The sequence below is a fragment of the Marinobacter sp. NFXS11 genome (assembly GCF_040148675.1).
Lineage (GTDB): Bacteria > Pseudomonadota > Gammaproteobacteria > Pseudomonadales > Oleiphilaceae > Marinobacter.
Window position 1 is genome coordinate 794,258 of sequence record NZ_JAGDDV010000001.1, and the last position, 113,559, is coordinate 907,816.

General features: G+C 58.3%; 109 protein-coding genes and 2 tRNA genes (2 of these 111 only partly in view). 79 read left to right on the forward strand and 32 right to left on the reverse strand.

The window, feature by feature from the left end; translation table 11 throughout:
* Positions 1-99, reverse strand: the 5' end (the start) of a protein-coding gene (locus J3362_RS03750) for a gamma-glutamyl-gamma-aminobutyrate hydrolase family protein (protein WP_349518195.1). It extends 636 nt beyond the left edge of the window; the window shows 99 of its 735 coding nt (coding positions 1-99); its start codon is at positions 97-99; its stop codon lies off the left edge, out of view.
* A complete protein-coding gene (locus J3362_RS03755; protein WP_349518196.1) occupies positions 92-1,093 on the reverse strand; it encodes an amidoligase family protein in 1,002 nt (333 codons plus the stop codon). The genes J3362_RS03750 and J3362_RS03755 overlap by 8 nt, the downstream gene beginning before the upstream one ends.
* Positions 1,094-1,308: 215 nt before the next feature.
* On the opposite strand from J3362_RS03755, the gene lexA reads away from it, so the two are divergent.
* Together lexA and J3362_RS03765 are read left to right on the forward strand one after the other, a co-directional pair.
* Positions 1,309-1,920, forward strand: a complete 612-nt coding sequence (gene lexA / locus J3362_RS03760; RefSeq protein WP_349518197.1) for a transcriptional repressor LexA — start codon at positions 1,309-1,311, stop codon at positions 1,918-1,920.
* A 42-nt stretch (positions 1,921-1,962) separates the two neighbouring features.
* Entirely contained in the window at positions 1,963-2,454 is a 492-nt protein-coding gene (locus tag J3362_RS03765; RefSeq protein WP_349518198.1) for a cell division inhibitor SulA, read from the forward strand.
* A 4-nt stretch (positions 2,455-2,458) separates the two neighbouring features.
* Here the strand turns inward: J3362_RS03765 and J3362_RS03770 are convergent, their stop codons facing one another.
* Positions 2,459-2,719 (reverse strand): hypothetical protein, encoded by a 261-nt coding sequence (locus J3362_RS03770; RefSeq protein ID WP_008177453.1) that lies wholly within the window; start codon positions 2,717-2,719, stop codon positions 2,459-2,461.
* A 51-nt stretch (positions 2,720-2,770) separates the two neighbouring features.
* Positions 2,771-3,283 (reverse strand): DUF6586 family protein, encoded by a 513-nt coding sequence (locus J3362_RS03775; RefSeq protein ID WP_349518199.1) that lies wholly within the window; start codon positions 3,281-3,283, stop codon positions 2,771-2,773.
* Positions 3,284-3,507: 224 nt separating this feature from the next.
* On the opposite strand from J3362_RS03775, the gene J3362_RS03780 reads away from it, so the two are divergent.
* From J3362_RS03780 to flhB, 23 genes are all read left to right on the forward strand, one after another.
* A complete protein-coding gene (locus tag J3362_RS03780; RefSeq protein WP_349518200.1) occupies positions 3,508-4,866 on the forward strand; it encodes a DUF1329 domain-containing protein in 1,359 nt (452 codons plus the stop codon).
* 17 nt (positions 4,867-4,883) lie between these two features.
* Positions 4,884-5,213, forward strand: a complete 330-nt coding sequence (locus J3362_RS03785) for an SOS cell division inhibitor (RefSeq protein ID WP_349518201.1) — start codon at positions 4,884-4,886, stop codon at positions 5,211-5,213.
* A gap of 70 nt (positions 5,214-5,283) precedes the next feature.
* The gene (locus tag J3362_RS03790) at positions 5,284-6,735 is read left to right on the forward strand and encodes a sigma-54 dependent transcriptional regulator (protein ID WP_349518202.1); all 1,452 of its coding nucleotides are present in this window, start codon (positions 5,284-5,286) and stop codon (positions 6,733-6,735) included.
* 230 nt (positions 6,736-6,965) lie between these two features.
* Positions 6,966-8,204 carry a sensor histidine kinase gene (locus tag J3362_RS03795; protein ID WP_349518203.1) on the forward strand — a complete coding sequence of 413 codons (1,239 nt, stop codon included), beginning with the start codon at positions 6,966-6,968 and terminating at the stop codon, positions 8,202-8,204.
* Between the two features lie 12 nt (positions 8,205-8,216).
* Positions 8,217-9,680: a sigma-54-dependent transcriptional regulator gene (locus J3362_RS03800; RefSeq protein ID WP_349518204.1), complete on the forward strand. Its 1,464-nt coding sequence runs from the start codon at positions 8,217-8,219 to the stop codon at positions 9,678-9,680.
* A gap of 252 nt (positions 9,681-9,932) precedes the next feature.
* The gene (gene fliE / locus J3362_RS03805) at positions 9,933-10,301 is read left to right on the forward strand and encodes a flagellar hook-basal body complex protein FliE (RefSeq protein WP_008173058.1); all 369 of its coding nucleotides are present in this window, start codon (positions 9,933-9,935) and stop codon (positions 10,299-10,301) included.
* Positions 10,302-10,316: 15 nt separating this feature from the next.
* Positions 10,317-12,026: a flagellar basal-body MS-ring/collar protein FliF gene (fliF, locus tag J3362_RS03810; RefSeq protein ID WP_273094610.1), complete on the forward strand. Its 1,710-nt coding sequence runs from the start codon at positions 10,317-10,319 to the stop codon at positions 12,024-12,026.
* Complete coding sequence (gene fliG / locus J3362_RS03815; protein ID WP_008173060.1) at positions 12,019-13,062, forward strand: flagellar motor switch protein FliG; 1,044 nt, start codon at positions 12,019-12,021, stop codon at positions 13,060-13,062. The genes fliF and fliG overlap by 8 nt, the downstream gene beginning before the upstream one ends.
* Entirely contained in the window at positions 13,062-13,955 is an 894-nt protein-coding gene (locus J3362_RS03820; protein WP_108017455.1) for a flagellar assembly protein FliH, read from the forward strand. Before fliG ends, J3362_RS03820 begins: the two co-directional genes overlap by 1 nt.
* Entirely contained in the window at positions 13,936-15,330 is a 1,395-nt protein-coding gene (gene fliI / locus J3362_RS03825; RefSeq protein ID WP_014577634.1) for a flagellar protein export ATPase FliI, read from the forward strand. The genes J3362_RS03820 and fliI overlap by 20 nt, the downstream gene beginning before the upstream one ends.
* Positions 15,330-15,773, forward strand: a complete 444-nt coding sequence (gene fliJ / locus J3362_RS03830; protein WP_014577633.1) for a flagellar export protein FliJ — start codon at positions 15,330-15,332, stop codon at positions 15,771-15,773. The genes fliI and fliJ overlap by 1 nt, the downstream gene beginning before the upstream one ends.
* Before the next feature lie 122 nt (positions 15,774-15,895).
* Complete coding sequence (locus J3362_RS03835; RefSeq protein ID WP_014577632.1) at positions 15,896-16,201, forward strand: STAS domain-containing protein; 306 nt, start codon at positions 15,896-15,898, stop codon at positions 16,199-16,201.
* 24 nt (positions 16,202-16,225) lie between these two features.
* On the forward strand, positions 16,226-17,983 hold the full coding sequence (locus J3362_RS03840) for a PP2C family protein-serine/threonine phosphatase (RefSeq protein ID WP_349518205.1): 1,758 nt from the start codon (positions 16,226-16,228) through the stop codon (positions 17,981-17,983).
* Positions 17,976-18,323, forward strand: coding sequence for an Hpt domain-containing protein (locus tag J3362_RS03845; protein WP_349518206.1), 348 nt, complete (start codon positions 17,976-17,978; stop codon positions 18,321-18,323). The genes J3362_RS03840 and J3362_RS03845 overlap by 8 nt, the downstream gene beginning before the upstream one ends.
* Before the next feature lie 153 nt (positions 18,324-18,476).
* The gene (locus J3362_RS03850; protein WP_349518207.1) at positions 18,477-19,667 is read left to right on the forward strand and encodes a flagellar hook-length control protein FliK; all 1,191 of its coding nucleotides are present in this window, start codon (positions 18,477-18,479) and stop codon (positions 19,665-19,667) included.
* A gap of 165 nt (positions 19,668-19,832) precedes the next feature.
* Complete coding sequence (locus tag J3362_RS03855; RefSeq protein WP_062782255.1) at positions 19,833-20,342, forward strand: flagellar basal body-associated FliL family protein; 510 nt, start codon at positions 19,833-19,835, stop codon at positions 20,340-20,342.
* A gap of 36 nt (positions 20,343-20,378) precedes the next feature.
* The gene (gene fliM / locus J3362_RS03860; RefSeq protein ID WP_062782258.1) at positions 20,379-21,377 is read left to right on the forward strand and encodes a flagellar motor switch protein FliM; all 999 of its coding nucleotides are present in this window, start codon (positions 20,379-20,381) and stop codon (positions 21,375-21,377) included.
* Entirely contained in the window at positions 21,370-21,861 is a 492-nt protein-coding gene (fliN, locus tag J3362_RS03865; RefSeq protein WP_349518208.1) for a flagellar motor switch protein FliN, read from the forward strand. Before fliM ends, fliN begins: the two co-directional genes overlap by 8 nt.
* 1 nt (position 21,862) lies before the next feature.
* Positions 21,863-22,312, forward strand: coding sequence for a flagellar biosynthetic protein FliO (gene fliO / locus J3362_RS03870; protein WP_349518209.1), 450 nt, complete (start codon positions 21,863-21,865; stop codon positions 22,310-22,312).
* A gap of 4 nt (positions 22,313-22,316) precedes the next feature.
* Positions 22,317-23,093: a flagellar type III secretion system pore protein FliP gene (fliP, locus tag J3362_RS03875; RefSeq protein WP_349518210.1), complete on the forward strand. Its 777-nt coding sequence runs from the start codon at positions 22,317-22,319 to the stop codon at positions 23,091-23,093.
* An 8-nt stretch (positions 23,094-23,101) separates the two neighbouring features.
* Positions 23,102-23,371: a flagellar biosynthesis protein FliQ gene (gene fliQ / locus J3362_RS03880; protein ID WP_349518211.1), complete on the forward strand. Its 270-nt coding sequence runs from the start codon at positions 23,102-23,104 to the stop codon at positions 23,369-23,371.
* 3 nt (positions 23,372-23,374) lie between these two features.
* Complete coding sequence (fliR, locus tag J3362_RS03885; RefSeq protein WP_349518212.1) at positions 23,375-24,160, forward strand: flagellar biosynthetic protein FliR; 786 nt, start codon at positions 23,375-23,377, stop codon at positions 24,158-24,160.
* A gap of 6 nt (positions 24,161-24,166) precedes the next feature.
* Complete coding sequence (gene flhB / locus J3362_RS03890; RefSeq protein ID WP_349518213.1) at positions 24,167-25,303, forward strand: flagellar biosynthesis protein FlhB; 1,137 nt, start codon at positions 24,167-24,169, stop codon at positions 25,301-25,303.
* A 381-nt stretch (positions 25,304-25,684) separates the two neighbouring features.
* On the opposite strand, the gene J3362_RS03895 is transcribed toward flhB, so the two are convergent.
* From J3362_RS03895 to upp, 3 genes are read right to left on the reverse strand one after another with little or no spacing between them, the layout of a single operon-like run.
* Positions 25,685-26,539: a class I SAM-dependent methyltransferase gene (locus tag J3362_RS03895; protein ID WP_349518214.1), complete on the reverse strand. Its 855-nt coding sequence runs from the start codon at positions 26,537-26,539 to the stop codon at positions 25,685-25,687.
* Positions 26,520-27,776 (reverse strand): uracil-xanthine permease family protein, encoded by a 1,257-nt coding sequence (locus J3362_RS03900; RefSeq protein ID WP_349518215.1) that lies wholly within the window; start codon positions 27,774-27,776, stop codon positions 26,520-26,522. The genes J3362_RS03895 and J3362_RS03900 overlap by 20 nt, the downstream gene beginning before the upstream one ends.
* Before the next feature lie 2 nt (positions 27,777-27,778).
* Positions 27,779-28,417 carry a uracil phosphoribosyltransferase gene (gene upp, locus J3362_RS03905; RefSeq protein ID WP_008173081.1) on the reverse strand — a complete coding sequence of 213 codons (639 nt, stop codon included), beginning with the start codon at positions 28,415-28,417 and terminating at the stop codon, positions 27,779-27,781.
* Positions 28,418-28,635: 218 nt separating this feature from the next.
* On the opposite strand from upp, the gene flhA reads away from it, so the two are divergent.
* The 16 genes from flhA (at position 28,636) to J3362_RS03985 (ending at position 46,397) form a co-directional block, all read left to right on the forward strand.
* Positions 28,636-30,816 carry a flagellar biosynthesis protein FlhA gene (gene flhA / locus J3362_RS03910; protein ID WP_041645324.1) on the forward strand — a complete coding sequence of 727 codons (2,181 nt, stop codon included), beginning with the start codon at positions 28,636-28,638 and terminating at the stop codon, positions 30,814-30,816.
* Between the two features lie 60 nt (positions 30,817-30,876).
* Entirely contained in the window at positions 30,877-32,184 is a 1,308-nt protein-coding gene (gene flhF / locus J3362_RS03915; protein ID WP_349518216.1) for a flagellar biosynthesis GTPase FlhF, read from the forward strand.
* 68 nt (positions 32,185-32,252) lie between these two features.
* On the forward strand, positions 32,253-33,065 hold the full coding sequence (locus tag J3362_RS03920) for a MinD/ParA family protein (protein WP_088559149.1): 813 nt from the start codon (positions 32,253-32,255) through the stop codon (positions 33,063-33,065).
* A 31-nt stretch (positions 33,066-33,096) separates the two neighbouring features.
* Positions 33,097-33,840 (forward strand): RNA polymerase sigma factor FliA, encoded by a 744-nt coding sequence (locus J3362_RS03925; protein WP_349518217.1) that lies wholly within the window; start codon positions 33,097-33,099, stop codon positions 33,838-33,840.
* 162 nt (positions 33,841-34,002) lie between these two features.
* A complete protein-coding gene (cheY, locus tag J3362_RS03930; RefSeq protein WP_008173086.1) occupies positions 34,003-34,386 on the forward strand; it encodes a chemotaxis response regulator CheY in 384 nt (127 codons plus the stop codon).
* Positions 34,387-34,406: 20 nt separating this feature from the next.
* On the forward strand, positions 34,407-35,192 hold the full coding sequence (locus tag J3362_RS03935; RefSeq protein ID WP_053115437.1) for a protein phosphatase CheZ: 786 nt from the start codon (positions 34,407-34,409) through the stop codon (positions 35,190-35,192).
* Positions 35,193-35,208: 16 nt separating this feature from the next.
* Positions 35,209-37,341 (forward strand): chemotaxis protein CheA, encoded by a 2,133-nt coding sequence (locus tag J3362_RS03940; RefSeq protein ID WP_349518218.1) that lies wholly within the window; start codon positions 35,209-35,211, stop codon positions 37,339-37,341.
* Between the two features lie 65 nt (positions 37,342-37,406).
* A complete protein-coding gene (locus tag J3362_RS03945) occupies positions 37,407-38,570 on the forward strand; it encodes a protein-glutamate methylesterase/protein-glutamine glutaminase (protein ID WP_349518219.1) in 1,164 nt (387 codons plus the stop codon).
* Positions 38,570-39,310, forward strand: a complete 741-nt coding sequence (locus J3362_RS03950) for a flagellar motor protein (protein ID WP_008173090.1) — start codon at positions 38,570-38,572, stop codon at positions 39,308-39,310. The genes J3362_RS03945 and J3362_RS03950 overlap by 1 nt, the downstream gene beginning before the upstream one ends.
* 18 nt (positions 39,311-39,328) lie before the next feature.
* Positions 39,329-40,111, forward strand: coding sequence for a flagellar motor protein MotD (gene motD / locus J3362_RS03955; RefSeq protein ID WP_008173091.1), 783 nt, complete (start codon positions 39,329-39,331; stop codon positions 40,109-40,111).
* Between the two features lie 194 nt (positions 40,112-40,305).
* Positions 40,306-41,103: a ParA family protein gene (locus tag J3362_RS03960; RefSeq protein WP_349518220.1), complete on the forward strand. Its 798-nt coding sequence runs from the start codon at positions 40,306-40,308 to the stop codon at positions 41,101-41,103.
* Positions 41,096-41,905, forward strand: coding sequence for a chemotaxis protein CheW (locus J3362_RS03965; RefSeq protein WP_349518221.1), 810 nt, complete (start codon positions 41,096-41,098; stop codon positions 41,903-41,905). Before J3362_RS03960 ends, J3362_RS03965 begins: the two co-directional genes overlap by 8 nt.
* Before the next feature lie 134 nt (positions 41,906-42,039).
* Positions 42,040-42,528: a chemotaxis protein CheW gene (locus J3362_RS03970; protein ID WP_008173094.1), complete on the forward strand. Its 489-nt coding sequence runs from the start codon at positions 42,040-42,042 to the stop codon at positions 42,526-42,528.
* 67 nt (positions 42,529-42,595) lie between these two features.
* The gene (locus tag J3362_RS03975; RefSeq protein ID WP_053112462.1) at positions 42,596-42,988 is read left to right on the forward strand and encodes a DUF2802 domain-containing protein; all 393 of its coding nucleotides are present in this window, start codon (positions 42,596-42,598) and stop codon (positions 42,986-42,988) included.
* Between the two features lie 26 nt (positions 42,989-43,014).
* Complete coding sequence (locus J3362_RS03980; RefSeq protein WP_349518222.1) at positions 43,015-45,297, forward strand: ATPase, T2SS/T4P/T4SS family; 2,283 nt, start codon at positions 43,015-43,017, stop codon at positions 45,295-45,297.
* Positions 45,294-46,397, forward strand: coding sequence for an ATP-binding protein (locus J3362_RS03985; RefSeq protein WP_349518223.1), 1,104 nt, complete (start codon positions 45,294-45,296; stop codon positions 46,395-46,397). The genes J3362_RS03980 and J3362_RS03985 overlap by 4 nt, the downstream gene beginning before the upstream one ends.
* Here the strand turns inward: J3362_RS03985 and J3362_RS03990 are convergent.
* Positions 46,383-46,697 (reverse strand): EscU/YscU/HrcU family type III secretion system export apparatus switch protein, encoded by a 315-nt coding sequence (locus J3362_RS03990; protein ID WP_349518224.1) that lies wholly within the window; start codon positions 46,695-46,697, stop codon positions 46,383-46,385. The two genes, J3362_RS03985 and J3362_RS03990, sit on opposite strands and share 15 nt — an antisense overlap.
* Positions 46,694-48,076, reverse strand: coding sequence for a flagellar hook-length control protein FliK (gene fliK / locus J3362_RS03995; protein WP_349518225.1), 1,383 nt, complete (start codon positions 48,074-48,076; stop codon positions 46,694-46,696). The genes J3362_RS03990 and fliK overlap by 4 nt, the downstream gene beginning before the upstream one ends.
* Before the next feature lie 132 nt (positions 48,077-48,208).
* Here fliK and ccmA point away from each other — a divergent pair, with 132 nt between their 5' ends.
* From ccmA to ccmI, 9 genes are all read left to right on the forward strand, one after another.
* Positions 48,209-48,847, forward strand: coding sequence for a cytochrome c biogenesis heme-transporting ATPase CcmA (gene ccmA, locus J3362_RS04000; RefSeq protein WP_349518226.1), 639 nt, complete (start codon positions 48,209-48,211; stop codon positions 48,845-48,847).
* Entirely contained in the window at positions 48,837-49,562 is a 726-nt protein-coding gene (gene ccmB, locus J3362_RS04005; protein ID WP_049784483.1) for a heme exporter protein CcmB, read from the forward strand. Before ccmA ends, ccmB begins: the two co-directional genes overlap by 11 nt.
* Before the next feature lie 31 nt (positions 49,563-49,593).
* The gene (gene ccmC, locus J3362_RS04010; protein WP_062782295.1) at positions 49,594-50,337 is read left to right on the forward strand and encodes a heme ABC transporter permease CcmC; all 744 of its coding nucleotides are present in this window, start codon (positions 49,594-49,596) and stop codon (positions 50,335-50,337) included.
* Positions 50,338-50,340: 3 nt separating this feature from the next.
* Positions 50,341-50,580, forward strand: coding sequence for a heme exporter protein CcmD (gene ccmD, locus J3362_RS04015; RefSeq protein WP_349518227.1), 240 nt, complete (start codon positions 50,341-50,343; stop codon positions 50,578-50,580).
* 14 nt (positions 50,581-50,594) lie between these two features.
* Positions 50,595-51,065: a cytochrome c maturation protein CcmE gene (gene ccmE, locus J3362_RS04020; protein ID WP_349518228.1), complete on the forward strand. Its 471-nt coding sequence runs from the start codon at positions 50,595-50,597 to the stop codon at positions 51,063-51,065.
* 37 nt (positions 51,066-51,102) lie between these two features.
* A complete protein-coding gene (locus J3362_RS04025; RefSeq protein ID WP_349518229.1) occupies positions 51,103-53,109 on the forward strand; it encodes a heme lyase CcmF/NrfE family subunit in 2,007 nt (668 codons plus the stop codon).
* Positions 53,106-53,642: a DsbE family thiol:disulfide interchange protein gene (locus J3362_RS04030; protein WP_349518230.1), complete on the forward strand. Its 537-nt coding sequence runs from the start codon at positions 53,106-53,108 to the stop codon at positions 53,640-53,642. The genes J3362_RS04025 and J3362_RS04030 overlap by 4 nt, the downstream gene beginning before the upstream one ends.
* Positions 53,642-54,115, forward strand: a complete 474-nt coding sequence (locus J3362_RS04035; RefSeq protein ID WP_349518231.1) for a cytochrome c-type biogenesis protein — start codon at positions 53,642-53,644, stop codon at positions 54,113-54,115. Before J3362_RS04030 ends, J3362_RS04035 begins: the two co-directional genes overlap by 1 nt.
* Positions 54,116-54,183: 68 nt before the next feature.
* The gene (gene ccmI / locus J3362_RS04040; protein WP_349518232.1) at positions 54,184-55,452 is read left to right on the forward strand and encodes a c-type cytochrome biogenesis protein CcmI; all 1,269 of its coding nucleotides are present in this window, start codon (positions 54,184-54,186) and stop codon (positions 55,450-55,452) included.
* 3 nt (positions 55,453-55,455) lie between these two features.
* On the opposite strand, the gene J3362_RS04045 is transcribed toward ccmI, so the two are convergent.
* Genes J3362_RS04045 through J3362_RS04070 form a run of 6 tightly spaced genes read right to left on the reverse strand, consistent with a single transcriptional unit; the run spans position 55,456 to position 62,417 of the window.
* Complete coding sequence (locus tag J3362_RS04045) at positions 55,456-57,189, reverse strand: BatD family protein (RefSeq protein WP_349518233.1); 1,734 nt, start codon at positions 57,187-57,189, stop codon at positions 55,456-55,458.
* Positions 57,183-58,997: a vWA domain-containing protein gene (locus J3362_RS04050; RefSeq protein WP_349518234.1), complete on the reverse strand. Its 1,815-nt coding sequence runs from the start codon at positions 58,995-58,997 to the stop codon at positions 57,183-57,185. The genes J3362_RS04045 and J3362_RS04050 overlap by 7 nt, the downstream gene beginning before the upstream one ends.
* Complete coding sequence (locus J3362_RS04055; RefSeq protein ID WP_349518235.1) at positions 58,987-60,015, reverse strand: vWA domain-containing protein; 1,029 nt, start codon at positions 60,013-60,015, stop codon at positions 58,987-58,989. Before J3362_RS04055 ends, J3362_RS04050 begins: the two co-directional genes overlap by 11 nt.
* Positions 60,009-60,479: a DUF4381 domain-containing protein gene (locus J3362_RS04060; protein WP_349518236.1), complete on the reverse strand. Its 471-nt coding sequence runs from the start codon at positions 60,477-60,479 to the stop codon at positions 60,009-60,011. Before J3362_RS04060 ends, J3362_RS04055 begins: the two co-directional genes overlap by 7 nt.
* Complete coding sequence (locus J3362_RS04065) at positions 60,476-61,417, reverse strand: DUF58 domain-containing protein (RefSeq protein WP_349518237.1); 942 nt, start codon at positions 61,415-61,417, stop codon at positions 60,476-60,478. Before J3362_RS04065 ends, J3362_RS04060 begins: the two co-directional genes overlap by 4 nt.
* 37 nt (positions 61,418-61,454) lie before the next feature.
* Positions 61,455-62,417 (reverse strand): AAA family ATPase, encoded by a 963-nt coding sequence (locus J3362_RS04070; RefSeq protein ID WP_349518238.1) that lies wholly within the window; start codon positions 62,415-62,417, stop codon positions 61,455-61,457.
* A 163-nt stretch (positions 62,418-62,580) separates the two neighbouring features.
* Between J3362_RS04070 and J3362_RS04075 the strand changes: the two genes are divergently transcribed.
* The 5 genes from J3362_RS04075 to J3362_RS04095 all read left to right on the forward strand — a co-directional run bounded on the left by J3362_RS04075 (position 62,581) and on the right by J3362_RS04095 (position 70,996).
* Entirely contained in the window at positions 62,581-67,467 is a 4,887-nt protein-coding gene (locus J3362_RS04075) for an NAD-glutamate dehydrogenase (RefSeq protein ID WP_349518239.1), read from the forward strand.
* 65 nt (positions 67,468-67,532) lie between these two features.
* Positions 67,533-68,216: a carbonate dehydratase gene (gene can, locus J3362_RS04080; RefSeq protein WP_349518240.1), complete on the forward strand. Its 684-nt coding sequence runs from the start codon at positions 67,533-67,535 to the stop codon at positions 68,214-68,216.
* A 120-nt stretch (positions 68,217-68,336) separates the two neighbouring features.
* Entirely contained in the window at positions 68,337-68,510 is a 174-nt protein-coding gene (locus J3362_RS04085) for a hypothetical protein (RefSeq protein WP_349518241.1), read from the forward strand.
* A 124-nt stretch (positions 68,511-68,634) separates the two neighbouring features.
* Positions 68,635-69,681, forward strand: a complete 1,047-nt coding sequence (locus tag J3362_RS04090) for a methyltransferase (RefSeq protein ID WP_349518242.1) — start codon at positions 68,635-68,637, stop codon at positions 69,679-69,681.
* A 166-nt stretch (positions 69,682-69,847) separates the two neighbouring features.
* Positions 69,848-70,996, forward strand: a complete 1,149-nt coding sequence (locus J3362_RS04095) for a class I SAM-dependent methyltransferase (RefSeq protein WP_349519245.1) — start codon at positions 69,848-69,850, stop codon at positions 70,994-70,996.
* 13 nt (positions 70,997-71,009) lie between these two features.
* Here J3362_RS04095 and J3362_RS04100 read toward each other — a convergent pair whose 3' ends face one another.
* Positions 71,010-71,630 carry a riboflavin synthase subunit alpha gene (locus tag J3362_RS04100; RefSeq protein WP_349518243.1) on the reverse strand — a complete coding sequence of 207 codons (621 nt, stop codon included), beginning with the start codon at positions 71,628-71,630 and terminating at the stop codon, positions 71,010-71,012.
* Between the two features lie 174 nt (positions 71,631-71,804).
* On the opposite strand from J3362_RS04100, the gene J3362_RS04105 reads away from it, so the two are divergent.
* Genes J3362_RS04105 through J3362_RS04125 form a run of 5 tightly spaced genes read left to right on the forward strand, consistent with a single transcriptional unit; the run spans position 71,805 to position 76,028 of the window.
* Positions 71,805-72,707, forward strand: coding sequence for a hypothetical protein (locus tag J3362_RS04105; protein ID WP_349518244.1), 903 nt, complete (start codon positions 71,805-71,807; stop codon positions 72,705-72,707).
* Between the two features lie 60 nt (positions 72,708-72,767).
* On the forward strand, positions 72,768-73,445 hold the full coding sequence (locus J3362_RS04110; protein WP_008173132.1) for a TetR/AcrR family transcriptional regulator: 678 nt from the start codon (positions 72,768-72,770) through the stop codon (positions 73,443-73,445).
* Between the two features lie 55 nt (positions 73,446-73,500).
* Positions 73,501-73,995, forward strand: coding sequence for a L,D-transpeptidase family protein (locus J3362_RS04115; RefSeq protein WP_349518245.1), 495 nt, complete (start codon positions 73,501-73,503; stop codon positions 73,993-73,995).
* 24 nt (positions 73,996-74,019) lie between these two features.
* Positions 74,020-75,243 (forward strand): mechanosensitive ion channel family protein, encoded by a 1,224-nt coding sequence (locus tag J3362_RS04120; RefSeq protein ID WP_349518246.1) that lies wholly within the window; start codon positions 74,020-74,022, stop codon positions 75,241-75,243.
* Positions 75,240-76,028: an S-methyl-5'-thioinosine phosphorylase gene (locus J3362_RS04125; RefSeq protein WP_349518247.1), complete on the forward strand. Its 789-nt coding sequence runs from the start codon at positions 75,240-75,242 to the stop codon at positions 76,026-76,028. The genes J3362_RS04120 and J3362_RS04125 overlap by 4 nt, the downstream gene beginning before the upstream one ends.
* Here the strand turns inward: J3362_RS04125 and J3362_RS04130 are convergent.
* Together J3362_RS04130 and mfd are read right to left on the reverse strand one after the other, a co-directional pair.
* The gene (locus J3362_RS04130; protein WP_349518248.1) at positions 76,003-76,830 is read right to left on the reverse strand and encodes a CsiV family protein; all 828 of its coding nucleotides are present in this window, start codon (positions 76,828-76,830) and stop codon (positions 76,003-76,005) included. The two genes, J3362_RS04125 and J3362_RS04130, sit on opposite strands and share 26 nt — an antisense overlap.
* 29 nt (positions 76,831-76,859) lie before the next feature.
* The gene (gene mfd, locus J3362_RS04135) at positions 76,860-80,393 is read right to left on the reverse strand and encodes a transcription-repair coupling factor (RefSeq protein ID WP_349518249.1); all 3,534 of its coding nucleotides are present in this window, start codon (positions 80,391-80,393) and stop codon (positions 76,860-76,862) included.
* A gap of 220 nt (positions 80,394-80,613) precedes the next feature.
* Here mfd and J3362_RS04140 point away from each other — a divergent pair, with 220 nt between their 5' ends.
* From J3362_RS04140 to sthA, 10 genes are all read left to right on the forward strand, one after another.
* Entirely contained in the window at positions 80,614-82,083 is a 1,470-nt protein-coding gene (locus J3362_RS04140) for a glyceraldehyde-3-phosphate dehydrogenase (RefSeq protein WP_349518250.1), read from the forward strand.
* A gap of 269 nt (positions 82,084-82,352) precedes the next feature.
* Positions 82,353-83,699, forward strand: a complete 1,347-nt coding sequence (locus J3362_RS04145; protein ID WP_349518251.1) for a Na(+)-translocating NADH-quinone reductase subunit A — start codon at positions 82,353-82,355, stop codon at positions 83,697-83,699.
* 4 nt (positions 83,700-83,703) lie between these two features.
* Entirely contained in the window at positions 83,704-84,912 is a 1,209-nt protein-coding gene (locus J3362_RS04150) for an NADH:ubiquinone reductase (Na(+)-transporting) subunit B (protein WP_108017429.1), read from the forward strand.
* On the forward strand, positions 84,905-85,708 hold the full coding sequence (locus J3362_RS04155) for a Na(+)-translocating NADH-quinone reductase subunit C (RefSeq protein WP_349518252.1): 804 nt from the start codon (positions 84,905-84,907) through the stop codon (positions 85,706-85,708). The genes J3362_RS04150 and J3362_RS04155 overlap by 8 nt, the downstream gene beginning before the upstream one ends.
* A gap of 2 nt (positions 85,709-85,710) precedes the next feature.
* The gene (locus J3362_RS04160) at positions 85,711-86,376 is read left to right on the forward strand and encodes an NADH:ubiquinone reductase (Na(+)-transporting) subunit D (protein WP_349518253.1); all 666 of its coding nucleotides are present in this window, start codon (positions 85,711-85,713) and stop codon (positions 86,374-86,376) included.
* Positions 86,376-86,984 carry an NADH:ubiquinone reductase (Na(+)-transporting) subunit E gene (gene nqrE, locus J3362_RS04165; RefSeq protein ID WP_014577568.1) on the forward strand — a complete coding sequence of 203 codons (609 nt, stop codon included), beginning with the start codon at positions 86,376-86,378 and terminating at the stop codon, positions 86,982-86,984. Before J3362_RS04160 ends, nqrE begins: the two co-directional genes overlap by 1 nt.
* A 37-nt stretch (positions 86,985-87,021) precedes the next feature.
* Positions 87,022-88,248, forward strand: coding sequence for an NADH:ubiquinone reductase (Na(+)-transporting) subunit F (nqrF, locus tag J3362_RS04170; RefSeq protein WP_349518254.1), 1,227 nt, complete (start codon positions 87,022-87,024; stop codon positions 88,246-88,248).
* Between the two features lie 9 nt (positions 88,249-88,257).
* Complete coding sequence (locus J3362_RS04175) at positions 88,258-89,307, forward strand: FAD:protein FMN transferase (protein ID WP_349518255.1); 1,050 nt, start codon at positions 88,258-88,260, stop codon at positions 89,305-89,307.
* A 12-nt stretch (positions 89,308-89,319) separates the two neighbouring features.
* On the forward strand, positions 89,320-89,568 hold the full coding sequence (gene nqrM, locus J3362_RS04180) for a (Na+)-NQR maturation NqrM (protein WP_349518256.1): 249 nt from the start codon (positions 89,320-89,322) through the stop codon (positions 89,566-89,568).
* Positions 89,569-89,626: 58 nt separating this feature from the next.
* Complete coding sequence (gene sthA, locus J3362_RS04185; RefSeq protein ID WP_148609685.1) at positions 89,627-91,018, forward strand: Si-specific NAD(P)(+) transhydrogenase; 1,392 nt, start codon at positions 89,627-89,629, stop codon at positions 91,016-91,018.
* 71 nt (positions 91,019-91,089) lie between these two features.
* Here the strand turns inward: sthA and J3362_RS04190 are convergent, their stop codons facing one another.
* From J3362_RS04190 to dusA, 5 genes are all read right to left on the reverse strand, one after another.
* A complete protein-coding gene (locus J3362_RS04190) occupies positions 91,090-91,884 on the reverse strand; it encodes a glycerophosphodiester phosphodiesterase (protein ID WP_349518257.1) in 795 nt (264 codons plus the stop codon).
* A complete protein-coding gene (locus J3362_RS04195) occupies positions 91,881-93,008 on the reverse strand; it encodes a 3-deoxy-7-phosphoheptulonate synthase (RefSeq protein WP_349518258.1) in 1,128 nt (375 codons plus the stop codon). Before J3362_RS04195 ends, J3362_RS04190 begins: the two co-directional genes overlap by 4 nt.
* An 11-nt stretch (positions 93,009-93,019) precedes the next feature.
* Positions 93,020-93,469 carry a tellurite resistance TerB family protein gene (locus J3362_RS04200; protein ID WP_349518259.1) on the reverse strand — a complete coding sequence of 150 codons (450 nt, stop codon included), beginning with the start codon at positions 93,467-93,469 and terminating at the stop codon, positions 93,020-93,022.
* A 42-nt stretch (positions 93,470-93,511) separates the two neighbouring features.
* Positions 93,512-94,477: a transaldolase gene (tal, locus tag J3362_RS04205; RefSeq protein WP_349518260.1), complete on the reverse strand. Its 966-nt coding sequence runs from the start codon at positions 94,475-94,477 to the stop codon at positions 93,512-93,514.
* 127 nt (positions 94,478-94,604) lie between these two features.
* A complete protein-coding gene (dusA, locus tag J3362_RS04210; protein WP_349518261.1) occupies positions 94,605-95,639 on the reverse strand; it encodes a tRNA dihydrouridine(20/20a) synthase DusA in 1,035 nt (344 codons plus the stop codon).
* Positions 95,640-95,927: 288 nt separating this feature from the next.
* Here dusA and J3362_RS04215 point away from each other — a divergent pair, with 288 nt between their 5' ends.
* Positions 95,928-96,701: an SDR family oxidoreductase gene (locus J3362_RS04215; protein ID WP_349518262.1), complete on the forward strand. Its 774-nt coding sequence runs from the start codon at positions 95,928-95,930 to the stop codon at positions 96,699-96,701.
* A gap of 2 nt (positions 96,702-96,703) precedes the next feature.
* On the forward strand, positions 96,704-97,618 hold the full coding sequence (locus tag J3362_RS04220; protein ID WP_349518263.1) for an AEC family transporter: 915 nt from the start codon (positions 96,704-96,706) through the stop codon (positions 97,616-97,618).
* Here J3362_RS04220 and J3362_RS04225 read toward each other — a convergent pair.
* Positions 97,595-98,593 (reverse strand): zinc ABC transporter substrate-binding protein, encoded by a 999-nt coding sequence (locus tag J3362_RS04225; protein WP_349518264.1) that lies wholly within the window; start codon positions 98,591-98,593, stop codon positions 97,595-97,597. The two genes, J3362_RS04220 and J3362_RS04225, sit on opposite strands and share 24 nt — an antisense overlap.
* A 187-nt stretch (positions 98,594-98,780) precedes the next feature.
* On the opposite strand from J3362_RS04225, the gene gltX reads away from it, so the two are divergent.
* From gltX to J3362_RS04240, 3 genes are all read left to right on the forward strand, one after another.
* Positions 98,781-100,265: a glutamate--tRNA ligase gene (gene gltX / locus J3362_RS04230; RefSeq protein ID WP_349518265.1), complete on the forward strand. Its 1,485-nt coding sequence runs from the start codon at positions 98,781-98,783 to the stop codon at positions 100,263-100,265.
* Between the two features lie 113 nt (positions 100,266-100,378).
* Positions 100,379-100,454, forward strand: a tRNA-Ala gene (locus J3362_RS04235).
* A 7-nt stretch (positions 100,455-100,461) separates the two neighbouring features.
* Positions 100,462-100,537 (forward strand) — tRNA-Glu (locus tag J3362_RS04240).
* 129 nt (positions 100,538-100,666) lie between these two features.
* Here the strand turns inward: J3362_RS04240 and J3362_RS04245 are convergent.
* On the reverse strand, positions 100,667-101,518 hold the full coding sequence (locus J3362_RS04245; RefSeq protein ID WP_349518266.1) for a 6-carboxytetrahydropterin synthase: 852 nt from the start codon (positions 101,516-101,518) through the stop codon (positions 100,667-100,669).
* A gap of 73 nt (positions 101,519-101,591) precedes the next feature.
* Between J3362_RS04245 and J3362_RS04250 the strand changes: the two genes are divergently transcribed.
* Positions 101,592-102,296: a nucleotidyltransferase family protein gene (locus J3362_RS04250; protein ID WP_349518267.1), complete on the forward strand. Its 705-nt coding sequence runs from the start codon at positions 101,592-101,594 to the stop codon at positions 102,294-102,296.
* On the opposite strand, the gene J3362_RS04255 is transcribed toward J3362_RS04250, so the two are convergent.
* From J3362_RS04255 to J3362_RS04265, 3 genes are all read right to left on the reverse strand, one after another.
* Entirely contained in the window at positions 102,256-103,350 is a 1,095-nt protein-coding gene (locus J3362_RS04255; RefSeq protein WP_349518268.1) for a response regulator, read from the reverse strand. The two genes, J3362_RS04250 and J3362_RS04255, sit on opposite strands and share 41 nt — an antisense overlap.
* Positions 103,351-103,402: 52 nt before the next feature.
* Positions 103,403-104,647, reverse strand: a complete 1,245-nt coding sequence (locus tag J3362_RS04260) for a PEGA domain-containing protein (protein ID WP_349518269.1) — start codon at positions 104,645-104,647, stop codon at positions 103,403-103,405.
* 115 nt (positions 104,648-104,762) lie between these two features.
* The gene (locus tag J3362_RS04265) at positions 104,763-105,224 is read right to left on the reverse strand and encodes a hypothetical protein (protein WP_349518270.1); all 462 of its coding nucleotides are present in this window, start codon (positions 105,222-105,224) and stop codon (positions 104,763-104,765) included.
* A gap of 99 nt (positions 105,225-105,323) precedes the next feature.
* Here J3362_RS04265 and J3362_RS04270 point away from each other — a divergent pair, with 99 nt between their 5' ends.
* Positions 105,324-108,248: an insulinase family protein gene (locus tag J3362_RS04270; protein ID WP_349518271.1), complete on the forward strand. Its 2,925-nt coding sequence runs from the start codon at positions 105,324-105,326 to the stop codon at positions 108,246-108,248.
* Between the two features lie 101 nt (positions 108,249-108,349).
* Here J3362_RS04270 and ppsR read toward each other — a convergent pair whose 3' ends face one another.
* Positions 108,350-109,165: a posphoenolpyruvate synthetase regulatory kinase/phosphorylase PpsR gene (gene ppsR, locus J3362_RS04275; protein WP_008174940.1), complete on the reverse strand. Its 816-nt coding sequence runs from the start codon at positions 109,163-109,165 to the stop codon at positions 108,350-108,352.
* 217 nt (positions 109,166-109,382) lie between these two features.
* Between ppsR and ppsA the strand changes: the two genes are divergently transcribed.
* Together ppsA and rraA are read left to right on the forward strand one after the other, a co-directional pair.
* Positions 109,383-111,719, forward strand: coding sequence for a phosphoenolpyruvate synthase (ppsA, locus tag J3362_RS04280; protein WP_502882417.1), 2,337 nt, complete (start codon positions 109,383-109,385; stop codon positions 111,717-111,719).
* A 30-nt stretch (positions 111,720-111,749) separates the two neighbouring features.
* Positions 111,750-112,229: a ribonuclease E activity regulator RraA gene (rraA, locus tag J3362_RS04285; protein ID WP_349518273.1), complete on the forward strand. Its 480-nt coding sequence runs from the start codon at positions 111,750-111,752 to the stop codon at positions 112,227-112,229.
* A gap of 51 nt (positions 112,230-112,280) precedes the next feature.
* Here rraA and J3362_RS04290 read toward each other — a convergent pair whose 3' ends face one another.
* The 3 genes from J3362_RS04290 to J3362_RS04300 form a co-directional block, all read right to left on the reverse strand.
* Positions 112,281-112,571: a PilZ domain-containing protein gene (locus tag J3362_RS04290; protein WP_349518274.1), complete on the reverse strand. Its 291-nt coding sequence runs from the start codon at positions 112,569-112,571 to the stop codon at positions 112,281-112,283.
* Between the two features lie 4 nt (positions 112,572-112,575).
* The gene (locus J3362_RS04295; protein ID WP_349518275.1) at positions 112,576-113,247 is read right to left on the reverse strand and encodes a TIGR04211 family SH3 domain-containing protein; all 672 of its coding nucleotides are present in this window, start codon (positions 113,245-113,247) and stop codon (positions 112,576-112,578) included.
* A 125-nt stretch (positions 113,248-113,372) separates the two neighbouring features.
* A protein-coding gene (locus J3362_RS04300; RefSeq protein ID WP_349518276.1) for a YciI family protein crosses the window boundary here: on the reverse strand, positions 113,373-113,559 show its 3' portion. 113 nt of this gene lie beyond the right edge of the window; only the last 187 of its 300 coding nucleotides appear in the window; its start codon lies off the right edge, out of view — the gene reads right to left on this strand; the stop codon is at positions 113,373-113,375.

Consider the following 113,559-nt stretch of genomic DNA (forward strand, 5'->3'; position numbering starts at 1 on the left):
GCTGATCAGGCGATGGGCAAGGCTTTTGCGAGCGGGACCACTGATGCCGATCGTCAGGCCCGGAACCTCAAGCTCCTGTTCTTTGGACTCTTCAGACATACCCGTTTTTGGCCAGCCAGTCGCCAGTGGTTTCCCGCCAGCTGTGGGTCAGGTTGTGAAGATTCAGTTTCCGCCGCTCCCGGAACAGCTGCCGCATGTCGGCCAGGTCGTCGGGATTGTTGGCCAGCTGCTCCAGAACGACCCAGTCGTTCCACACGGTTGAGAAATGCCAGCCGGGATTGTCGATGTCGCAGTCCGGCAACCGGTAATGCAGGGTTGGCCTGCTTTTTATCCTCGGATCCTGAACATGGCGTTCTAGGCGATCCTTGTCTAGGTGGGCAAACAGTGGAAGCAGGTCAAGCGCGCGATTGCGGGTAGGATTGAACTCCAGGTAATCCTCCATGAGCTCCCCGAGGTTTGGATGATAGTTGTCTTCCATCAGGAGCTCGGTGTAGCGGCCGTGCCAGGGTTCGATGTAGGTCGTAAATTTGCGGCTGACATCCAGTTGATGCCGGTGCTTGAGCCATTCATAAAGGGCTGCGAACGCCTGGAAGTAACGAACCAGGGTCTCCGGGCTGAGGTCGGGCAACTCGGGATTCAGCTGCAGGCCAAACGCAAAATAGATGGCGTCCCGGCTGCCCAGTGCTCCGGCCTTTCTGAGCTTGTCGACGAGAGTTTCAATCACCTCGACGCTGGAAAACCTCAGGGGTGGGCTTATGATCTCGAGGGGCACCACGCGTTCGGCCGCGGCGTCGATCACATCCATCGCCTGTCCACCGAGTTCACGAATAGATTCGGGGAGGCGTTCATCCGCCAGATCAAGATCCTTGATCGGATCGGAATCAAGCTCAACCGTAAAGTTGCCGAGGTCTGTCTGCAAGGTTGTCACATACCGTGACTTGAGCTCGGGAATGCCGTCCAGCATCTTCGCCGCCAATGTGACCAGCTCCTCGTAGCCCAGACCAGACAGTTCGATCTCGACGCCAACCCGGCGTTCCTTCCCTTCGCTCGTCTCTAGGATGTCAGGCATCCTGCAGGCACTGACTTGGGTCATGGTGCTCCCTGGTTCGTGAGAAATCGTGCCCCAACCATATCACACCGCTGTTGATCTTCATTATTAAGCAGATGCAAGAAAATCAGGGAGCCGACTTTACACTGGATAAAACACTGTATATAGTCAGTTTACTGTATAAAAAAACAGGGCAGCCGGAGCCACTCTTCCGAGAGGCTAATGTTTGCAGCGGCCCGATCCCGAAATAGCGGAGTAGCTTGATGAAGCTGACAGCAAGGCAGTCCCAGGTACTGGATATTATTCGCCGATACGTCGACGAGACCGGCTATCCGCCAACTCGTGCTGAAATCGCGGCAGAACTGGGCTTCCGTTCGGCCAACGCCGCGGAGGAACATCTTCGGGCATTGGCAAGGAAAGGTGCCATCGAGATGGTGCCGGGAGCCAGCCGCGGCATTCGTCTGCCTGAGGCGGAAGAGGACCTGGGGCTCCCGGTCATTGGTCAGGTCGCTGCCGGTAGTCCGATCCTTGCTCAGGAGCACATCGAGGATCACTGCACACTGCGGCCGGAATTCTTTTCGCCGTCTGCAGATTATCTTCTGCGGGTCCGGGGTATGAGCATGAAAGACATCGGTATTCTCGATGGCGACCTGCTGGCAGTTCACAGCACCCAGGATGTTCACAACGGCCAGGTCGTTGTTGCCCGGGTTGGCGATGAGGTAACGGTAAAACGCTTCCGCAAAGAAGGTTCGAAAGTCTACCTGCTCGCCGAAAACGAAGAATTCGCACCGATCGAAGTAGACCTGACCGAACAGGAGCTGTTCATCGAGGGTCTGGGTGTTGGTGTTATCCGCCGCTCTGACCTGCACTGAGCGGTTCGGACAGCCTCAGATAGATTGAATAACGGGTGAATTATGGAACAAATGAGCTTTAATCAGAATCTGGCCTACAACCCCAATGCTCTGTCCTGTTCAGTGCCGGCAACCGCCGCCCGCGAGCGACGTTCCGTCATTCGCGCCCGACGCGCTCCGGAATCCACCGAGCCCAAAGTCTGTGGCAATGTGACGGAAATCATTCTGCCGGAAGGCCAGGTAGAAAATTTCCAGCTGCTGTTGCCAATGCTGACCCAGCTTAATCAGGAAAAGCGCTGGCTGGCCTGGATTGATCCGCCTCAGGCGCTGGTCAGCAAGTGGCAAAAAATGCACGGTATTGTGGCCGGCGAATTGCTGGTGCTGCGTTCAACACCGGACTATCCCGCCCAGGAACTGGCTGAGCGAGCCCTCAGTGCTGGCACCTGTCACGCGGTGGTCATGTGGACCCGTAAACTGGGCCGCACTGCCTTCGAATCCTTGCAAAGAGCCTCGGCTGAGGGCAATAGCCACGGCGTTGTTCTCAGGCAGCGTTAACCGATCAATGCAGAGTGTAGGAGGGCTGGGCGTCTGAGGCGTCCAGTTCGTCATCTTCCCAGTCAATATCGTGGGCAACATTGCCTACGGCCTCAATGCCAGCAGCAATCATTGCTTTGGCAACCGACATATCCCGGTCTTCCATCATTTCCCGGGCTTCTTCCGAAAAAGAGATTTTTACCAGTGGCGCACTGTCATCATCAATGCGGCGCAGGGCGTAATCGCCATTGGTCAATTGCACGATTTCAAAAAACGATGGTGACATTCAATAAACCTTCAAGTTAATACGATTTGAATAACCGGAGCTGGGAGTGGTTTACCACTCGCTGTGCTGCTCTTCCAGATCGTCGGCAAAATGTTTGACGGCGGTCAGCGTTTTCATCAACGCAGACGACGATCGGTCTGGGCCGGAATCAGCCGACACCGCAATGATGTTCTCTTCGCTCACGGTTTTTTTGGTCGCCGGGGGTCTGCTTTGTGCGTGCTCGAGCTGCTCCAGATGGTTCCACCAACTTCCCGATCGCTGCTCCAGCTCCTTCAGGCGGCTAATTTCACCCGGTTCTGGGCCGATAAGAGCAACCAGCTCATCCAGGGTTGAAGGTTCCTCTGATTTTCTCTGGTATAGCCTCGCAATCATGACCAGCAACAGTTTTCGAGACCGCAAAAGCAGCTCAATCGACCCCTGGATAGCGGCCTCTCGGCGCAGCGCCTGTTCCGCTTCGTTGGGACGTTGTTCTTGACCCTCGGCTGTGGGCCGGTCGAGTGGCTGAAGCAGCGTACGGGCGAGAAAGAGTTTTTGAGAAACCAGTGAGTGCCATTGCGAGGCCATGGAATACCTTCAATCCCCCAGCGCGGGTGTAACCCCTGAAAATTAATTGCTCACTATACCATTTTCGGTATCAAATTTCTTCCACTCTCTTTGCGGCCAGGTTTCACAATAAAACACAAACATTCACTTGAAACGACCGTTTGAATTTGGCAAAAAGGCGCCCGGCTGTGCGAGTTCTGCTCGTGGCGGCTACCCAACAGCATGAATTTCTGGAGGTGTAAGGGATGCGAAGCCAACTCGTTGCAGGTGTCGCACTGGTTTTTCTCGGGTTTTCCGGACAGGCCCTGTCCAAGGTCACGGCCGCCGAGGCCGAGCGGCTGGGTGGTGAACTGACCCCGGTCGGAGCCGAAAAGGCGGGCAACCGCTCAGGCAGCATCCCCGAATGGACCGGAGGTTTGGCCACGCCGCCGGACGGCTGGCGTGAGGGGCAAGTGGAAATTAACCCGTTTCCCGAAGATGAGGCTCTTTTCGTTATTACGGCCGACAACCTGGAGCTCTACAGGGACAAGCTTTCAGACGGTCACATTGCCATGCTGGAGAAGTATGGGCCCGACTTCTTTATGCCGGTTTACCAGACCCGACGGACCGCCGCGTTTCCCGAGCATGTCTACGACAAATTTCGTGAGAACGCGCTGACAGCTCAGTTGCTGGACAACGGCAACGGCGTTCGCGACACCATCATGACCAGTCCTTTCCCGATTCCAAAGGATGGTCTGGAGGTTATCTGGAACCATATCCTGCGCTATCGGGGCGAAGAAATTTCCCTGCGTAGTGCGTCTGCAACGCCCCAGAAGGATGGCTCCTACAACCCGGTGGTCAATGATTACGACTACTTCTTCGCTTACAGCCAGAGGGGCGCAGAGCTGGCGGAAATCGATAACAAGATTTTTTACCTGAAGACAGACACTATCTCGCCGTCGTCTCTGGCCGGCACCATCACGCTGGTGCATGAAACGCTTGACCAGGTGCGGTCTCCGCGCCTTGCGTGGCGGTACGATTCCGGTTCCCGTCGTCTTCGCCGGTCGCCCAATCTGGCCTACGAAACCGACCTGCCGAATTCATCCTCGCTGCGTTCCGTCGATCAGAAAGACATGTACAACGGTGCGCCCAACCAATATGACTGGGAGCTGAAAGGCAAGCGAGAGCTGTTCGTGCCCTACAATGCCTACAAGCTTCACGGGCCGGAAATCGAAGCCGACGACGTGATTCGCCCGGGCCATATCAATCAGCAGCTTACCCGTTACGAACTGCATCGGGTCTGGGTAGTCGAAGCGAAACGCCGTACCGGTATCAGCCACATTTACGACCGCCGCGTGTTTTACGTGGATGAAGACAGCTGGCAGATCCTGGCGTCCGAGGAATACGATGCAGACGGGAATCTGTGGCGCGTGTCGGAAGCTCACAACATCAGCTATTACAGTGAGCCGGTATTCTGGACTACCATGGAAATGACTTACGACCTGAAGGCGGAGCGTTACTACGTTGATGGGCTGGATAATGGATTCCCGGCATACGATTTCGCCCCGGGGTTCCGCGGCAACGAATTTACTGCCTCCGCCGCCCGCCGTGCCGCCCGCCGCTGATTTGCAAGGAGACTGACATGGCAGACCCGCAAGCGCACCTGGACCACCTGGATCGACTGATGGCGGATCTGGCGCGCGCTCTCGCAGACAAGGATTGGGAAGCGATGGCCAGCCTGAACGCACAGGTGAAGCCGGCCGTGGAGCCCTTGATGGTCGCCCTGGAAGCGGGAGAAGTCGAGGCGGAGCCGGTGAGGCTCCGCTTGCAGGAACTACAGCAGTTTATTGACGCCGCCGATGAATCGGCCCGAATGGCCCGTAAGGAGGCGGAAGATGGCCTGAAGGGTGTAAACAGGAACCGGAGTGCGGCGAAGGCCTACCAGAACGTTTCTTCGAATCGACCAAAATAGCGTCATAAAATTGACTCTGGGGTTCTTACAGTCTTAAATACCGCACAAATCCCCCAAGAGATTCGGTTGAATGTCTAAAAATAACAAAGTGCTGGTGCTGAGCGAGGATGATTCAAGATTGCGGGACATAGTCACCGTTCTTGAGTTCATTGGCGAAGAGCAGGTCCTTGCTGGCGATGAAGCCAGGGCACTTTTGAGCAGTGGTGATGAGGAAGGCCTTTCAGATATCGCAGTCGCGGTGGTGAATGGCGAGGATGCAGGAGCCACCCAGGCGATCACCGCTGTCAGTGATGCCGTTCAGGGCGTTCCGTTTCTGGTCGTTGGTCACCCTGAGCTCAAGGGGCTGTCCGACGAGGCTAACAGTCGCATCATTGCTCGCATGGAATGGCCGCTCAATTACACCAAGTTCGTTGATTCGCTTTACCGTGCCCAGATCTATCGGGATCAGTTCAGCCGCTCCCGGGAGCGTGGCCAGCAGCGCGGTCTGCAGCTCTTCCGAAGCCTTGTGGGAACCAGTCGAAAAGTTCAGCAGGTACGCCAGTTGATGGAGCAGGTGGCGGATAAGGATGTCAGCGTTCTTATTACCGGCGAGTCCGGTACCGGCAAGGAGGTCGTCGCCCGCAACCTGCATTACCATTCTTCCCGACGTGATAAACCGTTTGTTCCGGTGAACTGTGGCGCCATTCCGGCGGAGCTGCTGGAAAGCGAGCTTTTCGGCCATGAGAAAGGGGCCTTCACCGGTGCCATCACGGCCCGGGTAGGGCGCTTCGAGCTGGCCGAGGGTGGCACTCTGTTTCTCGATGAGATCGGAGACATGCCGCTCAACATGCAGGTCAAGATTCTCCGGGTTCTGCAGGAGCGAACCTTCGAACGGGTGGGAAGCAATCGCACCCAGTCTGCAGATGTGCGGGTAATCGCCGCCACCCATAAGCACCTGGAAGACATGATTGAGTCCGGGGATTTCAGGGAAGACCTCTATTATCGCCTGAATGTGTTCCCCATCGAGATGCCGGCCCTGCGTGACCGGGTGGAAGACATTCCCCTTTTGATTAATGAACTCATTTCCCGGATGGAAAAGGAAAAGCGTGGTTCGCTGCGGATGAATTCAGCGGCCATCATGAGCCTGTGCCGGCACGACTGGCCCGGCAATGTGCGTGAACTGGCGAATCTTGTTGAACGCCTGTCGATCATGCATCCCTACGGTGTAATCGGCGTGCAGGAGTTGCCCAAAAAGTTCCGCTACGTTGACGACTATGATGAGAACCGCCCGGTGGAGGACACCGGTATGCCTTCCGGTATTCCTGGCCTGGTGGGCCTGGATGCCCCGGCATTGCTGCCGGTGAACGGTATCGACCTGAAGGATTACCTCTCCAATCTCGAGAAACAGCTGATCCAACAGGCGCTCGATGAGGCCGGCGGCGTTGTCGCCAGGGCTGCCGAGAAGCTGCGGATCCGACGCACGACTCTGGTAGAGAAGGTTCGCAAGTACGGGCTTCGGGAAGAGGAATCCGAGGAGTCCTGAGCCGGATCGTCCCGATTTTAAAGCTCCCTGAACGGCGTCAAAGGTTCGTAACCTGAGGCGCCGTTTCCGTTTCTGACCGACGTAAAATTGTCATTTGCCTCTCTCGAGAATCTCTTTACCTTTGAAATATATAGAAAAAAACAAGTTGGCACGTTGCTGGCTTACAAACCTGCAAACGAAGTATCCGAACTATGAGGTCCGAACCGACGGGCCGATCGGGGAGTCAGGTTATGAGTCAGGCACAATTTGTTCTTCAGTCCGGAGCGGGCGGCACAAAGACCAACGCTGCGGCGGATGTCAATGACAAGGTTACCGCCCTGTTTCCGGAGCAGGACGATGAGGCGGTGGATACCGCCCTGGAATTGTTCAACCGGATGTCGCGGCAGATCACTGACTCCTACCGGACCCTCGAATCCCGGGTCAACCAGCTTTCCGGCGAGCTGAACCAGGAATCGCTCCAGCGTCAGCAGGAGCTTGAAGAAAAAGAGCAACTGGCAGATCGTCTGTCCACCTTGCTGAACGCACTGCCTGCAGGCGTTGTCGTTCTGGATAGCCAGGGCGTGGTAACGCAGACCAACCCGGCAGCCATTGCGCTTCTGGGGGAGCCCCTGGACGGCGCCCGCTGGGTTGATGTCATCCATCGCTGTTTTGCGCCCCGGCGGGACGATGGTCACGAAGTGTCTCTGAAGGATGGGCGTAGGGTCAGCATCGAGATCCGGACCATGGAAAACCAGCCCGGCCAGTTGATTCTGCTGACGGACCTCACCGAAACCCGGCACCTGCAGGCGCAGCTGGCTCACGCCCAGCGTCTGTCTGCCATGGGCAAGATGGTTGCGTCTCTCGCTCACCAGATCCGTACCCCGCTGTCCGCGGCCATTCTCTACGGTGGCCATCTGAGCCAGGATGACCTGGACGAAGAAATGCGTCAGCGCTGTGCTTCCCGCCTGATGTCGCGCCTGACCCACCTGGAGCAACAGGTGCGGGATATGCTGATCTTCGCTCGCGGCGAGACCCGGCTGGCAGAGGAGCTTTCTGCCGGCAAGCTGGTCTCGGCACTGGCGTCGGCAGTCGAGGGGCTTAAGCCGGCTCCCGGCGCAAAAGTGGATCTCGAGAACGAAATTTCCAGCGACTGCCGGCTGATGTGTAATCGAGATGCCCTTGTTGGCGCCTGTACCAATCTTGTGAATAACAGTCTTGAGGCTGGAGCCACCCATGTTGCGGTTCGCGTAACCGAAGAAACCTGCGAGCTGGTCATTCGCGTTCTGGACAACGGCCCGGGATTTGAGCCCTCGGACGCGGCCCGGTTAACAGAAGCTTTTTACACAACCAAGTCCCATGGCACGGGGCTCGGCCTTGCGGTGGTGCAAGCCGTCATTAAGGCGCATCAAGGGCGGTTCTTCATTGAATCGCCGAAGCAGGGCGGCGCCATCGCTACCTTGCGTTTACCGCAATTACGAAACAGAAACTGATCGGAGGCAACCATGGCGAAGGCCCAGATTCTGATTGTTGAGGACGACCATGACCTGCGGGAAGCGCTGGTAACCACCCTTGAACTGGCAAAATTCCGGGTGCGGGAAGCGTCGAATGCCAGCGAAGCCCTTGAGCGACTGGCCGAGGCTCCGGTGGATATGGTGGTCAGCGATGTCAACATGCCGGGTCTATCTGGACATCAGCTGCTGGCTGAGGTCCAGCGGCTGTATCCGGGGCTGCCAATGATGCTGATCACGGCCTATGGTCAGATCAGCGATGCAGTGTCCGCAATGCAGGCCGGCGCTATCGATTATCTGGTGAAACCGTTTGAACCGCGCTTCCTGGTGGATGCCGTTAGCAAGGTTGTTGGCGGCGGTCGTGAGAAAGCCAATGATGAGCCGGTGGCAGAAGACCCGATCAGCAAACGGATGTTCCAGCTGGCGACCAAAGTGGCCGGCAGCGACTCCACCGTCATGATCTCGGGGGAAAGCGGAACCGGCAAAGAAGTTCTTGCCCGGTTTATTCACCAGCAGTCTCCACGGTCTGAGCAGCCATTTGTGGCCATCAACTGTGCTGCAATACCGGAAAACATGCTGGAGGCTATCCTCTTTGGTCACGAGAAAGGTGCCTTTACCGGTGCCGTCGCCTCTTCGCCCGGCAAATTCGAGCAGGCTAACGGCGGCACCATTCTGCTGGACGAGATTTCGGAGATGGATCTGGGGCTTCAGTCCAAGCTCCTACGGGTATTGCAGGAGCGGGAAGTGGAGCGGGTTGGTGGTCGCAAGACCATCAGTCTGGATGTCCGTGTCGTAGCGACCACCAACCGGGATCTGGCGGATTACGTGCGCGAGGGCAAGTTCCGGGAAGATCTTTATTACCGTCTGACAGTGTTTCCGATGCACTGGCAGCCGCTTCGGGAGCGGCCGCTGGATATTATGCCGCTGGCCTCGTCGCTGCTGAAAAAGCACTGCCGCAAAATGAAGCTGACCGGGATAACCTTCGCCCAGGATGCCAGGAGCGCGCTCATGCATCACCAATGGCCGGGGAATGTCCGCGAGCTGGATAATGCGATCCAGCGAGCTCTGGTGTTACATCAGGGCAATGTGATTCATTCGGGGGATCTGTGCCTGGAGTTGGGCATTACCGGGCGGCCGGATCTTCGTAGCGTGGAGCCGGTTTCCCATGCTGACACTGCTTCGAGCATGGCGGGCGAGCCTGGCTACTCAGACCGGGAGGTTTCTTCCCTCGAGCAATCCTGCGATGAGCAGGACGGCGAACCGGAAGGGGCGGTTTCCCTGGGCGATGATCTGAGGCAGCAGGAATTCCGTATTATCATACAGACACTCCGGAAAGAGCGTGGGCGTCGCAACAGGGCCGCAGAGCAATTGGGGATCAGTCCCCGGACGCTCAGGTACAAGCTGGCCCAGATGCGCGATGCCGGAATCGATCTGGACGCCGAGATGGCCTTGGTCTGACCCCCCTGCAAGACGAACTCCTTCATTGGCACCCCTCGGGGTGCCGTTTTTTTATCTTCGATTCCCCATGCCGGTGGGGTCATCCTGCCCGTCGTCAAAAGTCCGTCATGGAACAATCACGACTCCGTCCTTGGGTTCATAACCATCTGATATTTATATCTAAAATCTACTTGGCCTGCCAATTGCTTTATCGGAGCTAAGATCATCCCAAGAGCAATTCCGTCCCTGGGAGGGCGGAGCCAGGAGAGAGTTATGGTTCAGCGTGCCGACATCAACAGTGTTTTGTCCGATATCCGGTCCCTGCGTTCACAGATGATGCAGAACCAGCGGGTCGAGCAGGATCAATCGGTTCGTGGTCGCATAGACGGCCCTCGCCAGGTTCAGGAAACCCAGGAGACGCCCAGCTTCAATGACATGCTTAGCAACGCGGTGAACAACGTCAACGACCTCCAGAAAACGGCTGGGGATCTGCGAACCGCCTACGACATGGGCGATCCGAACGTAGACATCACCCGCGTGATGATTGCCGCCCAGAAATCCTCTGTCTCCTTCGAAGCGCTGACCCAGGTACGTAACCGGGTGGTTAGGGCCTACGAAGACATTATGAACATGCCGATCTGATAACGGAGCAGAGTCATGGCCAGCGTACCTGCAGAAACCAATGCCTCCAACATGCCCGCAGCCCGGGAGGGAGACGCGCCAGAGAGCCGTAGCGACCTGTTCATGGGGTTCAACCGGCTCAACCTGCTGCGCCAGATCGGGCTTATGGTGGGGCTTGCCGCCAGCGTGGCGCTGGGGCTGGCGGTCGTGCTCTGGGCTCAGGAGCCGAACTATCAGCCGGTGGTGGGTGATCTTTCATCCTACAATCCCCAGGATGTGACCACCATCCTCGAAAGCAACGGTATCGACTACAAGATGGATCCGCGTACCGGCGCATTGCTGGTTCCCTCGGATCAGGTCTACAACGCCCGTTTGAAGCTGGCGGCCGAAGGTGTCACCGATCGTCAAACCATGGGCTACGAGCTGCTGGACCAGGAGCGTGGTCTCGGCACGTCGCAGTTTATGGAAACCATCTCATACCGGCGCGGGCTTGAGGGTGAGCTTGCCCGCACCGTTGCCAGCATGCGTGGCGTTCGGAATGCCCGTGTGCACCTGGCTATCCCGGAGCGCTCTGTCTTTGTTCGCGATGCCCGTGATCCCTCTGCCTCGGTGTTTCTTGAAGTTTTCGCTGGTCGCCGGCCGGAACAGGAACAGATCAACGCTATTGTGAATCTGGTTGCCGGCAGTGTTCCCATGATGAGCAAGGAACACGTAACCGTTGTCGATCAAAACGGCAATCTGTTGACGGGCAAGCAAAGTCAGAGCAGCGCGGATCAGATGGCGGACCAATACGAATACACCGCCAAAGTCGAGGAGCGTCTGACGCGTCGGGTTGCCTCTCTCATCGGACCTATCGTGGGTGATGGCCGCTATCGTGCCGAAGTGTCGGCGGATCTCGATTTCTCCTCGGTGGAGCAGGCAGAGGAATTGTTCAACCCCGAACAGCAGGCGGTGCGCAGTGAGCGTGAGCTGACCGAACGGCGCACTGCCGGCGCACAGGGCGGCATTCCCGGTGCGCTGGCAAACCAGCCGCCGGCTAATGCTACGGTGCCAGAGCAGGCTGCCGGCGGTGATGGTGAGCAGGCGGCGCCAGCACCGGTCAACGTGCGAAGTGAATCCACGCGGAATTATGAAATGGATCGTACTGTCAGCTACCGACGTCAGGAGCTGGGCAGAGTCAAGCGGGTGACCGTGGCTCTGGCGGTGGACGACATGAAAGTAGTGGATCCACAAACGGGCGAAGTCAGCTACGAGCCCTGGCCGGAGCAGGAGCTGCAGCGGCTCAGCATGCTGGTTAGGGACGCTGTGGGCTATTCAGCTGCCCGGGGTGACAGTGTTACGGTGATGAATACCGCATTTGCGCAGGAAGAATCCGTTGAATTCGAGGCTCCGGCCTTCTGGGAACAGCCCTGGTTCTGGGATCTGATGAAGCAAGTGCTCGCAGGCCTGGTGATTCTGGTGCTCGTGCTGGGGCTGCTGCGCCCAACGCTTAAAAGCCTGTCCGGCGGTGGCCAGCGGGAACGCGGCCTGGATTCCGGCTCCGGCAGTGGCGGTGGTTACGGGAGCCTTGATGACATCGAGGGTGGAGATGAGCTCCGCAAGGCCATGTCCGCCCAGGATGATCTGCTTTTGCCGGGTGCCACAGACGGTTATGATAGGCAGCTGAACGCATTGAAAGGGCTGATTGCCGAAGACCCGGCGCGGGTCGCACAGGTAATGCGCCAGTGGGTGAACGTCGATGACTGAGCAAGCCAATCAACAGGGTGGCGGTGAGCCGTCAAAGCCGCAGCGGAAAATTCCGCGTGTGGAGCAGGCTGCGATTCTGCTCATGTCACTGGGCGAAGCGGATGCCGCAGAAATCCTCAAGCACATGGGCCCCAAAGAGGTCCAGCGTGTGGGCGTGGCCATGGCCCAGATGAAGGATGTCAGCAAGGACGAAGTGACCTACGTGATGAACCAGTTTGTTGATGCCGTAGGCGGGCAGACCGGACTTGGCGTAGGCAATGACGAGTACATCCGGACGATGCTCACCCAGGCGCTCGGCGACGACAAGGCATCCAGCCTGATCGATCGCATCCTGATTGGCGGCAATACCACCGGCCTCGATACCCTCAAGTGGATGGAGCCCCGTGCCGTTGGCGACATCATTCGCTACGAACACCCGCAAATCCAGGCCATTGTTATTTCCTACCTGGATCCGGATCAGGCCGCTGAAATTCTTGGCACCCTGGATGAGAAGGTCCGCCTTGATGTGATGATGCGTGTTGCGTCACTGGAGAGTATCCAGCCCCAGGCCTTGCAGGAACTCAACGATATCCTGGAGAAGCAGTTCTCGGGTGGCGCCGCCTCCCAGACCAGCCGCATTGGCGGGGTCAAGCGGGCAGCGGACATCATGAACTTCATGGATCGGAGCATCGAAGGCAATCTGATGGATTCCATAAAGGATATGGATCCGGACCTTGCCAGCACCATCGAAGACTTGATGTTCGTGTTCGATAACCTCAAGGAAGTGGACGACCGCGGAATCCAGGCGCTGTTGCGGGAAGTGTCCTCGGAAGTGCTGGTGGTGGCCCTCAAGGGCGCCGACGAGGAGGTTCAGAACAAGATCTTCAAGAACATGTCCAAACGCGCTGCGGAATTGCTGCAGGATGATCTTGAGGCCAAGGGGCCGGTCAAGGTCAGCGAAGTTGAATCAGCCCAGAAAGACATTATCACCATTGCGCGCCGTATGGCCGAGGCCGGTGAAATCTCCCTCGGCGGTGCCGGCGAAGAAATGATGTGATGAAAGATTCCACCCGTGACGTCAATCGCATTCCCAAGGAACAGCTGACCGCCTATGAACGGTGGGAGCTGCCCCTGCTGGATGCCCGTGGCAATGAAGTAGCGCGGGAAGAGGAGCGCGAGGTCAAGCCCCTCACCGCCGCCGACATTGACGAGATTCGCGAGGCGGCGCGGGAAGACGGCTATAACGAGGGCCGGGAACAGGGTTACCAGGATGGCCTGAAAGCCGGCAAAGAGGAAGGCCACCAGGATGGGCTGGAAACCGGCCTGGCAGAGGGCAGGGAGCAAGGCAAAAGTCAGGGCTACGACGATACCCGCAAGGAAATCGAGACCAAGCTTGACCGTCTCGAACATCTGCTCGGTGAGTTGCTGCTGCCGATCAAGCGCCACGAGGACGAACTTGAAACCTCTCTGGTCAACCTGACCACGGTTCTGGCCCGGGCGGTGGTCTATCGTGAACTGACCATCGACTCCTCCCAGATCCGTCACGTGGTTCGCCGCGCCATGGAGGCGCTACCCTCCACCGCGGAAAACATCCGCATCCATATAAACCCGGAAGACTGTGAAATGGTTCGCGAGGTGACCGCCCGCCTCGAAGCGTCCGCTTCCGTCATTGAAGACGCCAGTATCCTGCCCGGTGGCTGTAAGGTGGAAACCCGTCACAGCCTGGTGGATTTCACGGTTGAGAAACGTTTCCAGCGGGCCGTGCAGAGCATGCTGGACCAGCAGATGAGCGACAGTGAGGGCGGAGAAACCGAGGAACTGGACTCCATGATGGAAGACTTGACCGGCTTCCATCGGGACGTGCTGGATTCCCCGGAGACCGGGGATTCCTCAGACGATCCGAAGCCGGCGCAAAATACAGGTGACGGTGATGACCTCGAGCCTCGCTGATCGCCTCAACCGCTTTCAGGGGTTTCTGGGAAACGAGCCCGAGCCTGAACTTTCCGGGCGACTGACCCGCATGGTGGGCCTTACCCTCGAATGTGTCGGCTGCCCCATGGTGGTCGGTGACCGCTGTGTCATCTTTGGCCAGAACACCGGTAATGTTGAGGCGGAAGTGGTGGGCTTTGAGGACGACCGGGTGTATCTGATGCCTCTGACAGCAATCGAGGGGCTCAAGCCCGGTGCCAGGGTTGTGCCTCTGTCTGCCGCAAGCCGGGTGCCGGTTGGCCCCCAGCTGCTTGGCCGGGTGGTCGATGGCAGTGGTGAGCCCCTGGACGGAAAAGGCCCCTTGCAGGCCGAGGCCCGCGTGGCGCTCACCGGCGATATTATCAACCCGCTGAACCGCGCCCCGGTGCGGCAGTCGATGGATGTGGGTATTCGGGCGATCAATGCGTTGATGACCGTCGGCCAGGGGCAGCGCCTGGGTCTGTTTGCCGGCAGTGGCGTGGGCAAGAGTATGTTGCTGGGCATGATGACCCGCTTTACCGATGCCGACATCACCGTGGTGGGCCTGATTGGTGAGCGGGGCCGTGAGGTAAAGGAGTTTATCGAGGACATTCTGGGCGAAGAGGGCCTTTCCCGCTCGGTGGTGGTGGCCGCGCCCGCGGACGATTCGCCACTGATGCGGTTGCGCGCCGCCATGCTGACCACCCGGATTGCCGAGTATTACCGGGATCAGGGCAAACGCGTGCTCCTGTTGATGGATTCCCTGACCCGTTACGCCCAGGCCCAGCGGGAAATTGCCCTGGCCGTGGGTGAGCCGCCGGCGACCAAAGGCTACCCGCCCTCGGTATTTGCCAAACTGCCCCAGTTGGTGGAGCGAACCGGCAATGGTCGCCCCGGAGGCGGTTCTATCACGGCGTTCTACACTGTACTAACCGAAGGCGATGACCAGCAGGATCCGATTGCAGACGCTGCCCGGGCGATTCTGGATGGCCACATCGTACTCTCCCGCCGGCTTGCCGAAGAGGGACACTACCCCGCCATTGATGTGGAAGCGTCGATCAGCCGGGTGATGCCGCAGGTAACCGAGACCGAACATTTTTCCAGGGCCCAGCGATTCAAGCAGGTGTACTCACGGTACCAGCAGGCCCGGGATCTGATCTCTGTCGGCGCTTACGTGAAGGGTTCCGATCCCGAGACCGATTTTGCCATCACTCACATCGGCAATATGCGCCAGTTCCTGCAGCAGGGCCTGAATGAGAGTGCACCACTGAAGGAAAGTGTTGACCAGTTGCTGGCGGTGGTGCCAGAGCGTCGTTCCCCCGATCGGCGTAAGTCGGCCGTGCCGAATCCGGCAGCTGGCGGCGGAGGTGATGCCTGATGCTGCGTTCCCGGCGTCTGGAAGTGGTTCTTTCCCTGGAGGAGCGCAAGGAGCAGGAAGCCCTGGAGCGAATGGGAGAGGCCAGGAAGCTAGCGGAGCAGCAGCGCGAACAGGTCCAGAACCTGAATCGCTACCAGCAGGAGTACCGGGATCAGATTCGCAACAGCCAGCAGGGGGTTGTGCAGGTGTCCAGGCTCCAGGCGTGGCAGGCCTTTATTGCGCAACTGGATCAGGTAATCCGGCAGCAACAGACGCAGCTGGAGCAGGCGGAAAAGGTCTTCGAGGCGCGCAAAAAGGAATGGCAGCACGCCTGGGAGCGCCGGCGTGGCATGGAAAAATACATAGAAACCTGCCGCCAGCAGGAGCAGAGGGAGCAGGATCTCCGGGAACAGAAGCTTTCGGATGAGGCCGCGGGGCGGGCTTTTAACCAACGTCGACGCTGAATCTTGCTCCGCATCAAGCAAATACAGATGCAAAATCAGACCACTCAGCTATCCTTACCGGATGTAGGGCTGGTAGAACACGCCGGTCAAATGCTGCTCTTGATAGCCCGGGAGGTTTTGGAATGCCGATCCAGACGCGCCGCGATGATGACGGTCAGACTCTTGTTATCAGGATAGAGGGGCGTTTCGACTTCAGCACCCATCAGGCGTTCCGTGATGCCTACGAGCACGGTGATCCGAACATCCGGAATTACATTGTGGATCTGTCTGACACCACCTACCTGGATAGCTCGGCGCTGGGAATGCTGTTGTTACTCCGTGATTATGCCGGAGGTGACAGCGCAGGAATCGTCATCGAAAACTGCAATAACGATGTCCGTCGTATCCTTTCAATCTCCAATTTCGAGCAACTTTTCAATATCCGCTGATGCTCGCGGACTGCCGGAGTACTCATGGATGATTCCGTTGCAGAACATAGCCGTCCCCTGAGAATACTGATCGCTGACGATTCAGACAGCGATCGCCTGATCCTCAAAACACTGCTGAAGCGACTGGGGCACGAAGTCCTTGATGTGGCAAACGGGCTGGACGCGGTCTCTGTTTTCCAGCAGGAGGCGCCGGATCTGGTGCTGCTGGATGCCCTGATGCCTGTCATGGATGGCATGGAAGCGGCCCGTCAGATCAAACTCCTGGCTGGTGAACGGCTGGTTCCCCTGATTTTCCTGACCTCCCTCTCTGAAGCCGGTGCCCTGGCCCGATGCCTGGAGGCCGGTGGAGATGACTTCCTGGGAAAGCCCTATAACCGGATCATTATTGAAGCCAAGATCAAGGCTTTCAACCGAATGCGATTGATGCACCGGACCCTCTCGGATCAGCGGGATCTCATTCGTGAGCGCAACCGACAACTTACCGAAGAGCAGGAAATCGCCAAGCGGGTCTTCGACAACGTGGCTCATTCCGGCTGCCTGGATGCCTCCAATATTCGTTATCACGCCTCGCCCCAGTCCATTTTCAATGGTGATGTGCTGTTTGCCTCGCCGCGGCCGGCGGGCGGGATGCTGATCTTCATGGGGGATTTCACCGGCCATGGTCTGCCGGCTGCCATCGGCGCCATGCCTGTAGCCGAGATCTTCTACGGCATGGCCAATAAGGGTTTTAACGGCCAGGACGTATTGCGCGAGATCAACCAGAAACTCAAACGGATTCTGCCCACGGGCATGTTCTGCTGTGGCGCCATGATCGAGGCGGATTTCAAACTTAATCAGCTGCAAGTCTGGAACGGCGGTCTACCCGATGGCTGGCTGATCCGGACCACCGGAGAACTCCTGGCATTGCCATCGCGGCATCTTCCCCTGGGTATCCTTGCGCCGGATCAGTTCAATGCCGATTTCGAGAGGGTTGGTGCCGCCCCTGGTGACAGGGTGCTGATGATGACCGATGGCTTTCTGGAATCTGCCGACAGTGCCGGCAACGTATTCGGTGAGCAGGGCGTTACCGGCACGCTTGACCGGATGGACGGTGGCGACCATCCGTTCGATGCCATGATGTCCGCGGTTCACCGGTTCACCGGAAACTTTGAGGATGGCGATGACCTGACGCTCTGCTGTCTGGAAATGATGGACGAGGCGGGGTTGGCTACCCTGCCAGATCGTGCCGCACCGTCTGCTCTTGCCGGGCCGGCGGAATGGCGCTGCAGCTATGAAATCCGGGAAAGGACCCTCGGCGAGTTCAGTCCCCTGCCTCTGTTGCTTCATATCTGCATGGAGGTGCCGGGTCTTCGACGGAAGAGCGGCGAAATCTATACCCTGCTGGCGGAACTCTACAACAACGCGCTGGAGCACGGTGTTCTGGAACTTCCGTCAGAATGGAAACACTCACCGGAGGGCTTTGGCCGCTACTACGCGGAGCGCAATCGGCGCCTGGCCAACGTGGCGGGTCACTACATCCGGTTCACACTGCACCATTCCCTGAAACCGGATGGAGGTCGGCTTCGTGTTATCTGTGAGGACAGCGGCCAGGGGTTTGATTTTCACAATCATCCCAGCGTGGCCCCCGGTAATTCCCCAACCATGAGCGGGCGCTATGCGGGGCGGGGCCTGCTGCTGTTGAAACGTCTGGCGGAGACCATCAGGTTTCATGAACAGGGCAATCATGTTGAAATTGTCTACGATTGGCAGTTCGCCCGTACAGCGGAGAATCGAGATGACTGATAAACCACACCTGGACGAGGAGGCACTGGCTGAGCTTCGAGATGTCATGGAGGACGAATTCGAAGTGCTGATACAGACCTATGTTGCAGATTCCCGCGACAGGATTCGGGGATTGCAAGAAGCCCTGAGGGCTGACGATAGTGACGCCTTTGCCAAGACGGCCCATAGCTTCAAGGGCAGTTGTATCAATATTGGCGCCCCACGGCTTGGCGAACTCTGCCTGAAGGCGGAAATCGCAGGAAAGGAGTCCCGGCTGGACGATGCCTCGGGATTACTGGATGACATTGCCCGGGAATTCGAACAGGTAATCGCAGGCCTGGATGGCTTGATGGTGGGGTGAATCACGTCGATTCAGGCCTTTTGTCAGGCGAAGCAGGTGTGCGCTGGCATCACAATTGCTTTGTCCTTCGCATTGAGTGGATTAACCGCCCATGCACCGGCCAGGTCCGGCAAGGTGAGGGCGACAATGCGATAAAAGCGGCAAGAGGTTGCCATGGCCCAGATGGTTCTTCCCCAAACCCCCGCGCCCGGGACGCAACAAGATCCCGGCCCGTCAAAATCCGGAACCAGCCGGGATCCGGCTGACAGGAAAAGCGATTTTGACTCTGTCTCCCAGGCTGAGCAAAAGCGGCTCGATCGCCAGAAGGCGGATCGGAACGCCGAGGCCAGATCTGCCGATGAATCCCGGGCGGCCCGGGACACTTCTTCAGAGACGAAAACGGAAGCAAACGCGAACGCTGATCCAAAGGGTGGCGAAAAAGCCGACGCTGCCACGGATGCTGAATCACGGGACGCGGGCGAGGCCGCTGTTGCCGGTGATGGCAAATCAGAGCCGACGGCGCTTCCTCTTACCTTTGTCGAGTTGCAGTCCTGGCTGAATCCAAAAGCCGGTGGTGCCGGTGAGTCCGCCATGTCAGCCACAATGCCGGGAGTCGGCGTCAACGCTGCCACCGGGGGTTCGGGCCAGACGAATTCCGTTGCCGGATTGTTCAGTGGCCTTCTCACAGGGGCCTCGGGTCAGAAAGCTCAGTCCGGATCCGGCGGTGTTTCCGGCGATGCGACACTGACAGATGTCATGAAGGCCTCAGTGCTCACCGACTCCGGCCGCAATGCGGATTCCGGCTCGTTGATCAATTCTGGCCGCTTCCAGTCCGCCATGGATCTGGTGTCCCAGCAAGCGGCCAATAATGCCAATGGTGCGGCGAAACTGACGGCCGAGAACGCCGCGCCGTTGCGAGGTTACGCTACGTCTATTGATGTGCCGGTTGGCCATGCAGAGTGGGGCGACAAACTGGTGGGCAAGCTCAGTTGGCTGACCGCCCGCAACATGTCGGTTGCCGAAATCCACCTGACACCGCCGGACATGGGGCCCATGGAGGTCAAGGTCCGGGTGCAGAACGAACAGGCGAATATTACGGTCCATTCGGCCAATCCCGTGGTCCGTGACCAGCTTGAACTGCATTCCCACCGCCTCAGGGATATGCTGGGTGAGCAGGGTCTGTCCCTGGCGGGCTTTGATGTTTCCGATTCGCCTCGCCAGCAGACCGGCGAACAGGGCACCGGAAATGATGATGGCTCCGGTGGCGGCTCGACATCGCTGGTTGCTGGCGATCAGGACGATGAGGGCATCAGCTCAGGCAGCCTTGATCTCAGCTGGAAAGGCGAAGTAGACATCTTCGCCTGATACCCTTCGATATTCTCTTCCAATCTCCTTTGCCCATCCTTCCCGGCAACGCTAAACTGCTGTTCTGAACGGGAAGGTTGGGTGTTCTGGCCCGCCCTTTGCATCCAATCCTGAAAAGTCGCGGAAAATTGCTCCCCGTGACGGATTTCTGGCAAAGCGAACATTATGGCTGAAAATAACGAATCTGAAGCGGCTCCTGCCAAGAAGGGAAAACTGAAGCTGATCATCATGCTGGTTGTGGTGGTGATCCTGGCCATTGTGCTGTCTGTGGTGGGTACCCTGTGGTTCCTGGGCGGCGGTCTTCCGGGCATGGGTGAGGAAGAGGGTGACGCAACCGAGGTTGCAGAGGAAACCTTTATTCCCAGCAGCTACTACCTGATCGAAAAAGCCATTGTTACCACGGTTCAGGCTGAGGGCCGCCAACGCTACGCCCAGGCGTACCTGGCGCTGGAGTCCACCGATCCACAGGCGCTTGAAGCTGCCAAGCTGCACATGCCTCTGATTCGAAGCCAGCTGGTGACAGTCCTGGGTAGCAGTAACTTCAATGAGCTGCAGACGCCCGAGGGCCGGAGTGGCCTGGCCGAGCGGATGCTGACCACGGTGAATCAGGTGCTGGAGCAGGAAGGCGAGCCCGCCATCAAGCGGGTGTTATTCAGAAATTTTGTCGTGCAATAGCGCACGGGCCACGGTACTTCAGGGGCAGGACTAAGTATGCAGGACTTGTTGTCACAGGACGAAATCGATGCGCTCCTCCACGGGGTGGACGACGGTGACATTGATACCTATGAAGAGACCGATGACACCGGTATAAAGTCCTACGACCTCGCCAGTCAGGACCGTATTGTCCGGGGCCGGATGCCGACCCTGGAGATGATCAATGAGCGCTTTGCCCGTTACACCCGGATCAGCCTGTTCAACCTGATGCGTCGCAACGCCGATGTCTCCACCGGCGGCGTCCAGATCATGAAGTTCGGCGAGTATATTCACACCCTTTACGTCCCCACCAGTCTTAACCTGTGTAAGGTTCGCCCGCTTCGGGGCACCTCCCTGTTCGTGCTGGATGCCAAGCTGGTCTTCAAACTGGTGGATAATTTCTTTGGTGGTGAGGGCCGTCACGCCAAGATCGAGGGCCGCGAATTCACCCCGACCGAGACCCGGATCGTCCAGATGGTTCTGGATCAGGTTTTCCACGATATGAAGGAAGCCTGGCACGCGGTACTCAAGGTGGATTTCGAGTACCTGAGCTCGGAAGTGAATCCGGCCATGGCCAACATCGTCAGTCCCAGTGAAGTGGTTGTGGTCAGCACCTTCCACATTGAACTCGACGGAGGCGGCGGTGAACTGCACTTTGCCTTGCCGTATTCCATGATCGAGCCCATCCGCGATGTGCTGGACGCCGGGGTACAGAGCGACATCGACGATGTCGACGAGCGCTGGGTGAACGCGCTTCAGGAAGACATCAAAGAGGTCAACGTTCCAATCAACACAACGGTCTGTCGCCGTCGGATATCGTTGCGGGACATCGCGAAGATGAAAGCCGGCGACATTATCCCGGTGGAGATTCCCGAGCACCTGACAGTTACGGCCAATGGCATCCCCATCTACAAGGCAACGCTGGGGACTCGGGACGGAAAACTGGCACTGCGAATTCATGAACGGGCATCCGTGCCCAAGGTAAAGAAACAATTGAAGGTGGGACGCAATGGCTGACGACGACAAGAAAGGCGAGCAGGAACTCAGCGAAGACGAAAAGCTGGCTGCCGAGTGGGAAGCCGCCATGGAAGAGTCCGGTGATGAGGGCGAACGCGAGGACGAGTGGGCCGCTGCGATGGCAGAGGCCGGCGAGACCGGTGATGCCGAGGACGATGTTCAGGCTGCGCCCATGGAGGAATTCGAGACCGGAAGCGAACCCTCCATGGGTGGCGGTCCGGCTCCGGATATCGACGTCATTCTCGACATACCGGTTACCATTTCCATGGAAGTGGGCAACACCCAGATCCCGATACGGAACCTGCTGCAGCTGAACCAGGGCTCGGTTATCGAACTGGACAGGCTTGCGGGCGAGCCACTGGACGTGCTGGTAAACGGTACCCTGATCGCCCATGGTGAGGTGGTCATGGTGAATGAAAAGTTCGGCATCCGTCTCACCGATGTGATCAGCCCGGGCGAACGTATCAAGCGGTTGCAGAAGTAAAATGTGGTCCAAATTCATTGCGGTACTGGCGCTGCTGCTGATCAACCCGGCCTTTGCCCAGGAAACTGCCAAGACGGTTGCCCCTGATTCACCCATGCGTGCCCCGGATACCGTTGGCACCATTGTCAGCCTGGGGTTGGGGCTGGTGGCAGTGATTGCCGTGATCTATGGCTGCGCCTGGATTATCCGCCGTATGAATGGCATGACCGGCATGAACAACAACGCCATCAAGGTGGTGTCGGTGATGGCCATTGGTGCTCGCGAGCGTATCGCCTTGATTGAGGTGGGCGGCCAGCAGATCCTGTTGGGTATTACCCCATCGGCGATCCGGACCCTGCATGTGTTTGACGAGCCGGTTGTCGAGGCTGGCAGCGCCGGCTCCAGTGATTTTGCCCGGCGACTTCAGGGCATGATCGGCAAATCCTGGACTTCCCCGACAAGGAACGACTAGCCCCATGCTTGCGGCAACCATCAAGCGACTGCTTCCATCCCTGATTGTCTTGGCGGCCTTTTTCTGGGCTCCACTGGCGCTGGCTCAGGAGCCTTCCGGCATCCCCGGTATACCGGCTTTCACCGTAACGCCCGGAGAAGGCGAGGGCGCTCAGGAATACTCCGTAACCCTTCAGATCCTGGCGCTGATGACAGCGCTGACGTTCCTGCCGGCCATGCTGATGATGATGACGTCTTTTACCCGCATCATCGTTGTGTTTGCCATACTGCGCCAGGCGATTGGCCTGCAATCCACGCCGTCGAACCAGATTCTTCTCGGCCTTGCCCTGTTTCTCAGTATCTTCATCATGAAGCCGGTGCTGGAGGAGGCAAACCAGGTGGCGCTGCAACCCTACATGCAGGAGGAAGTGACCTCGCTGGAGGCGGTCGAGCTGGCCAGCCAACCGTTCCGTAAATTCATGCTGGAACAGACCCGCGAGAGTGACCTGGCCCTGTTCATGAGGATCTCCGACACGCAGTACGAGACGCCGCAGGACGTGTCCTTCTGGATCCTGATGCCGGCATTCGTCACCAGTGAACTCAAGACCGCGTTCCAGATCGGGTTTATCCTGTTCATACCGTTCCTGATTATCGACATGGTGGTGGCCAGTGTTCTCATGGCCATGGGTATGATGATGCTGTCACCGATCATCATCTCGCTGCCGTTCAAGATCATGCTGTTTGTGCTGGTAGACGGCTGGGCCCTGATCATGGGCACCCTCGCTGCCAGTTACGGAATATAGGAGGCGTCATGACTCCGGAAACCGTTATCGATATCCTGCGCGAAGCTCTGTGGATGATTGTCCTTCTGGCATCCGTGATTATCGGCCCGGGCCTGATTATCGGGCTGGTGGTGAGCACCTTCCAGGCGGCGACCCAGATCAACGAACAGACCCTGAGTTTCCTGCCACGCCTTCTGGTTACGCTGATCGTGATTATTGTCTGGGGCCCCTGGATGTTGACGCAGCTGTTGGATCACGCGAATCGGCTGTTCGGCAACATACCCTACCTGATCGGCTGACGGATGATACCGGCGGAGATCAGTGCGGATGTGATCGGCCAATGGGTCGGCCAGCACCTCTGGCCGCTGTTCCGCCTGGCCAGCTTCCTGATGGTGATCCCCATTTTCGGCACCCAGCTGGTGCCTGCCCGGGTCCGCCTCGGGCTGGCCTTGCTGATGACCATACTCATCGCGCCCATGATCCCGCCCGTTCCTCAGGTGGAGGCCCTGAGCGCGGATGCAGTGGTCATCACCCTGCAGCAGATACTCATTGGCGTTGGCATGGGGTTTGCGCTGACCGCACTCTGGCAGTTGTTCGTGATTGCCGGCCAGATGATCGCCATGCAGATGGGGCTGGGCTTTGCCTCGATGGTCGATCCGGCCAACGGCGTGAACGTGCCCGTACTGTCCCAGATTTATACCATCACCATCACTCTGTTGTTCCTGTCCATGAACGGCCACCTGGTCGCCTTTGAAGTCTTTATCGAAAGCTTCCGGACCCTGCCTATCGGGATGGAAGGCCTCGGCCAGACCGCAGTCTGGGAATTGGCCCATCGGATCAGCTGGATGTTCGCCTCCGCCATGCTCCTGGCGTTGCCGGCGGTTACTGCCGTGCTGATCGTCAACATCTCCTTTGGTGTCATGACGCGCGCCGCTCCCCAGATGAACATCTTCGCGTTGGGTTTTCCGATTGGCCTGATTTTTGGATTGTTTGCCATATGGGTGCTGCACGCCAATTTTCTGCCGCACTTCGATCAGTACGCCCGGGAGACTTTTGATTTCATGCGGGGATTGCAGGGGCAGCCGTAGAGATTTATGGCCGAAGAAGACGACAACAGTCAGGAAAAAACGGAAGAGGCCACCCCCCGAAGGCTCGAAAAAGCCAAGGAGGAGGGCCAGACTGCGCGCTCAAAAGAGCTGGCCACCATGGCCGTCCTCCTGGCAGGGGCTGGCGGCATGCTGATGTTTGGCGCCAGCCTGGGAGCCTCGCTGGAGGCGATCATGCGCGATAGCTTCGTTATCGAACGCTCCGCCATCTTCGACATGCGCCACATGAGCGTTCAGCTCATCGAATCCTCCAAGGAAGCGGCCTGGGCTCTCTCTCCCATTCTGGTATTACTGCTGATCGCCGCTATCTTCGGTTCCATCGGCATCGGCGGCCTGCTGATCAGCGGCAAAGCCGTGGCCCCGAAACTCAATCGCATGGACCCCATCAAGGGCCTCGGGCGCATGTTCTCAATGCGCTCCCTCATCGAGCTGGTCAAGGCAATTGCCAAGGTCGGTCTGGTAATGGCCTTGGCCATCCTGATCCTCGATCTGCGCACGGAAGACCTGCTGGCCATTGCCGAGGAGCCGGTGGTGCCGGCCATGGAACATGTACTCTGGACCATCGCCTGGAGCTTCTTCCTGCTTTCCTGCGCCACCATCATCATCGCGGCGATCGACGTACCTTTCCAGATCTACGATCACCAGAAAAAACTGCGGATGACCAAGCAGGAGGTGAAAGACGAATACAAGGACACCGAGGGCAAGCCCGAGGTCAAAGGCAAGATCCGCCAACTCCAGCGTGAAATGGCCCAGCGCCGCATGATGCAGGATGTGCCTACCGCAGATGTGGTGATCACCAACCCGACGCACTATGCGGTGGCGTTGAAGTACGATCAGAAGGCGATGGGTGCGCCGATAGTGGTGGCCAAGGGTGCCGATGAGGTAGCCTTCAAAATCATGGAAATTGCCCGTGAGAACAAAGTCGAGATCCTGAGAACACCGCCGCTGACCCGGGCGGTCTATCACAACACCGACATCGGCGAGGAGATTCCCGATGGCCTCTATATGGCTATTGCCCAGGTGCTCGCCTATGTGTTCCAGCTCCGGCAGTTCCGCAAGGGGCGCGGGCCCAAGCCCGGTATGCCTGATTTTCCGATTCCCTCGGATTTGCGGCGGGACGTCTGAGTTTGGAGTTGGGTTCCTTTTGGTAGCCTGCGGGTTTGGGAGTTAGCGCGGTTGTGGGTGGCCTTTTCAGGACACGCTACGAGCACATCCATGTGCGCTTGGCTGTGGCCATCCATGGCCACAGACAGTCCTGAAAAGGCCACCCACAACCACTTATCAAATCCCTTCGATATCGCTGAAAAATACCAATGTTGGCCGTAGGTCGGATTAGGCGAAGCCGTAATCCGACAATGCCATTTTGATATCACGCCTGTCTGTTGGATTACGGCTTCGCCTAATCCAACCTACTTTCCCTGCTAAGAGGTCTTGGCGGATTCCAGTCAGCCCCACGAACCTCTTCCCCCTGAACCTGCAGGCTAGGGCAGGGGTCGGCTTGCTAAATCAGCAGCCAGCCTCGATAACCCGAACCATCGGCTCGCCACGGCTTTCCGGAATCGGCAGGATCCCATACCAGGCCCGCGGATCATGGACCGTGGCCGAGGCAAAGCCGCAGGACAGAAAATGCTCCCGCGCCTGCTCGTCTGTCTGGAAGTGGAAGGATACCTCACTGTGGGTAGCGGCTCCGAGGACGCCGCCGAGTACTTTGAGAGTGGAGTTCAGCAAAGGCTGGCTGGGCTGGTAGTAGCTTTCGGACACGTAAACCGAACCTGGACGCTTTGCCATGGCGGCAGCGAGTCGGCGCCAGAAAATGGTGATGGTTTCCAGGGAAAAATAACTGGTCAGGCCCTCGGTGACGATGATCACCGGCTGGTTGTTCTCGAATACCCGGTCGATCACTTTTTCCAGTTGATATTCACCGTAGTCCGCGAGGATGTCGATGGGGGTGACCTGGTGGTGATCGCCCAGTCTGCCCGTTGCCATCAGGCGCAGTGCTTTGCGAGCCGCCATGTCGGGCAGATCGGCTTCGACCATGTGGAGCAGGGGGTGTTTCTGGCGTAAACGAATTCCCCGTGGCGACATGCCGCAGGCGATTTCCAGCACTTGTGTAATGCCCTTTTCGCGGATGGCCTGGTCAATCAGGTGGTCGATAATCAGATGTCGTTGCAGCAGGAAGGTGCGGATGTTTCCGCCGATGGCCGCTTTGCTGGCGGCCTCGAAGGGGGTCATCAGGCGGTAGAGCCAGCGGCCTTTTTCTGTGGCCAGGGTATCGTCTGAAAGCCCGTACCGGTGCCAGACGGCACCGGTATACAGGGCAGTAAAACTGATGCCGGAGCTGTCAGTCGGCTTTCTGCTCATAGACGGCTTTACCCCAGGCCTCGCGGCTGCCGGGCAGCACCAGGTTCAGGATGATGGCGGCCACAGCGCACAGCGCAATGCCTTCCAGGTTGCCAAGAACCATTCCGCCAATACCGAACACCAGGGTGACACCCACGATGACCAGGTTGCGAGACTGTGACAGGTCCACCTGATGGCGGATCAGTGTGTTGAGGCCAACGACGGCAATGGAGCCGAACAGCAGGCAGAGGATGCCGCCCATGACGGGCACCGGGATCGTCTGCAATGCCGCGCCGAACTTGCCGACGAAAGCCAGCACGATGGCGATGCAGGCAGCCCACCACATGACCTTGGGGTTGAAGTTCTTGGTGAGCATAACCGCGCCGGTGACTTCCGAGTAGGTGGTGTTGGGCGGTCCACCGAGCATGGAGGCGGCGCTGGTGGCCAGGCCGTCACCCAGCAGGGTGCGGTGCAGGCCAGGCTTTTCCAGGTAGTTCTTTCGGGTCACGTTGCCGATGGCCAGTACGTCGCCGATGTGTTCGATGGCCGGCGCGATGGCGACGGGGATCATGAACAGCACGGCGCCCCAGCTGAATTCCGGCGCAACAAAGTTGGGAACGGCGAACCAGGCGGCGTCCCGGATTGGCGTGGTATCCACGATACCGGCAAACGCGGATAGGATGTAGCCGGTGATAACGCCGAACATGATCGGAATCAGCCGGAAAATGCCTTTCGACCAGACCGACATGATGATGGTTACGGCCAGCGAGATCACGGCGATCCAGATCGCCGTGTCGTAGGGAATCAGCTGGTTGGCGCCATCACCGGTGCGGCCGGAGGCCATGTGAACGGCAACCGGCGCCAGGCCGAGACCGATAGTCATGATCACCGGGCCGATAACCACCGGCGGCAGCAGGCGGCGGACAAAGCCGGTGCCCCGCAGCCGCACCAGTCCACTGAGGAAAATATAGAGAATACCCGCTGCCATCAGGCCGCCGAGTGTCTCTTCCATGCCGAACTTGCCTTTGGAGGCAATCACGGGGGCAATAAATGCGAAGGACGACGCGAGGAAAATCGGGATCTGACCGCCGGTCACCACGTGAAAGATCAGGGTGCCCAGGCCGGCGGTAAACAGGGCCACGTTGGGATCCAGCCCGGTAATCAGTGGCATCAGAACCAGCGCGCCGAACGCCACCAGCAGCATCTGGGAGCCAGCAATGGCCTGTTTCCAGACCGGGTCGTTGGTATGGTCCTGCATTCTTAAACGTCCTTTTGCTTGGTGCCGAAGATTTTGTCGCCGGCATCGCCGAGACCCGGAAGGATGTAGCCTTTGTCGTTGAGGCGCTCATCAACGGAGGCGGTGTAGATAGACACGTCCGGATGTTTTTCCAGAACCTTTTCAACGCCTTCGGGCGCGGCAACCAGAACCAGGGCCCGGATCTCGGTGCTGCCAGCCTTCTTGAGCAGGTCAATGGTGGAGATCATTGAGCCGCCGGTGGCGAGCATCGGATCGACAATCATGGCCATGCGCTGGTCCAGTTCGCCCACCAGCTTTTCAAGGTAGGTGCTGGCCTCGAGAGTTTCCTCATTGCGGATCTGGCCGACAACACTGACCCGGGCCACCGGAATCAGGCTGAGGACACCGTCAAGCATGCCAAGGCCGGCCCGCAGGATCGGCACGATGGTGACTTTCTTGCCGTGAATCTGTTCCACGTTAACCGGCCCTGCCCAGCCTTCGATGGTCTTTTCCTGCAGATTAAAGTCTTTGGTGGCCTCGTAGGTCAGGAGTGCACCGACTTCCTGTGCCAGCTCCCGGAAATTCTTGGTGCTGATGTCCGCACGGCGCATGATGCCGAGCTTGTGGCGGATCAGAGGGTGTTTTACCTCGTGGATTGGCATGGGGTCACCTGTGTGTCTGATTGGAGTTTTGGCGTCGCGATCAAATGGCGCAAGGATACCGCATCTGGCAAGGCGAGTCAGGCTGCAAATGGCTGCTTAACGGAAATCCCCTAAGGGGTGGTACGGATCTTGCGATAACCCTTCCAAACGACGCTCCGGTGTCAGATTTTCGACCTTCAAAACGCCTGCAGGCACGGCCAATCGGAGAAGTATCCGGCATGGACAGAGCTTTAGTCCTCAATAACGTCAAAACCCTGACGCGGGGCAACCTGGGCATACCCATCATGCTGATGGGCTTGCTGGGCATGATGATTCTGCCCATGCCGGCGTTCCTCCTGGACGTGTTCTTTACTTTCAACATCACCCTGTCCATTGTCATTCTGCTGGTGTGTGTCTACGCCCTGCGGCCGATGGAGTTTGCGTCCTTCCCGACAGTCCTGCTGGTAGCCACACTTCTGCGTCTCGCCCTGAACGTGGCGTCTACCCGGATTGTTCTGCTGAACGGCCACGAAGGCGGCGATGCCGCCGGTAAAGTGATCGAATCCTTCGGCGCCGTTCTGATCGGCGGCAATTACGCCGTGGGTCTGGTGGTGTTTGCGATCCTGATGATCATCAACTTCCTGGTCGTGACCAAGGGTGCCGGCCGGGTCTCCGAGGTGAGCGCCCGTTTCACGCTGGATGCTATGCCCGGCAAGCAGATGGCGATTGATGCGGACCTGAACGCCGGCCTGATCAATCAGGATGAGGCCAAGCATCGTCGTGCCGAAATCGCCCAGGAAGCGGATTTCTACGGCTCCATGGACGGTGCGTCCAAGTTTGTGAAGGGCGACGCCATTGCCGGCCTGCTGATTCTTGCGATCAACATCATTGGCGGTATTGCCATTGGTATGCTGCAGCACGGTCTGGATTTCGGGCTGGCCATGGAGCGATATGCGCTGCTGACCATTGGTGACGGCCTGGTGGCACAGATTCCCTCGCTGCTGCTGTCCACGTCTGCTGCAATCATGGTAACGCGGGTTACCTCCAGCCAGGACATGGGCGGCCAGATCCTCCAGCAAATGTTCAGTGCGCCCAAGGCGCTGTCCATTGCCGCCGCTATCCTGATCATTCTCGGCCTGATTCCCGGAATGCCCCACGTGGCCTTCCTGGGTCTGGGTGCACTGGCCGCCGGCGCTGCCTGGTATATCTGGAAGCACCAGAGACAGACCGTCGAAGAAGATGGCGCATTCCCGGTTAGGGGCGCGGGCGGGGCGGCTCCACGGCCGGCGGGTCGTGATCTGCCTCCAGGCGGTGATGCTGGCGGCGATCAGGGGCGTCAGCTACCGGCCCCCGGAGAGACCAAGGAGCTGGGTTGGGACGATGTGTCCACTGTCGATATTGTCGGTCTGGAAGTGGGTTACCGGTTGATCCCGCTGGTGGACAAGTCACAGGGTGGCCAGTTGCTCAGTCGTATCAAGGGCGTTCGTAAAAAGCTGTCCCAGGATCTCGGCTTCCTGATGCCCTCGGTCCACATTCGAGACAACCTCGATCTGATGCCCAATGTCTACCGCATCACCCTGATGGGCGTGACCATTGCCGAAGCGGAAATCCATCCGGACCGCGAACTGGCCATCGACCCCGGTCAGGTATTCGGAAAGATAGAAGGCATTGAAGGCAAGGATCCGGCGTTCGGTCTGGACGCCAGCTGGATTGAGCCAGACAAGAAAGACCAGGCCCAGACGCTCGGCTATACCGTGGTCGATGCCAGTACGGTGGTCGCGACCCACCTTAACCAGGTACTGCAGAAACACGCCCACGAGCTGCTGGGCCATGAGGAAGTCCAGAAATGGCTGGATCAGCTTGAAAAGATTTCTCCGAAGCTGGCCGAGGAACTGGTACCCACCACCGTATCCATCAGTCTGCTGCTGAAAGTGCTGCAGAACCTCCTGAAGGAAGAAGTGCCGATCCGAGACATGCGGTCCATTGCCGAGGCCATCGTGAACGTGCATCCGAAGAGTCAGGATCCGAAGCTGTTGACCACCGTTGCGCGGCAGTCCCTGCGCCGGATGATTGTCCAGAGTATCTGCGGCAACGAATCAGAGATACCGGTGATCACCCTGGATCCGGATCTGGAACAGTTATTGCTAAAGTCTGTTCAGCAGAGTCAACAATCCGGCGGACAGGAAGATATTGGCCTGGTCCTGGAGCCGAATATGGTTGAAAAACTCCAGCGCTCGCTTCAGGAGAGCGTCCAGCGTCAGGAGATGCTCGGCAAGCCAGCCATTCTGCTGGTGTCCGGGCCCCTGAGGCCGGTGCTGGCGAAGTTCGCCAGCTACGGGGTAGAGCGGCTCCATGTGCTCTCGTACCAGGAAATTCCGGATAACAAACAGATTACGATCGTGGCGTCCGTTGGCCAGTAACGGCGCGGATGACAGAGCGGACAGCGCCGGCACGGCGTTGCCGGTGGAGGAAGAGGCATCATGAAAGTAAAACGGTTTTTTGCTCAGACCATGGCCGAGGCGCTCAAGCAGGTCAGTGAACAGATGGGGCCGGACGCCGTGATCCTTTCCAATCGTCGGGTCGACGGCGGTGTCGAAATTGTGACGGCGCTGGACTATGACGAGAATATGGCGCGCCAGCGACTGGGCAACCAGGCAGAAGAAGCCACCAACGGGTCCCGCTTGGCCGAGATGCACGCCGACCAGCACAGGCGTCTTGAGGACGAGCTGAGCCGGTCCCGGGACCGCATCCGTGAAGTCCGGGAAAAGCGGGCATCCCAGGGCGCGAGCTACGCCGGTTCGTTCGCTGGCATTCAGGAAGAGGTGAGCGGTGGTTTTGGTGATATTGAACCTCTGCCACAGGCGCCGAGGGAAGCCTATTCCGATGAGCTGGCGCAGATGCGGGCCGAGATCAGCTCGCTCAGAGACATGATGCAGGGCCGTCGGCCGCAAACGGAGCCGGAGGTTTCTGCGACCACCGCCGTGCAGCAGAGGCTTGCCGAGCGCTTGCAGGAGTTCGGCCTCGGCAGTGATCTGGCGGGGTCAATTTCCCGTCGTCACAAGGCGGGGCGTCTGGAAGACGGTTGGAAGCAGTCCCTGAAAATGCTGTGTACCGGGGTCCGGACCTCCCGCATGGAGTGGCTGGATGAGGGCGGCGCCTACGCGTTGGTGGGGCCGACAGGGTCCGGGAAAACCACCACCATCGGAAAACTCGCCGCTCGCTACGTGCTCAAGCATGGTTCCGATTCCGTGGCCCTGGTTACCACGGATCGCTATCGGGTGGCGGCGCACGAGCAGTTATTCGTGTTCGGTCGGATCCTGAATGTGCCGGTTCGGGTCGTGGATGAGAGCCACAGTCTGGACGATATTCTGGACGAGCTGTCAGACCGTCATCTGGTGCTGATTGATACCGCCGGACTGACCAGTGCGGACAAAGGCTATCAGGAACAGCTGGCCGAACTGGCTCGCAGCCATCACAATATCAAAACCCATCTGGTGGTCTCGGCAACCAGTCAGCCTCGCATCATGAAATCCGTGTGGCATTGCTATAAGATGGCAAATCTTGCGGGCTGTGTGATGACCAAAATCGACGAGGCCCTGACGCTGGGCGAGTCTCTCGGGTTTGTGATGGAAACCGGTCTGCCGGTAGCCTATTACACAGACGGCCAGAAGATTCCTGAAGACCTGCACCACGCAGAAGCCGTTCCGCTGGTGCGGTTGGCCGTGGATCGGCTGAAAACACTCCAGCAACAGCAAGCGGTCGCAGAGGGCCTGAAAGAACACGCCTGAGACCGGACAGATTGACAGCAGGCGTCGGAGAAACAGCCGGCGAAACGTGGCGAGAGACCAAAAACAGTATGAGCAGAGCACATCCGGTACAGGTGATTGCAGTTTCCGGCGGAAAGGGTGGTGTCGGCAAGAGTAACGTGTCGGTTAACCTCGGAATTGCCCTGGCGCAGAAAGGCCGGAGAGTGGTGCTGCTCGACGCCGATCTGGGGCTCGCCAATATCGACGTCTTGCTGGGCATCACTGCCAATCGCAACCTCCAGGATGTTCTGGCCGGCGATTGTGACCTGAAGGACGTTCTGGTGAATGGTCCCGGCGGCATCAAGATTGTCCCCGCCTCTTCCGGTACCCAGAGAATGACGCAGCTCAGCCCCATGGAGCATGCCGGGCTGATTAACGCGTTTAGCGAGCTTGGGGACCAGATTGATGTTCTGATTGTGGATACCGCTGCCGGTATCTCCGAATCGGTGGTCAGTTTTCTCAGGGCGTCCCAGGAGTTGTTGCTGGTGGTGTGTGACGAGCCCACGTCCATTACAGACTGTTACGCCCTGATCAAGCTCATGAATCGCGAGTACGGCACGAATCGGTTCCGCATTCTTGCCAACCAGGTCCGGAATGAACAGGAAGGCCGGCATCTGTTTGAAAAACTGACCCGGGTCACCGAGCGCTTCCTCGATGTGGCACTACAATACGTGGGAATAGTCCCCTACGATGAGGCCGTGAAGAAAGCGGTTCAGCGTCAGCGTGCGGTGCTGGACGCCTATCCCAGGGCGAAAGCTTCACTGGCCATCAAGGCGTTGGCGGACAAGGTAGATAGCTGGCCGTTGCCGTCCTCTCCCCGCGGGCATCTGGAATTTTTTGTGGAGCGGCTCGTCGAAGTCTGAATCGGATCCAGTCAAACAAAAAACCGGATACATGACATTGGCGAAAAACCTCGGAATCTATAACCAGTCAAGCGCGCAGAAGCCGGCTCAGCTCATTGAGCAGCACGCGCCGCTGGTCAAGAAAATTGCCCTTCACCTGATGGCCCGCCTGCCGGCGTCCGTCCAGCTTGAAGACCTGATGCAGGCCGGCATGATCGGTCTGCTCGAGGCCGCCCAGCGTTACAGTTCCACCAAAGGTGCTACTTTCGAGACTTACGCCGGTATCCGGATTCGCGGCGCCATGGTGGACGAAATCCGCAAGGGTGACTGGGTGCCACGTTCTGTTCACCGCAACGCCCGTCGAATTTCCCAGGCCATCAAGACCGTTGAAGACCGACTTGGCCGAGAAGCCCATGATCAGGAAGTGGCCGAAGAGCTGGGTATGGGGCTGGCCGAATATCACTCCTACCTTTCCGATTCCAACAGCGGTCGACTTTTTAGCCTCGACGAGCTCAATGAATCCGGAGAGCTGCCGATAGAACAGACAGAGACGCAGGATAATCCCCTGGAGGGATTGTCCTCCGATGCCTTCCGGAGGAGCCTCGCTGAGGCGATTGAAGACCTGCCGGAGCGGGAAAAGCTGGTGTTGAGCCTTTACTACCAGGAAGAACTGAACCTCAAGGAGATTGGTGCGGTGCTTGGCGTCAGTGAGAGCCGGGTAAGCCAGATTCACAGTCAGGCAGCCCTGCGCCTTCGGGGCCGGCTCTCGGATTGGCGCCAGGAATCTGACAGCTGACCGCGTTCAGTCTGTGTCGGCAACGAGGTAGTCTGTAGTTTTTGGTAACCGATGCTTTACAACCGAAGCAAAGATCCGACAATAAGCGGTTAAAACAGCGGCCTGCTAGACTTTGAACGCAAAGGTCAAACGAATTCCGGGTGTTACTAACTGGAGGTCCCATTGGACAAAAACATGAAAATCCTCATTGTGGACGACTTCTCCACAATGCGACGGATCATCAAGAACCTGCTGCGTGATCTTGGCTTCACCAACACCGATGAAGCTGACGATGGCAACACGGCGCTGCCAATGCTCAAAAGCGGCAAATACGATTTTCTGGTGACCGACTGGAACATGCCGGGCATGTCAGGCTTCGATCTTCTCAAGGCCGTTCGGGCAGACGAGAATCTCAAAACCCTGCCGGTATTGATGGTGACTGCTGAGGCCAAGCGCGACCAGATCGTTGCCGCTGCCCAAGCAGGCGTGAATGGTTATGTGGTCAAGCCATTCACCGCTGCCGTGCTCAAGGAAAAGATTGAGAAAATCTTTGAAAGAATCCAGTAACCAGAGGTCGGATGGCTCTCATGAGCGATAGCAAAAAGAACCATCGGGGCCTTGAACCGGAGGTGACGGAAAAGCTCCAGCGGCAGGCAGCGGAACTGGCCGAGAGTGTTGATGCGGGTGATTATGCCAAAGCCATGACCCTGATCAATGAACTCAGCGAGGTAAGGGATCAGAGTCTGTACCGTGAGGTAGGGCGGCTGACCCGGAGCCTGCACGAAGCAATCCGGAACTTCCAGATTGATCCCCGTAACGCCGAACAGCAGGAAGCCCTGTCAAAGATGACAGATGCCTCTGATCGTCTCGAATACGTTGTGCAGATGACCGGCGAAGCAGCCAACCGGACCATGGACCTGGTTGAGGAAACCATGCCCGTGGCCAATGCCCTCAGAGACGAGGCCGCCGCGTTGCGTGATGAGTGGCAGCGCCTCCGTCGCCGGGAAATGCAGCCGGCTGAGTTTCGCGAGCTGTACGGCCGGATTGATCGCTTTTTTGTCAGCATGGCAACCGATGCCGACACCATGTACAGCAACCTGTCGGAAATCCTGCTGGCTCAGGACTATCAGGATCTGACAGGGCAGGTCATCCAGAAGGTCACCGCTCTTGTGAAAGAGGTTGAGGAGCAGATGCTCAGCCTGGTGGTGATGGCCAGTCATGTGGACCAGCTCACGGGCACGGTGCACCAGATTGAAGAAAAAGAAGAGTCTGCAGAGAAGGGCGTCGGGCCCCAGATCAAGGCCGATGAGCGTGAAGATGTAGTTTCGGGACAGGACGACGTAGACGACCTGTTGTCCAGTCTCGGTTTCTGAATAATGAGGGTAGCGCATGGCGTTTGATGCTGATGAAGAGATTTTGCAGGACTTCCTGGTAGAAGCCGGCGAGATCCTCGAAAAGCTGTCAGAGCAGTTGGTAGATCTTGAGCAACATCCTGACGACAGTGATCTGCTTAACGCCATCTTCCGTGGCTTTCACACCGTTAAAGGCGGCGCGGGCTTCCTTCAGCTTGAAGCACTGGTAAATTGCTGCCATTCCGCCGAAAACGTTTTTGACATCCTGCGCAATCACAAGCGCAAGGTGGACTCTGAACTGATGGACGTGGTTCTCGAAGCCCTGGATAACGTCAATGCCATGTTTGAGCAGGTCCGCAATCACGAGGAGCTGACACCCGCCCCGGACGAACTGATCGCCCGCCTGGATGCCCTGGCCCAGCCGGAAGGCGAGGGGGCGCCGGCCGCTGCGGCTCAACCTGAGCACAAACAGAGCGAACCGGCAGAAGACGGTGGTGACATCACCGACGACGAGTTCGAACAGCTTCTGGACGCACTGCAGGACGAGAAATCAGCGGAGGTTTCCTCGGCTTCGAGCGCCGGATCGGCCGGCGGTGACCAGGAAAGTTCTGGAGACGACGAAATTACCGATGACGAATTCGAGGCGCTGCTGGACCAACTGCACGGGAAAGGTCAGTTTGCCGGTGCGCCAGCTGGCGAGGAAGAGGCCGTCAGCAAAGAAGACAAACCGGCTGCCAAGGCCGGCTCTGGTGGCAGCGATGACCTGATCACCGACGACGAATTCGAGAAACTGCTGGACGATCTTCACGGCAAGGGCGGAAGCCCGACCGCGGGCGGAGAGCCTTCAGCCTCGAAAGAGCCTGCAGCTCCAAAACAGCCCTCAGCGCCGAAACAGCCTGCATCGCCGACAGCAAACACGTCAAAGCCCGAAAAGTCGAAGCCGGCCGAGAAGCCGGAAGCCAAAGGCGCTGCCGCACCGGCGATGCCTGCTCGCGAGAATGCCCCGGCCGCGGAAACGACGGTTCGTGTTGACACCAAGCGACTCGACGACATCATGAATATGGTGGGTGAGCTGGTGCTGGTACGTAACCGCTTGCAGCGTCTGGGTGCCGAAAGTGAAGACGAACACATGCACAAGGCGGTATCCAACCTGGATGTGGTTACGACCGATCTCCAGTCCGCCGTCATGCAGACCCGCATGCAGCCGATCAAAAAGGTGTTCGGCAGGTTCCCCCGCGTTGTGCGCGATCTCGCCAGAAACCTCAAGAAAGAGGTGAACCTGGTGATGCATGGCGAGGAAACCGATCTCGACAAGAACCTGGTTGAAGCGCTGTCTGATCCGCTGGTTCACCTGGTGCGGAATTCGGTGGACCACGGGATCGAGGCTCCGGAAGTCCGCGAGAAGGCCGGGAAGCCCCGCCAGGGCACGGTTACCCTCTCTGCCGAGCAGGAGGGAGACCATATTCTGCTGTTTATCGAGGATGACGGCGCGGGCATGGATCCAGAGGTCCTGCGCCGCAAAGCAGTCGAAAAGGGTATCTACGACCAGGACGCAGCGGACCGGCTGACCAATTCGGAGTGTTACAACCTTATTTTTGCCGCCGGATTCTCCACCAAGGAGCAGATTTCGGATGTGTCCGGTCGTGGCGTCGGCATGGATGTGGTGAAAACCAAGATTGGCCAGCTCAATGGCCAGTTGAGCATCGAATCCGAACTGGGCAAGGGCTCTCGCATTGTCATCAAGGTTCCGCTGACGCTCGCCATCATGCCCACCCTGATGATCATGCTGGGCGATCAATCCTTTGCGTTGCCGCTGGTCAACGTGGTCGAGATTTTCCATCTGGACCTGACCAAGACCAATATCGTCGATGGGCGCGAGTGCATTGTGGTTCGGGATAAAGTCTTCCCGCTATTCCACATCAAGCGCTGGCTGGTTCGTGGCGGGGCTGGCCAGGAGGTGCCCGATAACGCCCATGTTGTCATTGTGGCCATGGGTACCAAGCAGGTCGGGTTCGTGGTCGACCAGCTGGTTGGTCAGGAAGAAGTGGTTATCAAGCCCCTCGGGCGAGCGCTCCAGGGTACGCCAGGCATGGCCGGTGCCACCATTACCGGCGATGGCCGGATTGCACTCATTATTGATGTGCCAAGCCTGTTGCAGCATTACGGTTGAGCCGGGCCTTCCGGCGCTTTATGCCAGAGAAGGCCGAAGAACGATGGATTGGGTAGGAGAATTGGATGACAGTTTCTGTCCTGGTCGTTGACGATTCAGGGTTTTTTCGCAAACGGCTGACGGAAATCCTGACCAGCTCCGGCCAGATCAAAGTGGTAGGTGCTGCGACCAATGGTCGGGAAGGCGTTGAGCTGGCCGAGAAACTGCGTCCCGACGTGATTACCATGGATTATGAGATGCCGGTCATGGATGGCATCTCTGCCGTGCGCGAAATCATGCGCAAACATCCGATACCGGTGCTCATGTTCTCATCGCTCACCTATGAGGGCGCCCGGGTCACACTGGATGCGCTCGAGGCTGGCGCCGTTGATTTTCTGCCCAAGAATTTCGAAGAAATTGCCCGGGACAACAGTCAGCTTCAGAAAATCCTGATTGAGCGGATTCTGGATGTAGCCCGCAGTCGCCCCGGCAACCGTTCTCCTGCGCCGTCCCGCGCGGAACCTTCAGCTCCCGCTTCCCGGGCACCGGAGCCTGCAGGGCGCCCGCGTCCGGAACCAGCACCGCGTCAGCGTCCTGATGCCCGGGCTCCGGCAGCGCCGGCAGGTTCTCCGGGCGAAACCGAGGTCCCCAGGCGCCATGGCCGCCGTGGGCCGGCCAAGCATTACGCCGTGGTTGGCATCGGTACTTCAACCGGCGGCCCGGTTGCCCTGCAGCGGGTACTGACCGTGTTGCCCGCGACCTTCCCGGCTCCGATTGTTCTGGTGCAGCATATGCCGGCGAGTTTTACGCCGGCCTTCGCCGAACGCCTTAACAAGCTCTGCCGGATTGAAGTCCGGCAGGCTGAGGATGGTGATGTGTTGCGGCCCGGCCTGGCTTTGCTGGCGCCCGGCGGCAAACAGATGATGGTCGAGAATCGGGGCGGACAGGCCAGGATCCGTATTCTGCCCGGGGACGAGCGGCTCAATTACAAACCCTGCGTGGACGTTACCTTCGGTTCTCTTGCCCGCAGCTTTCCGGGCAAGACGCTGGGGGTCATTCTTACCGGGATGGGCTCGGACGGCAAAGAAGGCTGTCGGATGATGAAGCAGAGCGGTTCCGATATATGGTCCCAGGATGAAAAATCGTCTGTGATCTACGGCATGCCGATGGCCGTTGCCAAGGCAGGGCTGACGGATGACGTATTGTCCCTGGACGAGATCGGGCCACGCCTCGCTGAAGGTGTCTGCTGATGGATATCCTGAGCCTGCTCGGGGTCATACTGGCCTTTGCCGCAATTCTTGGCGGTAACCTGCTGGAAGGCGGAGCGGTTGGCTCACTGTTTAATGGGCCGGCGGCCATCATCGTCATCGGTGGCACTCTGGCCGCGACTATCCTGCAGACCTCGTGGCCCATGCTGAAGCGGGCCTTCACTCAGGTGCGCTGGGTCTTTTTCCCGCCGTTTATCAACCTTGAAGATGGCATCGGAAAAGTCATTGACTGGAGTGTAAAAGCCCGCAAGCAGGGCTTGCTGGGCCTTGAAGGGCTTGCCGAGCGTGAGCCGGAGCCCTTTGCCCGCAAGGGGTTGCAGTTGCTGGTCGACGGTGCCGAAACCGAGACCATCAGGGGCATCATGGAAGTTGATCTGGAATCCCGCGAGCAGAGGGATCTGGAGTCGGCCAAGGTGTTCGAGGCCATGGGTGGTTACTCGCCAACCATCGGCATTATCGGGGCTGTCATGGGCCTGATCCAGGTGATGACCAACCTGGAGGACCCCCAGTCCCTGGGTAGCGGCATCGCAACCGCCTTTGTAGCCACCATCTACGGTGTGGCGCTGGCCAACCTCCTGTTCTTCCCGGTCGCCAACAAGATGCGCGGTATTGTGCGGGAGCGGACCCGCTATGAGGACATGATGATCGATGGCCTGATTGCCATCGCCGAGGGTGAAAACCCGAAATCCATCGAATTGCGGCTGCGGGGCTTCCTGCAGTAAGCATGCGCAGGCCAACTTATGCGGCGCCGTAGGCAACCCCAGGATGATCTGCACAACAAGGAGCGGTGGCTGATTTCCTACGCGGATTTCATCACCCTGCTGTTCGCCTTTTTTGTCGTGATGTACTCGGTATCGTCGGTTAACGAAGGCAAATACAAAGTCCTTTCTGAAACCCTGACTGGCGTGTTCAATGCACCCCAGCGCTCCTTCCAGCCAATCGAAATTGGCGACCAGCCCCAGAGATCACTGAATGCGCCTGCCGAGAACGTCATCCCGCCGGCCGTGACCGAAGCACCCCGAAATCCGGAGATGGACGCGCAGGCGCGGACCGAAGCGCTGCGAGCCATGGCTGACCAGCTGTCCATGGAGTTTGATGAACTGATCAACCAGGGCGTGGTGTCGCTTGAGACCAGCGACCAGTGGCTGGAGCTGAATCTGCCCAACAGTCTGTTGTTTGGCAGCGGTGATGCCGAGCCCCACTACGATGCGTTCGAGGTGGTCGAGAAAATCGCCACGGTTCTGAACAACCGGGACAACGCCGTCAAAGTGGAAGGCTTCACCGATAATCAGCCGATCAGTACCTCCCGTTTTCCGTCAAACTGGGAATTGTCAGCCGCCCGGGCGGCTGCCATGGTCAGGATGCTGGTGATGGAGGGCATCGAGCCGGAACGTCTGGCGGCTGTCGGCTATGGCCAGTATCAGCCGGTTGCCCGGAATGACACTGAAGAAGGGCGCCGCAGAAATCGCCGGGTGGTATTGCTGATCTCCCGTGACGCCAGTATTCGCGGTGCCATGCGCTGACCAGATCGTCGGCAGATGCGTATAGAGCCATTGGCATGGTTCCTGTATTACTCCCCGTTAACAAAAAGGCGCCGGCAACAGCTTGCCGGATTTTCCGAGGACTGGTTCAAGTTGCCCGGGGAATGGCCGATAAACGGGACTGTGGCAAAGGCTGATTGCCGGCCACACCGATGTATTCTCTGGAGAATCAAAGCGTGCGAATCTGGGCAGTAGCCAATCAAAAAGGTGGTGTCGGTAAAACCACGAGTGTGGTCGCCCTGGGCGGCTTGCTTGCCGAGCGCGGCAAGCGTGTTCTCGTTGTGGATCTGGACCCGCATGGCTCGCTCACCAGTTGGTTCGGGTACGATCCGGATACAATCGCGCACAGTGTTTTCGACCTGTTCCAGCACCAGGGCAAGGTTCCGGAAGGACTGCCTGCCCAACTGATTACGGAAACAAGCTGCAAGGGCTTGTCCCTTTTGCCGGCGAGTGCAGCCCTGGCTACCCTTGAGCGACGAATGATCGGCGTGGAAGGCATGGGGCTGATCATTTCCCGGGCCCTGACCCAGCTTTGGGACGACTTTGATTATGTCCTGCTGGACAATACTCCCTCTCTGGGGGTTCTGATGGTCAACGCCCTTGCGGCGGCCCAGCATCTGATCATTCCCGTGCAAACCGAATTTCTGGCCATCAAGGGCCTGGAACGCATGCTCCATACCTTGAAGATGATCATGCGTTCCCAGAAAAACGAACTCTCTTACACCATTGTGCCGACCTTGTATGACCGGCGGACACAGGCATCGGTGAAAAGCCTGAACCTGTTGCGCAAGACCTACCGCGAGTCCCTCTGGCAGTTTGCGATTCCGGTGGACACCAAGTTCCGGGATGCCAGTCAGGGCGGCATAACGCCGTCCGCGCTGGATGCCGAAACCCATGGTGTCCGTGCCTACAGTCATCTGCTGGATGATCTTATGGCTCGGGTGGGCACGGTGAAGGAGCGTCAGCATGGCTGACGATAAATTGACACGGCTGGCGGATCCGGAAACCGCCATTGCCAGTTATCTTGACGAATTGCTGCACACGGCCACTGATACGGCGCTTCGGGAGGAAATCGAAGCGCCGGAACCGGTGAAACCTGCACCTCCGGAACCGCGGGTGGCAACCCGCACGAAACCGGCATCTGCGCCAACCGTCGAAAAACCGCCGGCAAGACCTGAACCACCCAAACGGGTTCGGGAAACGCCTGCGGAAACAGAACGGCCAGTGGTGCGACAGGCGCCGGAAGCGCCGGTGCCGAAGGCGAGGATTGAAGCTCAGCCTGCGCCCGAGCCGGCCGCGCCGCCGTCCCGCCCGGAGTGGTCAGAACAGCCCTTTGAGTGCCTCATTTTCACGGTGGCCGGTCTGCAGCTGGCGGTGCCTCTGATTCTGCTCGGTGCCATTCACCGCATTGAAGAAGAGATCCGGGCCATCCCGGGAAGTCCACGCTGGTACATGGGAATCCGCCCGGACCGGGATCAGAACCTGAGGGTGGTGGACACCGCCGAATGGATCATGGCGGGGCGGGTGCCGCCCGATGCCCGTGACAACTACCGGTTCGTGATCCGGCTGGATAACAGCGACTGGGGGCTGGCCTGTGATGACGTGGCCCAGTCCTTTACCCTCCGGCCGGACGAAGTGCGTTGGCGCACAGCCCGCAGCAAGCGTCCGTGGCTGGCCGGCACGGTGATTGACCACATGTGTGCGCTGATTGATGTGCGCACCATGGCAGACTTGCTGGTGAGGGCGGAAAGAGAGCACCATCTGGATCTGAGCTGACGCAAACAACGGTTACTGAATGAAACCGAGCCGTGCTGGCACGGTTTGTGCCCTTAACTATAGTATTGGGCACTGATGATATTTTTTTGACGATCAGGTTGCCCGCCGGGCAGCCCAAGAGGAGAAACATCGCTATGGCATCCCCGAGCGGACAAACCAATCAGGCCCAGGACGATCAGGTACTGCAGTACGTTACCTTCCGGCTGGATGATGAGACCTACGGTCTGAATGTCATGCAGATCCAGGAAGTGCTGAGATACACGGAGATTGCTCCGGTTCCGGGGGCCCCGGATTATGTGCTCGGCATCATCAACCTTCGGGGTAACGTGGTTACGGTAATCGACACCCGCCGGCGCTTTGGCCTGGCGGATGCAGAAGTAACCGACGCCACCCGGATTGTGGTTATGGAATCTGCCAACCAGGTTATGGGCATTCTGGTGGATTCCGTCGCCGAGGTGGTGTACTTGAAAGCCAGCGAAATTGAAACTGCACCGAACGTGGGTAACGAGGAAAGTGCCAAATTTATCCAGGGCGTGTGCAACAAGGATGGCGAACTGATCATTCTGGTTGAGTTCGACAAGATGCTGTCAGACCACGAGTGGGCTGAAATCGCGGCACTGTGATCCGGGGCAACCCGCTACAGGCCTCACGATGGATGCCTTCCGTGGCAATTAACGGGAGACATCCGTCATGTTTGCAGAAATTCCTTCATACCTTCCCTGGGCGCTGACTGTTGCCGCCCTGTCTCTGGTTTTCGTTCAGGGCCTGGTTCTCGGGCGCCAGGTACGTAGTCTCAGAGCAACGCTGAAAGAGCGCTGTGATACCCTTGGCCGGGAACTGCATGCCACCACGAGTGGCAGCATGGGGGTAGGGCAGCGGTTGGTCAGCTGTGAGCGTCAGTTGCACGAGCTGAGGACCACGCTCGACGAAATGCGCCAGAACGATCCGCTGCGAATCTCTTACGATGAAGCCTCTCGACTGGTTGATCTCGGCGCCGATATCGACGATCTTATGAACACGTGCGGAATTTCCCGTCCCGAGGCCGAGCTGGTGTCAGCACTCAGAAAACGTCAGGCGGCCTGATACCAAGCCGTTACGGACGTTGTTGAATGAAGAGAGTCTATCCGAGGGCCCTTGAGGCCCTTCGATCTGTATCCCGCCATGATTTTGTTTCCGGTTCTGACCTGGTTGCCTCGATAACCGGCCACTCCATTCCCCGCGAAGAAACCGTCAGCCACATTCTTTCCCTGCTTCCGGAAATAGAACCGGATCAGATGGTGATGCACGTGGGCGGTGGCTCCGGCTATTTTGCCGCTGTGCTCTCAGGGCTGGCCCATCGGGTCCTGTACGTGGAGCGGAATGCCGTTGTCGCCGAGGCTGCCAGAGAGCGGTTTGTCCGTCTGGGTATGCACAATGTCGATGTCGTTGTTGCCCGTGCGGAAGAAGCGCCCGAGCCTGATCCACTCTGTGATCTCGTGTTGTGTACCTCGTTTGTCAGGGACCATGCTGCCCTGGCGCACCTGGTTCGTGAGGGGGGCCACCTGGTGTGTCTTGAAGGGCGGGCGGGACCCGTCCCTAGCCTGGCCATGTTTGAAAAACAGGGTGCCAAGCTCAAGCGTGTGCGCACCCTGGGCTGGGTCGACTTCAACCGTAACGTCGAGCAGATCCTCATTGATCAGGGCGTCGTGGACGAAGCGGTCCTGGCCGAGGCAAAGGCGGAGGCAGCGAAGCAGAATTGCCGGCTGCTGGACGTGCTCCGCCGGAAACTGAATCTTGAAGAGATTGATCTCTACCGTTCTCTTGCCCGCCAGCGGGGCATGACCTTCACCGACGCGGACGAGCTTCTGCCGGATCTCCATCCGGCACTGTTCCGGCGATTTTCCCGAACGTTTCTGGATCTCTCACGATTGATACCCATCGCCGAGGAAGATGGCCGGATCACGGTTGTGACCGACGATCCCGACGCGCGCACTGATCAGCTCGAGCGGTTGAGTCCTAACCAGGTGGTTGACTGCCTGCTGGTTACACCGACGGACTTTCGCCGGCTCTGGTCAGCTCTTGATCTGACGGCCAAAGGGCGCCGCTTTGCAGCGGATCAGGAACCAACCCCGAACCAGGCGACGGACCCGACTGGCAGCAAGGATCAGCTTCTGGGCAAGGATCCTAAAAACAAGCACGTCAGCCCCTATCTGGTGTCTGTTTACGAAGCCATTCTGATGGACGCTGTAAGTGAAAAAGCCAGCGACATCCATATAGAACAGTACGGGGACCGGATTCGCATACGCCTTCGGGTGGATGGCGATCTTCATGATCTGCCCCAGTACCAGCTGTCGGCCCGGGAGATGAAAGGGGTGATTAACGTCATCAAGCTGCGGGCAGAGCTGAACATCGCCGAGCACCGGCTGCCCCAGGGTGGGCGGTCCCGGCTGCAGCTCGGCGATATGGCCTACGATCTGCGGATACAGACCCAGCCTTCGCTCCATGGCGAACATGCCGTTGTACGTTTGCTGCCGCAGACAGGCCGCGCCATGACCATTGCCGAACTTGGCATGTCACCGATGATCGGTGCCCGTTACCAGCGCTTGCTGGATAACCCGGCCGGACTGGTGCTGGTGGTCGGTCCGACCGGGTCAGGCAAGTCCACCACGCTGTATGCGGGGCTGCAGACCCTTGCCGATGACGGCCGCCGGAAAGTTATCACGGTGGAAGACCCTATCGAGTACTCCATCGACAACATTCAACAAACCCGGGTCAGATCAGAAATTGGTTTCGGTTTCGCCGATGCCATGAGGGCGTTTGTCCGGGAAGATCCGGATGTCATTCTGGTGGGCGAGATCCGCGACCAGGAAACCGCTCTGGAAGCGATACGGGCCTCCCAGACGGGCCACGTGGTTCTGTCCACGCTGCACTGCAACGACGCCGTGGATTCACTGCAGCGCTTGTATGATCTGGGTATCCACCCGAATTCCATTGCCGGTGAGCTGCTGGCTGTCATCGCCCAGCGCCTGGCCAAGCGCATCTGCAAGCATTGTTGCCAGCCTGCAAAGCCGGACCCGGTGATTCTGTCCGAGGTGTTTCCCGACGGCCCGCCTGCGGATTTCCGGTGTTTTCAGGGCGCCGGTTGTGACAAATGCAACGGCCGCGGCACCCAGGGGCGAGTGGCGATCGTCGAGTATATGGAAGTTGATTCGGACATCCGGAATGCCATTTCCAGCCAACCGCCCATCGGTGAGCTTCGCTGGCGCGCTCTCGATGCCGGACTCGTGACCATGCGGGACAGTGCTCTGGACCATGTTATTGAAGGCATAATTCCGCTGTCCGAACTGCCCCGTATTCTCCCGAGAGAGCGCATGGCACCGGAAGTTCGCGGCGGCCGCAGGAGTCATGAATGAGCAACAAGCAATCGGTTACAAAGGCAGCCCAGCGGGAACCGGCAGAAGTGGTCTACGCCGCTGAGCTGGACAAGCTGAGAGGGATGGATCATGGCCCGGTGCCACCCGGCTGGCAGATGTCCCCGCGAGCGGTGGAAAAGTTCGTGATGGGGGATGAGAAACTCGGCATTGAACGGAAGTTCGTGGCGGAGCGTGCCATGGTGGTCCGGATCATCATTTCCCTGTGCACCAGTCGCGGGTGCCTGCTGGTTGGCGAGCCGGGAACGGCCAAATCCTGGTTGTCGGAATTGCTGGCTGCCGCCATTTCGGGTGGCTCTACCCTGACCTTGCAGGGCGGGGCGGTGAGCGACGTAGAGCAACTGTTGTACAGCTGGAACGAGGCGGTCCTGCACACCGAGGGGCCGTGTCTGAAAGCGCTGGTTCCGAGCCCGTTGCTGCGGGGCATGATGGAGGGTCGAATGGTGCGGTTTGAAGAGATCGCCCGCTGTCCGCAGGCGCTGCAGGATGCGTTGCTCTCGGTCTTGTCCGACAGGGTTGTGGTGATTCCGGAACTGGCGGGCGACGACGGGGTGGTGCTTGCGCGGGAAGGCTTCAACGTCATCGCCACGTCCAACAGTATCGATGAGGGTGTGCACCGGATGAGCGCCGCCCTGAAGCGGCGCATGGACTTCGAGGAAATCCGCCCGATCCGCAATCTGGCCGACGAGATGGATGTGGTTCTCCGGGAGGTTGGCAGGGCCAACAGCCGGGCCGGGATTGAGGTGGCACTTGAAGAATCGGTCATCGAGGTACTGGTGACCATGTTCCACGAGCTGCGCAATGGTCAGACACTTGATGGACGCAGTACCGACCGACTCGCCGGTTCGGCGCTGTCGACGGCGGAAGCGGTTTCGGTGGCTCACGCGGCCAGCCTGAACGCCTGGTATTACGGCGGGGGCAGTATCACGGTGGAGCAGCTAATGCACCACATCATCGGTTCAGCCCTCAAGGACCAGCCCGAGGACCGGCGCCGGCTGCGTCATTACTTTGAAACCACCGTAGCGCCCAGGCGTGGCGACAACTGGGAGCAGGCCTGGGCGCTCCGATCACTGATTCACTGAATCATGCGACGCGCCGGGACTGCGATCGTCCGGGGTTAGCCCGCGAATATGGAACGCAAACGCCAGGATTTCGGCAATCACCCGGTACAGCGACTCGGGGATTTCTTCGTTCAGTGACAGGCGCGCCAGAATGCTGGCCAGCTCCGCATTTTCATAAAGGGGAACATTGTGCTCCCGGGCGATGCGGATGATCTCTTCCGCCAGCTCATGGGTGCCGGTGGCGCTGATGGTTGGCGCTTTCTCGCCATCGTACTTGAGCGCAACGGCGGCTCTGCTGTGATGCTCTGTCTCTGAGGTCATGCCCGGGTATCCACCAGTCTGTGTTCGAGTCGGGTTACGCTGCTCTGGGGCGTGCCGCGGCGGCAGTCCAGGTCAGTGACTTCCAGGCCCAGATCGCTCAGGCTCTGCCGCAAGGCGGGAAGCTCCTGGTTCACCTGGCGCAGGGTTGACTGCTTTTCGGCCCAGACCCTTGCACTGACCGCCTGCTGGCGGAGGGAAACATCAAAGTGCAAGGGGCCTGCTTCATCCAGATCCATGGTCAGTGACAGCCGCCATTCGGCCGTAGTGGTTTTCGCGGACCTGGTTTCTTGCTCGCCGTTTTCGGGGTACTGTTCGATCCGGACCTGTGCCAGTCTCGGTTCGTTTTGTGGTGTCAGCCACGGCAGATCAAGTATCAGGGTCGACGCGGGCGCCGGGCCCGGAGCTTCGCCGCCCCCCCTGGCCGTGAGTACCTGACTGTGTAACTGATTGACGGTGATCCGGTTGAGCATCCCGGCCAGCAGGCGAAGCATTTGCCCAACGGTGGGCGCGTCGCCAGTGCCCGAGGGCTGGGGTGTTGCCAGGGGTTGGGGAAATTGCAGTGGCGCCTGCATCAACTCCGGCGTTGAAATCGGCGTCAGCCGGTTGAACTGATCCGGAGTGCTACCCTGTTGGGCAAGCAATGCGGTGATCACCCTGCCCAGAGCCAGCTTGAGATCGGGTAGCTGGGCAGACGGTGTCTGGGCCAGGCGTGACTCGGCGAACAGCCCGCTTTCCGACAGCCATTGGCGGACCTGCTGAGGTGTTGCGTCCTGGCCGCCCGAGCCGGGGGGCAGGCTGTTTCCCGTGGGCAGTCTCGACACCAATTGTTCGATGGCCTGCCTGGCGGCTTCCGGAAGCGGTTGAGGACTTCGTGATGATGGCAGTTGCCCCGGTAGCGGCTCCTGCCGAAGGCCCTGTGTCAGTGTGCCCAGTAGCCTGGCCAGGCCGCCGTCCAGAGTTTGCTGCCAGGGAAGACGTTGGGCCAGGGCCCGGGCAATCCCGGCCTCGGGCGCAGGCGCCAGTTTACCCATCAGCTGCAGTTCATTGCCGGCACGCATTACTTTTACCCAGTCACCGGTGGCCAGCTCGGTCTTGCCGACAGCGGACTGCACAAGCAGCGATTTGCCCCGGATGTCCAGCAACAGATCCGCGTTGTTGCCACCCTGGCGGTTGATGATCTCCGCGACCCGGGCCAGGGTGGTTTCCCTGTTGGCCAACTGCATCTGGTCGAGGAGCTGCCGGGCTGATGCGGCCACAGGCTCGCGGGCCGCTTCGGTTGTGACCGCGGGCCGGGGAGTCTGCGTTGCAGGCTGGGCGGGAGGTGTCGGTGGCTGCTGTCCGCTGGGTAGTTTCATCGTCACTGATTTGATGTTGGACAAGAGTAATCCGCCGGCGCTTTCGTTATAATACGCCGCGCCGGCAGGTCACGAGCGAACAATGTTCATGGCCGCCGCTGTCACGAATGCACCCGATGCCGTCTTCACGCGCATCGTCCTGGTTACGGGGCCCTGATGTCTGAGCCGTTGTTACAGGCTGTCGATCTGCAGTGCGAACGGGATGAACGGATCCTGTTCCGAGACCTGTCGTTCTCCATACTGCCCGGTACGGTCACCCGTGTCGAGGGCCCGAACGGCTCCGGCAAGACGACTCTGCTGCGGATGCTGGCCGGTCTGAACGATGCCTGGTCCGGCAACCTGCTCTGGTGCGGCAAGCCCAGGTCTGCCCAGCGGGAAGCATTCCTCCGCAATACCCTGTATCTTGGCCACCGGCCTGGCATCAAACCATTGCTGACGCCCCTGGAAAACCTCCGGGCACTGACCGCAGGTCGTCGGCCGCTGCCGGATCCAGTTCTGCGCGAGGCGCTTGACGGTACCGGGTTGACCGGGTTTCAGGATGTGCCCTGCAGGAATCTCTCCGCAGGTCAGCAGAGACGGGTGGCCCTGGCGCGTCTGTTGATCGCCGATGAGCCGCTCTGGCTCCTGGATGAAGTCTTTACGGCCATTGATTCGGGCGGCGTCAGTGCCATTGAAGAACTGCTTCAACAGCGAGCCCGGGAGGGAGGTGCCGTGGTCTTAACAACCCACCATGACCTCAATTTACCCGGTATGGAGCGTATTGTTCTGGGTGGAGGTGCGATCAATGAATGCTGATTGCCGGCCGACGCTGAGTTTGCAGCGGGATGCCGTCGGAGCGCTGGCGGCGATGCAAGCTGTGTTCGCCCGGGATATGAAGGTGGCCTTCCGGCAGCGGCAGGATCTGCTCAATCCGCTCCTGTTCTTTGTCATGGTCGTAACCCTTTTTCCTCTGGGGGTTAGCCCGGAAGTGTCATTCCTGCGGGAGGCCGGAGCCGGTATCCTCTGGGTGGCGGCTTTGCTGTCGGTGTTGTTGTCACTGGACCATCTGTTTCGCCACGATTTTGATGACGGCACGCTCGAGCAACTGGTGCTGCAGCCCCAGCCCCTGTTTCTGCTGGTATTGGCAAAAACGGCGGCGCATTGGGTATTAACAGGCCTGCCGCTGGTGGTACTGACACCGGTTCTGGGCGTAATGGTTCATCTTGACGGGAACTCCATCGGAGTTTTGTGTCTAACGCTGCTGATCGGTACACCGGTGTTGAGCCTGATCGGGTCAATCGGCGCGGCACTGACACTTGGATTACGGTCAGCGGGCGTACTCTTGTCCCTGCTGATCATTCCGCTGTACATTCCCGTCCTGATCTTTGGAACGGGCACGGTGGCTTCGGCTGCTGAGGGCGCGCCTGTGGGTGCGTATGTCGCCTTGATGGGGGCATTCCTGGTACTGGCACTGACCCTGGCGCCCTTCGCATCGGCAGCGGCGCTGCGTATCAGCCTGTCTAACGGGTAAAACAAGGTAACGGTAGAACGGTGACCATCTGATGTGGCAATTTTTTCACAAGCTGGGTTCTCCCAAATGGTTCTTCGGGATTGCGGCCCGGCTGATGCCCTGGCTCCTGGCGGGCGGTATCCTGCTGTTGATGGCGGGCATTGTATGGGGGCTGGCCTTTGCGCCGAAAGATTACCTTCAGGGTAATAGCTACCGGATTATTTTTATCCATGTGCCAACGGCCTTTCTCGCCCAGTCGGTTTACGTGATGATGGCTGTGGCAGGTGTTGTCACTCTGGTCTGGCGCATGAAACTGGCCGATGTGTTCGTGAAGTCGGTTGCGCCCGTGGGCCTGGTACTCACCTTTCTTTCCCTGTTTACCGGCGCTGTCTGGGGTAAGCCTACCTGGGGAACCTGGTGGGTGTGGGATGCCCGTCTGACGTCAATGCTGATCCTGCTGTTCCTGTATGGCGGCGTAATTGCCCTGGACAGGGCTATCAATGATGAAAAATCTGCGGCACGGGCGGTAGCGGTGCTTGTGCTGGTCGGGGTGGTAAATATACCAATTATCCAGTACTCCGTTGAATGGTGGAATACGCTACACCAGCCGTCGACGTTCAAACTGACGGAGAAGCCGTCCATGCCGGCAGAAATGTGGGTGCCGTTGCTCCTGTCCGTGCTGGGACTTTATCTGCTGTTTGGCTGGCTCGCCTGTCTGCGTATGCAGACAGAGATTCTGTTACGCGAACAGAGAACGCGCTGGGTTAAAGATTACGTGTTGGCCGGGAGGGTCTGAAGTATGGCGTTTGATTCCTTTTCGGCATTTATGGTGATGGAAGGGCACGGGCCCTACGTGTGGTCCTGTTACGCTGCATTTTTCCTGCTGATGATTGGCCTTATGGTCTGGTCCCTGCGCCGTCGCAAAGCGGCCATTGATGCCTGCCGTCGAGGTTACGAGTTCCAGGCCGGGCGGAAAGACCAGCAGGCTGCATCGGCTTCGGCAGCGTCCTTCACCCGCGTCAAGGTTTCCCAAGACTGAAAGGCAGATAGCTGATGCATCCAATCCGAAAAAAGCGACTGACAATCGTCCTGTTCCTCCTGGTGGGACTGGGCATTGCTGTGGGTCTTACGACCTATGCGTTGCGCCAGAACATTAATCTGTTCTACGACCCCACCCAGATTTCCGCAGGCGAGGCGCCGGTGGATGTCAGAATCCGGGCTGGTGGCATGGTCGAGGAGGGATCTGTCCTCCGTGATCCGGACAGCCTGATGGTTGAGTTCAAGGTGACCGACTTCAACGCGTCCGTGCCGATCCAGTACACCGGTATCCTTCCGGACCTGTTTGCCGAAGGGCAGGGTGTGGTTGCCATGGGCAGACTGGACAATAACGGTCGTTTTGTGGCCGATCAGGTTTTGGCCAAGCACGATGAAAACTATATGCCACCGGAAGTTGCGGATGCACTGGAGAAGGCCGCGAAAGGCCAGCAAAAGGCCAGTGGCAGCGCGGAAACCGTATCCTACTAACCGTTTTATCTAACAGCCTGGTTTCTGGAGGCCTTTGATGTATCCCGAACTCGGACAGCTTGCACTGATACTCGCGCTGTTGTTGGCAGTGCTCCTTTCCGTAGTACCCCTAGCCGGTTCCCTGACCGGCAGGGACAATCTTCAGGCATTTGCCAGGCCGCTGGCGTCCGGCATGTTTGTTTTCATCGGTCTTGCTTTCGCAGTTCTGACCCACGCGTTCGTGACCGACGACTTTTCCGTGGCCTATGTTGCCAATAACAGCAACAGCCTGCTGCCCTGGTATTACAAGTTCAGTGCGGTCTGGGGCGGTCACGAGGGCTCACTGCTGCTCTGGATACTGATGCTGGCTGGCTGGACACTGGCGGTCGCTGTGTTCAGCCGCCGCCTGCCTGCGGTGATGATCTCCCAGGTGCTCTCGGTATTGGGTATGGTCTGTGTGGGCTTCCTGCTGTTTATTGTTCTCACCTCGAACCCATTCGACCGGCTGCTGCCCAATGTGCCTGCCGATGGCGCGGATCTTAACCCGCTGCTGCAGGATTTCGGGCTGATTGTTCATCCGCCGATGCTCTACATGGGGTATGTCGGTTTTGCGGTGGCGTTCGCTTTTGCCATCGCTGCCCTGATCAATGGCCGGCTTGACGCTGCCTGGGCCCGTTGGTCACGCCCGTGGACCACGGTTGCCTGGGCGTTTCTCTCCCTTGGCATCGCGCTCGGAAGCTGGTGGGCCTACTACGAGCTCGGCTGGGGTGGCTGGTGGTTCTGGGATCCGGTGGAGAATGCCTCTCTGTTGCCGTGGCTGTCCGGTACTGCGTTGATGCATTCGCTGGCGGTGACAGAGAAACGCGGCGTGTTCAAGAGCTGGACAGTGCTGCTGGCGATTGTCACATTTGCTCTCAGCCTGCTTGGCACCTTCCTCGTTCGATCCGGGGTGCTGACTTCGGTTCACGCCTTTGCCTCTGATCCGGAGCGGGGCACTTTCCTGCTGGGCCTGCTTGCAGTAACAGTGATCGCAAGTCTCGCGCTCTACGCATTCCGGGCGCCTGTTGTGCATGTCCGCTCCCGCTACGGCTCGCTATCGCGGGAAGTTTTTCTGCTGCTCAATAACGTGCTCCTGGTTTCAGCGACGCTTCTGGTTGCCGTCGGTACCTTGTATCCGTTGGTCCTTGATTACCTAGATCTGGGCAAGCTGTCGATCGGTGAACCGTTCTTCAACCTGACGTTCAGTCCTTTGGCGGTGGCGACGGGCCTGTTGTTGGGGGTCGGCATCTTCTCCCGCTGGAAGAAAACCGATGGTGGCTGGCTGGCGCGAAAGCTGCTCTGGCCCCTGGCAATCAGCATAGTCGCCACCACGGCCGTCATGATCGGTTACGGCGGCTTCAAGCCCTGGGCGTTCCTGGGCATTTTCTCCGCCATGTGGGTAACGGTTGCCACTTTCTGGGATCTCTGGGACAAGTCCTCTTCCCGGAAAGGCCGCATCCATGGGCTCAAGCGCCAGTCCCGCAGCTATTTCGGCATGGTGCTCGGGCATCTTGGCCTGGCTATTACTATGGCCGGCGCAACGGTGGTTTCGAACTACGGTATCGAGCGGGATGTCCGCATGGTGCCCGGTGATGTCGCTACAGTCGGTGATTATCAGTTCGTGTTCAAGGACATCGGAGCGCGTCAGGGCCCCAACTTTACCGCTCAATACGGCACCTTTGATGTCATGCTGGATGGCGAGCGGGTTTCCGTGCTCCATCCTGAAAAGCGCCAGTATTCAGTCGGTATGAGCGTTATGACCGAGGCTGATATCGACGCCGGCCTATTCCGGGACATCTTTGTGGCCATTGGTGAACGCCTCACCGACGATGCCTGGGCCATTCGCCTGCAATACAAGCCACTTGTACGCTGGCTATGGCTGGGCTCCCTGTTTATGGCGGCTGGAGGCTTCCTGGCTATCTCGGATCGCCGGTATCGAATCCGGGAGGGCGCCGACGAGAAGTTGCAGGCCGGACCTGCGGTGCCCGAGCCTGGCGCTGCCACGTCTGCCGGAGCAACCTCATGAAGCGGTTCCTGCTCTTTCTGCCGCTGCTGATCGCCCTTGTAGTGGGTGTGGTGCTGTTCGCGGGTATTGGCAAGGACCCCACCAAACTGGAGTCGGTGCTGGTCGGCAAACCAGTGCCGGCATTCAGCCTGAAGGACCTGCACAACCCGGAGACCATGCTGGACCAGAGCCTTTTCCGCGGCCAGGTCAGCCTGTTGAATGTGTGGGGAACCTGGTGTCCCGCCTGTAAGGATGAGCACGCCGACCTGGTTTGGTTGGCCGAAGACAAAGGCGTCAATATCATCGGTCTCAATTACAAGGATAACCGTGAGGATGCGCTGGTCTGGCTTGACCGCCTGGGCAATCCCTACCGCAAGACCATTTATGATCCCCGCGGCACGCTCGGGTTCGATCTGGGGGTATACGGAGCACCGGAGACCTTCGTGATTGACGCCGGCGGCGTCGTCCGCTATCGCCACGTGGGTGTCGTCAATGAAACGGTCTGGGAGGAGAAGTTGCTCCCGGTCATCAATGACGTTCGGGGGAATGGCTGATGCTCCGGATCCTCTGCCTGGGTTTTGCGCTTCTGTTTGCCGGAATCGCTGCAGCCGACGTCTCTGACGTATACGATTTTGAGGATCGGGCCGAGGAGCAGCGTTACCAGAACCTGATTTCGGAACTGCGCTGCCCGAAATGCCAGAACCAGAACATTGCCGATTCCAATGCGCCTATATCGAAGGATATGCGGGATGTCGTATACCGGATGATGAAAGACGGGTCCAGTAACGAGGAAATCGTTGAGTCTCTCGTTGGCAGGTTTGGTGAGTTTGTTCGCTACAAACCCGAGCTGGACAGCCGGACATTCCTGCTCTGGGCGACACCTGCGATCGCGGTGTTCGGCGGGTTTCTGGTGGTTGCCGGTGTGGTGATCCGTTCCCGGCGAGCGGGGCCGTCAGGCCCGGCGTTGAGCACTGAAGAGAAAGCCCGTGTCGACAAAATGCTGGCAGAGCAGGACAGATCATCCTGAAGCCGGCACTTTCCGGCATGGCCTGGCCGCTACCTCATTCTTAATTCTGAACCTGTGACTGAAACTCCATGACTGACACTTTCTGGATTGCCGCAACGGTACTGATTGTTCTTGCCCTGTTATTTGTCTTGTACCCGGTCTTTTTCCATCGGCTCGGCGCGAGGAAACAGACGGACCTGAAAAACCAGAATCTGATGGCCTATCGCTCCAGGATGAAAGAGCTCGACAACGAATACGAGGCCGGTATTCTGGACAACGAAAATTACCGGCAACTCAAGGAAGAGCTTGCAGGAAGCATGCTCGATGACGTTCCGGAGCAGGATCAGGTGAAGCCCGTGATCAGTGGCCGCAGGAGTGCCATGACAGTGGCCCTGGTATCGATTTTACTGATCCCGGCTGCCACCGTTTACCTGTATGAGCGCTGGGGCGCGATGGATCGGGTTGAACAGTTCATTACCATGCAGGAAATGGGAACTACCGAAGGATCGAGGCAGGCCCAGATGACCGAGCTTTCAGGGCAGCTCCGGGAGCGGCTCGAAGCCAGCCCGGATAACCCGGACGGCTGGGCAATGCTGGGGCGCACCTACATGCGTCTGGAGCGCTACGACGATGCAGCCTGGGCATTCCGGCAATTGGCCGACAGTGTAAATGACGATAGCCGGGCGCGAGCCGTTGCTTACGGTCTGTCTGCCCAGGCGCTGTTCTTCGGTAGCCAGGGCGCCATGACGAAAGAGGTTACGGCGGCCATTGAACAGGCCCGTGAGCTGAACCCGGATGAAGTGAATGCCCTCGGGTTGCTGGGGATCAACGCCTTCAGCCTGCAGAATTATCGGGAAGCCATCGAGTACTGGGAGCGAATCGAGACCGTAGCACCCGACCACCCCCAGATTGGCTCCATTCGGGAAGGTATTCGTGAAGCCTACACCCGTCTCGGCGAGGAACCACCGGCACAGGTGGCCGCAGCCGAAACCTCCGGTGCTGGGGTTACGGTTCGGGTAACGCTTGCCGAGGACTTCCAGAACCAGGTGCCTGCGGATACCACGCTGTTCCTGTTTGCCCGCCAGCCCAATGTCCAGCAGGGTCCGCCTCTGGCAGTAGCGCGGCTGACGGCAGACCAGTTGCCGGTGGAGATCCGGCTGGACGACCGTTACGCCATGTCACCCCAGGCTACCATTTCCAGTGTTGACGAGGTGGTTGTAACCGCCCGTCTCAGTCGTTCCGGCAATGTGGCCGCCCAGGCAGGAGACTGGCAGGGCAGCACCGACGTTCCTGTAGCCGTTAACGAAAGCCAGGAAGCGCCGGTAGCCGTTGTGATCGATCAGCAACTGATTGACTGATCCTCATGACAAGCCCTCGGGATAAAGCGGAGGCAGATCGGCATTTGCCCGCGTCTGTTTTCGCATCCGAATGGCCTCAAGAGTCCGAGCCAGGGGCCGCCCATCCCAGTTTTCGTTGCCATGGTCTGGCGCAAAAAACCGGGCCTGGAGCTTCCCGAGCTCTGTTGCCATGGTCTCGTCCTGAAAGTGGTGCACAACGTCAGACGCGGAACGGAAATGTTTGCCGGGTCTGTGGCGATTGGCCCATGCCACCAGCAGCTCCGGTGTCCGTGCTGAACCGCTTCTCACGGCCGTGATCAGGTGGTCGAAGGCGTCATCTTCATCGTCATTGTGCTGAGCAAAGTCGGGCGCGTTCTTACCGCTTTTGCGCGACCACCACCATGCCATCAAGGTTCCGGCCCAGAGTATCCCGAACGCCAGGGTGAGCCACTGCCACAGCCGGGAGTCCGGTGCTGTCCGATCAGTCGATGATTCCGGGCTGACCGTGTCCGGTTCAGGGGCCGGTTCTCCATTGACGGGTTGCGGCGGTTCGGCGGAGGCATTCGGGTCTGTCACCGTCAGGGTTTTCTCCGGAATGACGGCAACACGTTCCCGATCCGCTTCGGTATCCCACCAGTAAATGCGAGTGGCTGGCAACGTCATCTTTCCCGCCTCAACCGGTACCAGAGCCACGGATTGCTTCAGCGAAGAGGTCAGGCCTGCCGGCGTTGTTTCGGTCTGCCTCTCTGGCTCTTCCGGGTAACTTCTCAGTCCGTCCGGGACCGTATCGGGTAAGGGTGGCAGCGCCTCCCCGGGCAAGCCCGCCGCCGTCAGCCTGATCTCTCGGGTAATGTTTTCGCCGGTCGCGACTTCCAGTGACGGAGGAAGCCCGGACTCCTCAAGCGACAAGCCGGTTGCCGGCAGCCAGGTATCGCCACTGAACTGGGCCGGGACATCCTTGACCGGCACCTCAAAAAGCTCCTCACTGTCCCTCAGAAAACGGAGGCTGCCGGAGGCATCTCTGGCCTGTCCCTCGAAGTGCACGGGGGGCAGCTTCAAGGTTCCGGGCCGTTGGGGAAATATCGCGTAACGCCGCTCCACCACGCGGTATCGCACACCGTCGCGATAGCGCGAAAATTCCTGCTGCCTGCCCAGGGATTCGATAATCACATGGGGATGAGTGGGCTCAGACAGCTCGCCCCGAATCAGGTTGCCCCTGAAGAAAAGCCGCACTGTCAGGATCAACTGCTCCTGTACATAGACTTCATCCTTGTCGGCAGACAGCTCGATAAAACTGTCTCGTCCAGGCGCGGCCTGGTCCGGCGGCGAGCCGTCGACGACTTCCACGTTAACCGGCTCCGAAACAGCATCCTTGAAGGTGAGTGCAGGGATGGTCAGTTCGCCGGTGGTTTTCGGTGCCAGCTGGTAGGTCCAGGTGATTTCGCCCACCATCTGACTGTTTACGGTGCGGATACTGTACTGCTGGTTCTGAGCCAGGATTTCAAAATCGGGTTCCACTTTCTCGATATCAGGCTTGGGCAGGCTCGACATGTCGAAGTCGAACAGGTTGCCGAGATTGATGTCGATCTCCATGCTGCCTTTTACGGTCAGGGTAAGAACCTCACCCTCATAGAGACGGGTCCGGTCCGGCTCGACTGTCAGTTGTCGGGCCTGTGTATGGGTTTGTGCCTGGGCCGGCAGCCAGAGTGCCGTCAGAAGAAACAGACAGACGGCGGGTATCATCAGCCGTTTTACCATGGTGTATCGCCCTCATCGGATGGAGTCTGGCGTTGTTGATACTGCTGCAGAAATTTGCGCTGCAATAATCCGCCCGGATTGTCGGGGATCCGCCTGAGCCACTGCTCCTGGCTCTGGGTCAGCGGCGTTTCAGAGATAGGGGCTGGAGCCTGGGACTGGCCGGACCGGGTTTCCTGCTCCCCGGAAGCCTGCTCGGGATCTGCGTGCTCGCCCGCCCGCTGTTGATTCTGTTCAGCCGTCTGGCTGCCTTGCTGATTCTCCGTGTCCGAAGAAGACTCGCTGTTTTCCGGGTTTTGCTGCTGACTGTTCCCCGGACTGCCGGGATTCTCGCTGTCACTGTTTCCGTTCTGGTCCTGACGGTTTTGTTGCTGATTACTGCCGTCGCCCTGGGAGTCCCGGGAATCCTGTAGGTTGTTATCCTGGTTGCCGTTCTGGTTCTGCTGTTTCTGATTCAGAAGTTCCTCGACAATTTTCCGGTTGTGAAGGGCGTCTTCCATGTCGGGCGCTGCGTTCAGCGCCGCATCATAGGCAGCCAGGGCCTCTTCCAGTTTTCCGGCACGGGCCAGGGCATTGCCCCGGTTATAACTGGCCCGGGGGCCCTGCTTGCGGGAAAACGCTTCGGCGGCGTTCTCGAACTTGCCTGAACGGTAGAGCGCGGAGCCCCGCCATTCCGGGTCTTCAAGCTGGCGGGCGGCTGATTCCGGGTTGTCCTGAATCAAGGCGGGAGCTCGCTGATCTTCCCTCTGCCAGAGCTCTTCCCAGCTTATGGCGGCTGCCGGCTGCGGCCAGACCGGCAACAGGATCAAAGCAAGCGCACTGAGAGCCCCCCGGCGCCACCCCATCAAAACCAGCGGCAGCGCGAGCCAGAGCAACCAGTAGCCGTCATCCTGCCAGCGATTGACCGTCAGGCCGTCCTCGGAATCCTGCCAGTCGTCACTGTCCCGCGGGCTCAGGTCGAGCGCTTCAATGTCGGTATCGTCCAGGGTCAGCTCATGGCTCTGGCCGCCGGTGCTGCTGGCCAGTGCCGCCAGCGCTTCCGGGTCGGCGCGACTGATGACAATGTCGCCGTTCTCCCGTATGAAACCGCGGCGGGCCAGGGGAATGGGGCCACCGTTCTCGGTGCCGACGACCAGGGTATTCAGCGCGAATCCAGTGCCGGAAAGCGTGTCCCGGATAGTTCCTTCGTAGTCGTCGTTGATGCTGTCCGTGATTAACAGGATGCGACCTTCGCCCGGTGCGCCTTGTTCCAGCAATGCCTTTGCGCGGGCAACGGCGAGATCGGCCCGGTTGCCTGTCGCCGGCATGATCAACGGGTCCAGCACGTTGAGCATGCCCTCAATGGTGCGGCCATCATCGGTCAGCGGTGTCACCACGTGGGCATCGCCGGAAAAGACGAGCAGGCCGGTCAGGCTGCCTTCCCGAAGATCGAGAATATCCCGGATTTTCCGTTTGGCCCGGGTCAGGCGATCAGGCTCCACGTCCGTTGCCAGCATGGAAAGTGAAAGGTCCAGAGCGATCACGAGGCTGTCGCCGGGTTGTTTCAGCGGTGTCGGTGCCTCCCGCCAGGCCGGCCCGGCCAGGGCCAGGGACAGAATGATCAGGGCCAAAGAGGCCGGAACGAGTGGTGACTTGTTTGATTGGCCCGCGCTGCCGTTGTGACTAATCAGGGGCGAGAGCAGGCGGGCCGGAATAAGCCGGGACCACCCGCTGTCGCCCATGCGGAGTTGCCGGAATGCAAGATACATCAACGGTATCAGCAGGATTAACAGCAGCCAGAGCGGGCGCAGGAAATGGAAGTCAGCCCACATGCGTTTCCTCCTCCTTGCTCCGGCGGGTTTCAGCAACAAGTTCCCGCCCGTGGCGGACGAGGAACAACGCCAGCCACATAATGATCGCGAGCCCGGCAGGCCAGACATAGAGCTCGGTTACCGGCCGATAGAACTTGCCTTCAAGCTCGATCGGTTCCAGTCGATCAATGCTCTCGTAGATAAGCTCCAGCTCGGGCAGGCTGCGCGCCCGGAAATACTCACCGCCGGTCTGCTGGGCCATGCGGGTCAGCAGGTTTTCGTCCAGATCCCTGGATGGGTTGACCCGGCGCGAACCCAGCAGGCCACGCTGCACCATGGACTCGGCGCCAATACCAATGGTGTACAGGCGAATGCTGGCGGCCGCGGCGATTTCGGTAGCTTTGTCTGGGGTGATTTCGCCCGCAGTATTGGCGCCATCAGTCAGCAGGACCACAACGCGCTGGTCCTGGGGCCGGTTTCTCAGGCGTTTGGTTGCCAGGCCCACGGCGTCGCCAATGGCCGTGGCGCGCCCGGCCATGCCAAGGCCCGCCTCACGCATCAGGGTTCTGACCGTCTCCAGATCGAAGGTGAGCGGAGCCTGTACGTAGGGCTCGGTGCCGAACAGGATCAGACCGAGCCGGTCACCCTGGCGGCGGGAGATAAAGTCATCGAGCACGCGCTTGACCGCCTGCAATCGATTAATACTCCGGCCCTGAAGGACCATATCCTGCTCATCCATGCTGGGGGAGATGTCGACGACCAGCATGAGATCCCGGCCGGAAACGGGCATCTGGACCTGCTCGCCCACATGCTGCGGCCGTGCCAGAGCAACCACCAGAAGCGTCCACATCAGGAACAGCAACAGTTGCTGCCAGAGCGGTACGGCATTGCCACGCCGACTGACACCGGGCAGGTCCGACAGCCAGTGGCCAACGGGCAACACGGGCGCGTCGACCGATTGCGCTCCGGGCTTGCGCCATTTGAGAATCAGGGGCAAGAGCACCAGAACCAGTGCCCAGGGCCAGGCGAGATTCAGCATTTCTGACCTCCCAGCCACAATCGGGCGAACGCCAGGGCGTCGGCCGGCTTGGTTGAAACCTCAGGTCGCCAGGCACTGTGAACCAGCGCTTCGGCAACCGGTCTGGAGGCAACCCGGTCCTTCGGGGCGGTCTTTAACAGGAATTCCACCCAGGCATCGCCGGTCAGCACTTCCGGGTGCTGTTCCGGGTAGCGCTCGCGGGCGGCCTGCTTCAGCAGGGTGTTCAGTTGTGCGAACCACGCGGGGGTCGTGGCTGCTGATCGTTCCAGCCTGGCGAGTTCGGTCCGCGCGGAGCGGAACCACCGGTTTCTTTGTCTCCGCCGGAGAAACAGCCAGACCAGGGCAGCAAGCACAGCAATGAGCAAAATGGCCAGGACCCACCAACCTGGCGCAGGAGGCCAGAGGCCCCCGGTTTCAGGCAGGTGAATGTCCCGTAGCTGGCTGAGTGGATCCTGCGGGTTCATCCTATACGGCCTCCGGGCCCCAGCAGCAGTTTGAGGGTCGCTGCGGGGTCGTTCGCCGTGGACACTTCTGCCATAGTAACGCCGGAGGTACGGAAACACTCTGCCAGCCGGTGTTCATGGGTGGTGACTTTCTCGTGCCAGGCCCTCTGGAACCGGGGGTTTCCGGCATCGAACCACACCGGTCCGTCCGGGCCGGCCACCGCAAAGCGTCCGCTTTTCGGCAGCTCTTTTTCCAGTGGGTCCACGATCCTCAGGGCGCTGACGCCGTTATGGCGGGCGAGCGCGCCGAGCAGGGTGCCCGTCTCCTGCGAGATGTCCAGGAAATCGCTGATCACGAAAATCCGGCTGCCGGTATGGGCGACCCGCCGAGCTTCGGTAAGTGCCATGTCCAGCCGGCTCTGGTCGGACGGCTCGTTTTGTTCCGGCCCGCGATTATCCCTTCTTTGCAGTTCATCGAGAGTGTCCAGCAGCCGCAGCACTGATTTCTTCCGCCGCGCCGGGCGAAGAACGCTCAGGGTCTCGCCGTTGAAGACAATGCCACCTACCTGATCGCCTGACCAGAGTGCCAGCCAGGCCAGAATGGAGGCGATCTGTGCGCAACGAACCTGCTTGAAGGCGCCGGTACTGGCAAAAAACAGGCTGGGGCCGAGATCGCAAAGAAGAAGAACGGGCCGTTCCCGTTCCTCCTCATAAAGCTTGGTATGGGGCTCCTGGCGCCGCGCCGTTACCCGCCAGTCGATGCTGCGGATGTCGTCCCCGGGCTGGTACAGACGTACCTCGGCAAACGCCATGCCCCGGCCTCGTTGGGGCGAACGCTGCAAACCGGCCTGGCGCGTCCGCACGGGGCGGGCCGAGGGCAGCTTCAGCGCCCGGGCATCTGCCTGCAGGCGGATAAGGTCCGGTAGGCCAATGTGGGTTATTGCTTCGGTGTTGCCCATGCCTGACGGCTCCCGTGTATTGCTTCCGTCGATGGCTTCAGGCGCTCACCGGAACGCGTTCGATCAGCCGTTCGATAACCGTGTCAGCGGTCATGCCTTCGGCCTCTGCTTCGAACGTGAGGAGGATGCGGTGTCTCAGCACATCGAAGGCCATGGCTCGGACATCGTCGGGCGTTACGTAATCCCGGCCATCCAGCCAGGCCAGCGCCCGTGCGCAGCGGTCCAGGGCTATGGTGCCACGGGGGCTGGCGCCGAAGGCTGTCCAGCGGGCCAGTTCCGGATCCAGTGCCGCCGGGTCGCGGGTTGCCAGCACCAGGGCCAACAAATATTGCTCGACGGGTTCCGCCATGTAGATGTTCGCGACTTCGGCGCGGGCGTCAAACACCTGGTCTGGCGTCAGGCGGAGGTCCGTTTTCGGAAGGCCGTGACGATAATCGTTCCGGGCCAGTTGCAGAATGGCCTTCTCCGCTTCCGCCGACGGGTAGTGGATAACCACATGCATCAGGAAACGGTCCAGCTGGGCTTCGGGCAGCGGGTAGGTACCTTCCTGCTCGATGGGGTTCTGGGTGGCCATCACCAGGAACAGCCGGTCCAGCGGAAACGTGCGCATCCCGACGCTGATCTGGCGTTCGCCCATGGCCTCGAGAAGGGCAGACTGCACCTTGGCAGGCGCACGGTTGATTTCGTCCGCAAGCACCAGGTTGTGAAAGATGGGGCCTCGCTGGAATTCGAACTGCCCGGTTTCCGGGCGGTAGATTTCACTGCCCGTCACGTCGGAGGGCAGCAGGTCCGGCGTAAACTGGATTCTGTGGAAGTCGCCTTCCAGATGCTCGGCAAGCGCCTTGATCGCCGTGGTTTTTGCCAGGCCGGGGGCGCCTTCTACAAGCAGGTGGCCGTCGGCAAGGAGCGCGATCAGCAGACGATCCACCAGTTTTTCCTGCCCGATTATCCGTTTGGCTAACTGTTCCCGTAACTCACCGAACGTATGCTGTAGCGACATTGGAAATGACTGCTCTCTGTATCTGAGGATTTTCCGGAGAAACCCGTATCGTGCGTAGGTAGTTGCCGAAGTTTTGGCGTCTGGCCGGCAAAAATCAAGGGTTTGACTATGCTTATGTGACGATACGCCGATTACGTTTATTTCACACTAACTGAGGTCGACCATGAACGCGCTGACAGTGGCCAGCAAGGATCAATTCTTTGAACAGTTGGCTGACGCTTTCGCAAAGAAGATTTCCAAAACCGAAGCCAAGAAAATCAGCGAATTTGCCAAGCAGCATTATGCTCATATTCCCCTCGAAGAGCTGGTCAGTCGACGATTTGCGGATACCTACGGCGCCGTTCTGGCAGCCTGGCAGTTCCTGCAGAAGCGTTCAGCCGAAGAAACTCCGGTTGCTGTTTTCAACCCGGACCTGGAGAGTGACGGTTGGCAATCGACCCATACCGTTGTTTTTATCCTGCACCCGAACATTCCGTTTCTGATTGATTCCCTGCGCATTGCGATCAACCACCGGGAAATCGGTACCCATTCTATCCAGCACTCGATCCTGCAGGTGAACCGCGACCAGGGCGGCAAACTCGAGAAGCTGCATACGTCTAAAAAGAAAGCGTCCGGCTCGGACTACGAGGCGTTCATTGTCCTCGAGATTGATCGGCACAGTAATCCCGAGGATCTACGTGATCTGGAAGATACCCTGCAGAACGTGCTTCATGAGGTGCGGATCGCTGTCAGCGACTTCCCGGTAGTTACCGAGAAAGTGAACGAGATTCTTGGTGAGCTGGACAACACCACGGCGGGCATCAATGAGGAACAGAAAGAAGAGGCCAGGGCGTTTCTGGAATGGCTCGCCCGGGACCATTTTACGTTCCTCGGCTACGACGAGTACGACTTTGCCAAGGACAAGAGTGGCATGGTGGTGCGTCGGGTAGAGAATTCCGAACTGGGTATCCTCCGGGTCAATAACGAACGCCCGGATCGGGTTCGCCTGAACGAACTGCCTCAGCGCACGCGCCACGAGATGACCCGAAGCGACGATATTTTCATCTTCGCCAAATCGGCCCAGCGCTCCCGGGTGCACCGGCCCGCCTACCCGGACTACATCGCAGTCAAGAAATTCAACAGCAAAGGCGAGGTGGTCGGTGAGCGGCGGTTCCTGGGCCTTTACACCGCCCGCGTCTATAACGAGCGGCCAGACGAGATTCCCCTGCTGCGCCGTAAATTCCAGAGCGTGATGAAGCGGTCCGGGTTTCTGCGTGACGATTACGCCGGTAAAGAACTCGAGCAGATCCTTACGGTGTATCCCCGGGACGAGCTGTTCCAGATCGAGCAGGACGAACTGCTCAAGGTGGCGAAAAGCATTCTGTACATTCAGGAGCGGCGTCGCATCGAATTATTCCTGCGGGAAGACGTCTATGGCCAGTTCGTTACCTGTCTGGCGTTCTTTCCGAGGGACATCTACAACACGGAACTGCGGCTGAAAGTCGAACAGGTGCTGGTTGACCGGCTGGGTGCGGAAGACGTCGAGTTTGTCACCCACTTTTCGGAGTCGGTCCTTGCGCGGGTCCAGTTCACCATCCGGGTACCCCAGGTCGAGAACCGCCAACTGCCCACGGCGGAGATCCGCGAGAAGGTTATCGAACTTGCCCAGTCCTGGCGTGATGGGCTTTCCGAAGCCCTGAGCGAGGCCTGGGGTGAAGAGCAGGGCAATGAGCTCTATCGTTTGTGGGCGGGCGGTTTTCCGGCCAGCTACACCGATATGTTCTCGCCCAGGCGAGCGGCGATCGACCTGGAACATATCGCTTCATCGGCGAACAATCATGACCTTGCCATGAGCTTCTACCGGGCTCTGGAAGAAGATGAGAGCACGCTGCATTTCAAACTCTTCTACCCGGACGAACCGTTGCCGCTTTCCGATGTGATGCCGATTTTCGACAACCTCGGTTTTCGGGTTATCGGCGAGCACCCCTTCGAGGTCATCGACCGGCACAACAAAACGGTCTGGATTCACGACTTCACGCTCCAGGCTCACCAGGGGACCGTTGTCGATATTCATCGTATCCGTCCGATCTTTGAGGAGCTGTTCCGCCGGGTGTGGTACGGAGAAGCGGAAAACGACGCCTTCAACCGGATGCTGCTCTCTTCCTACATGAGCTGGCGGGAAATCGCGCTGCTGCGAACTTACGCCCGGTATATGCGCCAGATACGTTTTTCCAACAGTCAGACCTTTATCTCCAACACGCTGGTTAACCACGTTGAACTGACCCGCCTGCTGCTGGAATTCTTCGAGATACGTTTCAATCCGGAGCGTTATCAGAGCCCCGGGAAAAGCCAGGCGGCCCAGCAGAAACTGGAAATCGAATTCAATGCCGGTCTCGAAAATGTGGAGAACCTCAGTGAGGACAGGGTGCTTCGGCTCTACCTGGAATTGATCCAGGCAACTCTGCGTACCAACTACTACCAGCATGGCGAGTCCGGTGGCCCCAAGCCCTACATCAGCGTGAAGTTTGATCCATCCCGGATTCCGGACATGCCATTGCCCATGCCGATGTTCGAGATTTTCGTGTACTCGCCGCGCGTCGAAGGCGTACACCTGCGGGGTGGCAAGGTCGCCAGAGGCGGCTTGCGCTGGTCAGACCGGTTTGAGGATTACCGCACGGAGATTCTGGGGCTGGTCAAGGCCCAGCAGGTCAAGAATGCGGTTATCGTGCCGGTCGGCGCCAAAGGTGGCTTCGTGGCCAAGCGCCTGCCGGATCCGTCAGACCGGGAGGCTTTCCAGGCCGAGGGTATCGAAGCCTATAAAACCTTTATCCGGGGGTTGCTGGATATCACCGACAATCTGGTGGATGCCGGCATTGCGCCGCCGGAACGGGTGATTCGTCATGACGACGACGACCATTACCTGGTCGTCGCGGCTGACAAGGGCACGGCTACCTTCTCGGACATCGCCAATGGTCTGGCCGCGGAATACGGCTTCTGGATGGGCGATGCCTTCGCCTCTGGCGGCAGCAATGGGTACGACCACAAGAAAATGGGCATAACGGCCCGGGGTGCCTGGGTCTCCGTAGAGCGGCATTTCCGGGAAATGGGCATCAACCCTGCGCTGGATGAGTTCAGCGCCATCGGCATTGGTGATATGGGTGGTGATGTCTTCGGCAATGGTATGTTGTGCTCAGAGAAGACCAAACTGGTGGCTGCTTTCAACCACGTCCATATCTTTATTGACCCTTCGCCGGATCCGGAGAAGAGCTACAAGGAGCGTCTGCGTCTGTTCGGGCTTCCGCGATCCGCCTGGACTGATTACGACAGCAAGCTGATTTCCAAGGGGGGCGGGGTTTTCAGTCGGAATTCGAAATCTATCCCTGTCAGCCCGGAAATGAAGAAACTGCTGGGTATCAAATCGGATCGGGTGCCACCAAACATGCTGATCTCGCACATTCTCAAGGCTCAGGTCGACCTGCTCTGGGTCGGTGGTATTGGCACCTATGTGAAAGCCGCCAGTGAATCCCACAGTGATGTGGGCGACAAGGCCAACGACGGTCTGCGGATCAACGGTTCGGATCTTCGCTGCAAGGTGGTCGGTGAGGGCGGCAACCTTGGGCTTACCCAGCTCGGTCGCATTGAATTTGCGCTCAAGGGTGGGCGCATGAACACTGACTTTATCGACAACTCCGGCGGTGTGGATTGTTCTGACCATGAGGTCAACATGAAGATTCTGCTCAACCGGGCCGTTGCCATGGGTGATCTCACCAACAAGCAGCGCAACATCATGCTTGAGGAGATGACCGATGATGTCGCGGAGTTGGTGCTCAAGAACAATTACCGGCAGACCCAGGCCATCAGTATTGCCAGCGAGGATGCGGCGACCCGGCTGGAGGAATATCGCCGGCTGATGAATACCTTTGAGAGCGAGGGCAAGCTCAACCGTGCCCTGGAGTTTCTGCCCGATGACGAGACCCTGTCCGAGCGCAAGCTGGACAAGAAAGGGCTGACCCGGCCGGAACTGTCGGTTCTCATTTCCTATGTGAAGGGCGACCTGAAGCAGACCCTGATCGACAGCACCCTGCCTGACGATCCCCTGCTGGCTGGCGAAATGTACAAGGTGTTTCCCAGGGATCTGACCCAGAAATTCTCCAAGGAGCTGGGAGAGCATCAGCTGCGGCGTGAAATCATCGCGACACAGATTGCCAACGACATGGTCAACCACATGGGGATAACCTTTGTGGAGCGTTTGAACCAGTCTACGGGCGCCGATGCGGCCTCTATCGCTCTGGCCTGGATTATTGCCCGTGACGTGTTCCGCATTGATAACTGGTGGGACAGGATTGAAGCCCTGGATTTCCATGTTTCGGCCCAGCTACAGATGGAGCTGATGCAGGATCTTATGCGCCTGATGCGCCGTTCGGTGCGCTGGCTGCTACGCAACCGTCGGGCGGAGCTGAGCATTCAGCACCACATGGAACGCTTTGCCGACAGCGTCTGGGCGATTACAGCGGGGCTGCCCGAGTATCTTGGTGACCAGGCGAAAACCACCTGGGAGAAACGGCATCAGGCTCTGGTGGATGCCGGGCTGCCCTCAGAGCTGGCGTCCGTGGTTTCGGGTACCGGTCACTTGTACTCTTCTCTGGGTATCATCGAGGCCCACGAAGCCTCTGGCATGCCACTGAAGACCGTGGCCAATCTCTACTATGAGCTGGGTGACCGCCTTGATCTGAACTGGTTCGCGAGCGCCATTGCATCGCTGCAACCTGCCTCGCACTGGCAGGCCCTGGCGAGGGAGAGTTTCCGGGAAGACCTGGACTGGCAGCAGCGGGCGCTAACCACCGGTGTCTTGAAGCTGGCAGGAAAGCCGGACGACGTGCCGGCCTGCGTGGAGGCGTGGCTTTCCCGCCATCAGCACATGATCGATCGCTGGAAATCCATGCTTTCCGAGCTCAAGGGTGTGCGGGAGCCAGAGTACGCCATGTTCTCGGTGGCGCTGCGTGAGTTGCTGGATCTGGCCCAGAGTACCATGCATCAACCCCACGCGGAGGTGGAGTTGCAGACCAACTGAGTATTGCTTTGGGATGCGTATTCCCGTTCAATCGCCGGACGGGAATCATCAAACGGAGTGGGATAATGGGTCAGCTTGACCATCTTCTGGAAAAAAACCGGGCCTGGGCAGACGGTATCAAGGCCCAGGATCCGCAGTTTTTTACCCGCCTGTCGAATCAGCAGGCACCGGAATACCTGTGGATTGGTTGCGCAGACAGCCGCGTGCCCGCCAACCAGATCGTCGATCTTCTGCCGGGGGAACTTTTTGTTCACCGAAACGTGGCTAATGTGGTTGTCCACACGGATTTTAACTGTCTGTCGGTACTGCAGTTCGCCATCGATGTATTGAAGGTCAAACATGTCCTGGTGGTTGGCCACTATGGCTGTGGCGGCGTCAGGGCGGCATTGCTCAATGAAGGGTTCGGACTTATCAGCAACTGGCTTCGACACGTTCAGGATGTCCGTGACCGGCATCAGCAAGTACTCGATGCCCTGCCGGGCGTTCAGGATCGGGTCGACCGTCTGTGCGAACTCAACGTGGTTGAGCAGGTGGGGCATGTTTGCCAGAACAGCATTGTTCAGGAAGCCTGGCGGCGGGGTCAGCCCCTCACGGTTCATGGTTTTGTCTACGATGTCTCGGATGGGGTTCTGCGGGATATGGGGTTGTCGGTAGCCTGCGAGGAAGATCGTGAGCGGGTGCGGCAGAACAGCATCGATGAGCTGGTTCAGAGGCCGGTTCGCTCTGGGCGTCAGAAAATCATGCAGTGAAGAATGTAAAATCGCGTCAAAAATTCGTGAAGGGCGTCACTTCCTGACCCTCGGCGTCATCACAGTTGGTCACCTCCTGGTTTGCTAGAGTAGATCTTGCAGTAAGCGAGGAGTGTGACCATGAAAGAATTGATGCAAAAAGCCCTGACAGCTCTGAACCAGAGGAAAGACGCCACGGCCAGCACGGAATCACGGGGTCGTGGACGGAAATCGTCTGATGCCGGGCAGCCTGAGGACTGGGGTATGTCGCCGGAAGACGCCCTGAGGGTTGGAACGGTTGCCCGTTACAAGTGATTAAGAATTCCATGGTATTTGCCCTCTGAAAGCCCTCCGGTCTCCGTCTTTCAAGGGAGACGCGAGGGCTCATTCCGGTTAGCATATCCCGTCTTTGAACTACCCACTCGGGATAAGCCCATCAATGTCATTGCCCAATTCCCATGAAGTCCTGTTGCGAAACCGCCACCTTGTGCAGGGGAGGCTGGCCCTTTTGGGCGTATCCGCGGGTGAGCTGCTGACGGATTTGCCCGCTGGCGGTATGGCAATGAGTGAGCATGCCGGCGTGTGTGCCTCACTCAGCGGGCGCGACGGCTGGCAGATCTGTTTTGGCTACGACGATCCTGCTCTGGCTGCCGGTACCTTTGACACACTCGTGGTTTTTCTTCCCAAGGCCCGGGCGGAGCTTGACCTGCGTCTTGCCCTGGCACGCTGGCTGGCAGCACCCCGCGCTCGACTGGTGCTGGTAGGTGAGAAGAAAGAAGGCATTGCCGGGGCCGTGAAACAACTCAAGGCCGTGGCGCCGCAGGCTACCAAGACCGATAGCGCCCGGCATTGCCAGGTCTGGTGTGCGGAGAATATCGAACCTCTTCCAGAATTCTCGCTCCGGGAGTGGATGACCTGGACCGGGATTGACTGCCAGTCGGTTCATCTGGACGTTGCCGGATTGCCGGGTATTTTCAGTCTTGGTGAGCTGGACGACGGTACCAGCTTACTGATGGAAACGCTGGACGGGGCGCCTCTGCGGTCTGGCCCGGTTCTGGATTTTGCCTGTGGTGCGGGTGTCCTCGGTGCCTGGCTCCATCGCTGGCAAGAGCGGCAGGGCCTTCCCGGGTTAACGATTGACGGGATTGATGTTCAGTCCCAGGCCGTTATTTGTGCACGGGCCACTTACGAGCGCAACGGGGTTTCCGGGCGGATCATGGCCTCGGACGGCCTTCCGGGCGTCGAGGGTTCATGGCCGGTTATTCTCAGTAATCCACCCTTTCACTCCGGTGTCAGAACAGACCTGTCGATGACCGAGCGTTTTCTTCGGGAAGTGGTGCGCCATCTGGCGCCGGGTGGTGAGGTGCGCCTGGTGGCGAACAGTTTTCTGCCCTACGAGCCATTGATGAAGCGCTGTATCGGCCCGGTTGAACGATTGCGGGAGAATCAGCGTTTTACCGTTTATCGCGCTTTTTGGCGTTCCTGAACGAAAAAAGCCCCTGGGGTGAGGGGCAAGAGGTTCGCGTCCAGAACAACGGAGCCAACCGGAAAAAGGGATGTTCAGCGTGAACACCTTCCACGTTAGGGTTAATTTCTAGAATAAACAGCCTAGAATGGCGCTTTTGTGACAAAAGGCCCCCAGCATGCCCGAAATGACAACCGCCGAACTCGATTTCTCCGGAGGCTCACTGATTCTTGCCCGGCCGGGCACTGATGATCCGACGCTGAGGGCATGGGATGCGGCTGACGAGCTTCTGCTGGAAGAAGCCATTGGCGCGGCGGCAGCCCTGAATGAGCCCCGGGTTCTGGTGGTGGATGATCAGTTCGGGGCCCTGTCACTGGGGCTGTCAGCGGTTTCGCCGACCGTGGTGGCCGACAGTGCTGTGTTGCCCGTAGCCCTGGCAAGCAATGCCTGTTTGAACCCGGAAGTCACTCCACCTGAGTCTGTTTTCAGCTGGATTAATGCGTCCGAGGGCCCGTTTGACCTTGTGGTATTGAGAATACCCCGCCAGGCCGATTATCTGGCCTGGTTGCTGCGCTGGCTCAACCGCGTGATGGCGGACTCGGGCGTTTTGCTGGCAGGCGGCATGATCAAGCATCTACCGGCAAGAAGCGTTGATGTGTTCGCCGAAGCTGTGCAGACAGAGCAGGTGCTGCCGGCGCGAAAAAAAGCGCGGGTGATTCGTTGTACCAGGGGCACTGCGAATCTGGCGGATTGGTCAGTGACCTGGAAAGGCTACCCATTGGGCGACCGAGAAGGTGATGTGGAAATAGCGGCATTGCCGGCGGTGTTTGCCCGTGAAAAGCTGGATATCGGCACCCGCCTGATGTTGCCACATGTAGCCAACGAGGTGTCGACGGCCAGAGCTGGCGATTCGGTGCTTGATCTGGCCTGCGGCAACGGCGTACTGGGCCTGGCGGCGCTGTCGGAGCGACGGGATCTGCAGTTGGTTTTCAGCGATGTTTCAAGCCAGGCCGTGCTCAGTGCCCGTCGTAACGTTGAAAAAGCGTTTCCGGATGCCAGAGCCGCTTTCTCCCATCGCGACGGTATTGAGTCCGATCTGGGAGCCTTTGATCTGATCCTACTGAACCCGCCGTTCCACGAGGGTGGTGTGGTCGGTGATCACATCGCACTTCGGTTATTCGAGCAGGCGTCGCAACACCTGAGGCCGGGCGGTCGCCTGCTCCTGGTAGGAAATCGCCACCTTGGCTATCACCGAAGCCTGCGCCGGTACTTTTCATCAGTTCAGCAGCTGGACGCCAGCCCCAAGTTCGTAGTGTTTCGGGCTGGCAACCGCTGAATAACCTGTCAGATTACAATGTTGGCGCCGGGCGGTCATACCCGAGCCGGGCCAGGGTATCCACGATGGTCTGGGTCTGGCTGTCTATTTCAATATTCACCCGCTGGCCCTCTTCACAGGACCCAAAGGTTGTGGCCCGCAGGGTCTCCGGGATCAGGTGGATGTTGAACCGGTTGCCCCTTACCTCGCCAATAGTCAGGCTGGCACCATTGATGGCGATGTAGCCTTTGGGGAAGATGTAGCGGGCCCATTCCTCGGGCACCTCAAACCATAGCGTGACGTTGTTTTCCGTACGCCGTATTTCGACAATGTTGGCCGCCGTATGTATATGGCCAGAAAGCAGGTGGCCACCAATTTCATCCCCAATCCGGGCGGCGCGCTCGAAATTCACCTGGTCCCCGGTAGTCAGCTCACCCAGCGTGGTAAGTCTCAGGGTTTCCTGCATGGCATCGAAATAAAGCACGCTGTCTTCCTGGCGTGTGACGGTCAGGCAGGTCCCGTTGATTGCCACCGAGGCGCCGATGGAAACGCCGTCTGCCTTTTCTTCGGGGAGGCGAATGGCAAAAGTGCTGAGCCCGGGCTCTGCAGTGACGTCTTCAATGGTTGCAATGCCCTGGACAATGCCTGTGAACATAAGCCTGACCTCATTCAATGTGGTATGGGGCGCCTTTCCGGCAGGTGCGCCAAGGATAGCGAGCGGGCTGACTGATGCCAAGGCCCGACTGATGTCGGTATACCGGGGTAAACATTCAAGTATCCTGCATCATGGTCGATACCCTTCATAACCCCTGAATGCGGACAATCTGCCATGGCTGAAAATCAGAGTAAGGCTGCCACCCGGGCAAACAGTCCGGCGCAGGCTCCCGTGCTGCGCCCTGGTCGGGCGGCTGATCCTGTGCCCGCACCCGTGGAGGCGGGAAGCCAGCCTTCTGCGCCGGCTGCAGGTGCGGACGCCGCAAAAGGCGCGGAAACGCTGCCCGTTGATCAGGCGCCGGATACCGCAGCCGGGTCCGAAGAAGCCTCGGGCGATGATCAGCATCGGGACGCTGGTAGCAGCAAGCCCGAGAGGATTCTGGCGGAATCCCGGCAACGCAAACTCCGTCTGATGCTTCGTCAATGCGACCGGGTGCTGCTGATGGACTTTGAGCTGCTGGCGATGAACGGTTGGCCGGACAACTTTACGATGGCCGAGGCGCGTCGGGGCCGGGACCTCTGGTTATTCAGTGCCTTGATTGCGGCAGCCATCTTTCTGAGTGGGCTGACCGGGTTTGTGCCAGCCTGGATTGCAGGCGGCGGCTTCGGTGCGTTTGTGATCATCCTGCTGCTCGGGATTCCGGCGGTGCGCCGAATCTATACAACAAAACCTTCCTATCTTGATCTGCTTATGACCCGGCAGCGGATGCTCCGTGAGGCAAGGCAGCACGTTGCCCACCTGGAGGGATCTGATGGCCTTATCTGGCAATGTGCCCGGATGTCGGATTTTAACCCTGCGCTGAAGAACACGCGTTTTGGCCACCTGTTGCGACTGTCGGAGAACCGGGTTCTGGCACGCCAGTTGACTCGCCGGGAGCACGTGCGCCTTTACCTGATTTACCTGCTGGAGGCAGAGAAGGCGTACAGCCGCGTTCAGAAAGCCTTTTTCGAGGGTAATCAGGAAGCGATTGATCAGGGGTGGGAAGAAGTCGCCGCAGAGCCTGAGCCGAGAACTTGACACAGATGCGCTTCAAACGTATGTTTCAAACAGACGTTTGCTAGAGGCATTGATAACAAAATGGCGCAGTCTGATACCGTTGACCGGATTCTCGATGCAGCCGAAGAGCTGTTCGCCGACCGGGGTTTTTCGGAAACCTCGCTCCGAATGATTACCAGTAAGGCTAAAGTAAATCTGGCCGCTGTCAATTACCACTTTGGTTCAAAGAACGCACTGATTCATGCGGTATTCGCGCGCTTTCTGACACCGTTTTCCGCCACACTGGAAAACGCGTTCGATGAGCTGGAAGAGCGGTGCAGCGGCAAGCCTCCAACCCTGAATCAGACGCTCTGGGCGCTAACGGAGAGCGCGGTGCGTATGCCCCAGCGTAACGAAAAGGGTATCTCGATCTTCATGCGCCTGCTTGGGCTTGCCTATACCCAGTCACAGGGCCATCTGCGCAAGTTCCTTGAGCAAGAGTACAGCGAGCCCTTCAGCCGGTTCATGCGCCTGCTCAAGGAAGCGACGCCTCAGCTTTCCTCGGTGGATCGCTACTGGCGTATCCAGTTCATGCTGGGGGCAACGGCGTTCACCATGTCCAGCAGCGATGCGCTTCGCGATATTCTTCAGAACAAGCTGGGCGTGGAAACCACCGTCCAGGAAATTGCTGCCCGCCTGGTGCCTTTCCTGGCAGCCGGCATGCAGGCCGAAGATGCCATGCTGATCCCGCCAGCTGGCAGCAAGGTCTCGGTTGCCTGAATTCCTCTCTCTCGGTTAGGCTTCCCTCTGAACCTCCAAGGGAGCCTGGCCGGTTTTGACGCACCCCGCATCTGTTCGAATCGATATTGACCTGACCCTCCAGCGCCTGCAGCTGAAAAGCGAAGGCGGAGAGATTGTTGCCACCTATCCGGTTTCCACCGGCCTGAACGGGCCGGGAGAGAGCGATGGCAGTGGCTGCACTCCGCGTGGTGAGCACTATGTCCGGGCCAGTATTGGCGCCGGTCTTCCTGTTGGGACGGTATTCCGTGCCCGACGCCCCACCGGCGAAATCTACAGCGTGGATCTCGCCCGGCTTCATCCCGATCGCGACTGGATACTGAGCCGGATTATCTGGTTATGCGGTCGTGAGTGGGGCAAAAACAGGGGGCCGGGTGTCGATACTTTCCGCCGCTTCATATACATTCACGGCACACCGGACAGCGAGCCCATGGGCGTGCCGTTGTCCCATGGCTGCGTACGGATGCGCAACTCAGACATTATTGATCTGTTTGATCGCGTCAGGCCGGGAACGGCCGTTTCCATTCGATAAAACTGTTTAGACCAGAGGAATCCGATGATCGGGGATGTTATGGCCATGGTGAATGGCTGGATCGAGAATTTCGGGCTGCTGTCTGAAGCCTGGCGTGTCGGAATTGTTGTCTTTGCGCTGGTTTTCGGAACGGCCACAGTGGCTTATACCGCTGGCCACATCATCGGGGCTCTTGAGCGCAAATTCAGCCAGACCAAAAACCTGTTCGACGATGCCTTGCTGCATGCGGCTCGCAAGCCGGTGGTCGCGTTTGTCTGGCTGCAGGGGGTCTATTGGGCTGCCGAAGTGGCTCACAAATACTCGGAAGCGGAGATCTTCAAGGCCAATGAGTCGGTGCTGCAGATCGGTTTCATCTTCGTACTGGTCTGGGCGGTTCTGCGGTTGATCAAAGAAGCGGAGGGGATTCTCGTATCTCCTCTGAAAATGAAACAGCCCATGGACTACACCACCGTCAACGCAGTGAGCAAACTGTCCAGGGCCGTTGTCCTCATTACTGCCGTGCTGATTGCAATGCAGTCCATGGGCTACAGCATTTCGGGGGTACTGGCCTTCGGCGGCGTGGGCGGTATTGCGGTCGGTTTTGCCGCCAAGGACCTGCTGGCGAACTTTTTCGGCGGTTTTATCATCCACTTGGATCGACCCTTCAAGGTCGGGGACTGGGTGCGCTCGCCCGATCGGAACATTGAGGGTACGGTTGAGCATATCGGCTGGCGTCTGACGACCATCCGCACCTTCGACAAGCGTCCTCTTTACGTGCCGAATGCCGCGTTTACTACCATTGCGGTTGAGAACCCCTCGCGCATGAGCAATCGTCGGATCTACGAGACTATTGGTATCCGCTATGCCGATGTCGGGCAGATGGCAACGATCGTGGACGATATCAGAGCCATGCTCCAGCAGCATGAGGAGATCGAGAGCGATGAGACCCTGATTGTGAATTTCCTGGCCTTCAATGCCTCGTCACTGGACATCATGGTGTATTGCTTTACCAAGACAACCCAGTGGGTTCCTTTCCACGAGGTGAAACAGGATGTGTTGCTGAAGATCAGCGATATTATTGAAGGCTACGGAGCCGAGGTCGCCTTCCCGACCCGGACTCTGCACTTGCCCGAGGGGGTTCGGCTGTCCGGATCGCAATCCGACGATTCGGCAGAAAAGCGTGGGGAAGCCTCCTCCGGGAAAAGTGCGCAGAAATCGCAGAATCGCCAGACCACCGGAGATGTAGAAGATTCAGGAGAGTCAGAATGACGTCACCGGAGAAAATGCACCCTGTCGGGATTATCGGGGGTACAGGCCTGACCACATTGTCTGGCCTGGAAATCACCGGCGAGAATAAAGCCGGAACGCCCTGGGGCATGCCTTCCGCGCCATTGGTAGAGGGGCGCTTGGGTGATCAGCCGGTGATGTTCCTGTCGCGCCATGGTAACCCACACCGTATTCCACCCCATCAGGTGAATTACCGGGCGAACCTCAAGGCCCTTTACGATGCCGGTGTGCGAACGGTCGTTGGCGTCAATGCCGTGGGCGGTATTCATGCAGATATGGGACCTGCCCATGTGGTTATTCCCGACCAGATTATTGACTACACATGGGGGCGCGCCAGCACCTTTTTCGAAGGCAGTCTGGACTCAGTGACCCACATTGATTTCACCTGGCCCTACGATGAGAGCGCGCGGCAGATCCTGATTGATGCCGCCGGCGCAGAAAACGTGCCGTTTTCCGGTTTCGGAGTGTACGGCGCAACCCAGGGCCCGAGGCTGGAAACCGCGGCTGAAATCATCCGGATGGAGCGGGACGGCTGCAACCTGGTGGGAATGACTGGTATGCCGGAAGCTGCGCTGGCGGCGGAACTGGGAATGCGTTATGTCTGTCTCGGTTTGGTGGTGAACTGGGCGGCCGGAAAGTCCGACCACATCATCACCATGGAAGAAATCGAGGCAGCCATCGAGCAGGGAATGTCCGGGGTCAAACGGATCCTCGAAGTCTCGATGGCTGGCCTTGGGGTGCTTACTCCGCTGCCTCAATCTTCTTGAAAAACACCAGCACGCCGATCGTGGGGGAATCGAGAAAGTGGATTTCCTCACTGCGCATCCGGCGGGTTTCCCGAATCCAGGTCAACAATTCCAAGGGCGCAGGTTCAGCCAGAACAGGTAGTTGCTGACCGGCTGCTTCTCCGGTTGCTGCTGACATTGGGGCGGAGTCACTCGCTCCGGATGCGTCCGGGGCGGGGGGGGTTTCTTCAGAGAGCTCGGTCGCAGCCTCTAAAGGCAGCTCCGATGACTCTTCCGCCAACTGCCAGTGGTTGAGATGCACATTGACGTGCAAATAGCGTTGCCGGTCGATGGTGATGTGTCCCTCAACGTCCCGGGTGCGAGCCTCGTTCAGCCAGTCACCTGCTTCAAGCCGCAAGGGTGTCCCCTCGTAATCTGGTGGAAACGCCTCGTACCAACCGGCAGCCACAAGCACACGGTAACGGCCACTGCGTTCGAGTCTGGCCGCGGCACTGGCAAGGTGGAGATCCTTTTGGGGCGCCAATTCCAGTGTGGTTTCCGTGGTGCCATCTTCCAGCGATGACCAGAGAACCTCTTCGGTCTCAATGGGCGGCTCTACCGAGCGATCAGACATCCGTTCGTTCACAGCTTCCGGCTCTACAATCCGCTCAAGAATGACAAACTCCGCCCGATAATAGTCATCAGGAACCGGTGTGCCGGGCTCAAGGGGCAAGGTTGCCCTGTCAGGCTGCTGTGCGGCGCCTGTTATAGAAAAGCTCAGAAGCAGAGCTGCCAGGATGGCCCGGGTCGGGTATCGGCACCAGCGAATTCCATCAATTTGCAAGGGTCGTACTCCAATTGTTGGTCGGCCGTTCATGAGCCGGACGCGTCATTTTTTGCTGGCTCCAGCTCGCCAAGCATCCGGGAAATGCCGTCGAGTTTACCACCGGTTGTGGCATCCTTCAGCCGAAAACGGAAGCTGTTGGCACCTTCGAGCCGGTACTGGTCGGGTGCGGATTGCACTTTTTTAACCAGAACCAGGGGATCCACCGGTGTCGAGCTGCCAAACTCGAGCCGCGACCATTCCTTGCCGGCATCGACTTTCACGATGCCGAGGGCTTCTGCACGCAATCGAAGCTCGGTCTGGCGGATCAGGTTTTTGGCCGGATCCGGTAATAATCCGAACCGGTCGATCATTTCAACCTGAAGTTCTTTTAATGCTTCCGGGCTGTCCACGCTGGCAATCCGTTTGTAGAGCATCAGGCGGTTATGGACATCCGGCAGATAATCCTCGGGGATCAGAGCCGGGATTCTCAGGTTCATTTCGGTGCCGTGGCTAAGTGGCAGGTCGGCGTTCGGGGTTCGGCCCTCGCGAATGGCCTTGACGGCTTCGTCCAGCAGCTGCATGTAAAGGGTAAAGCCGATGCTTTCGATCTGCCCGCTCTGTTCTTCCCCCAATAACTCCCCGGCACCGCGGATTTCCAGGTCGTGAGTGGCCAGCATAAAGCCGGCGCCCAGGTCCTGCGCCTCCGAAATCGCATCCAGACGCTTTTTGGCGTCCGCCGTGATGGATTTCGGCGGTGGCGTGAGCAGGTAGGCATAGGCCTGGTGGTGCGACCGGCCGACACGGCCCCGGAGCTGATGCAGTTGCGCCAGACCGAATTTGTCTGCCCGCTCGATAATAATGGTGTTGGCACTGGGAACGTCGATGCCGGTCTCAATGATCGTTGTGCACACCAGCACGTTGAAGCGTTTGTGATAGAAGTCGGACATGATCTTTTCCAGATCACGTTCTCTCATCTGCCCGTGGGCGACGCCCACCCGGGCTTCCGGAATCAGTGAACGAAGATCCTCGGCCGTCTTCTCGATGGTGGCCACATCGTTATGCAGGAAATAGACCTGACCGCCGCGGAGAATTTCCCGCAGTATGGCTTCCTTGACCATGGCGTTGTCTTTCTGGCGCACAAAGGTTTTCACCGAGAGCCGCCGGGCCGGAGGGGTGGCGATAATCGAGAGATCCCGCAGATGCCCCATGGCCATGTTCAGCGTTCGGGGGATCGGGGTGGCTGTCAGGTTGAGCATGTCCACTTCTGCTCGCAACGCTTTGAGTCTCTCCTTCTGCTGAACGCCAAAGCGATGCTCTTCGTCGATGATGACCAGGCCAAGATTCTTGAACTTGATGTCGCCTTGCAGCAGTTTGTGGGTGCCAATGACGATGTCGGCCCTGCCGTTCTCCACGGCCTCCAACGCCCTGCTGGTCTGGCCAGCGGTGCGGAACCGGCTGAGCAGCTCGATCTGTACAGGGGTATCCGAGAAACGGTCCCGGAAGGATTCGTAATGTTGCTGGGCGAGCAGGGTAGTGGGGACCAGAACCGCCACCTGCTTTCCCGACCATGTGGCAAGGAAAGCCGCACGCATGGCAACCTCGGTTTTCCCGAAGCCCACATCGCCACAGACCAGGCGATCCATTGGCTGTTCGCTGGTCATGTCCTCGAACACTGACTGGATAGCAACCTGCTGGTCTGGTGTCTCCTCGAACGGAAAGCCGGCAGCAAAGGCGCGATAGGCTTCCTTGGGATCCTCGAAGCTGAAGCCTTTGCGCGCCTCCCGCCGGGCGTACACATCCAGCAGCTCGGCGGCAGTATCACGGATCTTCTCCAGGGCTTTCTGTTTCGCTGTGCTCCAGCGGTCCGTCCCGAGTTTGTGAAGCGGCGCGTGTTCGGTGTCATTGCCGGCATAGCGGGAAATCAGGTGCAGGCTGGAGACCGGCACGTACAGTTTTGCGCCGCCGGCGTACTCAAGCATCAGGAATTCGCTCGCCTCGCCCTCTACCGTGATGGTCTCCAGGCCCAGGTAACGGCCAACACCGTGGTCGATATGAACCACCGGCGCACCCATCCGCAATTCCGACAGATCCCGGAAGCCGGCATCGTCGGTTTCCGTCGGCTTGTCCCGGCGCCGCCGCTGCAGTACCCGCTCGCCGAACAGGGCCGTCTCGGTGATCAGGGCAACGGAATGCTCGGGCAGCACCAGGCCTTGCTCCATCGGAGCAATGGTAATGGCCACGGCGCTTTCCTTATCGTCGAGAAAAGCCTGCCAGCCGGACAGGGTTTTCAATTCCACACCCTGCTCGCCAAGATTCTCCATCAGCGCCTCGCGCCGACCGGACGATTCGGCGCAAATCAGCACGTGGCCGTCGAACTCTCCCAGAAACCGCTTGAGGCGACCGGCGGGATCTGCGGCCCGACCGTCCATGGCGATATCCGGCAAGGTTGTCGTGGGGCAGTTAACCGATCCTGCGGCATCCTTTGGCTCGGCGGAGACGGTTACCCTCGGGAAGGCCTTCAGCTGTCCGAACAGCTCCTCCTGCTGCAGGAACAGGCGCGTGGGCGGCAGAATCGGCCGCAGGCGATCGTGGCGACGGTCTTCGTACCGGTTACGGGTTTCACTGTCAAAGTGGCTGACCGCATCATTCAGACCATCGGCGGTAAAGACATGGGTTGCTCCGGGCAAGTAGTCGAACAGGGTTGCCGTCTCGTCGAAGAACAGCGGCAGGTAGTACTCAATGCCCGGCGGGGTTATGCCGTGAGTCACGTCCTGGTAGATGGGGGTGTCCTTGTCGGCATTCGGGAACTGCTCGAACCAGCGACTGCGGAACCCGGAGCGCGCCTCTTTATGCCAGGGGAATTCAAAAGCCGGCAGCAGTTCGATGCGTTCTATCCGGTCGATTGAGCGCTGAGTCTCTGGATCAAATGTCCGGAGCGTTTCGATCTCATCATCGAACAGATCAATCCGGTAGGGCTGGCTGGCGCCCATTGGGAAAATGTCCAGTATGGCGCCCCGGACCGCGTATTCGCCGTGCTCGTAGACGTTCTCCGCATGCCGGTAGCCCGCCGCCTCAAGCTGCATTCGCCAGCTCTCGATATCCAGGGACTGTCCCACTTCCAGAAGCAGGGTGTTGCCCTGGAGATAATTTACCGGCGGCAACCTGTGCATCAGCGTGCGAGCAGGAACCACCAGAACCCCATGGCTGGTTGCGGGCAGGCGGTGCAGGGTCCGGATTCGCCGGGAAATAATGTCCTGGTGGGGCGAAAACAGATCGTAAGGCAGAGTTTCCCAGTCGGGCAGCGACAGCAGTTCCAGCCCGTCGTCGCTGACCGCCGGGCCGTCTTCTTCCGGGGGTAGCCCAAGGAAGAAGCGCATGGCCTGCTCAAGCCGGATGGCATCGGCGGTGCTGCGGGTAATGACCAGGGTCAGACCCTTGTGCGCGCGCGCACTTTCGCAGATGGCCAGCGCCTCACTGCTGCCGTGCAGTTGACCCCATGTTCGGTGATCGGCCGGCCGAGACGGAAACTCGGGGGCAATCAGGGGGAGGGGTGACGGGCGTGTGCTGGCACCTTGGCTCATGGGCGGTCTGGTTCTCCTGCTGTGGATGTCCGGGAGGCGGTGAGGCGCGTATTCTAACGCTCGCGCCCGTCACTGTCATGGCGCCGGCGCGCAGTTGGAGTTTGCGTAATTGACCGGCGCGTCCTATACGAAGGTCAGGGCCCGCCGTATTTGCGGTCGACCTGATTAAATTGGATAATGTGCGCCCCAAATTCCAAGTGCCAATTGCAGAGGTCCAAGCGTGAGTCACGAACAGATCAACCAGCACCTGTCCAACTGGACAGAAAGAGAATCCACCGCGGAAGCCATGATTCCGCTGATCGGCCGCCTCTACCGCAAAAACAATGTGGTTACTTCTGTATACGGCCGCGCCATCATCAACCAGTCGGTCATCGACATCATTCGCGCCCACCGTTTTGTGCGCCAGGTTGAAGACAGCGAGCTCTCTGTTCATGACACCCTGCCGATCCTGCAGGCCATGGACAATCTTGATCTTGGTCGGGCCCACGTAGATATCGGCAAGTTGGCGGTCAAGTTCAAGGACGAGGGGGGTGATCTTACCGAATTCCTGAAGCGTGAAATCGGTCCTGTTGTTGGGCAGTATGCCGCTCAGTCCGAGGAAGACGCCCATAACGACACCAAAGACGTTGTTCTGTATGGTTTCGGCCGTATCGGTCGCCTGCTGGCGCGCATTCTGATTGAGAAGGCGGGCGGCGGTAACAACCTGCGCCTGCGTGCGATCGTTGTTCGCCAGGGTGGTGCGGAAAACGATCTCGAGAAGCGTGCCAGCCTGCTGCGCCGTGACTCTGTGCATGGACCGTTCGACGGCACCATTACAGTTGATGAAAAAGAATCAGCCCTGATCGCCAACGGCAACTACATCAAGGTGATCTATTCCGATGGTCCGGACAAGGTGGATTACACCGAGTACGGCATCAACAACGCCATCGTGATCGACAACACCGGTAAGTGGCGTGACGAGGCCGGGCTTGGTCTGCACCTCAAATCGAAGGGTGTCAGCCGCGTTATCCTGACTGCTCCGGGCAAGGGTGATATCAAGAACATTGTTTATGGTATCAATAACGATTGGATCAACGACGACGACAAGATCCTGTCAGCAGCCTCCTGTACCACCAATGCCATCACACCGGTGCTCAAGGCAATTGAGGACGAGTACGGTATCGAAGACGGTCACGTTGAGACCGTTCACTCGTACACCAACGACCAGAACCTGATCGACAACTACCACAAGGGTAGCCGTCGCGGACGGAGTGCCGCCCTGAACATGGTAATTACCGAGACGGGCGCAGCCAAAGCCGTCGCCAAGGCGCTGCCGGTGCTCAAGGGTAAGCTGACGGGTAATGCCATTCGCGTACCGACGCCGAACGTTTCCATGGCGATCCTGAACCTCAACCTCAAGAAAGACGTTGATGTGGAAGGCGTAAACGACTATCTGCGTGATATGGCGCTGCATTCAGAGCTGCAGAAGCAGATTGACTTCGTCAATTCCCCGGAAGTGGTCTCAACCGACTTTGTCGGTTCCCGCCACGCTGGCATCGTTGACGCCCAGGCAACGATCGCCAGTGGCAAGCGCCTGATCCTGTATGTCTGGTACGACAACGAGTTCGGCTACAGTGCCCAGGTCGTGCGCGTGGTTAACCAGATGGCAGGCGTAAATTACCCGATCTTCCCCAAACGTGCGAGAGACTGAGGCGAACGCACCTAACTGGTGAGGTAAAGGTCATTAAAAACCCCGGCAGCAACCGTTGCCGGGGTTTTTGCTTTTATGGCCAGCTGACCGGCTCGATTGGCCGCACGCGCATAGCCCGTTCAGGTTTCTGGTGGAAATAGGATTCCTTAATCTCTATAATTGGCGCGATTTTGGGTACGTCTGGCACTACGTTTCTCATGGTTTTTCTGGGCCGCAGGTGTCGGGCGTTACGAATCCATTGAAAAGTTTCTGATGATTGGATGAGGCTAATGATCAAGATCAAAAAAGGCCTGGATCTTCCCATCAGCGGCGCTCCCGAACAGACCATTACAGACGGCAAACCCGTTCGCCACGCGGCGTTGATCGGTTTTGACTATATCGGCATGAAGCCGACGATGGCTGTGAAAGAGGGAGACCGTGTCAAGCGCGGTACGCTGCTGTTCACGGACAAGAAGACCGAAGGCGTTCGTTATACTTCACCCGCCGCCGGCGTGGTGAAAGAGATTAACCGTGGTGAGCGTCGGGTATTCCAGTCGATCGTTATCGAAATCGATGGCGACGAGGCTGAGACATTTGCCCGCTACAGCGAAGCGGATCTTGCCGGCCTGGAACGCCAGCAGGTGGTTGATAATCTAGTGGAATCCGGTTTGTGGACGGCGTTCAAGACGCGGCCCTACAGCAAGGTTCCGGAGATTGACTCCGCCCCTCACTCCATTTTCGTGTCGGTTATGGACACCAACCCGCTGGCAGCGGACCCGACGGTGATCATTGGCGAGAACAGCCAGGCCTTTGAAAAAGGCCTGACGCTCCTCACCAAGCTGACCATGGGCAAAGTGTTTGTTACCGGTAAGCCCGGATCCAACGTGGCGGTACCCAAATCCGACGCTGTTGAGGTGCACCAGTTTGATGGCAAGCATCCGGCAGGTAACGTTGGAACCCATATCCATCACCTGGATCCCGTATCCGGCAGCAAGACGGTCTGGAGCATCAATTATCAGGACGTCATCGATATCGCCAAACTGTTCGAATCCGGAGAAGTTCCGGTGGAGCGTATTGTCGCGATTGGTGGTCCCAAGGCCCTGAAGCCTCGCCTGGTTCGTACTCGTCTGGGAGCCAGCCTCGAGGAACTTCTGGAGGGCGAAGTTGCCACAGATTGTGAGATCCGGCCGATTTCGGGTTCTGTGTTCGGTGGTCGCCGCGGCGATGGCCCCTGCGCCTACCTTGGCCGCTTTGCCAATCAGGTGTCCGTGCTTGAAGAGGGCAACAAGCGTGAGTTCATGGGGTGGCTGTCTCCGGGCCCGAACCGGTTCTCGGTGCTGAACATTTACCTGTCCAAGCTGACCAGCGGAAAGCTTTTCAATTTTACCACCACGACCAATGGTAGTGAGCGGGCGATGGTTCCGGTTGGCGCCTACGAGCAGATCATGCCTCTGGACATTCTTCCGACGCAGCTGCTGCGTTCGCTGATTGTCGGTGACACAGAGATGGCACAGAAGCTCGGAGCGCTTGAGCTGGATGAAGAAGATCTGGCGCTGTGCACGTTCGTGTGCCCGGGCAAATATGAATATGGTCCGATTCTCCGCGAGAACCTGACCCGAATCGAGATCGAGGGCTAATACGATGGCTATCAGACAGTTTCTCGATGGAATCGAGCATCACTTTGAAAAGGGTGGCAAGTACGAGCGCTGGTATGCGTTGTACGAAGCCGTGGATACCATTTTCTACACTCCCGGCAAAGTAACTTCCACCACCGCTCATGTGCGCGACGGCGTCGACCTCAAACGCATCATGATTACCGTGTGGTTGTGTACTTTCCCGGCGATGTTCTTCGGTATGTGGAACATCGGCTTCCAGGCCAACAGCTTCCTCGCGTCCAACCCGGACGCCATGGTTGCCGACGGCGGCCTGCGGACTGCCTTCATTCAGGCACTTGCGATCACCGGTGCCGGTGCTGGCGTATGGGATAACTTCGTTTACGGTATGGCGTACTTCGTCCCCATTTACTTCGTGACCTTTGTGGTCGGTGGTTTCTGGGAAGTTCTGTTCGCCACCGTGCGTCGTCACGAGGTAAACGAAGGTTTCTTCGTTACATCGGTTCTTTTTGCCCTGATCTGCCCACCCACCATTCCACTTTGGCAGGTGGCCCTGGGTATTACCTTCGGTGTGGTTATCGGCAAGGAAGTGTTTGGCGGTACCGGCAAGAACTTCCTCAACCCGGCCCTGACAGGTCGCGCGTTCCTGTACTTTGCCTACCCGGCGCAGATCTCCGGTGACACGGTCTGGACCGCAGTCGACGGTTTCAGTGGTGCTACCGCGTTGAGCTGGGCCGCAAGTGGCGGTCTGGAAGCCCTGGAGACCCAGATTGGCTGGATGAGTGCTTTCGTGGGAACCATTCAGGGCTCCATGGGTGAAACTTCGACGCTCGCGGTGCTGATAGGTGGCCTGATACTGCTGGTCATGAAGATCGCCAGCTATCGGATTGTCGGCGGCGTGTTGATCGGTATGATCGGCATGTCCCTGCTACTAAATATCGTCGGATCCGAGACCAACCCGATGTTCGCAATTCCTGCGCATTGGCATCTGGTTATGGGCGGTTTTGCCTTCGGTATGATGTTCATGGCAACCGACCCGGTGTCCGCGGCGATGACCAACACTGGTCGCTGGTGCTTCGGCATTCTGGTGGGTGTCATGACAATCCTGATCCGTGTCATCAACCCGGCCTTCCCCGAGGGCATCATGCTGGCGATTCTGTTCGCCAACTTGTTTGCGCCGCTGATGGACCATTACGTGGTCCAGGCCAATATCAAACGGAGGCTTGCTCGTGGCTAAAGCTAAAGAAACCGTCTCCCGTACGCTGGTTGTTGCGCTGGTACTGAGTATTGCCTTCTCTGTGGTGGTTTCCACGGCAGCGGTTCTGCTCCGGCCGGCCCAGATCCAGAACCAGAATCTGGACATCAAGACCAACATCCTCTCTGCTGCGGGCATGCTGGAGTCCGGCTCCAGCGCCGAGCAAATCGAAGATGCGTTCGCGCGTTTTGATGTTCGCCTGGTCGACCTCGATACCGGTGAATTTGTCGAGCCGTCCGACGTGGGTGTCCAGGATCCCATGAAGTACGACATGTACAAGGCTGCTTCTGATCCGCAGATGTCTACCAATATTCCTTCTTCGGAAGACAAGGCAGGCATCAAGCGCCGCCCGAATGTTGCCAAGGTCTACACCATGAGCGAGAACGGCCAGATCAACCGCGTGGTTCTTCCGATCCACGGCTACGGGCTCTGGTCCACCCTGTACGGCTTCATTTCCCTTGAGGGTGATCTGAACACCATCGAAGGTTTGGGTTTCTATGCGCATGCAGAAACCCCGGGGCTTGGTGGTGAAGTGGACAACCCTCGCTGGAAGCGCCAGTGGGTTGGCAAGGAGGTCTATAACGAAGACCGTTCCGAGCCCCAGGTGCGACTGGTTAAGGGCGGTGTTGGCGCCGATGCGCAGGACAAGGAGCACAAGGTTGATGCTCTGTCCGGTGCTACGCTGACAAGCCGCGGCGTTGAGCAACTGGTCAACTACTGGATGGGCGACCGCGGATACGCGCCGTTCCTGAAAAAACTTCGTGAAGGGGAGGTCTGATCATGGCAGATGCATCAGCCAAACAGGTTCTCTTCGAACCAATCTTCAGCAATAACCCGATTGCCCTGCAGATTCTGGGCATCTGTTCAGCGCTGGCGGTAACCACCAGCATGAACGTTACTCTTGTTATGTGTGCAGCGGTTACTGCCGTTACCGCATTTTCCAACCTTGCGGTGTCGCTGGTACGTACCCAGATTCCGGGCAGTATCCGGATCATCGTACAGATGACCATTATCGCCTCACTGGTAATCGTGGTTGATCAGCTGCTCAAGGCTTATGCCTACGAGATTTCCAAGCAGCTGTCGGTGTTTGTTGGTCTGATTATCACCAACTGTATCGTTATGGGCCGCGCGGAAGGCTTCGCCATGAAGAACGGCCCCTGGCTGAGCTTCCTGGACGGTGTTGGTAACGGTCTGGGCTACTCCGTGCTCCTGATCTTTGTTGCCTTCTTCCGTGAACTGCTGGGTGCGGGCTCCCTGTTCGGCGTGTCCCTGATGCCGGTGGTCAACGAAGGCGGCTGGTACATCCCGAACGGTTTGTTGCTGCTGCCGCCGAGCGCGTTCTTCATTATCGGCCTGGCCATCTGGGGTCTGCGGACCTGGAAGCCGGAGCAGGTTGAAGAGCCTGACTACAAAATGTCGCGTCATGTCGCCAAGGAGGCCTTCTGATGGAACACTATATCAGTCTGATTCTGAAGGCAGTTTTCGTTGAAAACATGGCTCTGGCGTTCTTCCTGGGGATGTGTACCTTCCTGGCCATCTCCAAGAAAATCGAGGCTGCCACGGGGCTTGGCATTGCCGTTGTTGTGGTCCTGACTGTAACCGTGCCGGTGAATAACCTGCTGTACAACACGATCCTTCGCGAAGGCGCCCTTGATTGGGCAGGCTTGCCGAATGTCGACCTGAGCTTTCTCGGATTGCTGACGTACATCGGTGTAATCGCGGCGATCGTCCAGATCATGGAAATGGTACTGGATAAGTATATCCCGGCACTCTATGCCGCTCTGGGTGTGTTCCTGCCTCTGATCACAGTGAACTGCGCCATTCTCGGTGCCTCACTGTTCATGGTGGAGCGTGACTACACCTTTGGCGAGAGCGTCGTATATGGCTTTGGTGCCGGTCTCGGCTGGGCCCTGGCAATCATTGCCCTGGCGGGTATCCGCGAGAAGCTGAAGTACAGTGACGTTCCGGAAGGCCTGCGTGGCCTGGGTATCACCTTCATTACCGTTGGTTTGATGTCCCTGGGCTTCATGTCCTTCTCCGGTATCTCACTGTAATTCACCCGGTGATTCGGTTTAACGAAAAGGCGAGACCATGAATACAGAAATTATTCTCGGCGTGGTCATGTTCACCGTTATCGTTCTGGCCCTGGTCGCAGTGATTCTTGCGGCCCGGTCCAGGCTGGTAAGCACCGGTGATGTGACCATTGAGATCAACGATGATCCAGAACACACGCTGAAGACCGAAGCCGGCGGCAAGCTGCTCGGTACTCTGGCAAACAGTGGTATTTTCCTGTCCTCTGCCTGCGGTGGTGGTGGCACCTGCGCCCAGTGCAAGTGCAAGGTTCTGGACGGCGGCGGTGCCATGCTGCCAACGGAAAAGACCCACTTTACCAACCGTGAAGAGAAAGAAGGCTGGCGCCTGTCCTGTCAGGTTCCCGTCAAACAGGATATGAAGGTGGAAGTGCCGGAGGAATTCTTCGGCGTGAAGAAGTGGGAATGTGAGGTTGTCTCCAACCACAACGTGGCTACTTTCATCAAAGAACTCGTACTCAAACTGCCTGAAGGTGAGGAAGTGGACTTCCGGGCCGGCGGCTATGTTCAGCTTGAGTGCCCTCCCTACGAAATCGACTTCAAGGATTTCGATATCGAGGAAGAGTTCCACGAGGACTGGGACAAGCACAACATCTGGCGCTACAAGGCGGTTAACAAGGAAGAGACCATCCGGGCCTATTCCATGGCGAACTACCCGGAAGAAAAGGGTGTTCTCAAGTTTAACATTCGTATCGCTACGCCACCCCCTGGCACGGACCACAACCCGGGCATCATGTCGAGCTATGTGTTCAATCTGAAGCCGGGAGACAAGGTGACCGTGATGGGACCGTTCGGTGAGTTCTTCGCCAAGAAGACTGACGCTGAAATGGTCTTCATCGGAGGTGGTGCCGGTATGGCGCCCATGCGTTCCCATATCTTCGATCAGCTCAAGCGTCTGAACTCCAAGCGCAAGATCAGCTTCTGGTATGGTGCTCGAAGTGTTCGCGAGATGTTCTACGTAGAAGATTTCGACGGGCTGCAGGAAGAGAACGACAACTTCGAGTGGCACGTAGCTCTTTCCGATGCACTGCCGGAAGACAACTGGGAAGGCCCCACTGGGTTTATCCACAACGTATTGTACGAGAACTATCTGAAGGACCATCCGGCTCCGGAAGACTGTGAGTACTACATGTGTGGGCCCCCAATCATGAACGCGTCCTGCATCAAGATGCTGAAAGATCTGGGTGTCGAGGATGAAAACATCATGCTGGATGACTTTGGAGGCTAAGCAGTTCTGATGACATTCAGCATGGTACGACCCGCCAGGGTGGCCCTGGCCGGCGCTTTTACAGCGCTGGCCTTTGCCGTTCTGGCGGGTTGTTCGTTTGAGCCAGAGGAAAAAATCTGGGAAATCTCCGGTCCCGTTTTCGGCACCAGCTACCACATCAATGTCGTATTGACCGAGGATCAGGAGAGGCTTGAAACTCTGGCCAGCGGTATTGATGAGGTGCTCGAAGGGGTTGATGCGTCAATGTCGACCTGGCGCGAGGATTCGGAGCTGTCCCGTTTCAATCAACGATCCGATCAATCCGAGTGGGTTCCGGTGTCAGCGGGCTTGCTCCGAGTTCTTCAGAAGGCTGAAGAGATCTCAACGATGACCGATGGTGCCTTTGATGTGACCATCGGCCCGGTGGTAAATCTTTGGGGGTTCGGCCCCCAGGCTCGCCCGGAGCAGATTCCGTCAGAGGAATCTCTCTCCAGGGCTCTTGCCGCCACTGGCTTCGAGAAGCTCGAGCTGCGGGTCGATCCGCCCGCCGTGCGTGCGACACCACCGCAATATGTGGATCTGTCGGCTATCGCCAAGGGATACGGTGTAGATGCGGTTGCCCGTTTTCTTGAGAGCGAAGGCGTCGAGGCTTACCTGGTGGAGATTGGCGGAGAGGTTAGCGTCAATGGCCGAAAACCTGATGGCAGCACCTGGCGACTGGCCATAGAACAGCCGATGGCCGAGGGGCGCGCGGTAAACCGCGTGGTGGCGCTGGAATCACGCGCTATGGCAACATCGGGTGATTATCGTAACTATTACGAATCGGAAGGCCGTCGTTATTCCCATACAATAGATCCTGAAACGGGTGAGCCAATTGCTCACAAGCTGGCATCGGTGACCGTTATCGCGGACGATTGTATGACGGCGGATGCTCTGGCAACCGGTTTTAATGTGATGGGCTACGAGCGGGCCAATGAGCTCGCGGTGAGGGAAAATATCCCGGCCTATTTTATTGTCAGGACGGATGAAGGCTTCGATACGCACCAGACGCCGGCCTTTTCGTCCTACGTGACTCAATGAGGGGAGGGCAACATGGGTACCTTTCTTTTGGTTCTTTTTATCGTGGTTTTGCTGGTTGCAGCCATGTCTATTGGCGTGATCCTCGGGCGCAAGCCCATCAGTGGAACATGCGGCGGGATTGGCGCGCTCGGTATCAGCCAGTCCTGTGATATCTGCGGTGGTAATACCCAGAAGTGCGAAGAAGAAAACGAGCGTTTGGCCACCGAAGGTAAAGAACCCGAGGCTCTGACTTACGACGCCAGCAAGACCAGCAAGCACTGATCTGTTTTTGACAATTACAACCCTCTTTTCACGACGTAGATAAGGAGTCACTGCGCGCATGGCAGAACATCATTACGACGTCGTCGTTATCGGCGCCGGTCCGTCCGGCGAAGGCGCGGCGATGAATGCGACGAAACACGGCAAACGTGTCGCGATTATCGAAGACAAGCCTACCGTCGGCGGGAATTGCACCCACTGGGGCACCATTCCTTCCAAGGCGCTGCGCCACTCCGTCAAACAGATCATTACGTTCAACACCAACCAGATGTTCCGGGATATCGGGGAGCCTCGCTGGTTCTCCTTCCCGCGCGTGCTCCAGAATGCCCAGAAAGTCATCGGCAAGCAGGTCAAGCTCCGGACGCAGTTCTACTCTCGCAATCGCGTCGATCTGATAAACGGCCGGGCCTTTTTTGTCGACCAGAACCGCATAGAAGTCCGGGGTAGCAAGTCCTCCGAGACGCTGCACTTCAAGCAGGCAATCATCGCCACCGGTTCCAGGCCCTATCTGCCACCCGATGTGGATTTCCGTCATCACCGTATCTATAACTCCGACACCATTCTGAACCTGTCTCACACGCCTCGCACACTGATTATTTATGGCGCTGGCGTCATAGGTTCAGAGTATGCCTCGATCTTTGCGGGCCTGGGTGTAAAAGTCGACCTGATCAACCCGGGTAGCCGACTGTTGTCATTCCTTGATGACGAGATCTCCGACGCTCTCAGCTATCACCTGCGGAATAACGGCGTTCTGGTTCGCCACAACGAGCAGTACGAGTCGGTTGTGGGCGACGACCACGGGGTGGTGCTGTCGCTTCAATCCGGCAAGAAAATCCGTGCGGATGCATTCCTGTGGTGCAATGGTCGCAGCGGGAACACCGAGAAGCTGGGCCTCGAAAATATCGGTCTGGAACCCAATGGCCGTGGGCAACTGGCCGTTGACGAGCATTATCGCACCGAGGTGGAGAACATCTATGCAGCGGGCGACGTGATCGGCTGGCCAAGTCTGGCTAGCGCCGCTTATGACCAGGGCCGTTCTGCATCCTCGGATATTGTGGATGATGCATATTTCCGCTTTGTGTCGGATGTGCCGACCGGGATCTACACCATTCCGGAAATCAGTTCTGTTGGTAAAACCGAGCGTGAACTGACGGAAGCGAAGGTGCCCTACGAGGTTGGACAGGCGTTTTTCAAGGATCTGGCCCGAGCCCAGATTACCGGAGAAGCGGTAGGCATGCTGAAAATCCTGTTTCACCGGGAGACCCGTCAGATTTTGGGTATCCACTGTTTCGGTGATCAGGCGGCGGAAATCGTCCACATCGGCCAGGCGATCATGAATCAGGAGGGAGAGGCCAACTCCCTGAACTACTTCATCAATACCACGTTCAACTATCCGACCATGGCGGAAGCCTACCGTGTCGCAGCGTTGAACGGTCTGAACCGGATCTTTTGACGGGGTAGACCGCAAGAGGGGTCAGAATAAAGCCTGCATCTGACCCCGGCTTAACCTTTCCTGTCCCGAATTCAGCCCGCTGACAGTGCCTCTTTACTGGCCGACACCCCGGCGTGACTCTGTGGCAGTGACAGAGCTGACCTGGCCCTGTTGTCGAAGAATATGCGGGTGCTGGTGGGATAGTCAGTGATGATGCTGTCCACGCCCATTTCTTCCAGTTGCAACATGTCGTGAATCCGGTTCACCGTCCAGGTGGACACGTGCATCCCCTTTCGATGGGCTTTTTCCACCAGCACTTTCGAGCAAAGCTTCCAGTTGATGCAGAGATACTCACAGCCGAGTTGGCCCGCAATGCTCAAGGGGCGCGGGAATTTGCGCTCTGCGACCAGGCCGATGCGGATGTTCTTGTTCCGCCGCCGGATCTGTTTCAGAAACCAGGTGTCGGAAGAGGTTATGGCTACCGTCTGATACAGATTGCGTCGCTGTATCACCTCTGTCAGGCGATTGCTGAGAATGTTCAGGCGCTGACGCGTGTCTTTTTTGACTTCCAGTTGCAGGTGTTCGAGGTCGTCGAACCGGTCCAGAAGGTCTTCCAGCGCGGGGATTCCCGTGGGTGTCGGCCAGGAACTGGTGTTTCTTCGCGCATCCATGGCAGCGAGTTCGGCAGCCGTGTACTGACTGATGCTGCCTTTCTGGCTGGTCGTGCGGTCAACTGAAAGATCGTGCACCAGTACCGGCTTGCCGTCCTTTGACAATACGAGATCCAGTTCGAAATGCCGGATACCGTGCCGGTAGGCATGCATGAATCCCGGAAGGGTGTTTTCGGGAGCTTCTCCCTTTGCGCCTCTGTGTCCGTAGACAATCATTCCGCTGCATCATCCTTCAGGCGTTGGTAAATGGCCTGGCGCTTCTTCCAGGTGTCATGGCAAAGGCGTATGTCTTCGAGGTATGCCGGCAGCTCGTTCATCAGCAGGGCCTGGGGGCCGTCCACCAGGGCTTTTTCCGGCTTGGGGTGGAAATCCACGAGCACCATGTTGGCACCGGCGACGACGCCCTGGGCGGTCGCGTGCATGACATCAAGAATGCCGTCCGGAGACTGCTCACGGCTACCAACCGAATGGGAAGGATCCACACAGACCGGCATACGGGTGAGGCGCTTGACCGCCGGCACATGGGCGAAATCCACCATGTTCCGATGGGGTTGGCCGGCCTCGGTTTTCATGCCCCTCAGGCAGAAAATGACATTAGCGTTGCCTTCGCTGGCCAGATATTCGGCAGCGTTGAGGGATTCATTCAGGGTAATCCCGAACCCGCGTTTGAGCAGAACCGGATAGGTACTCTGGCGGCCAATGGCCTTGAGCAGCTCGAAGTTCTGGGTATTGCGGGTGCCCACCTGAAGCATTACACCAGTGGGGCGGCCGAGCTTTTCGAGGCAGTTATCGATTTCCTCAATGTGACTCTCATGAGTGATCTCCATGGCGATCACCTTGATGCCGTGTTTGCCCGCCTTTTCAAACACCCAGGGGAGGCAGCCCTTGCCGTGGCCCTGGAATGAATAGGGGTTGGTGCGCGGCTTGTAGGCGCCCATTCGGGTGCAGACTTCACCATGGTCTTCCAGGGCCCGCATCATCATGTCGACGTGTTCGGGCACGTCAACCGCACACAGGCCGGCAAAGATGTTCAGATTGGATTGACTGAACTCGACACCGTTGTAGGTGAAGCCACTTTGCCGTCGATCGTCCCGGTGGCGTCCGAGAATGCGGTAGTCGTCCGAAATGCGTATGGCCCGCTCGACCGCAGGCAGGGCTTCGATCTCTTCCTTGTTCAGGGGCTTGGTGTCCCCGAGAAGATAGATTTCGGTCAGCCTCTGGGTGGCGCCTTGAACCTCGTGAACCCGAACCGACACGTTCGGTAGATTCTCGAGGTAGTGCATGGTCTGTCGGTATTCTTCGCTGTCCAGAGCGGTATTCGGATGAAGAATCGCTAGCATGGTGTCTCCTTTTAAGAACCGGCGTCTTGCGCCCGGTGCCGCGCCTGCATGAACTCCCGATGATTAAGATGCAGCAGGTCTGCCATGCGGCGAATAAGGTGTTCTTCGTACTTGTCGATGCGGCCATCCGCAAAGGCCACGCGCCAGATACTCTCCAGCAGGGCCTGCTTACCTTCCTGGTCCAGGCACTCGTTGATCTGGCCGGTAAATTCATAGAGCGAGGTGGCATCGTCTGCGTGGCTGAGGGCGTCTTCCAGAATTTCCTCGGCTTCAGCCCGCGTCACCTGGTGTGCCTTTACTGCGCCATCAACGATGGCCTGCAATTCGCGCTCGTCTTCATCCTGGTCGACACGGGAAAGCTGAACCATCAATGCCGTGGCAGCCACTGCGAGCTGATGGTTATCAAGCTTCTCGCGTTCAGCTTCCGGTGCCGCAAACAGTTTTTTCAGGCGCTCGATCATGATCGGAGAGTCCCACTTCTGTGATTGGTTTGAGGCGACGCGTCAGGCGGCCTTGGCCAGCTGCCGTACCCGGTTTTCCAGTTCAATCTGGTCGGCTGTGAACCGGCGGATACCATCGGCCAGCTTCTCGGTAGCCATAGCGTCCTCGTTGGATTCCCAGCGGAACAGTTTCTCGTCGATGGTGCCAAACTGATCCGGTGAGCTGGCGGTGTCGGCGACCAGTCGACGCGGCAGATCGCCCAGGTCGTCCTGCAACTCCTGCAGCAGGGTAGGGCTAATGGTCAGGCGGTCACAGCCAGCCAGCATTTCAATTTCGCCGGTGTTCCGGAAACTGGCACCCATCACCACCGTTTTAAAGCCGTTGGCCTTGTAGTAATTGTAGATGCGGGAGACGGAAAGCACCCCCGGATCTTCTGCGGCCGGGTAGCTGTCACGGCCTGTGCTGGCCAGGTGCCAGTCCAGGATTCGACCGACAAAGGGCGAGATCAGGAATGCCCCGGCCTGGGCGCAGGCCGCAGCCTGAATGAAAGAAAACAGCAACGTCAGGTTGCAGTGAATGCCTTCCTTCTCCAGTTGCTCGGCTGCCCGGATCCCTTCCCAGGTAGAGGCAATCTTGATCAGCACGCGACTGGTGTCGACGCCCTGCTTGTCATACAGATCAACCAGGCGGCGGGCGCGCTCGAGCGTACCGGCGGTATCAAAGGACAACCGGGCATCCACCTCCGTCGAAACCACACCGGGAATCAGGTTCAGGATTTCTCGCCCTGCGAGTACCGCCAGCATATCAGTGGCCATGGTCAGTTGCTCGGCGTCTGATCCGCCATGCCGGCGTGCTTCTGCGACCGCCTTGTCCAGCATGGGTCTATACGCGTCAGAGGCGGCGGCCTTGAGCAGCAGGGATGGGTTGGTGGTGGCATCCTCCGGCCGCCATTTTGCGATGGCCTCGATATCGCCGGTATCCGCCACTACCGTGGTCATGGTCTTCAGTTGGTCGAGCTTGCTGGTCATTCGTCCTGTCGTCCCGGTTGATCTGTTATTGGCGCGCCCGAATCCCGGGCGCTGGCTATATGCCTACAATAACGGGGTGCTTTGACAGGAACAAGACAACAAAAGGTATGGTAGCAACTGCCTGCGATTAAGCTTCGGCAATCTCAGGGGTTGCCGGTTCACGCACCTTGTCCAGAGCGGTTTCGATCACTTCCAGGCCGGCGCCGGATTTGTGGGCATTTTCGCTGATATAGCGACGGAACTGTCGACCGCCGGGCTGGCCATGAAACAATCCGAGAAGATGCCTGGACATGTGGGTCAGGAACACGCCGCGCTCAAGTTCGCTCCGGATAAACGGAAGCATGGCCCGAAGTGCCTGATGCCGGGTTTCCACCGGCGCCGCCTGCCCGAAAAACTCCGGATCAACTCCCGCCAGCAGCCAGGGATTGTGGTACGCCTCCCGACCCACCATCACGCCGTCTGTATGCCGGAGATGTTCGTGGCACTCATCGAAGGTCTTGATTCCGCCGTTGATGATGATTTCCAGGTGCGGGTATTTGGCTTTGAGCCGGTATACCCAGTCGTATTTCAGCGGTGGGACTTCCCGGTTCTCCTTGGGGCTCAGGCCTTCAAGAATCGCGATCCGGGCGTGCACGATAAAGGTCCGGCAGCCAGCTTCGGACACTTTTTCCACGAATTCGCAGAGGTCGTCCCAGGACTCCCGGCCATCAATACCGATCCGGTGCTTCACCGTGACCGGCAGGTCGGTTGCCTCAATCATGGCACGTACGCCTTCCGCCACCTTGTCCGGATGGCCCATCAGGCAGGCTCCGATCATGTTGTTCTGAACACGATCGCTGGGGCAACCGACGTTGAGGTTAACCTCATCGAAGCCGTATTGCTGGGCCAGCCTGGCGCAGTGGGCAAGTTCGCCGGCATCGCTGCCGCCAAGCTGGAGGGCCAGCGGGTATTCTGCTTCGTCGTGGCGCAGAAAGCGTGCTGTGTCGCCGTGGATTAGCGCGCCTGTGGTGACCATCTCGGTGTAGAGCAGGGTATGCCGGCTAAGCTGGCGCGCCAGGTAACGGTAGTGACTGGTGGTCCAGTCCATCATCGGGGCCACGCAGAAGCGGCGGGAGGGGCCGGAGTTGTGCAGCATGGTTTGCTGAGATGGTATTCCAGACATTACGGTACCTGTTATCAACCAAAAACGTGTGGCGTAAATCGTTACAGCGAAAAGTTTCGTCTAGTTTAACAGGCATCTGCTTGCGATTTCCGTAGGGCTTTGGCGAAATGCCCAAGTTGCCCGATGCCTCGAAGTATAAGCCGACGTCATTGGCGATTGAGGTCTCCAAAACCTGCGCGGTTGACTTACACATTTGAAAGCCATTGTATCTTGTCGTGGAACAGACCATGTGACACATGGGAAACTGCCCATCCTTTGTTCGGCAATGAAAAGAAAAAGGAAAGAACCTTGACCAAATCCATCTTCATCACCGGCGCAGGTGCCGGAATTGGCCTCGAAACAGCACGTCTGTTTGCTTCAAAAGGCTGGGTTGTCGGTGCCGCGGACTGTGATCAGAACGCGCTCCAGAGTCTGCAGGCCGAACTGGGTGAGAAAGTGTGCTCCACTCATGTCGTCGATGTGACCGACGAAAAGGCTGTCGCTGACGCCCTGTCCGCGTTCGCTGAATGCACTGGGGGAGCCATTGACGCGTTGCACAACAACGCGGGCATTTTGAAGGTTGGTCCCTTTGAAAGCATTGATATGCAGGACCATCGCGCGATCATTGAAATCAATGTGATTGGCCTGATGAATGTTCTGTACGCAGCCTTTCCGTATCTCAAGGCCTCTTCTGGTGCGGTGGTGGTCAATATGAGTTCGGCCTCGGCGGCGTATGGCACGCCGGATTTTGCGTCCTATTCGGCCAGCAAGCACGCGGTTAGAGCCATGACAGAAGCCTTGGACATCGAATGGGAAGATCATGGCATTCGAGTCTGCGATCTGATGCCGCCCTTTGTGAACACGGGGATGGTTCAGGCTAATGCCGGAGCGTCCGGGTTGTTCGATAGCCTTGGTATAAACCTGGCACCTTCTGAGATCGCCACCGAGGTATGGAAGCAGGTGTCTTCGCCTCAACTTCACAGGCCGGTTTCAGGTCAGTTCAAGATACTCTGGCCGATTACCCGGTCATCGCCCACGGCATTGACTCGTGCTGTTATGAAAAAACTGCGGCGGGGATCCTAACTATGCCCCTGATGGTGCAGGCTCTGCTGCCGGTATTTGTCCTGATCATGCTGGGGCATGTGTTTCGCCGCATTGACTTTCCGGGCGGCGATTTCTGGCCCCAGGCGGAGCGGTTTACCTACTACGTGCTTTTTCCGGCCATGTTGGTCTTCAAGCTGGGGCAGGCCAGATTGCCGGCTTCCGCTTATGGTGACATTGCATTGCTCATCGGTGCCATGCTGATCGCGATGACGCTGATCCTGGCGATTGCCCAGTGGTTCTGGCGCTGGTCCGGTCCGGTTTTTTCTTCGGTTTACCAGGGGGCTATTCGGTTCAATTCCTACGTGGGGCTGGCGGCTGGCGGCATGCTGCTTGGCGATCAGGGCCTGTCCCTCACGGCGATTGCGGTTGCCATCATGGTGCCGTTGCTGAATCTGCTGTGCATACTGATGTTTTCACTGGTGGCCACGGAAGGGCCGGTGAGGCTGGTGCCAGTGTTCAAGGCGATTGTGACCAATCCTCTCATAGTGGGCTCGGTGATTGGCGTGGTCTGGAGTTTCTTCGAAATCGGATTTCATCCGCTGATCGGCGGCATTCTCGAGCCGCTAAGCAATCTGGCGTTGCCGATGGGTTTGATGACGGTTGGCGCCGGGCTTCAGCTCAAGGCCCTCAGAGGCGCTTCACTGCCGTTTATTGTTTCATCGGCGCTGAAGCTGGTCGGATTTCCGCTGATGACTGCGGGGCTGGCCTTGTTGCTGGGTCTTGAGGGAATAATGGTTCAGGTGGCCGTGTTGTTGTCGGCGCTTCCCACGGCCACCTCTGCCTACATTCTGGCTCGACAGCTTGGTGGCGATGCCCCCCTGATGGCGGGCATCATCAGTGGTCAGACCTTGCTGGCCATCGTCACCATACCGTTAATGCTCAGTATTCTCTGGTAGGCACTTGAGCACCGCATCGACAATGCTGTGCTGGAAGTTATTGTAACCCTCCGGCGTTGCCTCAATGGCAGTGGCCAGAGGGTCCCAGGTGCTGAAGGTAACGTCCAGGTTCTCCGTGATCGAGCGCCACCACTGGCGGTTAAACTGGGGTTCAGTCAGAAGGCAGGGGTGGTTGGCGTTGCGCAGGTTTTCCTGAACCTCTGCAATATGGCGTGCCCCCGGTGACAGCTCCGGGTTTAGCGTAAGAACGCCTTCGAGTTTCAGTTCATAATGTTCAGCAAATCGGGTAAAGGCGTCGTGATAGGCGAACAGGCTGATTTCGTGCGCCGGTGCAAGGCGGTCCCGGATATTGGCATCGGTTTCTCGAACGCTGGCTTTGAACTGCTCGAAATTCTCGTTTAACGCGCCAGCGTCAACATCTTCCAGTCCTGAGAGAGCATCGCGGACAGTCTCGGCCATTTCGATGGCCAACTCGGGATCCAGCCAGATGTGCGGGTCTTCACCGTCACCGTGGTCATGGCCTTGCCCGTGTCCCTCGTTGTGGTGATCTTCTTCCTTGGCCTCCTCTTCATGAGCATGGCCATGTTGATCGTCCGCGTGTTCTTCGTGAGCGTGCTCATCGTGGGTATCTTCCCCGGATTCGTGCTCGGCATCCATGAGCGCGACCGTTCGGCCGCTGAATTCCTGCCCGGCCAGAAGGCGATTAAGGAAGGTTTCCATGTCGGGTCCGACCCAGAATATGACGTCTGCGTTTTCCAATGCCCGACGTTGGGAAGGTTTCATCGTGTAATTGTGGGGGCTCGAGCCAGGCGGTACCAGGCTCGTCGTCTGCATGTCTTCCGTGGCGATCGCACTGACGATCAGCTCAACCGGTTTGATGGAAGTAACAATACGGGTCTCGGCCTGCAGGGCGCTGTGAAACAGAAGGGTGCCGGCCCCGAGTGCAATAGAAAGTGTTTTTCCGGTAACGCGCATGATAAATGAGATCCTGCGATGCTAATTTGTAATGTTATAATATAACAAATTGGGCCGGGGTCGGCAAAAGAAACTTTCTACGTGCAATTTCTGGTGTGCTCGTTAACTTCCTGATCATGCGAAACCTGCCGTTGGCCGGTATAATGCCCGCTTTATCAAACGGCCACCGATTTTTCAGGAAGGTTTCATGACTGTACGTACCCGAATTGCTCCGTCACCCACTGGAGACCCTCACGTTGGTACCGCCTACGTGGCCCTGTTTAACCTGTGTTTTGCCCGCCAGCACGGCGGCCAGTTTATTTTGCGTATCGAAGACACTGACCAGGCTCGCAGTACCGCAGAATCCGAGCAGGACATTCTCAAGGCTTTGCGTTGGCTCGGTCTGAACTGGGATGAGGGTCCCGATGTAGGTGGCCCTCATGGCCCCTATCGCCAGTCCGAGCGCAAGCACTCGTACCGCCAGTATGCCGAGGACCTGGTCACGGCCGGGCACGCGTTTTATTGCTTCCGTACACCGGAAGAGCTGGAAGCCATTCGGGAAGAGCGCAAGGCCCAGGGCCTGAATCCGGGTATCAAGGGCGATCTGGAGCTGCCCGAGGACGAAGTGAAGCGCCGCCTCGACGCAGGCGAACCCTATGTGATTCGCATGAAAGTGCCCGATGAGGGTGTTTGCGAGATCGACGACCTGCTTCGGGGCAATATTGAGATCGACTGGGCACAGGTGGATTGTCAGATTCTGCTCAAGTCCGACGGCATGCCCACCTATCATCTAGCCAACGTGGTTGATGATCACCTGATGGAAATCACCCATGTTCTGCGGGGCGAGGAGTGGATCAACTCGGCGCCGAAGCACAAGCTGCTTTACCAGTACTTTGGCTGGGACATGCCGGTGCTGTGCCATCTGCCGCTGCTGCGCAACCCCGACAAGAGTAAGCTGTCCAAGCGCAAGAACCCGACCAGCATCAATTTCTATGAGCGCATGGGCTTTCTGCCGGAGGCCGTAACCAACTATCTCGGGCGCATGGGCTGGTCGATGCCCGATGAGCGGGAAAAGTTCACCCTGGATGAGATGATCGAGAACTTCGATATCCAGCGTGTGTCTCTCGGCGGCCCGGTCTTTGACGTGGAGAAGCTGCGCTGGCTGAACGGCCAGTGGCTGCGAGAAGAGCTGACTGAAGAGCAGTTCATGGAGCGCATGCGCCAGTGGTGGTTCAATGAGGATGCCCTGCGTGCTCTGATGCCTCACATCAAGGGCAGGGCAGAGGTGTTTTCGGATGTGGCGCCCATGGCCCAGTTCATGTTCTCCGGCATGCTCAACCTGAGGCCGGAAGACTTTGCCCACAACAAGCTGGAAGAGGCACAGATCAAACGGGTACTGCAGTTTACGCTCTGGAAGCTTGAAGCCCAGCGACACTGGAGCAAGGAGACCATCTTTGCGGATATCAAGGCGTTGGCCAAAGCCATGGACCTGAAGATGGGTGACTTCATGTTCTCCATCTTCGTGGCGGTTGCCGGTACGCCGAATTCCTGGTCTGTGATGGACTCCATGGCACTGCTTGGCCCGGACATGACCCGTTCAAGGCTCAGGCATGCGCTGGAAGTGATCGGCGGCTTCTCCAAGAAGGAAACCAAAAAGGTGGAAAAGGAATACGCGGCTCTGGGTATTCATTAACCGCTTTGGTGAATTAATAAACGGCTTGAACAGGGATGTTCAGAAAACTGAAAAAAAGTGTGTTTCAGAGGTTGACGCCCATAGGGCGGATCCTTAATATACGCAGCCGTTGAGGGGCCATAGCTCAGCTGGGAGAGCGCAACACTGGCAGTGTTGAGGTCGGCGGTTCGATCCCGCCTGGCTCCACCAATTTCTAGTCCCCTTCGTCTAGTGGCCTAGGACTCCGCCCTTTCACGGCGGCAACAGGGGTTCGAACCCCCTAGGGGACGCCAATACGGCTTGACGGTTTAGTCCACCGGAAAGCCATCAAAAAAACCGCCTTCTGGCGGTTTTTTTGTGTCTGAATTTCGGGTCAGACAAAAATGGGGTCAAATGAAATTTCCATCTGACCCCGGATTTATTCAGCGCTCGGCAATGGCACCCTTCCCAACACCTTCATAAGCCTTCACCCGGATGGTGTCTGTCGCGAACTCCACCTTGAGCTTGTCGGCCATGTGGGCGGCAATCAGCTCCACCGTGGTGTCGGTATCCAGCATGTATACGCGCTCCTCTGGCAGGGTCAGTGCAAACTCTCCCTGGTTGGCCTCGTATTCGAAGGTCACATAGCGAACGCCGTCTTCGCCAACATGGCGACGCACCACATCCTCCTCGGACCCCACGTAGATATCTCGCCAGAGCTTGGCCCAGCGGAGCTCCAGATCGTAATCGCGGTGGCCGTTCCGGTCGATTCGAATCGGTGATCGATGGCCGTGGGCGATGCGCTGGCAGTTGCCCAGGTGTTTCTTGAGGCCGTGGACATAGTGGTAGTAGGCACCGTCGATTTCCTCTTCCCGGAGATTGATCTCCACGGAAATCACGTTGGCCGGAAGCACGGCCTTTATTTCCTGTTCCAGCAAAGAGGCCACGGCCGAGGGCACAACCCGGTCGGCGGACAACCAGACAATGGCCTCGTCCGGGGAGCGGTGAATGATCTGGCTGCCGTCCGTGAGTGCCCAGGTAAAAGTGTCTGGCTGCTCCTCACTCCAGGACAGCCCCTGGTAGCCGCGGGGAATCACCAGGCGATGGTCAACACGCTCATCGATCACCCGCTTGATGGTGCGTTTTACGTTACTGAAGTCGAACACCATGCCCTGTTCGTCCAGCTCCCCGCCAAGCACCACATCCGCAATCCAGCTTTCACCCACCAGCCCACGGGTCGGGTCCAGGTAGGCAAAATCGATAACGGTCAGGTTGTCTACAAACAGATGGTTCATCAAATTTCCAGGCGGGTATGGTTGATTGATGGCCGAATTCTAGCAAAAATCACCGAATACAGCAGTCTGGCGGTTGGCCACTGCTTCATTTCTTTTTGCTATCGGACTCATCATTCTAAACCTCGACTCGCACATCGATCAGCAATTTCCGGTACTGATACTGGCGGCCGGTGCCTCGAGCCGCCTTGGTCGGCCGAAAGCCCTCCTACCGCTGGCTTCTGGTGATGGAACGGATGTGGGCTCTCGTAACCGTACGATGTTGGACGTCGCCATTGCCCAGGGCCGAATCCTCAGCCCGGACGTTCGAGTGGTGTGTGGGGCCTGGTACCCGCTCATACGCTTTCGTTGTCGGCGGCAACCTTCTTCCTGGTTGCGGGCGCCGGATTGGCAGGAGGGCATGTCGGCGTCGCTGTCAGCGGGTCTTCGCAGTCTGGGGCCAGCCGTAAAAGGCGTGTTTGTTCTGGTGGCGGACCAGCCGCTACTGGATCTGAACGCCCTTGAGGCCTTTGGCAAGGCGGCGCGCTGCGTACCGGAACAGCCCATTGCCGCTGATTATAGTGGCCGGCCGGGTGTGCCCGCCTATTTGCCCAGATGGCTCTGGCCGCTGGTGTTGGATCTGGAGGGGGATAGGGGCGCCGGGCGACTGCTGGCAGAGGTGCGCGCAACCCGGGTAGATATTGCGGGGGTCCACGATGATGTGGACACCCCGGCGGACTGGCAGAGGATCAGGGTGCTGCTCAACCGAACAGGCCAGACAGCCAGGCAATCCCGACGCTGAAGATGCCGAGACTTATGGCAAGACCAATGGTGTAGACCCGGGACGATGCCGAGCGCTGCTGCGCAACGAAAAGGTCGATTGTGCGCTGGGCTATGTCTTCGGCGGTTTCCCTCGAGATTTCGTGGGCTTGCTGAATAGCCTCGGACTGAAGGGTTTGCCAGAACTCGGTATCAATCGTCTGCACACTCGTGATGTGATCTTTCAGCTCGGCCATATGCTCGCTCGTGAAGCCGGTATTCTTTTTCAGTTCCTTCTTGAGCACTGCCAGCTCGCTGCCAAGGTTCAGGTTGACCTCCGCGGCAACTTCGTCCCGTAGATTTTTGGTCCGCTCGTCGACCATTTCGGTGACGGCGTTCAGGCGTTCCTCGATCACCGCGTCCTGTTTGCTGCGGGATTCATCCAGAGCCCGCTTCAGGTGATCGAACTGCTCGTCAAAGAGGGAACTGAGTAGTTCGTGAAGGCGGTTGTTGATGTGAGTTTTGACTGCGGAACGTGCGATCTGCTCAATCAGTTCGCTGGTCAAGGGCACTACATTGGCTTCCGGGTTGCTCCGGCTGGCTGAGTCGCCAGTCTTGGGCGACAGTTCCACCGATGCATCTGCAGGGACGTTCAGCAGTTCTTCCTCCTCCGCGACAGAGGGCTCAGATTGGAGCGGTGGCTCCGGCAAGGTTCCACCTGTGACATCACTGGCCAGTTGGTCCAGAACTTCTTTGAGGCCATCGGTTTGAGGTGGTTTGGTCAGGATATTGTAAACACCGAAGTTCCTGGCCTCCTCCATAAATGATGACGATTTTTTGGATGTGCACATGATGATGGGGATGCCGGCGGTCTCCGGATTGCCCTTGATGGCTTTGGTCGCCTCTACGCCATTCATCCCCGGCATTAGATGGTCCATGAAGATGACATCCGGACGCCCCTGGCTGTTCAGGAAATCGAGGGCCTCCTCGGCCGAGCCAGCCATATTGACTTCCATATCGCGACTTTCCAGCAGTTTGCTCAGGGCAAATCGGGCCACCTTGGAGTCATCTACCAGCAGAGCGTTCTTGATCGCCATGTCACTACCTCAATCGTTTACTGCAAACGCGTTTGTTATCGGGCCGTTATGATTACCAGCCTTCCAGTTTCGGGCACTCTGTGGCCCGGTAGCTCTTGTCCCGATAACAGACACCGGGTTCAGTGGTTCGGGCAGTGAAAATTTCCCCTGCCGCTGTGGTCAGGCGCACCTGTCCGTAAGGCTCGCCATGACGGAATGTAGCTTCGATCGAGCTGCCGTTGGGGTTCTTCAGCAAGCCCTTGCCGTGGAACTTTCCTTCAATGTATTCGCCCTCGTATTTCTTGCCGCTGGCGAAGACCTCTGCCCCGGTGCCGTGGAAGGCGCCGTTGGAAAATTCGCCTTCGTAATGGCGACCGTCGGGGTAGGTCAGTGTGCCGGTGCCATGAAATTCGTCGTTCCGGAAGCCGCCGACGTAGAGCATGCCATCCGCGGTGGTCAGGGAACCGTGGCCATTAAGCTGTCCGTCCTGCCATTGGCCGGTCAATATGTCGCCGTTTGCCAGTGTAAGCGTGCCTTTGCCGTTAAACTGGTTGTCCCGGAATTCGCCGGAGTAGCGCGAGCCGTCGGCACTGCGCCATTCACCGTCACCCTCGCGGTTGCCTGCAGACCAGCCTCCCTCGTAACGGCCACCGTCGGGATACCACGCGGTGCCCTGGCCGTGGAATTTGCCGTCCACGAAATGGCCCTCGTAGCGCAGTCCATCTTTGTCCTCGAAGGTGCCATCGCCGGTCTTCACGCCACCGATCCAGGTCCCGTCACGGAAATTCACCGTGGTCAAAGCCTCCAGTTCGCCCAACAGGACCATCTCATTGCCGGCTTCCAGGGCAATGGAGCGGTTCCAGGGTTTGAAGCCTGGCTTGGTGATGGTGACCTGATCGCCGACAACGTTTGAGCGGAGCACCAGCAGCGCCTGCGTCGGTGGCTGCGGTTGCTCTTGTTTTTCCGGTTTTTCCGGATTCGCCGGGGCGGTGTCTGTTCGGGTTGCCATTACCGATGGCGGTTCAGCGACGGCCAGAACCTCCGGCTTCTCCGGCATGGATGGAACGGTAAACGGAGTGGCCTCTAACACGGGCGGGCGCAAATCCCGGGCAGCCTGTTCGGTTCTGGCGGATGCCTCCAGAACAGGCTCAGGGGCCGGCTCGGGCTCGGTAGTGATAGAGGCAACAACTTGATCCGTCGGGGGTGGTTCGAATGCTTCTGCCATATGCAGGTCATCCCTAACCGAGGCGAACCCGGCGGTTACCAGCAGCATGAGCGCCAGGGCATTGACGAACAGAAGCGGTCTGAAATCGACCATGACGGAACCTCTTGATCCTGCATTCTTGGAATTCTGTCTACCGGTTCATCTTACCCAGTGAGTGCAACGCTATGTAACAGAAAGTGACGGGGAGTTACCGAGAATGCAGGCCAAATCACACTTTATCCGGAAGCTGATCATGGTTGAGCTGCTCCCATGATCTCATGTACACGTCGGCTTCGTATTGATAAGGCGATTTGAAAGGGGTTAGCACGAAATCGAAGACGAGAAAGAAAAACCCGATGGAGGCCCAGGCGATGGCCAGGGTGCTGATGGTCGTTGCCTGCACCTCCGGGTTCGAGTTAACGAAATTCTGTAACACCGGAATCAGATCCGATGCCATCGCAACGGGGTTGAAGCTGGCCATCACCAGTGGCACCCAGAACGCGATGAAGATCGGGAAAAATCCGAATGACCAGAGCAATCGGCGTAGCAGATAAAGGGCAACTTCCCGCCAGAAGCGCTGTCTGACTTCCGGTACTTTCCGGATGCGCTCAAGGTACTGCCGACGTTCTGCCCAGTAGGCGGCTACTTCCGGGGCCTCAACGGCCTTTGATTGAGGTGCAGGTGTTGTCATGTACGGCGCGGTACCCTATGGCTTCTGGAGTGATGCATGATAAGCGATACTACGTGTTACCCTACAATTCTCCAATTGTTTAAAGACAGGATAGTTTGAATGGCTGCAGTGATCGACAACGCAACCCATCCGGCCTTTGAGAAACTTCGCAGTCACCGGATCGATACACTCAACCTCGAGGTCGAGGAGTATCGCCACAAGAAGACTGGCGCCCGCCATCTGCATCTGGCAGCCGACAACGACGAAAACGTGTTTTTCGTTGCCCTGCGTACCTTCCCGATGGATTCCACCGGGGTGGCGCATATTCTGGAACACACGGCATTGTGTGGCAGCGAGCGTTTCCCGGTTCGTGATCCGTTCTTCATGATGATTCGGCGGTCACTGAACACGTTCATGAACGCCTTCACCAGCAGCGACTGGACGGCCTATCCCTTCGCCAGCATGAACCGGAAGGATTTCGACAATCTGCTGTCGGTTTATCTGGATTGTGTATTTTTCTCCAAGCTCGATCCGCTGGATTTTGCGCAGGAAGGTCATCGCCTTGAGTTCGATAAACCGGAGGATCCGTCCACCGACCTGGTTTATCGGGGCGTTGTCTACAACGAGATGAAAGGCGCCATGAGTTCGCCCACGTCCCAGCTGTGGCAGAACCTCAGCAGCCACCTGTTCCCGACCACGACCTATCACTACAACAGCGGTGGAGAGCCCGATCACATTGTAGATCTGAGCTACGATGACCTGCTGCAGTTCTACCGCCACCACTATCACCCCAGCAACGCGATATTTGCGACCTACGGCGATATTCCGGCTCATGAGCATCATGAGCAGTTCGAAGAGCTGGCGCTGAAACGGTTCGACCGGTTGGACATCGATCTTCCGGTTCGCGACGAGAAGCGCATGTTCGCCCCGGTCAGGGTAGAACAGGGTTATGCGGTCAACGAAGGCGAGGGTACCGACAACAAGACTCACATCGTTGTTGGCTGGTTGCTGGGCCACAGTTTCGATTTGCAGGAGAACCTGGAGGGTCAGCTGCTCTCTGCGGTACTGCTGGAAAACAGTGCCTCACCACTGATGCGAGCCCTGGAAACCACGGATCTTGGGCATGCACCTTCGCCCATGTGTGGTCTGGAAGACTCCAACCGTGAAATGACCTTTGTTTGCGGCATCGAAGGCAGCGAGCCGGACAAACACAAGGATCTGGAAGCCTTGCTTGAGTCCACGCTGCTCAAGGTCGTGGAGGAGGGCGTCAGCCAGGAACGTCTGGAAGCCATCCTGCATCAGCTCGAACTGCATCAGCGGGAAATTGCTGGTGACCAGTTCCCGTACGGTCTGCAGCTGATCATGAGTGCCATTGCACCCATGGTGCACGGTGGAGATCCGGTTGAATTGCTGGATCTGGAGCCTGTCCTGGCGACCCTCCGGGAAAAAATCCGGGATCCGCAGTATGTGCCAGACCTGATCCGCCGTAAGCTTCTTGAGAATCCGCACCGGGTCACCCTGACCCTGCGGCCGGATGAAAAGCTCGAGTCCCGCCGGCAGGAGGCCATCCGTGAAGCGCTGGCCCGTCGCAAGGCCGAGCTGACGGATGACGAGGTCCGGATGATTGTTGACCGGGCCAGGGCGCTGGAAGAACGCCAGATGCAGAAGGACGATGACTCCATTTTGCCAAAGGTGGATCTGTCTGATGTGCCTCTGCAGATGCCAGAGCCGGAAGGGCGTTATGACGGCGACATTTCGGCAACCGTTTATGCCCGTGGTACCAACGGTCTGGTTTACGAGCAGATTGTTGTCCCGGTGCCGGCGCTGACCGAAGAGGAGCTGCTGCTGGTGCCTTACTACACCACGCTGATTTCCGAAGTGGGTTGTGGTGATCTGGACTACCTGCAGATGCAGGACCGTATCTCTGCGGAGTCTGGTGGTATCGGCGCAGCGTTCAGCGCCAAAGGCCGGATTGATGACGTTCAGGCGCTGTCCGGTTACATCATCTTCAACGGCAAGGCACTGGCCCGTAACCGCAGTGAATTGGCCCGTCTTCTACGGGATGTGTACACCAATGCCCGCTTCGATGAGAAAGAGCGAATCCGGGAGATCATTGCGCAGATCCGGGCCCGTCGCGAGCAGGCCGTAACCGGTAGTGGCCATGCCCTGGCCATGGGCGCGGCTTCACAGGGTATGAGCCCGGGCGCCTGGCTTTCTTTCCGTCTGGGTGGTCTTGCCGGTATCCGCGGCACCAAGCAGCTGGATCAGGCCCTGAAAGATCCAGAGGAATTGACGGCGCTCTGTGACAAGCTTTCTGCATTGCACGAGAAGATCGGCAAGCAGGGTCGGGAGTTCCTGGTGATTGGTGAAGAGGATCAGCTCCCGGCGATGGTTGATGATCTGAAATCCTGCTGGCGTGATGCCTCCGGAGCGGGCATTGCAGGCTGGAAAATGGAACCGGTCAATTACACAACCCGTGAGGCGTGGCTGACCTCCACCCAGGTTAACTTCTGTTCCCGGGCCTACAGCACTGTCGCTGTGGATCATCCCGATGCGGCGGCACTGACCGTGCTGGGTGGTTTCTTGCGTAACGGTTATCTGCACCGCGCCATTCGGGAGAAGGGCGGCGCCTACGGTGGCGGCGCCGGGCAGGACAGCGTGAACGGCACGTTCCGGTTCTTCTCCTATCGTGATCCGCGCCTGGAGGAAACGCTGGACGATTTCGACGCGGCCCTTGCGTGGCTTCAGGACAATGACCATGAGTATCAGGAGCTCGAAGAGTCGATTCTTGGTGTAATTGGTCAACTCGACAGGCCCAGATCACCCGCGGGCGCTGCTCGGCATGCGTTTCACAACAAGCTGTTTGGTCGAACGCCGGAGCAGCGTGCCAGGTTCCGGGAGCGGGTGCTGTCCGTCACCCTGGATGACCTGAAGCGCGTGGCCAGAACCTGGCTGGTGCCGGAGAAAGCCAGCACGGCCGTGGTGACCAGTCCGGAAAACTGGGCCAGGGCCGAGAAGCTTGGCCTGAACATTCAGGAACTTTAAAACCGATATAAAAGAGGCCAGATGAAATGTTCATCTGGCCTCTTCTTTGTCCGACCGATTTCTTATTCTGCCCCGATGACGCCCTCGAGTCTTCAGTGCCTCTATCGCTGCCGCTTCAGACCGGTTGTCACCATGATTCGGGTGGAGATCTCCTCAACCGAATAGGCGGTAGTATTCAGGTACGGAATCCGCTCACGCCGATACATCAATTCGATTTCCTCGATCTCGTGCATGCACTGCTTGATGGATGAGTAACGAGAGTTTGGTTTGCGTTCGTTGCGGATGGTTGCCAGCCGCTCCGGTTCGATAGTCAGCCCGAAAATTTTCTCTTTGTAAGGTTTCAGGGCTTTCGGGATCTGCTGGTCTGCCAGGTCTTCTTCGGTAATCGGATAGTTCGCCGCCTTCACGCCATATTGGAGTGCCAGATAGAGACAGGTGGGGGTTTTCCCGCTTCGGGAGGCGCCAACGAGGATCAGGTCTGCTTCATCGTAATGCCGGGTGCGCGCGCCATCGTCATTATCCAGCGCGAAATTGACGGCATTGATCCGGCGTTCATAGCTCCCTTCATTGTTGATGGCATGGGATTTACCGACGGTATAAGAAGAGGAAGACTGGAGTTCCTGTTCCAGGGGGCTGAGAAAAGTACCAAAGATGTCCACCATGAAACCCTCGGCGGTGGCGATGATTTCCCGGATATCGCTGTTTACAATGGTATCGAACACCAGTGGCCGTGCGCCGTCTGTCTCGGCCGCCTTGTTGATTCGTTTTACCATTTCCCGGGCTTTTTCTTCGTCCGCAATGTAGGGAACGGTGACTCGTTCAAACTCAATCTTTTCGAACTGGGCCAGAAGGCTGTGCCCGAGTGCTTCGGCTGTCAGGCCGGTGCCATCAGAGATGAAAAAAGCAGTGCGTTTCATGCTGTATCGTCCGGTTCCTTGGTTCCTTGATTCCCTAGCTTAGTGGCCTAGGTAATTTCCGCAGGTTACAGTATCATACACGCCAAGTTCGAGACTCCGCAGTGGATATTGCCTGCTTTTGCCGCTTGATACCGCTGGCCCGGTTTTGCTCTAAGCTTCACAGACTCAAGGGAGACACGCTTTGGAAGATTACATTATCTGGTTTGATCACCTGGGAATGTCCGATGTCGATCGGGTAGGCGGCAAGAACGCCTCACTCGGAGAAATGATCAGTAATCTCGCCAACGCAGGTGTTACCGTTCCGGGTGGCTTTGCCACCACTGCGCACGCCTATCGTGAATTCCTCGCTACCGATGGCCTGAAAGGCCGGATCGACGAGGCTCTGGATGCCCTGGACATCAACGATGTCAACGAACTGGCACGGGTTGGAGCGAAGATTCGCCAGTGGATCATTGAAACGCCATTTCCGGACGTTTTGGAAAATGCTCTGAAAGAGTCCTTTGCAGCGCTGCAGGATGGTAACGAGCATATGGCCGTTGCGGTTCGCTCCTCCGCCACTGCGGAAGATCTGCCGGACGCCTCATTCGCTGGCCAGCAGGAAACCTTCCTGAACGTCGTAGGTCTCGAGCAGGTACGCACATCGGTGAAGGAGGTGTTTGCCTCCCTGTTCAATGACCGAGCCATTTCCTACCGCGTCCACCATGGCTTTGACCACAAGATGGTTGCCCTCTCGGCCGGTATCCAGAAAATGGTGCGCAGTGAAACTGCAGCCAGCGGCGTGATGTTCACATTGGATACCGAGTCCGGTTTCCGGGACGTAGTGTTTGTGACGGCCTCTTACGGTCTGGGTGAGACGGTTGTTCAGGGTGCTGTAAACCCCGATGAATTCTACGTGCACAAGCCGACATTGGAAGCCAATCGCCCGGCCGTCCTGCGCCGTAATCTGGGCAGCAAGGCCATCAAGATGGTCTACCACACCAAGCCCGGTGAAGGTGAGTTCGTTGAAACGGTCAAGGTTGAGCAGGAAGACCGTAACCGCTTCTGTATCACCGATGCCGAGGTGGAAGACCTCGCCCGGCAGGCAATGATTATCGAGAAGCACTACCAGCGCCCCATGGACATTGAGTGGGCGAAGGATGGTGATGACGGCAAGATCTACATCGTTCAGGCGCGCCCTGAAACAGTTAAAAGCCGCGCATCCGCCAACGTCATGGAACGGTACTTGTTGAATGAAACCGGCAATGTGTTGGTGGAAGGGCGCAGTATCGGCCACAAGATCGGCAGTGGCCCGGTAAAGATCATCACCAGTATCAAGGAAATGGACCGTGTCCAGGCCGGGGATGTGTTGGTCACTGATATGACCGATCCAGATTGGGAGCCGGTGATGAAGCGGGCGTCCGCCATCGTGACTGATCGCGGCGGCCGCACCTGCCACGCCGCCATTATTGCCCGTGAATTGGGCATTCCCGCCGTGGTTGGATGCGGTGATGCCACCGAGTTGCTGAAGGATGGCCAGGAAGTCACGGTTTCTTGTGCCGAGGGCGACACTGGCTTGATTTACGAAGGCTCCCTGGACTTTGAGCTCCGGGAAAATACCGTGGATTCCATGCCCAATATTCCGTTCAAGATCATGATGAACGTGGGTAATCCCGACCGTGCATTTGATTTTCAGGCACTTCCCAACGAGGGCGTTGGCCTGGCGCGGCTGGAGTTCATTATCAACCGGATGATCGGTGTGCATCCCAAAGCGCTGCTGAACTTTGACGGGTTGCCGCGGGACATCAAGCAGACCGTTGAAAAGCGCATCTCCGGCTACAGCTCCCCGGTGGATTTCTACGTCGACAAGCTGGTCGAAGGGATTTCAACGCTGGCGGCAGCTTTTGCGCCGAAGAAGGTCATTGTTCGTTTGTCCGACTTTAAATCGAACGAGTACGCCAACCTGATCGGCGGCACTCTGTACGAGCCGGATGAAGAAAACCCGATGCTGGGCTTCCGGGGCGCTTCCCGCTACATCTCCGAAACTTTCCGGGACTGCTTTGAGCTTGAATGCCGCGCCCTGAAGAAAGTGCGGAACGAGATGGGCCTGACCAATGTGGAAGTTATGGTTCCCTTCGTCCGGACCGTGGGCGAGGCGGAGCAGGTAGTGAATCTGCTGGCGGAAAACGGACTCAAGCGCGGCGACAACGGTCTTCGGGTGATCATGATGTGCGAGCTTCCGGCCAATGCCTTGCTGGCGGACCAGTTCCTGGAACACTTTGACGGCTTCTCCATCGGCTCCAACGACCTGACCCAGCTCACCCTCGGCCTGGACCGGGATTCCGGCATCATTGCCCACCTGTTCGACGAGCGTAATGATGCGGTCAAGGCGCTGCTGTCCAACGCGATTCAGGCCTGCAAGAAGGCTGGCAAGTACATTGGTATCTGCGGTCAGGGTCCCTCCGACCACCCCGATCTGGCCAAGTGGCTGATGGATGAGGGGATCGATACGGTGTCACTGAACCCGGACTCAGTGCTGGACACCTGGTTCTTCCTGGCCGACGAAAAAATCGACTGAGCTTATTTCCAGGATAAGGAGAGCGACAACGTGACGACGATAATTACCCCGGACCTGTGTGATGAATTTCCGGAAGTGCTGGTTGTAGAGCCCGGCTTCAATAACTACGGTGGCCACAAGGCATTTGGCGGTGAGATTGTGACCGTGAAGTGTTTTGAAGATAACTCCGTCGTGAAAGAGCAGGTTGGCCAGCCCGGGAACGGTCGTGTAATGGTCGTGGATGGCGGCGCTTCAAAGCGTCATGCGCTATTGGGCGACATGCTCGCGGAGAAGGCTGCGAGCAACGGCTGGGCGGGCCTGATCATCTATGGTTGCGTGCGCGACGTGGATGAGATTGGCAACACCGCTCTGGGCGTGCAGGCCCTTGGTACCCATCCCAGAAAGAGTGAGAAGCGTGGCTTGGGCGACCTTAATGTGCCGGTCACCTTCCACGGCGTTACCTTCCACCCCGGGCACTATGTCTATGCCGATAACAACGGCATCATTGTTTCTGAGAAGCCTCTGGTTTGAGGCTTTTATCGCCACAGACAAAAACGGCGGCCATTGGCCGCCGTTTTTCGTTCAGCGAGTGACTTCGCTGATGTTTGTTCCCAGCAGAAATCCGTCTCCTTCTGGTTCGCAGCGAATAACCTCGCAAACGGTCTCCAGCGGCGGGAACTGATCGCTGCTGGAGTGAAGAACTGTGTGAAGTTCTTCACCAACGGCCACTTCCTGCTCGACGTAAAGCTGCATGCCGGCGGCGCTAAGGTCGCGACAAACTCCTTTAAAGCGATTGCCCCGGCTATCGGTAATCTCAATCTCCGAGTTTACCTGCATACGGTGGAAATCGCGTTTCTCCGAGTAATCCTTCATGGCATCAGGCCCAATTGTCGGTTTTTCTTGTCGGTTTGAGCATCGGAATGATCAGTGCCAGCAGCACACCACCGAGAACCAGACCTGCGCCCAGCAGCATGAAGTCGTATTCCTTGCTGGCTTCAAGACGTTCGTTTTCGGCCGTCAGTACCTCAAGGTCATTGCGAATCTTCTGGTTCTCCTCGCGGAGCTCGCGATTGCGACGTTCCAGGTTAATGGAATCGGCGGCGATACTCTTGATCCGCTGAAGCTCTTCCTGGAGTTCCTGCGACCGGTCGGAGAGGGAGGATTCCGAACTTTCGAGAGCATCCCTCTCACTGGTTACGTTAGCCAATTGCTCCTTTACCTGTGCGAGCTCAGCGCGCGTTTCTTCTAACTGCCGGTTGGCCGTACGCAGACGATCTGCCGCAATGGGTGTCTCGCTCAGGTATTGGCTGGAAACCCAACCTTCGGTGCCCTTGGGGGTGCGAACAAGGGTGTATCCGGAATCGGAGGCCTCAATGACTTCCAGCGGCGTGCCACTGGGAACCGCGTTTTCGATGATCCGGAACTGGGAACCTGCGCCGGATCTCACCGGCAGATACAACTGGTCGTCAACCCAGACAGTCTTGGCCTGGGCAACAGCAATGGAGGACACTGCGAACAACACACTGATTGCGAGACGAAAAAGCGTCACTGGTTACGTTCCCTGAAATTCTGCGGTTGAAATCTGAGTCTGTTTAAAAGCGCAATTTTGTCACAGATGCCCCGCCGTGCAAGCGCGCCATCATTACAATAAACTCATGGGCCCCCAGGGCCCGCTTACGGGAGGACGGCTTTGAAAGGCTTTACCACAACCTTTTCATAGACGCCTGCCTCCACATAAGGGTCGGCATCCGCCCAGGCCTGGGCTGCTTTCAGAGAGTCAAATTCTGCGATTACCAGGCTACCGGTGAAGCCGGCATCGCCGGGCTCTGGAGTATCCAGCGCCGGATGAGGGCCAGCGACA

Bases quoted from the DNA above. Each gene is read 5' to 3' on its own strand.
- J3362_RS03925 (WP_349518217.1), top strand. From the start codon at position 33,097: ATGACATTGGCGAAAAACCTCGGAATCTATAACCAGTCAAGCGCGCAG.
- J3362_RS03765 (WP_349518198.1), top strand. From the start codon at position 1,963: ATGGAACAAATGAGCTTTAATCAGAATCTGGCCTACAACCCCAATGCT.
- J3362_RS04075 (WP_349518239.1), top strand. From the start codon at position 62,581: ATGAACGCGCTGACAGTGGCCAGCAAGGATCAATTCTTTGAACAGTTG.
- fliE (WP_008173058.1), top strand. From the start codon at position 9,933: ATGGTTCAGCGTGCCGACATCAACAGTGTTTTGTCCGATATCCGGTCC.
- J3362_RS04220 (WP_349518263.1), top strand. From the start codon at position 96,704: ATGCCCCTGATGGTGCAGGCTCTGCTGCCGGTATTTGTCCTGATCATG.
- J3362_RS03785 (WP_349518201.1), top strand. From the start codon at position 4,884: ATGGCAGACCCGCAAGCGCACCTGGACCACCTGGATCGACTGATGGCG.
- fliN (WP_349518208.1), top strand. From the start codon at position 21,370: ATGGCTGACGACGACAAGAAAGGCGAGCAGGAACTCAGCGAAGACGAA.
- J3362_RS03850 (WP_349518207.1), top strand. From the start codon at position 18,477: ATGGCCCAGATGGTTCTTCCCCAAACCCCCGCGCCCGGGACGCAACAA.
- J3362_RS04270 (WP_349518271.1), top strand. From the start codon at position 105,324: ATGGCTGCAGTGATCGACAACGCAACCCATCCGGCCTTTGAGAAACTT.
- J3362_RS04255 (WP_349518268.1), bottom strand. From the start codon at position 103,350: ATGGCGATCAAGAACGCTCTGCTGGTAGATGACTCCAAGGTGGCCCGA.
- J3362_RS04055 (WP_349518235.1), bottom strand. From the start codon at position 60,015: ATGCTGAATCTCGCCTGGCCCTGGGCACTGGTTCTGGTGCTCTTGCCC.
- fliJ (WP_014577633.1), top strand. From the start codon at position 15,330: ATGCTGCGTTCCCGGCGTCTGGAAGTGGTTCTTTCCCTGGAGGAGCGC.
- J3362_RS04145 (WP_349518251.1), top strand. From the start codon at position 82,353: ATGATCAAGATCAAAAAAGGCCTGGATCTTCCCATCAGCGGCGCTCCC.
- J3362_RS03780 (WP_349518200.1), top strand. From the start codon at position 3,508: ATGCGAAGCCAACTCGTTGCAGGTGTCGCACTGGTTTTTCTCGGGTTT.
- J3362_RS04160 (WP_349518253.1), top strand. From the start codon at position 85,711: ATGGCAGATGCATCAGCCAAACAGGTTCTCTTCGAACCAATCTTCAGC.
- J3362_RS03835 (WP_014577632.1), top strand. From the start codon at position 15,896: ATGCCGATCCAGACGCGCCGCGATGATGACGGTCAGACTCTTGTTATC.
- motD (WP_008173091.1), top strand. From the start codon at position 39,329: ATGCGGCGCCGTAGGCAACCCCAGGATGATCTGCACAACAAGGAGCGG.
- J3362_RS04095 (WP_349519245.1), top strand. From the start codon at position 69,848: ATGACAACCGCCGAACTCGATTTCTCCGGAGGCTCACTGATTCTTGCC.
- J3362_RS03895 (WP_349518214.1), bottom strand. From the start codon at position 26,539: ATGAGCAGAAAGCCGACTGACAGCTCCGGCATCAGTTTTACTGCCCTG.
- fliP (WP_349518210.1), top strand. From the start codon at position 22,317: ATGCTTGCGGCAACCATCAAGCGACTGCTTCCATCCCTGATTGTCTTG.
- J3362_RS03950 (WP_008173090.1), top strand. From the start codon at position 38,570: ATGGATATCCTGAGCCTGCTCGGGGTCATACTGGCCTTTGCCGCAATT.
- J3362_RS04050 (WP_349518234.1), bottom strand. From the start codon at position 58,997: ATGTGGGCTGACTTCCATTTCCTGCGCCCGCTCTGGCTGCTGTTAATC.
- J3362_RS03755 (WP_349518196.1), bottom strand. From the start codon at position 1,093: ATGACCCAAGTCAGTGCCTGCAGGATGCCTGACATCCTAGAGACGAGC.
- J3362_RS03975 (WP_053112462.1), top strand. From the start codon at position 42,596: ATGTTTGCAGAAATTCCTTCATACCTTCCCTGGGCGCTGACTGTTGCC.
- J3362_RS04035 (WP_349518231.1), top strand. From the start codon at position 53,642: ATGCTCCGGATCCTCTGCCTGGGTTTTGCGCTTCTGTTTGCCGGAATC.
- J3362_RS04025 (WP_349518229.1), top strand. From the start codon at position 51,103: ATGTATCCCGAACTCGGACAGCTTGCACTGATACTCGCGCTGTTGTTG.
- fliI (WP_014577634.1), top strand. From the start codon at position 13,936: ATGACCTCGAGCCTCGCTGATCGCCTCAACCGCTTTCAGGGGTTTCTG.
- can (WP_349518240.1), top strand. From the start codon at position 67,533: ATGGGTCAGCTTGACCATCTTCTGGAAAAAAACCGGGCCTGGGCAGAC.
- J3362_RS03820 (WP_108017455.1), top strand. From the start codon at position 13,062: ATGAAAGATTCCACCCGTGACGTCAATCGCATTCCCAAGGAACAGCTG.
- J3362_RS04045 (WP_349518233.1), bottom strand. From the start codon at position 57,189: ATGGTAAAACGGCTGATGATACCCGCCGTCTGTCTGTTTCTTCTGACG.
- ccmA (WP_349518226.1), top strand. From the start codon at position 48,209: ATGTCTGAGCCGTTGTTACAGGCTGTCGATCTGCAGTGCGAACGGGAT.
- fliM (WP_062782258.1), top strand. From the start codon at position 20,379: ATGCAGGACTTGTTGTCACAGGACGAAATCGATGCGCTCCTCCACGGG.
- ccmI (WP_349518232.1), top strand. From the start codon at position 54,184: ATGACTGACACTTTCTGGATTGCCGCAACGGTACTGATTGTTCTTGCC.
- J3362_RS03945 (WP_349518219.1), top strand. From the start codon at position 37,407: ATGACAGTTTCTGTCCTGGTCGTTGACGATTCAGGGTTTTTTCGCAAA.
- fliF (WP_273094610.1), top strand. From the start codon at position 10,317: ATGGCCAGCGTACCTGCAGAAACCAATGCCTCCAACATGCCCGCAGCC.
- ccmC (WP_062782295.1), top strand. From the start codon at position 49,594: ATGTGGCAATTTTTTCACAAGCTGGGTTCTCCCAAATGGTTCTTCGGG.
- J3362_RS03985 (WP_349518223.1), top strand. From the start codon at position 45,294: ATGAGCAACAAGCAATCGGTTACAAAGGCAGCCCAGCGGGAACCGGCA.
- ccmB (WP_049784483.1), top strand. From the start codon at position 48,837: ATGAATGCTGATTGCCGGCCGACGCTGAGTTTGCAGCGGGATGCCGTC.
- J3362_RS04150 (WP_108017429.1), top strand. From the start codon at position 83,704: ATGGCTATCAGACAGTTTCTCGATGGAATCGAGCATCACTTTGAAAAG.
- flhB (WP_349518213.1), top strand. From the start codon at position 24,167: ATGGCCGAAGAAGACGACAACAGTCAGGAAAAAACGGAAGAGGCCACC.
- nqrM (WP_349518256.1), top strand. From the start codon at position 89,320: ATGGGTACCTTTCTTTTGGTTCTTTTTATCGTGGTTTTGCTGGTTGCA.
- J3362_RS04200 (WP_349518259.1), bottom strand. From the start codon at position 93,469: ATGATCGAGCGCCTGAAAAAACTGTTTGCGGCACCGGAAGCTGAACGC.
- J3362_RS03920 (WP_088559149.1), top strand. From the start codon at position 32,253: ATGAGCAGAGCACATCCGGTACAGGTGATTGCAGTTTCCGGCGGAAAG.
- J3362_RS04195 (WP_349518258.1), bottom strand. From the start codon at position 93,008: ATGCTAGCGATTCTTCATCCGAATACCGCTCTGGACAGCGAAGAATAC.
- flhA (WP_041645324.1), top strand. From the start codon at position 28,636: ATGGACAGAGCTTTAGTCCTCAATAACGTCAAAACCCTGACGCGGGGC.
- J3362_RS04120 (WP_349518246.1), top strand. From the start codon at position 74,020: ATGATCGGGGATGTTATGGCCATGGTGAATGGCTGGATCGAGAATTTC.
- nqrF (WP_349518254.1), top strand. From the start codon at position 87,022: ATGAATACAGAAATTATTCTCGGCGTGGTCATGTTCACCGTTATCGTT.
- J3362_RS03790 (WP_349518202.1), top strand. From the start codon at position 5,284: ATGTCTAAAAATAACAAAGTGCTGGTGCTGAGCGAGGATGATTCAAGA.
- J3362_RS03980 (WP_349518222.1), top strand. From the start codon at position 43,015: ATGAAGAGAGTCTATCCGAGGGCCCTTGAGGCCCTTCGATCTGTATCC.
- gltX (WP_349518265.1), top strand. From the start codon at position 98,781: ATGACTGTACGTACCCGAATTGCTCCGTCACCCACTGGAGACCCTCAC.
- J3362_RS03800 (WP_349518204.1), top strand. From the start codon at position 8,217: ATGGCGAAGGCCCAGATTCTGATTGTTGAGGACGACCATGACCTGCGG.
- upp (WP_008173081.1), bottom strand. From the start codon at position 28,417: ATGCCAATCCACGAGGTAAAACACCCTCTGATCCGCCACAAGCTCGGC.
- J3362_RS04225 (WP_349518264.1), bottom strand. From the start codon at position 98,593: ATGCGCGTTACCGGAAAAACACTTTCTATTGCACTCGGGGCCGGCACC.
- ccmE (WP_349518228.1), top strand. From the start codon at position 50,595: ATGCATCCAATCCGAAAAAAGCGACTGACAATCGTCCTGTTCCTCCTG.
- J3362_RS03845 (WP_349518206.1), top strand. From the start codon at position 17,976: ATGACTGATAAACCACACCTGGACGAGGAGGCACTGGCTGAGCTTCGA.
- J3362_RS03775 (WP_349518199.1), bottom strand. From the start codon at position 3,283: ATGGCCTCGCAATGGCACTCACTGGTTTCTCAAAAACTCTTTCTCGCC.
- J3362_RS04265 (WP_349518270.1), bottom strand. From the start codon at position 105,224: ATGACAACACCTGCACCTCAATCAAAGGCCGTTGAGGCCCCGGAAGTA.
- J3362_RS04070 (WP_349518238.1), bottom strand. From the start codon at position 62,417: ATGTCGCTACAGCATACGTTCGGTGAGTTACGGGAACAGTTAGCCAAA.
- J3362_RS04085 (WP_349518241.1), top strand. From the start codon at position 68,337: ATGAAAGAATTGATGCAAAAAGCCCTGACAGCTCTGAACCAGAGGAAA.
- ppsR (WP_008174940.1), bottom strand. From the start codon at position 109,165: ATGAAACGCACTGCTTTTTTCATCTCTGATGGCACCGGCCTGACAGCC.
- J3362_RS03770 (WP_008177453.1), bottom strand. From the start codon at position 2,719: ATGTCACCATCGTTTTTTGAAATCGTGCAATTGACCAATGGCGATTAC.
- J3362_RS04125 (WP_349518247.1), top strand. From the start codon at position 75,240: ATGACGTCACCGGAGAAAATGCACCCTGTCGGGATTATCGGGGGTACA.
- J3362_RS03970 (WP_008173094.1), top strand. From the start codon at position 42,040: ATGGCATCCCCGAGCGGACAAACCAATCAGGCCCAGGACGATCAGGTA.
- fliG (WP_008173060.1), top strand. From the start codon at position 12,019: ATGACTGAGCAAGCCAATCAACAGGGTGGCGGTGAGCCGTCAAAGCCG.
- J3362_RS04030 (WP_349518230.1), top strand. From the start codon at position 53,106: ATGAAGCGGTTCCTGCTCTTTCTGCCGCTGCTGATCGCCCTTGTAGTG.
- J3362_RS03965 (WP_349518221.1), top strand. From the start codon at position 41,096: ATGGCTGACGATAAATTGACACGGCTGGCGGATCCGGAAACCGCCATT.
- ccmD (WP_349518227.1), top strand. From the start codon at position 50,341: ATGGCGTTTGATTCCTTTTCGGCATTTATGGTGATGGAAGGGCACGGG.
- flhF (WP_349518216.1), top strand. From the start codon at position 30,877: ATGAAAGTAAAACGGTTTTTTGCTCAGACCATGGCCGAGGCGCTCAAG.
- tal (WP_349518260.1), bottom strand. From the start codon at position 94,477: ATGACCAGCAAGCTCGACCAACTGAAGACCATGACCACGGTAGTGGCG.
- fliR (WP_349518212.1), top strand. From the start codon at position 23,375: ATGATACCGGCGGAGATCAGTGCGGATGTGATCGGCCAATGGGTCGGC.
- J3362_RS04105 (WP_349518244.1), top strand. From the start codon at position 71,805: ATGGCTGAAAATCAGAGTAAGGCTGCCACCCGGGCAAACAGTCCGGCG.
- J3362_RS04060 (WP_349518236.1), bottom strand. From the start codon at position 60,479: ATGAACCCGCAGGATCCACTCAGCCAGCTACGGGACATTCACCTGCCT.
- ppsA (WP_502882417.1), top strand. From the start codon at position 109,383: ATGTCCGATGTCGATCGGGTAGGCGGCAAGAACGCCTCACTCGGAGAA.
- J3362_RS03795 (WP_349518203.1), top strand. From the start codon at position 6,966: ATGAGTCAGGCACAATTTGTTCTTCAGTCCGGAGCGGGCGGCACAAAG.
- J3362_RS04065 (WP_349518237.1), bottom strand. From the start codon at position 61,417: ATGGGCAACACCGAAGCAATAACCCACATTGGCCTACCGGACCTTATC.
- nqrE (WP_014577568.1), top strand. From the start codon at position 86,376: ATGGAACACTATATCAGTCTGATTCTGAAGGCAGTTTTCGTTGAAAAC.
- J3362_RS03855 (WP_062782255.1), top strand. From the start codon at position 19,833: ATGGCTGAAAATAACGAATCTGAAGCGGCTCCTGCCAAGAAGGGAAAA.
- J3362_RS03900 (WP_349518215.1), bottom strand. From the start codon at position 27,776: ATGCAGGACCATACCAACGACCCGGTCTGGAAACAGGCCATTGCTGGC.
- J3362_RS03840 (WP_349518205.1), top strand. From the start codon at position 16,226: ATGGATGATTCCGTTGCAGAACATAGCCGTCCCCTGAGAATACTGATC.
- J3362_RS03940 (WP_349518218.1), top strand. From the start codon at position 35,209: ATGGCGTTTGATGCTGATGAAGAGATTTTGCAGGACTTCCTGGTAGAA.
- J3362_RS04260 (WP_349518269.1), bottom strand. From the start codon at position 104,647: ATGGTCGATTTCAGACCGCTTCTGTTCGTCAATGCCCTGGCGCTCATG.
- J3362_RS04175 (WP_349518255.1), top strand. From the start codon at position 88,258: ATGACATTCAGCATGGTACGACCCGCCAGGGTGGCCCTGGCCGGCGCT.
- fliQ (WP_349518211.1), top strand. From the start codon at position 23,102: ATGACTCCGGAAACCGTTATCGATATCCTGCGCGAAGCTCTGTGGATG.
- J3362_RS04090 (WP_349518242.1), top strand. From the start codon at position 68,635: ATGTCATTGCCCAATTCCCATGAAGTCCTGTTGCGAAACCGCCACCTT.
- J3362_RS04190 (WP_349518257.1), bottom strand. From the start codon at position 91,884: ATGATTGTCTACGGACACAGAGGCGCAAAGGGAGAAGCTCCCGAAAAC.
- J3362_RS04245 (WP_349518266.1), bottom strand. From the start codon at position 101,518: ATGAACCATCTGTTTGTAGACAACCTGACCGTTATCGATTTTGCCTAC.
- J3362_RS03990 (WP_349518224.1), bottom strand. From the start codon at position 46,697: ATGACCTCAGAGACAGAGCATCACAGCAGAGCCGCCGTTGCGCTCAAG.
- mfd (WP_349518249.1), bottom strand. From the start codon at position 80,393: ATGAGCCAAGGTGCCAGCACACGCCCGTCACCCCTCCCCCTGATTGCC.
- J3362_RS04110 (WP_008173132.1), top strand. From the start codon at position 72,768: ATGGCGCAGTCTGATACCGTTGACCGGATTCTCGATGCAGCCGAAGAG.
- dusA (WP_349518261.1), bottom strand. From the start codon at position 95,639: ATGTCTGGAATACCATCTCAGCAAACCATGCTGCACAACTCCGGCCCC.
- J3362_RS04290 (WP_349518274.1), bottom strand. From the start codon at position 112,571: ATGAAGGATTACTCGGAGAAACGCGATTTCCACCGTATGCAGGTAAAC.
- J3362_RS03935 (WP_053115437.1), top strand. From the start codon at position 34,407: ATGAGCGATAGCAAAAAGAACCATCGGGGCCTTGAACCGGAGGTGACG.
- sthA (WP_148609685.1), top strand. From the start codon at position 89,627: ATGGCAGAACATCATTACGACGTCGTCGTTATCGGCGCCGGTCCGTCC.
- fliO (WP_349518209.1), top strand. From the start codon at position 21,863: ATGTGGTCCAAATTCATTGCGGTACTGGCGCTGCTGCTGATCAACCCG.
- J3362_RS04100 (WP_349518243.1), bottom strand. From the start codon at position 71,630: ATGTTCACAGGCATTGTCCAGGGCATTGCAACCATTGAAGACGTCACT.